We start from the raw sequence: 107,086 nt of genomic DNA on the forward strand, positions 1-107,086 counted from the left end.
TGAACCGCCGCCCAAATGAAAGACCGAGGCTAGCCGAGGCATTCTTCACCACCCTCAAACGAGAGTCTGGGCCGAGGCCCAGCGCCGCCGCGAGCCGTCCCCGCACGGCCTGCGCGTCCAGCCGTACCGCAACCCGGTCGGCCGGACCGTCGACGCTGTCCCGGTCGGCCGTACCAGGCCGGTCCACCCGGGCCAGCGCGCGGTACCGCCGCGCCTCGGTCCGCTGGTGGCCGGCGATCAGATTCGACGCGATACCGAACAACCATGGCCGGGCGCTGTCGTGTGTGGTGTCGTACCGCTGCCAGTGGTCGAACGCGACCAGAGACGTCTCCGCCGCCACGTCGTCGGCCAGGTCGCGACCCAGCCGGCGGTTCGCGTAGCCGTGGACCGACGGGTAGTAGCGGTCGAAAATGGCGCCGAACCAAGCTGGCGCGCGTGCTCTATCCGGGGGGCTTCGCCTGGCTTGCCAGCCGAAGCCTGGACCTCGGCTCGCTTCGACCGCAGCGATGAAACAGGGCCTACGAGGTTCCCTCGCTTCCCAGTGGGCACTAGCGCCAAAAGGTTTCCTGTGCCAACCTATTGGCATGACCACTGATGCGGTACCGCCCGCCGGCGATCCCCACCGGCTGCTGTCCGACGTGCGCGCCCTCGCCCGCCAGGTGCGTCTTGACCAGCGGGTGACCTGGGTCGCGCTGCTGGTGCTGGCCGTGGTGACGTTCGCGGCGATCCCGTTCGACTGGTACTCCCTCAACGCCGACTGCGGGTCCGCGAGCGCGTGGATCAAGGACGTCAACGGCGGCTCCATGTGTCACATCACGGGCCGGGGCGCGATGTTCTACTGGCCGCCGGCGCTGCTGCTGGCGTACACGGCGATCGCCGTGTACGCCGCGCGGGTCGCCCGGGCGAGGGGGGTGGGCGTCCGGGCGCTGCCGTACGCGATCACCGGCGCCGCCCTGACCGTCGTCCTGTTCATCGGCGCGTGGTTGCTGTGGCGCATGTACTTCGCCAGCCATCCGGCGCCGACGCACCCGTTCCCGTACTGGGTGATGCTGCTGGACCGTCTAGCCGCACCGTGGGGCGCGATCGGGGTCGCGCTGCTGGTGCTGGCCCGGCTGGAGCGCAACGTCGCGCTGCTCCTGTTCACCGTCGGGTACCTGGCGGTGGTCCTGGTGCCGATCAACTTCGGCTGGCATCCCTCCTGGGGATACCGGGGGATCCTGGGGGCGTTCCTGCCGCAGCAGATCATCAACGGCACCGTGCTGCTGCTGGGCGCGGTCGGCTTCGCGGTGGCCCGCCGGGGGCGCCGGTGACCGCCGAGAACGGGACCCCGGACCCGCACGAGCCGCCCGTCCACCCGGTCACCGGGCTGGACGAGGTGGTGCACCAGCGGGTCCGGCTGGGGATCCTCGCCATCGCGCACGAGGCGCGCCGGGTCGAGTTCGGCTACCTACGCACCCAGCTGGACCTGACCGCCGGGAACCTCTCCAAGCACCTGAGCGTGCTGGAGACGGCCGGCCTGGTCGAAATCGAGAAGGGCTACGCCGGCCGGCGCGGCCGCACCTGGATCACGCTCACCGCCGCCGGCGCCGCCGCCCTCGCCGAGGAGATCGAACGACTGAAACTGCTCATCACGCGGCTCGAGACCACCGACACCCCGGAGGACCGATGACCACCGCACTGACCCGCCGACACCTGCTCACCGCCGCGCTCGCCACCGGGGTCGCCGTGCCGCTCGGCACCGGCCGCGGATGGGCGGCCCCGACGCAGGCCGCGCCTGGCCCGGCACGGCTTACGCTGCCCCCACCCACCGGGCCGCACCCTGTCGGCACCGTATCCCTGCACCTCGTCGACACATCCCGACCGGATCCCATCGCCGGCCCAGGGCACCACCGCGAACTGATGGCCAGCATCTGGTATCCCGCCGCCCGCGATGCCCGGCGCCATCCGGTGGCCCCGTGGATGCCCGCCGCGCCGATGCGCGCGCTGCTCATGTCCGCCGGGTTCGACGCCGATGCCGCGGCGGCGCCCCTCACGGCCGGCCACGAGGGAGTTCCGGCACTGCGGGCACCCGGCCGGCTGCCCGTGATCGTGTTCTCCCACGGCAACGATGGTCACCGTTCCGAGGCCACCATCGTGGTGCAGGAACTCGCCAGCCACGGCTACGTCGTGGTCACCGTGGACCACACGTACGACGCGTTCAGCGAGTTCCCCGACGGCCGGCTCACCGTCCCCAACGATCTGTCGTTCACGCCATGGGACCATGCCCACGACATCGGGTTCGTCCTCGACTGCATCGAGGACCTCGCCGCCGGCCACAACCCCGACGTCGAGCGCCGTCCGCTGCCGGCCGAGCTGGGCGCCGCGCTCGACCTGCGTCGCATCGGCATGTTCGGCTGGTCGAAGGGCGCTACCGCGACCGCCCTCGTCATGAACGAGGACCGGCGGGTGCGGGCCGGGCTCGGCTTCGACGGCCCGATGCAGTCGCTGCCACCGGTCACGGACCTGAACCGGCCGTTCATGCTGGTGACCGCGGAGTTCACCCGGGCCGCCGAGCCGAGCGTCGCCCAGTTCTGGTCACGCCTGCATGGATGGCGGCTCAACGTGCAGGCCGACGGCGCGCTCCACGGGGCGTACTGCGACCACCAGTGGCTGGTCCCGCAACTGGCGGCGATCGTCGGGATGAGCGACGAGGACCTCGCCAGCTGGGTCGGCACCCTCGACCCGGCCCGGGCGGTACGGATCCAGCAGGCGTACCCGCTCGCGTTCTTCGACCTGCACCTGCGCCACCGGCGGCAGCGCCTGCTCGAAGGCCCGAGCCCGGCCTTCCCCGAGGTCCGGTTCATCCCCTGAGGAGATCGCCTCGAATGCATCGCGGCAGGGTGGGGGTGTTCGCCTGCATGGCCGCTTGCGCCGCACTGTGACGCCCGATCGGCGGCATGAGCGCGCACCTGCCGCCCGGCTTTGGTGACCGTTTCCGTCAGGGCAGATCCCGGCGCAGGACGTAGTTGAAGCCGAACTCTGTCTCCGTGGAGCGGACGTCGATGTAGCCGAGCCGGCGGTAGAAGTCATGCGCTGTGATGCTCGCGCCGGTTTCCATGTGGTCGTAGCCGTCGATCACGGCCAGCGCCTCGATGTGGCGCATGAGGAGCCGTCCTATGCCGCGACCGGCGGCCCGGGGGTGCACGAACATGGTGTAGACCTTGTTGCCATCGCGGGACACCGTGCCGGCGATCCCGTTTGCTTCGGCGATGAACATCTGCCGTTGCGTGGCGAGTTCCTTGATGCGTTGTTCGGTGAAGTGGTCGCACATCCGCTCGATGACCTCGCTCGGATAGTCGCGACTGTTGACCTCACGCAGGCAGCGTTCGATGAGGCCCGCCACGGCGAGGGCATCGGCGTTGTCGAACCGTCTTATCGTCACCATCAATCCATCTTGCCTGCATCAAGCGCCAAGACCCCGGGGCGAAGCACCGGAGTGACCGGGCGCCATGATCGGGTGCACTGTATTCGACAGAGCCGCTCGTCGCCGCCGTCACGTTCTGGAGGCCATGTACGCGGCGAGGATGTAGTTGGGGTGACGGTCGAGGATCTTGCGCGCATGGTGGTGCGGGGATCGGCGTGACGGGCGGCGATCTGCACGTCGCGCAGGCTCACGCCGGCGTCGGTGAGCCCGGGATGGCAGCCCAGCAGGGTCAGCTGCGGACCGGGCGGCCAGGTCTCCGGCCGCCCGTGGAACTGGCCCACGATGTCACGGCACTCGCCAGCTTGGCGTTCCTCGACGGCGCCGCTCGCCGTCGACCACGCGAACAGCCGGTAGCCGAAGACGGCGGGCACGACGATGCCGCGACAATTGTTGTGGTCGTCACGGCGGTGGCCTTCGACGTCGATGTCAAGCAGACCGGACCCTTCCGCGGCGGGCCGGTGACCGACGACCCCGACGTCGAGCAACTCCTCCATGGTCTCGTAGGAGCCCCGGCACTGCTCCCCGCAAGCTGATCGGCCCGCCGTCCGTTGATGTCTTTCGTTCACCGATGGGCCCGGGACGTCTGCGCCCTCGAGAACGAAGTTGCCGAACCAGGCCGGCCCTGTGCCGTCGATCGCGGCGAGCAGCGGTCCGGACGGTGCGCAGCTCAACAGGGTGTAGCGCTCGTACAGCGGCTCGGACGGGAACACGCGGTCGACGAACAGGCCGTCTATGTCCGTGCAGTCGGCGAGGGTGGCGCCGGTCTTCTCGTCGAGCAGGCGCCAGCGCAGGGGGATCGACACGGACGGACCTTAGCGCCGGTGGGCGCACCTCACGACCGGCCATGCAGCCCGGGGCAGAGTCTTTGTCCGCTTCAGCTGAATGACACCCCTGTGCGGCCACTTCAGGGACCGACGTGAGCGAAGCCGGCGATGGACGGACGCTCAACCGAGCCACATTGCATGATCGGGAATCCGCTTCTCGGCACGACCGGAAGTCGAACTGTCCGCCCAACGACTACCGTGCGTGGCGCTCGGTCATCAGCACGACCGCACGTCGAGCGTTCGGCACGTCGATCACTCAACGTGACGCTCGGTCAGCGGCAGATCCGGATGTTTCGTGGCAGTCGCGACCTCGGCTGTTCTCTGTACGTATACCCCCCCGTAACCGAGAATCGAGCGCGGACACCCTACATGAAAATGCGCAGGTAACGGCCAGGCATCTGGCCGTGAGCGCAGAAGGTGCTGTCCGTTGGGGGATTCGTGTGCGGATCAGACTAGGCCGGATAGCAGCGCGGCAACCTCATCGGCGAGCGCGGCGTCGGGAGTACCCGGCCGGGAGAACGCCGATTCGACCGTGGCCGAAAGCAACCGCGCCCGCTCGTCACGCGTACCCGTTGAACCGACCGTGCGCTCGGCGTAGATGAAGCCCTCGAACACGGACTGGAAGGCGTAGGTCAGCTCCGGCGTCGCCAGATCCGTACGCACGAAGCCTCGCGCGGCTAGGACGTCTACATAGGATGCCATCACCATGTTGTGCCGGCCGCCGTCGTAGCCGGCCTCGGAGCCGACGAGCTTGCCCCACATCTGCACGTCGCCGATCACCATGCCGTACAGCAGCGGGCGGCGCAGGATCGCCAGGAAGAACTCCGCGGCGAAACGGTGCAGCAGCGCGACGGCGGGGTCGGCGCGCAGGGCGGTCACCATGTCGGCGATCGCGCCGCGGACCGCGCGGGCGAACACGGCGCTGAACAGCTCCTCGCGCGTCTTCCAATGCAGGTAGACAGTGCCCTTGCCGATGCCGGCGGCGCCGGCGACGTCGTCGATGGTGACGCGGCGGTAGCCGTGCCGGACCAGCATGTCGGCGGCGACATCGAGGATCTTCGTCTCGCGATCGGTGCGTGCAGTCACACCGACATGCTAACACTTGACCAGATTTCGAACTTGGTCATACGGTCAATGCGTGACTGCGAAGACCGTACTCATCTCCGGCGCCGGCGTGGCCGGCCCGACCCTCGCGTACTGGCTCGCCCGCAACGGATTCGCGCCGACGACCGTCGAGCGCGCCGCTGGCCAGCGCTCCAGCGGCAACCCCGTCGACGTACGCGGACCGGCATTCCCCATCGCCGAGAAGATGGGCCTGCTGCCCCGGCTGCGTGCGGCCGCGACGGCGACGACCGGCCTCGCCTTCGTCGACGCACAGGGACGGCGCAAGAGCCGCGTCGACTTGTCGGTCAACCGGGCCACCGAGGTCGAGGTGCCCCGGGCCGACCTGGCTGCGATCATCACCGACGCCGTGGCCGGTAGCGCCGAGTTCATCTACGGCGACTCCATCTCAGCCCTCACCCAGGACGGTAGCGGTGTCGACGTCACCTTCGAACGGGGTGCACCGCGCCGGTTCGACCTGGTCATCGGCACCGACGGACAGCATTCGATGGTCCGGAGGCTCGCCTGGGGACCGGAGACGGACTTCGTCAGGCACCGCGGGCTCTACGTGGCAACCCTGCCCGTCGAGCGCGAGCTCAATCCGACGACCGACGTGCTGCTCTACGGCATGCCCGGCCGCCTCACCTCCGTCCATCCGGTACGCGGCGACGGCGGCATCGCGGCGTTCATCTGGCGCAGCAAACCCGTGCCCGGCTACGACTACCGCGACACCGCCCAGCACAAGCGCATCGCCGAGCAGGCGTACGCGGGCGGCGGCTGGATCGTGCCCGAACTGATCGAGCGCGTACGCGATGCCGGAGACCTCTACTTCGATGCTGTCAGCCAGGTACGCCTCGACACCTGGTCCCAGGGGCGCATAGGGCTGCTCGGCGACGCCGCGTCCTCGGTGTCACTGTTCGGCGACGGGTCGAGCCTGGCGATGGCGGGGGCGTACACGCTCGCGCGGACGCTGGCCGAGCACCGCAACGACCTCGGGCAGGGCCTGAAGGCCTACGAGTACGAGCACCGCAAGCTCGTTGCACCCAAGCAGAACGGGTTCGCCACTGCCGCAACGCTCATGGTGCCGGCCACCCGATTCGGGGTGACCTTGCGTGACAACGGCGCCCGCCTGGTCACGGGCTGGCAGCGGCTGAAGGCCGGCGCAAGGTAAGATCAATTCACGGGGCACCCGCTGTTCGAAGACCGTTCGATCAAAGAACAGCGCCAACAAGAGATCGCGTCGCGAAGCGATGCGGGCCGTGAAGTTGTCCGGTCACCGTCCCCTCCATGGGCAACCTGACCAGCATCCGGACATCGGCATGAGCGTGCGCTTCGGCGTTCTCGCGAGGGCTTGGGCTGCGGGGCGGATGCTGCTACCGGCGTCACGCCGTGGCACGTTCGCACTGAGACAGATGCGGATGCCCGTGGATGTCACCGCCCGATGCTTCGTCGGTGCCGTACCGCATCATGTCGTGCAAGTCCTCGGCGAGTAGATCCCTCGCGGGGCCACGTTCCACGAACGCTGCTAACGAGCGGCCGGTCTTGTCTCCTGCCACGTCGGTCAGGTCCTCATCGTGTGCTCGTGATCGCCAGCAGCAAACCCACGATGGCAAACGTTCGATTGGTCGGACGCAAGTCTCGCCGCAGCAATCGCGCGAACTGGGCATCGGTGGTGACAACCAAATCACAGGCGTTCTGGAGGCCCACGCTGGAAGGTGTCGTCGTCGGCGATTACCGAACGTCCAGGGCGAGCTGGAGGACTTCCTTGTCCCGCACATCCGCGCGGGCCGCGTCCAGCCGACGGAGACGGTGGTCGACGGCTTCGACAACATCGTGAATGCGTTCCTGGGCATGCTGCGCGGCGAGAACGTGGGCAAGATGCTGGTACGCGCGTGACGCGGGCAGGAGCTTGGGGGCGATAAGGGCAGCGGCAGGGCGCGTTTGGTGAAGGTCTTCGCGATGTCGCGGTGCTATGAGGGAACAGGACGCTGCCGGTCGGGTACGACACGCCGGCGTACGGCGTCTATCCCGATGGGGATGGTCGGCATCGACTCCATGCTCAGCGAGCTGATCATGGTACACATTCTAGGCAGGCAATGGGACAGCAGCGACGCGTTGGCGGGCGCAGGGGGGCACACCATGACACGGATCGAGAAGGCGCGGTGCCGATGAGTGAGCCAGCCGACCTGGAGGCCCTGCGACGGCTTATGCCGCCGCCGTCGGACGGTGGTACGAGGGTCGACTGGGACGCCATCACCGTGTCCTGGGGCAGGCGGTTCCCGCCGGATTACCAGCGCTTCATGGAGGTCTACGGCGCTGGCATGGTGCAGGACTACCTGGCGATCAACGAACCTGAAGCCAGGGTCCCGTTGTCCGATGCTCAGCGGGACGGGATGGTGATCGAGACGGCGAATGCCGAGGCCGACTGGGAGACCGAGGACAAGGCGTCCGAGCTGGAAGGTACCTCTCCGGTGCTGATCAACTGGGGTGTCGACGGTACCGCCGACATGCTGTGTTGGGATGCCTCGGACAAGGATCCAGCAAAGTGGCCGGGCGTGGTCTACAAGCGGAACGGCTCGTTGTGGAGTCGCTACGACTGCGGCATGGTGGAGTTCCTCGTTCGGGTATTGCGGGCTGACTTTCCCGAATGTCCCCTCGGCGGCCTGTTCATGTGGGGCGTCGGTGAGGTGGCCTTCGAGAAGGGGGGCGGCTGACCGCAACCCTGTTCCGCACACGGGTGCTCAGGAAAGCCGAGACCAGGCACAGCCCCGCGCGCGGAGCCACTCGGCTGGCGGTAGCAGTCACGCCAGTTCGGCGATCACTGCGCGGACCATGCGGCGGCCGTGCTCGGCCATTCGGGGGAAGGTGTGCCGGTAGTAGTCGAGGCCGGTCAACGACGGTGCGAGGGCCCAACCGCAGGCGCGGCGCCAGGTAGCGTCGTCGTACCCGATCGCCTCCCGGTAGGTTTCCCGGGCCGTTCCGGTGAAGGTCCAGAGCGCCGGAGCCACGTCCGGCGCCGGATCGCCGAGACCGAGCGCGCCGAAGTCGATGACCGCGGCCAGCCGGCCGCGGTCGGTGATCAGGTTGCCCGGTTGCAGATCACCGTGGATCCATACGGGGTCCCGGTCCCACACGGGAGCAGCCAGACAGACGTCCCAGGCCGCCTCGGCCGCGGTCACGTCGAAGCCGTCGTCATGCTCGGCGAGCCGGGGCAGCACTCGGCGGACGGCTTCATCGGCGTGGCGCAGGGCGGACCCGCGGGTACCCGGTGGCTTGAGCGGGCCGCCGGCCGGCTCCACCCGGTGCAGGGCGCGCACGAAGGCCGCCACATCGCGGGCCAGGAGCACGTCGCCGCAGCCAAGCCGGGGAGGCGTGTTCCCCACGACCCACGGCACCACGGTCCACCGCCATGGATACCCCGCGCCCGGCTCGCCCACGTGCAGCGGAACTGGAATCCGCACCGGCAGGTGGGACGCCAGCCAGGGCAGCCACCGCGCATCCGAATCGGCCTGGTCGACCGCCCCGGCAATCTTGGGCATCCGGGCGACGAGTTCGTCGCCGATCCGAAAGAGTACGTGGTCAGTGCCCTCCAACGCGTCGGCTAGGGGCGCCACGGGAAGGCCTACCCACTGCGGACACTGGGCCGCGACCAGGCGGCACACCTGATCGGCGGTGGCTCGAATCTCGTCATCATGGATGGGCACGGCTGGCACGTTAGTGCGGCCAGCCGGCGTGGTGCCAACCGGTTCGGTGGCCAGCATGACGCCCGACGGACGCCGGCGCGGAAGCTGCTCAACAGCAGCAGGTCTGGACGATTTCGCCGGTGTTGACCCTTGCCATGTCCGCCCGACCGCGCGCTGATATGGGCTTATTGCCGCCTGCGACCCGAACACATAGCACTCCGATCCGTTCCCACCGGCCGTATTCTCACCGGCATGACGAGAACGCAGACGCACACCCTCGCCGCGCCCGGCGTCGATCTGGTCTACGACGTCCGCGGCCCGCTACCCCCGTCCGGCGGGCGCCCCGCATTGCTCATGATCGGCCAGCCGATGACGGCGGAGGGCTTCGAAGCCCTCGCCGCACACTTCACGGACCGCACAGTCGTCACGTACGACCCGCGCGGCCTGGGCCGCAGCATCCGCAAGGACGGCCGGTCCGACCACACGCCGCAGCATCAGGCGGCCGACCTGCACCTGCTGATCAAGGCGCTCGGCGCCGGTCCGGTCGACGTGTTCGCCAGCAGCGGCGGTGCGGTGACCGCACTCGAACTGGTCGCGACCCACCCCGGCGATGTCGTCACGCTCGTAGCGCACGAGCCGCCGATCAACGCGGTGCTCCCAGACGCCACGGCCGCCGAGCGGGCCCGGGCCGCCTTCCATGAGGCCTACCAAGCGAAGGGCACCGGCGCGGGAATGGCCGCCTTCATTGCGATGACGTCATGGCAGGGCGAGTTCACCGACGCCTACTTCGCCCAACCCGCGCCCGACCCGGCGATGTTCGGCATGTCGACCGACGACGATGGCAGCCGCGACGATCCGCTGCTGTCGAAGAACTCGTGGGCGATCAGCGACTACCGCCCTGACGCGAGCATGCTCAGGGCGGCACCGGCCCGGATCGTGATCGCGGTCGGCGAAGAGTCGGCGGGAACGTACACCGCGCGAACGGCCCTAGGCACCGCAGCGCTGCTCGGCCAAGAGGCCACCGTGTTCCCAAGCCACCACGGCGGCTTCCTCGGTGGTCAGTTCGGTTACGCGGGCAAGCCCGACGAGTTCGCGGCAAGGCTGCGCGACGTGCTGGACGCCAGCTGACCGTCGCGGGCATGCGCTGCCTGACACTGCTGATCTATGTCGGTTCTGCAGGCGCACTACGTTCAGCCCTGCCACGGGTTCGAGCGCCAACGCACGCTTGTCACACCTGCAACGCCCGGTCGACGGCATGTCTGGATGCCAGCGGGACGGCACAGGGATTGGAACTCGTCTTGGCCACGCCTGCGATGGCGGCGGCCTGGCGCCTGTGCGGCAAGAGTCCGGCCAGGGCGGACTTCACGGGCGACAACCTGAGCCGCAGCAGGGTGCTCGGGGTGGAGGACTCGTACTGCGCCAGAGCGCAACGGTGCCATCCGCGACCTTGACCCCACGTGAAGAATCGGCGGCTGATGCAACACCCGCCGACGGCACTGCACCCCGGCTACCACAGCGCCCCTTCGGACGAGTGTTGTCAGCCGGCTGGCGGTAGCAAGCGGAACGCCAGCATGGTGGTCCAGGCGAAGGCGAGGGTGACCGCGACGGCGAGTCGCATGCTCAGCCCATCCTGGCCGGGCCAGGCGACGAGTACGAGGGCGACGACGCCGGTGGCCGCGCTGTAGGTGGCCCAGCCGAGTTGCCGCAACATGACGGCCCGGCGGACGATCACGAGGCAGGCCAGCACTAGGGCGGCGAAGGCTAGCGGCGGGGCGACGGCGTGCACTATGCCGTGCCAGCTCATCGGGTCTGCGTTCCCCTTCGGGGTGCCGGGTGGGAAGCCGAGCGCCGGATCCGGCCGGAACGCCCCGCCCACGATCAGGCCGAGCCCGAAGACGCCCATCAGCGGCGGGGTCCAACTGCCTGCGGGTCCGGGGTGCAGCACCCGCCGCAGCCCGATGGCATACGCGGCGGTGAGCAGGCCGGCGACGATGAACGCGGACATCTGGATCCAGCCCAGGGTGCCGAGGGTGAGCAGGCTGATCGGGTGCCGGCGGAGGTCGAAGCCGTCACGGGTAAGGGCCTGCGCGGCCACCGTCACGACGAAGACCGGCCCGGCCAGGGCGCCGCAGATCAGTAGTCCCCGGTTGGTCCGGGAGGGCGGCGCGGCCAGCGGTTCCGCGCTGGCCGGCGGTGTGGTGAACTCTCTCGTCATCACCGTCTCCCTGGGGTTAGCCGGCCAGCGGTTTGCCGGTCTCCAGCAGCGTCTTGAGGTCGCTGAGCACCTCGCTCCAGCCGCCGCCGGCGTTGGGCACCTCCCCGGCGACCATCCCGGCCACGCTGGGCGCATCGGTGACGTCGTGGACGACCGTCAGTCGGGTGACGCCGGGGCTGCTCTCGTCGATCTCATAGGTGAGGCGGGTGGCAGGCTCGGCGGCGGCCTCTCGGCCCCATACGGGGTGCCAGGTCTGCACCAGCCGGCGCGGCGGGTCGACCTCGACGATTTCGCCCTCGACGGCCACTTCCGGCGCGCCCGCTGCTGTCATTTCCGGGCTTGCGAGGCCGCGGTACCGGCCGCCGGGGCGCAGCTCGAAGTGGGCGGGCGACCGGTAGCCGTACCGCTGACTCCACTCCGGATCGGTTATCGCGGTCCAGACCGCTTCTGGCGTCGCCTGGATGTAGATCCGGTAGACCTGGACGGTACGCGGCGTGGTGCTTGTCACTTGTCCTCCAGCTCGCTCTTGAGGTCGATGAGTGTCAACGCGTGGTGCGCGGTGTACTTGTCGATCCACCGGTCGTGGATCTGGCGGATCGGCACGGGGTTGAGGAAGTGCAGCTTTTCCCGGCCCGACCGGCGGGACACAACGAGACCCGCCTCCTCCAGCACGCGTAAGTGCTTCATGACACCGAAGCGGGTCATCTCCAGCTCGGACTCCAGCTCGGTCAGAGTGCGGCCGTCCCGGGCGAAGAGCAGGTCGAGCAGAAACCGCCGCGTCGGGTCGGCGAGCGCCTTGAACACGAGGTCGTCGTCGGGCACCACGTTAAGATAGGTGACCATTTGGTCACATGTCAATGGCGTCTGCACTGCGAACTCTCCGCCGCAGCTCGCGACATCTCGTTGACAAGCGTCCCCCGCCGCAGCACCACCGAGCTGAACCGCACCAAGGCCAAACACCAGATCACCGCCGGAACCGCACCCAGGTGTCGGCGTACGAGTTGCAGGGCAGGGCCGCGTACGCCACCGAGTACGCAGCGGCCATCGACATCCGCAAGCTCAGCGGCGAGCTGATGGTCGAGCCGCCACCCGCACACATATCGTCGTCTACACACAGTGACGTTCGCCGAGCCCCGGTGGTGTCCGGATCTGTCGAGAACAGTGCGTCCGACCTTGAGACGTGCGAAGCTTCGTCGGGTGATGATCTCCTCGGAGGTTCTGGCTTCTGCTGCGGCCGACCCAACCTCTTTAGCCTGGGACTTCATCTGGCAAGAGTCGTGTCATCAAGGCACCTGTGACCCAGCCAGCGCGGTCCTGCTGCCCTGGCTGGCTCAGACCTGCGCCGCCTTTGCCAGGGAAGACCGCGAGAAGGCCGTGGTGCTTGCCGGCTTCATCGCATTGGGAGCGGATGACGCCGGCCGCGCCGCATACGCGGACGAGATCACGACCTTGCGTGCGCTCGCCGTGGACCGCCTGCCCAGTGCATCAAGCGACAGCATGTTCGTATACCTACAGCAGGCCATTCTCGGTTTCGACGGTGACGAGATCTGGGGCAAAGAACTCGATCACCTCAACGATGGGGAAATCGACGTGCAATGCCCCGAATGCGACGAGGAGTGGCTGCTCGACTTGGAGTCCGAGGACTCCAGAATCGAATCGGGGCTGTCCTCGGGCCTGGCTAGACGTCTACATGCCGAGGCGGTGCAAGCAGGCCGAGGGTCCGTAGCCGCTCGCTTGACACGCCTCTTTGGTCGGTTCAGCTGTCCCGACTGCGGTACCCGTTTCAATCTGGCGGACCACTTGGCAGGCATCTCATACCAGTGACGCAGGCATCCGGATCTGCCGCTCCCGGCTTGCTGGCGTTCGTCACCGCTGGTTACGCAGGGTGATGTATGGCTGCATATTCTGCTCCGCTTCCAATGTCGTGCCGGCCGATCAACTCGTTCTGCGAGCCGCGGTGTCCGCCTTCCTGGGCCGCTACCGTGGCCAGACACGCGTTCATACCGAGTCCGACCTGCGCGTCTTCCTCCGCTGGTGCAGCGACCACGGCCTTGACCCGTTGGCTGCGGTGCGGGTGGACATCGAGCGGTACATTCGCTGGCTGCAGGACGTACGCCGGTATCAACCCTCGACAGTGTCCCGCCGGCTGTCGGTCGTGGTCGGCTTCTACCGGGTCTGTGTCATCGACGCCATCCTGGAGCACTCGCCGGCCGACTACGTCCGCCGGCCCACGGTGCCGGCTGAGTCGCCGACCCTCGGACTGGGTCACCTGCAGTTCGAAGCCCTGATCACCACCGCCCGAAAGTCGTCGAACCCGGACGACTTCGCCCTGGTCGCGCTCGTGGGCCTGCTCGGCTTGCGCATCTTCGAAGCCTGCGGGTCGAACATCGCCGACCTCGGAGAGGAGCACGGCCACCGGGTTCTGCGGGTGCGCGGCAAGGGCGGCAAGGTCGTCCTCGTCCCGCTGCCACCCGCGGTCGCCCGAGCCATCGACCGGGCCGTCGACGAGCGCACCAGCGGGCCGATCCTGCGCAACACCCACGGCGCGCGGATGGATCGGCACGCCGCCACCCGCCGGCTCAAGCACCTCGCCTCCATGGCAGGGATCCGGATGCTGAGGATTCACCCCCACATGCTTCGCCACACGTTCGTGACCACGATGCTCGACGCCGGCGTCAGCCTGCGCGACGTGCAGATCGCCGCCCGCCACGCCGACCCGCGAACCACCATGCGCTACGACCGGGCCCGCAAGAACCTCGACCGCCACCCCAACTACATCCTCGCCGCGTACATGGCCTCCGGGACGTAGCAAGCGCTTACGGCCTTGCCGATGTGCGCGTGGTGGAACCGGATCGTCGACCGGATCGCTCCGCCCGTCCGGCACGCGAGGCGTTTTGCTGAATGCTCGCGGCTCAGCGCCGGGTTGGGAACAGCGCGCTGAGCCGCGGTAGGCGGCGGCCCATCTCCGCTTCGTCGTCGAAGTCCCACTCGTCCCCGGTGGGCGCCGGGTCTTCCGGATATTCGTGGTGGAGTGCCCGCAACGCGTCGATGATGCCTTCGTTCTCACCGGTCACCGTGTCATACGCCTGCCGACTGACATAGTTCAGCGCTTCCCACTCCGGCCAGTCATCGTCAGTCCACCGGTCCATCTTCAGCCCGGCCAGCCGGCGCACCTGAGGGACGTCGGCGAGCGCGTCGGGGTCGGCCACCACGCGATCGAAGCTGTCCCGGCCGAGACCGACCAGCCACGGCAGGAAGTACCAGAAGCCGTCAGCGGAGCACAGGCCGGACATAATCCGGTAGCCAGCGGCCCACACCGTCCACGTCTCGGCCCGGCGGCGTGCGGCGGTGAAGGCAATGTCGAACTCCACGATCTCGGCCGGCGTCCGGGCCGCTAGCCGACGCTCGATCCACCACGCCCGGTCCGCCTGCCCCGCAGACTCCTCGATCAACACCCAGAAGCCGGTCACGCACAGACGATAGCTGTGATCAAGAAAGCAGCACGCCGTGGGATACTCCGAACGACCTGCCGTCCGTGATCGAGTCGGCGGAGTTCACGGTTGAGCTGACGACCATACGCACCGGGGACGGCCCCCGACGTCCGCATATGCCGAGATCAGTGCATCCGATCATGTCTGATTGAGTGCGCCGCTAGTTCGTCCGCCGATCACGGCCGGCGTGTCGGCCAAGATCCTCGCCGGACGAGGCGATCAAGGTAATCGAGCAGCTTCACCTCGCTGCGAGCCAGCCTCTCACGCTCGGGCGTCGGCAGATCGGCAAGCAGGTCCGGGAGACGTTCGTTCCGCGGTACGAACACCATGGAACCGGAGTACTCGCGGCAGATCGAGCACCACGCCAAGCCGACGCAGCGCTCGTAGAAGCTGTCGGAGGGCTCATAGAAGCGGTACCTGTAGGAGTAGATCTCACTGGCACACGCGACGGCGTCTCCATCACGGACCCCGTGAATCGTGCTGACTTTCGACCATGCCCACCGCGCAGATCTGTGCCCCATGACCTTGATCTTCCCTGACCGCGAGCCCACGCCCCGCCATCCGGATCTGCCGCTGACCGAGCGTCACGACATGTGACGGAGAGCGGCAGTTCAGCGCACCCTCGTGCCGAAAGTACTGCGCTCGGCGCGGGCTAGCTGACCCGGCGCTGGATGCGCCACAGGCCGACCGCCGCGAGCAGCGCGCTGAGACCGAGATACAGCGCCAGTTCGATCCATTGGAAGGGCCAGAATCGCTGGTTGGGCTGGGAGACTAGGTCCACGTGCAGGTCGAGCTTGCCGAGACATACCGCGGTGTCACCGAACCTGCCGGTGGCGCCGGTCTTCGGGGCGTTGTTGAGACACTCGTTGAAGGCGGCGTCGGACAGTTGCCGGCCGTCGGGTGTCAAGAGTTTGCTGGTATCCGTGACCCAGGCGTCCGGTACCTCCAGCCCCCCGATAACCGGCCCGCCGGTGATGCTGCCCAGCGACCGGGCCTGGTTGATGGCGTCGGCACTCATCGTCATTGCTCCGAACCACACGAGCTACATCCGGGTCCGCGCGTACGCTTGCAGTGCGTCGCGGACGAACGTCGCCCCTGCGGCGTCGTCGTACATGCCGGCGAAGCGGGGGTCGTCGACGTACATGTCCCCCAGGCATTTCACCATCTCGATCGAGCGCTCCCGGTCGCCCTCGGCCGTGGGGGTACCCGGGATTTGGCTCAGCCACTGGACGTGCCGGGCAGCCACTGACTGAGCGTGTTCCGATGTCGGAGAAACCCCGGCCTTCACTGCGGCGACCCATGCGGCGACGAGGTCCTCGGTGTCCTGCTTCCAGGCCCGCTGCTGGTCAAGGCTCTTGCCGTGCCACCAGTCATTACCCACTTGGAACGCGCGCTCGCCCCAGCGTGAGATCACCTCGTCCTTGTAGCCGTCGTTGAATCCCGCCAACATAACGTCCATCCGCGGTTCCGCCCCCGACTGCAGGGCCTCGAGCGTGTGCCGCACAGACCGGATCTGCCGTTCGATGCGGTCCCGTTCCTCTTCCAGTGCGGCGATGTGGGCACGGAGCCCGTCGCGCGTGTCCACCTCGTCGGCCAGGACCTCGGCGATGGCCGGCAAGCCCATGCCGAGCTGGCGCATGAGCAGGATCCGCTGTAGCCGGGCGACCGCGGTGGGGTTGTAGTAGCGGTACCCGTTCGCGCCGACCCGGGACGGGGCCAGGAGCCCGACGCGGTCGTAGTGACGCAGGGTGCGGCTGCTGATGCCGGCCCTCGTCGCGAGTTCCTGGATCGTCCACTCCATCGTTCCAGTGTTAACCGCGGCGGAGCGTGGTTGCGATGATCTCCGAGCTGTCGGCGTGCAGGGCCTGCGCCGCCGTCTGCCCGGTCGCGGCCAGGTAGGTGTCGACCAGCCGGTTGCCCGCGGCGTACCCGGCGCCCATCGGCAACCCCACCGGGGTGACACCGAGGTGCTCGGCGCCGGGGTCGCCGTGTACCCAGGCAGTGAAGTTCTGCATGCCTGTCACGTCGAGCCCGGTGAGCACCTTGCTGAAAACCGCGTCGTCGTGCAGGTGCGGCACGCCGATGCGGGCGGGGCCGAGCTCGTCGCCGTAGAGCTGGCGGGCGAAGGCGTCGGCCAGGCCCTCGCCAACGATGTGCTCGCCGACCGTGACGGTCATCGGGTCCCACACGACCCCGCCCGGGCTGTAGCGCAGGTTGTGGTTGAGCTCGTGCACGGCGGTGGCCTCCAGCCGCTCCACGTTCTCGGGGAAGGGCCAGAACGTGATGGCGATGTTGCCCGAGATACCGCCGAACCCGGTCAATCCTTTGCAGGGACCCATGAAGTGCTCGTCACCCGGATCGCCGAGCACGAACAGCACGGTGATGTCCGGGGCCTCCAGCCCCGGCGTCGCCTCCAGCAGTACGGCGAGAGCGTCGTCGAGCGCGCGTTGCATCCGCTCCCAGGCTCCGGCCGCCGCCAGGGTTTCGAGCGCGTCGAGGCAACGCTCCTCGTCGCGGTCGATGGGGAACCCGGACGATTGGAGGTGCACGGCCACCAGGTCGACCTCGCCGGGGTAGTAGCGGTACATGCCCCTGTTGGCCGCCAGCATCGGACGCAGCAGGTCAACGCGGTCCGCGACCGGGGCCAGCAGGATCCGCCTCATGGCGGAGTAGGTGTCAAGAACAGTGATCGACATGGCCCCGATGCTAGAAGTTGACGCAGCGTCAAGGTCAAACCAGCGGCGCTCGTCGTTAAGGTACGGCCGGTGTGCCGTCACCCAGTCCCGTGATGACCGGCGGTTCGCCTCTGCGATGGACTCACGCGACTTGGTCGGCCGCTGTTCCAGTGTGCGCAGCTCCTCGGTCTTGCAGTCGGCAGTGACGTAGTCCGGATGATGCCTGCATCGTCTGAGCGAGCACGCAACCCCATGATCAGGTGCACGGATCCGCCGCGATCCGGGCGCTAGCCCACGTCCACCGATTACCCATCGTGAGTAGCGGACCTGGGTCGTCGGGCCGGCCGCCATCGCAGCGTCCCGAATGCTTCGCGCCCCCGACCTCTGCACATTTGGCGTACCCGACTCTGCACCGGAATCCGTACGCCGACACCAGGCGCTAGCGTGGGCCGGTGGCCACGATGTCGCTGACCTATGCACCACCACGGGTGGGCTGTCTGCCGCGTGGCCGACCAGCAGGCGGAAGTCGAAGCCGTTGCATCCTACGTGACGGCCCCGAGCAACTACTTACCGCAGTCGCCAACATCGTCATCGGCGCGGAGACTGCACGCGCGGAGTTCGAGGCGGAGCCGGTCGTCTACCGATGGACCTTCCAGCGGCGCGGATCGGAAGTCGAGACCCGGCTTCTAGAGGTGCCCTCGGCCCGCCTACCCGACCAGGCCGGAACGGTCATCTGGGCCAGCAGCCAGTCCCTCGACACCCTCGCCCGGGTCCTTGTTCGCGCCTTCGACGCCGTCGCAGCCCAGCACGGTGAGGACGGCTACGAGACGACTTGGGGTCGTCCCTTCCCACGACGCGAGCTCAACGCCCTACGCGCAGCACGACACAAGGCAAAACAACCCGAAGAGACCCGATAGCATCAGCTCAAAGGGCACTACTAGTCGCGCTTGGGCCAGATGAGACCCTGATCGGTCCAAATGACACCCTTGTTGCGGCAGAGGCAGAAGGGGTGACCAATGGGGTCGGCGTAGACGCGGAAGCCGTAGCCGTCGGGGCCGACGCAGTCCCGCTGCAGGGTCGCGCCGAGGGCCAGGACGCGGCGCTGTTCGGCCTCGATGTCGTCGACTTCGAAGTCGAGGTGGAACTGCTTGGGGTGCTCGCTGTCGGGCCACTGCGGGGCGCGGTAGTCCTCCACCTGGATGAAGGCCAGTTCGATCTCGCCGAACTGGATACCGGCCCAGTTCTCGTTACTGCCCTCCTTGACCGGGAGCCCCATCACCCCAGAGTAGAAGGCTGCCAGCTTCATCGTATCCGGGCAATCGATGATGAAGTCGGTTAGTCGTAGCATCCCGCGATCTTGCCACAAGATCAAATGAGCCGGACTTGAGACAGGCCCTCGCCCAACCGATCATGACCTGGCGCCAATAGGTCGGTGCCCCCATCCAGGTCCACCGGCTCCCCCAGCTCGGGATGCGGCTGGTGGCGTCCGAAGCCCGGGAGCGGTTCATCGCAGCGCGGGTGCTGCGCCTGGCCGCGGTTGGCGTCGGGTCACCACTCGGGGATGAGCGGCGGGTCCGGTTCGTGCTGCCGCCAGGCTTCGGTGAGGCGGGCGAGGCGGGTGGGGGCGGCGATGCCGCGCACGGTTGCGATCTTGCCGCCTGTGATGTCGAACGCCATGGCGCCGACGACCTGGTCGCCGAGCAGGAAGAGGATGGCGGGGGCGCCGTTGACAAGCGCGTAGTGGATGGCGAGCGGGCCGCCGGCAAGTCGCCGTTTCGCGGGTGTGGGTTTAAAGCCGGCCCGTGCGGCGGCGGCGATGCGCTGCGGAGTGTCGTAGCGCAGCAGCGTCTGGGTCAGGCCGGCGCCGGCGCCGTCGGAGATCGCGGTCGCGTCGTCGGTGAGCAGCGCCACCAGCCGTTCGGTGCGGCCCGAGGAGGCAGCGGCGAGGAATTCCTCGACGATCCTGCGGGCGGATGCCGGGTCGACTTCGCCGCTGCCGCGGCGGCGAGCGGTGGTGATGCGGCGCCGGGCCCGGTGGAGGTGCTGCTGGCTTACGGACTCGGTGATGTCGAGGATCTCGGCGATCTCGGCGTGGCTGTAGGAGAACGCTTCGCGCAGGACGTAGACGGCCCGCTCGAGGGGTGACAGGCGCTGCATGAGTGTCAGCACGGCCAGGGAGACTGATTCGCGCTGCTCGAAAGTGTCGGCCGGGCCGAGCATCGGGTCGCCGGCGAGGAGCGGTTCGGGCAGCCATGCGCCGACGGTGCGTTCGCGGCGGGCTTGTGCCGAGCGGAGCCGGTCGAGGCACAGGTTGGTGACGACCTTGGTCAGCCATGCTTCCGGCACCTTGATCCGCTGCCGGTCGACGGCCTGCCAGTGCAGGAACGCATCCTGCACTGCGTCTTCGGCGTCGGCGGCGGAGCCCAGGAGCCGGTACGCCAGCGAGGCCAGCCGGTTCCGGCTGGCCTCGAACCGGCTGGTGTCGAAGCGATCAGTGGCGGTGCTGTCCACGCGGATCACCCTAGGCGGCTACGCCGACCGCCTTCTTGGCGGACGCATGCGGCGCGGCGGCCAGGCGGTGCTTGCGCTTGGGCAGGCCGAAGGTGGGGTGCGAGGTGGCCCACAGCGAGATCTTGAGGATGCCCGACTTGATCCGCGCGGCCGTTCGGCCGCCCACGTACTTCGGCTTTGCTTGCGCTTCGTTGTCGACCAGCTGCAGGATCCCGTCCCGCCGGCCGAGGCTGATGTGGTTGCCCGGGTAGACCAGCTTGGTGTTCGCGATCTTGCGGCCGGTCAGGCGTCCCACGATCGCCTCGATGGCCTGCTGGCCAGTGAAGCCGGCCGAAGCGCAGGACATCGGCAGCGGCCGGCCGTTGTCGCCGATGGCGTAGGCGCTGTCGCCGGCGGCGTAGACGTTCGGGTGCGACACCGACCGCATGGTGCGATCGACGACGATCCGAGCGTTCTCGGTGACCTCCAGCCCGCTGGCGGCGGCGATGGGGCCGACGGCGAACCCGGCCGTCCACACGGTGGCGTCGGACGCCAGGGCGGTGCCGTCGGCGCACAGCACCCGTGTCGCTTCGACGGCTTCGACGGTGGTGTGCTCCAGGACGGTGATGCCCAGCCGGGCGCAGGCCTGGCGCAGGTGGCTGCGGGCTCCGGCGGAGAGCCGGGCGCCCAGCCCGCCGCGGGCGACCAGCGCCACCGACAGGCCGGGCCGGGCTTCGGCGATCTCGGTGGCGGTCTCGATGCCGGTCAACCCGTCGCCGACGACCAGCACCCTCCCGCCTTCGCCCCGCCTGCCCATGCTGTCCAGGCGCTCGCGCAGGCGCAGCGCCGAGGGTCGGGCGGCGATGTCGAAGGCGTGCTCGGCCACGCCGGGGACGCCGCGGTCGTCGCCGTGGCTGCCGAGCGCGTAGAGAAGCGTGTCGTAGCCGAGCTCGCCGCCACCGTCGGCGTCGGCCACGGCGACGACCTGACGCTCGGGGTCGACGGCGGTGACACGGGCCAGGCGCAGCCGTATCCCCGTGCCCGCGAAGACGTCGGCGAGGTTCGGAGCCTTGATCTCATGGCCGGCCGCGAGCTCGTGCAGCCGCAGCCGCTGGACGAAGTCCGGCTCGGCGTTGACCACGGTGATCTCGGTGTCCGCCGGGGACAGCCGGCGGGCCAGGTTCCCGGCCACGTGGGCCCCGGCATAGCCGGCGCCAAGGACGACGATGCGGTGCTTCATGTGTTGCTCCTGTCGGTTCGCTTGCTTCCGTGAGTTGAGCGGAACGGCGCCCCGATTGCTGACAGGAACTGCATGTGGCACGGGTCACAGAGCGGCGGGAGCGCCGCCCAACGACGCCTCGCGACGTCAGGCGGCGCAGATGCAGGCCGTGCTGAACGAGGCGATCTGATGCCGATCACCGTCGACATCGACGTCATGCTCGCCAAGCGGAAGATGTCCGTGGGCGAACTCGCCAAACGTCGACATCACAACCCGCCAACCTGGCCGTACTGAAGAATTGCCCCGCCAAGGCCGTCCGCTTCACCACCCTCGCCGCACTCTGCGAAGCCCTCGACTGCCAGCCCTGCTGCGATGGGAGACCGCGGACTCCGCGGGCGCGTAACGGCCACGGTCACCGAGGCCTCGCGTGGGCCGTGATGCCATCCCGATGGGCCCTCGTCACGGACAACTCCGCGCCGCCGACCAGGTGGCTGCGAAGCGGGTGCCGGGCGCTGCAGTGAGCCGACTCTGGACACAAGATCAGACGCACTACTTTCGGCACGACAGGCACTCACGCCGGGGCCACCAAGTGGCGACGGGTGCACCGCCAAGCTGTCACAGTAGCGGCCTCATCGTTCGCGGCGTTGCCGGCGGTCAAGTGCGAGCCCGATCAAAAGGCCCACGCCGGCGCCAAGGAGGAGACTTCCCGCGGCGACGCGGCGCGATCTCTGGATCGGGACAGTAACCGGTTGCTCGGGTTCGATGCTCGCGCTGTAAACAACAGCTGGCTCCTCGGCAATCGCCGGCGGACCTGCTGCATCCGCCCGGCGGTACTCGTCGTCAACGATGGCGACGAACCGGCGGCCTCGTCGATTCGTCGCAGCAGAGGCAACCCAGGCTTCCCGAGCCATCAGCCAGTACCGCCTCGCAGACTCGCTCTGGAACATTCCAATCAACATGTCCCTGAGCCACGGCTCCGAGATCTCACCGACGTTGTAGCCCATGGAAGCGTAGGAGAACACGAGGTTGGTGTAAATGTGCCGCTGCTGCGCTGCCCGGCTTGGCAGATCGAGCGGCCCCCAACATGGGAGGTACGTTTGGAGGTCGTCCAACTCCATGCGGATGAGATCGAGATGGAATTGGCGCACCGCTTGGATCTGGCTAGCCTTTGCCTGCCTGGCTTGAATGGAAACCGACACAGCCACGGCTCCCAACGCTAGGGCCGAGAGGACGGCCGAGACTGCACCGTACGTCTGTCCAATCTCGCTGCGCCGCGACCAGTCCGAGATGTCGAAGGTGTTGAGCACGCCGAGCAGGAACGGCGACAGAATGACGATGGCCAAGGTAACGAGGACCGCCGCTATGATCGACAAGGGTCGCGTAGTGCCACGGACGCTCCCCGCGTGGAACCGGCTCCGCGCGGCCTGTCCACTCTGTGGTCCTGTTACCTCGGATGCTGGCACCGCATCTCCCTTCCCTGGCGGATCAGCGTAAGAGGAAGATCAGCGTAAGAGGAAGCCGTATCGATGGGCGAGAGCACGCACTCTCTTCGACAGTTCAGGATGCCCGCTCGACTCAGCAGCCAGCTACCGACCGTGACCGCTCTTGATCAGCCAGCACGCACGGACGGCGGCAGATCAGGATGCCGGACTCACCTGATCACCTGCACCTGCGGTCTGCCGGGCGAACTCGAATGGTGCTTGCTGCCGTTTGGAGCACGTACCACAACACTGCACTCAGGGCACCGCTTGGACGGCTGCGGAAAGCATCGTCGGCCATGCCCGAGCCCACCGTGGCTTCCCGTCGTGCCCGATGATCACGTCGCTGCTCATACGTGTTCTCCTGTTCGGCTGCGGCGACAGGCCGAGGGCAGGGAGAGTCGCTATGGCAGAAGTCCCAGGAGCGACGCAGACCGGTGGGCCGATCGCCGATGGACCAGACAGTCTGAGGGCGCTGAAGGAGGAGACCATCAGATGAGCGCCGAGGCGGTTTCGCCGATCGCTACTTACTTCCGAGTCTGCGACGGGGTGCGGGTGAGGTTCGCCGACAACAGAGCAGACTCGGATATCACGGTTCTGCTGCTGGCGCCGTGGCCCGAAACCCTTTGGGCCTTCCGTCGCATCTGGCGCCGCGTCTCAGCAGTCGGGCGGGTCGTCGCCATCGACATGCCGGGATTCGGCCATTCCGATGGCCGCCCGGGACTGATCGCACCGGACACTTCGGGAGCGTTCCTGGCCCGTCTGATCGACGAATGGGCCCTCGGGTCTCCTCATATCGTCGGTCCGGACGTCGGAACGGCAGCGGCGCTCTTCCTTGCGGCGAGCACGCCGGAGCGAGTGACGAGCTTGACGATCGGGAGCGGCGCGGTCCGCTTTCCGATCGAAGCGGGCGGCTCACTCAAGAACATCATCGAAGCGCCGAGTCTTGACGTCGTGCGCGGGCTGGATGCCAGGGCCAACATCGGTCACGCGGTCGAGGCGGGCGCCGCAAGCGACAGCGAGCCCGAAGTCCACGAGGACTATGTCAGCGCCTACGACCTCGGGCGCTTCGCCGAGTCAGCTCGCTTCGTGCGGCATTACCCAGAACAGAACCGGGTCTTGCGCGACCTTCTCCCGACGATCGCTACGCCGACCCAGATCCTCGCCGGACGCGATGATGACCTCGTGCCGTGGTCTAACAACCAGTACCTCCACGACCTCCTTCCTAACAGCGAGATTCATCCTCTCGACGCCGGTCACTTTGCGTGGGAGCAAGCACCCGAGGCGTATGGTGACCTGGTCGCCGAGTGGGTCAGCGGCGGATATCGGCGCGTCGGGGCGAGCTAGGCGAACTCCCCACGGGCAAAGGTCAGTCTGACCCGCGCCGCTTCACCGCAAACGCAAGTTTGAATGCAGATTGGTCCGATGCAAGTCTCGCCGCAGCAATCGCGCGGGCATCGGTGGTGACAACCAAATCACAGGCGTTCTGGAGGCCCACGCTGGAAGGTGTCGTCGTCGGCGATTACCGAACGTCCAGGGCGAGCTGGAGGACTTCCATGTCCCGCACATCCGCGCGGGCCGCGTCCAGCCGACGGAGACGGTGGTCGACGGCTTCGAAGGTAGGTTTCCCGGGCCGCGCCGGTGAAGGTCCAGAGCGCCGGAGCCACGTCCGGCGCCGGATCGCCGAGACCGAGTGCGCCGAAGTCGATGACCGCGGCCAGCCGGCCGCGGTCGGTGATCAGGTTGCCCGGTTGCAGATCACCGTGGATCCATACGGGGTCCCGGTCCCACACGGGAGCAGCCAGACAGACGTCCCAGGCCGCCTCGGCCGCGGTCACGTCGAAGCCGTCGTCATGCTCGGCGAGCCGGGGCAGCACTCGGCGGACGGCTTCATCGGCGTGGCGCAGGGCGGACCCGCGGGTACCCGGTGGCTTGAGCGGGCCGCCGGCCGGCTCCACCCGGTGCAGGGCGAGCACGAAGGCCGCCACATCGCGGGCGGAATTAACCTACCGGCAGGGGCCGATCTTCGAGGTCTCACGCCCACGGGCGGGAGTAGTTCGGTCAATCCTTGGTGGCACGCTCGGCCGCGGCGCGGTCGCTCGCCACGATGAGGTCGAGCAGGTTGGACAACGCCAGGATCCGTCCCTAACCAAGTGTCGGCGGGTGCTCTGCCGGACGGCGTCCCCAGGACGAGATCAGCGGCGCGAGAGTCAGGTCGAGTTCGCCGGCCTGGATGGCGGCCAGGTGCGCGTCGATCTCGGCGTCGTCGGCCAACCCGGCCGCGAGCAGCTCACCGCGCACGTGCCGTATGGTCGCCGCCTCCAACCGGTCACAGGCCAGCCCGCCGACCGGGAACGAGCCCACCGCGGCGACATCTACCAAGCCCGCCTCACGCAATGCTCGCGGCAGCGTCCGGCCGTAGCGCAGGTCCGCGCCGCGGCGCGTCAGCAACTCCCGGACCGCGTCGCGCAGCCGGTTGGCCCGCCGCTGCGCAGGGCCGCTGTCGTCCAGGCACGCCAGTGGCTGCAGAGCGGTATCGGCGTCCTCGACCAGCAGCCAACCGCCGGGCCGTAGCGCTGCCGCCATCGTGGCCAACGCTCGAGCCCGATCGGGTACATGGACCAGCACGAGCCTGGCGTGCACCAGATCGAACGTCCCCGGCTCCGGGGGCGGATCAGCGGCGACGTCGTGCTGGCGCACCTCGTACCCGTCGCCTGCCTTCAGCCACGACAGGTCGATGTCCGTCGCCAGCACGTGCCCGGTCGGACCGACGGCCGCCGCGAGCGCCTCCGGGATACTGCGGCCACCAGCCCCCACCTCCCAGCAGCGCGAGCCAGCCCTGACCCCAAGCCGATCAAAGTGCGCGCGCGTCACACCGTCGAACAGCTCGGCCAGCCAAACGAATCGCTCGCCCGCCTCGGCGCGCGCGTTGTCCAGCAGGTACCCACGGGCGGGTGCCGACTCCCCACCGGGCACGGTAGCCACGCCGGTCGGATCCAGTCGGCCACCGACGTCCGGCAGGCGAGGCGAGGAGGTCATCACCACATGGTCAACCTCCCCGGGCAACCAGGACACGACGACGAGAGTGGGACATCTCACACAGCCAGCGAACCCGAAGGCCGTACAGCACCGTCCGGGTGCGCGCTCATCGGCAGTTCAGGATGTCCGCTCTTGATCGGCCAGCACGCACGGACTGCGTCAGATCAGGCGGTGGTCGGCGGTGACGACAAGGCCCACCGTCCGGTCGGCACATGTACGACTGGGATGATCGTGGCCATGTGGTTGGAGTCGCGGTGACGGCTACGTCGGACCGTGGAGCAGTGCCGGTACACGGTTCGCTGGCGGTCTATCCCGGTACGTTCGATCCGTTCACCCCGGGGCACCGCGACCTGGTGGCCCGCGCCCGGGAGATATTCGACCAGATCATCGTGCTGCTGGCGGTGAGCGCCGACAAGCGACCAACCGCCGAAGCCACGACCAGGGCCGTACACGTGCGCGACGCCATGCCGGCAGCCTGGGGCAACGTCGAGGTGGACACCTGGACCGGCCTGACCACCGCCTACTGCCTGCGCCGCCGCGCCACCGTCATCGTCCGCGGCCTCCGTACGGCCACGGACCTACGCCACGAGTACCAACTCGCCGCGATGAACGAGCAACTCGGCATTCAAACCGTCTGGCTGCCGACCCGTCCACAGCTGGCCGCCACCTCGTCCACGGCCGCACGCGCATACCGCTCGGCACAGTCGGGCCCGTCCGTCCCCGAACGCTGAACAGTGACCCCACAGGTACTGGAACGGTGACAACGCCTCAAGGTGGGATGCACTCTTCTCGACAGGTCCGGACGTTCCTCCGGACGCCAGTGGTCACGATCCGTAACGCTCGGATAGCGGCAGAAGCGTGCACCCGCCCAGAAGCGCGGGCTCAAAAGACGGCCGGAAGTTAGGAACGAGTGGTCTGCGATGCGGTTGGGCTGAAGCAGCTTTTACCGGGCGATCGAGGGGCGCGACGCGACGTCGTCAAGGTGGAGAGCCAAAGCCGTCACTCATATCCCATGGCCGGGATGACCTTGCCGAGTTCTTCTTCGATGAACTCGCGGGTTTCATCGTCGAATTGGTTGGTGCGGTTCGTCAGCTTGTGCGCCTGAAACGTTGAAGAGGTGGCGAAGTCGTCGACGTCGAGCCGTTCGAACAGGGCGCGGCGCTGCCCAGGCCAGTCGACTGCGAGATCTTCTGCTTTCACCTCGATGTATCGCCTGCCCGTCAGGTCGACCGTGTTCTTCCAGGTGAGCCATCGGTGGTAGACCGGCTTGAGGTAGGCCAGCGCGCCGTCGACGGTGGGCGGTGCCCATGGCTGGGCCAGGTGGGATGCGAGCACTGAGACCGGGTGACGCTTGATGTGCACGATGGTCGCTTCGGGGACCAGTTCCCAGAGGAACTCCATGCACAGCAGGTTGAACGGTGTCTTCTCGCACCAGGTCGGCTTGCCCGCGTCGGCGGCTGCTCCGCCGAACATGGTGTCGATCAGGCCCCGCAAGATTCCGAGCAGTTCGCCCCGGTCGCTGAAATACCTGGGAAGTACCCGCCGGCGGCTCAGCGGCTCGAACGGCCCGGCAGGCCGGTCGGCGTTCCCGAAGCCCTCCGCGGGCGCAGGTTCGTCGTATGTGTCCGCGATCAACTGCGGCCACAGCTGTTGCACCGCGTCCCGGTAGCGCCGCTCGCCGACCAGCTCGGGAACGGTTTTGCCGCGATCGTCGCGCCGACCCGGCACCCGTACGGTGAGGAAGTCGCTCAGCCGGCGCAGGGCGTCCTCACCGACGGTGGGGTCGTATCGATCGGTGAGCGCGTCGGCCAGGTCCCGCAGGCCACCCGGATCGATGAGAAACCGGGTCTCCATGGGAATCCGATGGATCAGCGGATGTTCGCCGATGATGTCAGCGATCCGCGACGTTCCCGAACGACCCGTACCCGCAACGAAGATCGGTGAGGGGAAAGACACGGCGAGCAGTCAAACTCTCAGCCCGGCGCCTGTGCAAACCATTTATCCCCTTCACCCGCCGCTACGGGCCGGACCCACACCCGCCGCGCCGAGTACGTGCCGGACGGCCACCTCCAACAAGCGCGCAACGAATTATCGAAGCTTCCCGACGCGCCGCATCCCTCACACACTAATGCACTGATCTCGGCAGTTCAGGATTCCCGCTCGACCCAGTGGCCAGCTACGGATCGTGACCGCTCTTGATCGGCCAGCATCCACGGACGGCGGTAGATCCGTGCATCTGTCACGGCCAGGGATGAGGCCGCAGAGACGCTCCGGCGGACCGAACACAACCGCGCCGATGTACCTTCCGCGTGTGGACCGCGTTCACCTTGCCCGCATCCTGCACCAGCCCGACAGCACCCGGCCCAGTAATGCGAGTCGGCGAATCGCCAACGCTCGTCGTGCGGTGGCTCGGCGGGCGCGGGCTCGCCCGCGAAGTACGCCGCCAGCTCCGCGTCGCCTGCCCCGGCCAGCCAGCGCTCGGCCGCGCGCAGCGCCTCGGGGGACGGCACCGAGCCGCACGTTCCAGCACGCCCAAGAGCAGCTGATAGCCCTGCATGAGCGGCCACGGCAGGTCGGCGACCGGCCATAGGGTGCCGATCACGCATCCTGCGCCGGCAGGCAGGAAGCCTGCGGGCAGGCCGACCGTCTCGTTCGGCAGCCGCCGGACGTCAGTCACGGCCGTCTGGCATTCCCGATATCCGCCGCTTGCCACCGGATCTGATGAAACCCTAAACGCGGGGAGTGCGGTCGCGAGCCCAGGAGAGGCGGCATCGGGATCACGGTGAACGGCTTCTGATGCGTACCGCGTTGATCGTGTTGGCCACGCTGGCGGCGGCCGTGGTCGTGGACCTGGTCGCCCGCGTGCTGATCCGCCGGGGTGCCCGTGGCCGCTACAAGTGGCTGCTGGAGCCGCTACGGCACGCCTGCCGCCGCCCGGCGGCCGCGGTCCTGCTGGCCGGGGCGCTGTACTACGCGCTGCCGCCCGGACCGGCCGAGTGGCAGCGTTATCTGCGGCACGCCATCCTGCTGGTCCTGATCGCCGTCAGTGCGTGGCTGGTGATCAAGGCATTGCACGTTGCCGAAGCGGTCGCGTTCAGCCGGCTGCCGAGCGATTTGCTCACGAGCCGGCGGGTCCGGCGGGCCCGGACCCAGATCCGCCCGGTGCGGCGACTCACCGTGGCCGTCGTCACGGCTGCGTGGACAGGAGGCCGTGTCGTTGCACCGATGGCCACGCGGTCGCCGACATCGTGTGGAAGACCCGCGGATGGCGCGCGATCAGTTCCTCGACGTCCATGACGGTCATCATTCCGGACGTCCACGACTACGGGCCATCAGGGATCCGGTCGACGCTTTCCCATCACCTGGTCGACAGGTGGCCTGCAGCGCTGGTGCCCCTCTGCGCTATGCCTACGCCTGTCGAGACAACAGCCACCCTCCGTAGTGACCGACTCGCGGCAGATGTGCGCACTCGACCGCCGATAACCCCACTCCTCGAACGCGTTCTCAGACCGCTCGAACTTCGGCGAGCCGCCTGACTGCGTACTCGTCGTCCCAGCAGACGGCGGCTTCCCATGCGGCCGACGCTTGCCCGGCGATGTCGAGCGCGCCGTCGTCGAGGCCGGCGGCGTTGCCGGGCAGCACGAGGTCGAGGTCGGGAACGTCGATGTGCGACTCGTCCCAATCGATCAGCCCGACTTGACTCGCGGTCATGCGCACGTTGCCAGGGTTGTTGGGGTTGCCGTGGACGACGCATGTCTGACGCCCGGTGAGCCGCGCCCACGCTGCCCGGCATCGAGCAACGCTCTCCGGGGGCATCGCGCCGAGGTCGATCTTCGTTCCGGTCTCGGCGTGCAGGAGGTCGGTCGACGATCGCCACCCTGGGCGCTGCGGCCAGGCCTGCGTCAGCCGATGCAGCTCGCGGAGCGTGCCGGCGACGCGGCGCCAGTCGGCCTGCGTCTCGGGCGGTCCGCCCTCCAGGTAGGTCATCACCACCAGACCGTCGGCGAACAGCCGGCCGTCCGTAGTCGGGATCGGGACCGGCACGGTCAGACCTTCACGGTCGAGGTGTTGGAGGAGTGCTGTCTCCCACGCAAGATCAGCGTCGCTCCTGGTGCCGAGACGACCGACCGCGAGGTGCCCGTTGACGCGCACGCTCCACACGTCGTTGGCGACTCCGCCAGCGAGCGGTTCGATGCGAGCGACGTCTTCACCCCATTGCCCGAGCGCCTCCCACCCCACTGGCCGTATCTTACGGGGTTCCGAACATCACTGTTCTCGGCGCGAGGGGGCGCTGACCGGGCGCGCGGTCTGCGGCAGATCCGGACGCCGGGATCGCCCCTCGCGCGTCGTCGAATACTCCGCCGGACGGTTGTAGGTTCTCAGTGATCTTGGCGCCGTGGATCGCTGGCGAGTTGCCGGGTTGCACGGCTGTCTCACTGGCTTAGCGCTGGTTTGTCTCATCGATCTGGCGCTTTCCTCGGTCCGGCATGTGTTAGTGGCGGCCAGCCGTTTGATCCTGCCGTCCAAGCTTTGAGTTCGATTGATTCGTCGTAGCCGACCCGCCGCTCGCGCTGCCCTTGCCGTGCGGGTTAGTCGGTGTTCTACTGTACCGGCACAATCGGTGGGCGCAGGCGGATACCAGATGGAGGGGATATCGGACGTGATCACCTTTCATGTCGACCGGGCTGACAGCGTCCCTGCATACGCGCAGCTGATCAGGCAGGTGCGCGAGGCGCTACGGATGGGACTACTGCATCCCGGGGACCAGTTGCCCACCGTGCGCAGCGTGGTGACCTCGTGCACAGTCAACCCGAGCACGGTGCTGAAGGCCTACCGCGAGCTGGAGCTGGCCGGCCTGGTCGAGGCGAGGCAGGGGTCGGGCACCTTCGTCAGCGGGACGCTGGGCGATGCGGACCCCCATGTCATGGCCCGGTTGCGTAGCGGCCTTTCCCGGTGGCTCGGTCAGGCCCGCGAGGCAGGGCTCGAGGCCGAAGATGTCCAGGCGTTGATCGCCTCGGTGATCACAGAGGACTCACTGCGCCAGGCGCAGGCCGGCAACGGCCCGCCGCAGACGGAACCGGTGGCGCGTGCCGCGTTCGGTAAGGAGGGAGACGCCGCATGAACGGCCAGTCCATCGCCGTGGAAGCCCGAGACGTGAGCAAGCGCTACGGCAACGTGTGGGCGTTGCGGGAGTGCAGTTTCCATCTGCCCGCGGGCCGCATCATCGCCCTCGTCGGCGCCAACGGCGCGGGCAAGTCGACGCTGATGAGCATCATCAGCGGCATACTGCCGGCCACCTCTGGCTCGCTGTTCGTCAACGGACAGGCCGTGGTGAGAGGCATGGCCTCCGGTAACGGGGGAACGGCCGACGCTGGGAGCCGGGTCGCGATCCTGGCACAGGACAAGCCCCTCTACCGGGACTTCACCGTGGCCGACATGCTGCGCTTCGGACGGTCCACCAACCACGTGTGGGACCAGCAGCGAGCGCTGTCCTGGCTGGAGCGCTTCGACGTGCCGTTGGACCGCCGCTGCAGCAAGCTGTCTGGAGGCCAGAAGGCACAGGTCGCACTCGCGGTTGCCCTGGGGTCCCGCCCGGACGTGCTGCTGCTGGACGAACCGCTGGCCAACCTCGACCCGGTGGCCCGCACCGAAGTAACCGCCGAACTGCTGGCCGAGACGGCCGACAGCGACATGACGGTGATGCTCTCGACCCACATCGTGGCCGAACTCAGCGGCGTCGGCGACCACCTGCTGCTGCTCGACGCGGGCCGTCCCGTGCTGACCGGCGACGTCGAGCAGCTGCTCGCTCGCCACCTCCGCTTCACCGGACCCCGAGCGGACCGGCCGCCGGCCCCCGGCACGATCCTGCAGGCGCAGCACGCGGGCCGGCAGTCGGCCTTCGTCATCCAGCTACCCGACGCAGCAGTCGCGCCCGCCATCGTGGCACCCGGATGGACCGCCCAACCGATCTCCCTGGACGAGCTGATTGTCACCCACCTCAAGGCGTCACAGCGGGCGCGAAAGGATCTGGAGGCAGCAGCATGAGCGCGCTCACCCATCGATCGCTGGCCGCGAACCGTCGGAACAGACGCGAATCCACCACCCGCCGCGCTGGCGGCGTCGCCGGCATGGTCTGGCTGACCTGGCGCCAGCACCGCTGGACGCTGCTCGGCTCCCTCGTCCTGACGCTCGTGCTCGTCGGCTGGATGACCTACCTCTCCATCGACATGATGAGTCTGTACCACCAGTGCCACGACACGCGGTGTCCGCCGTACTCTCCGCAGTACGCGGCGCTCTTCGCCGACTACGGCCCGATCTTGCAGGCCGAGATCCTGGCGCTGGTGGTGCAGTACACCCCGCTGCTGATCGGCGTGTTCATCGGCGTTCCGGTACTGGCCCGCGAGCACGAGCAGCGGACGCTGCTGCTGGCCTGGAGCCAGGATGTCTCCCCGGTGCGCTGGCTGTGGACCAAACTGGCCCTGCTCGGCCTGTTCGTGGCGGCCCTCGGCGCGGCATTGGCCGCCGTCACCGACCATCTTGCCCACGTGCACGCCACCATCGTCGGCAACAGCCTGTTCGGCGACAGCGTGTTCCCGGTCACCGGAATGCTGCCGCTGGCAAGTAGCGTCTGCTGGTTCGCGGTCGGCGTCGCACTCGGCGCCGCCATCAGACGTACGCTCCCCGCCATATTCGGCATCATCGCGGCGTTCATCGGCGTCATGCTGGGCATCCAGTGGCGCTACCCCACCCTGATGAAGCCACTGTCCCTCTACCTGCACCCCGACCAACCAAGCCCCCTCGTCTCGGACCACAACGGCCTGGTCGTCGACGGCCTCATCCAAATCGGACCCGACTCGGCATCGAACTTGTTCCACTCTCCCGGGCACGAAGTCACGTATGCCGACCTGCTACGCATGTGCCCTGACCTCAGCAATCCATCTGGATCTATGATCCCCGACTGCGTAGCCCGCAACGATCTCCTCACCTACGTGACCTATCAGCCGAGCAGCCGGATCCCCGTATTCCACCTGATCGTCGCCAGCGGCTACCTGGGCCTCGCCGCGGTTGCCCTCGCCGCCGTCTGGCTGATCGTCCGCCGCACCAACCTCAGCGCGGGATGAAGTCCCTCACGCCGGCAAGCGGTTCAAGAGCAAGCAGGGCGCTTCCGACCGTTGCCGCTCCGGAGCCGCGGGGTCAAGTCCCAACTCCCGATCGGCGGCCCGACCCCGTCAGGGTCGGCGATGGAGTCGGGGCGTTCACCTTCGTCGCCGGTATCGGGCCGGCCCTGACCTTTGTTCGCGCCGGGTTATGAGCGCCCGGGCGCGGACGGCTGCGTGATGCAGTCCGGGGCAAGGCCACCTTGCCTTTCGCCCCAGCTCAGGCCCACGGCGGCTCGTAGCCGGACGAACGAGAAATCCCTGTGAGTCCTGCGGTTCGGCGGAATGCCGATCTTGGCACGGCGAGCGATCTCCCCGCGGCTGATGCCCAGCCGCTGGGCGATGAGCTGTTCGGGGCGCAAGGGGCAGGGGCTCGTCGAAGTTGACCGAAACCTGGACGGGCCAGGGGCTTTCGGGAGGGGACGGGGCGAGCAGTTCCCAGCATGAGTCCCGCTTTAGGGCGAACCGGTTGCGCCGGGCGATCAGCGGGTCGAGAAGGACGCGGGCGATGAGGGTTGAGGAGTTGCCGGAGTAGTCCTCCAGAAGGTTCGGATCCAGGTACCGGACCGGGAGGCGATCGGGAAGGGTGTTCTTGCTGGTGCGGTCGCAGGAAACGCAGGCGACCAGGAGCCAGATGTCGGGGAGTTTGCCGTTGGCATTGACGCGGAACTTCCCGTCGCCGATGGCGGCGAGGCCGGAATGGCAGTGGACGCAGCGGAACACGAGCAGGGGAAGGCGCGTGCGCGGAAGGGCCCAGGGCAGCACGATGTGAGGACGCGTAGACATGATCTCTCTAAGAACCTGACGGTAGGCATGGGCAAAGAGCCGACGGCGACGTCGGCGACCGATGCACGGGGAAGGTGTCGGGTCTAGAGAGCAGGCGGCGTCACGCGGGGTGAAGTCCTCTCGTGAGTGGGTCAGAGAAGAAGATCCAGTTACAAGGTACGGCGGGACGGGCTGGCGAGGCGACCCATTTTGTCCTGGTGGCGAGCACTGAGGGGCGGGGTCGGCGAGCCGGGCGTCGACCATGCGCCGGTCGCCTGAGCATCGCCGCCTTCGAAAGTGCGACGTTAAGCTTTCTGGTCAACAGGGCATCCGCATCAGCCGTCGCTCAGGGAGCGCTCTGACGGGCGAAACCGGGGGGCGGAGGGATCGGCCGCGGCGAGAGATTTCTCCGGGGCCGTGTCGATCCGCGGGCCGCTCGTTCGACGTTAGGGTGCGAGGGTCGAGAGGCGGCCCCGCCGAACGAGGAGAACGCGATGCCGAAGTACCTGCTGATCATGCGGGGCACCGACGAGTCGAACGCGGCCATGATGGCCAACATCGACGAGATGATGGCCACGACCCGCCAGTTCATCGAGGAGATGGTCAAGGCCGGCGTTCTCCTCGCGGCGGAAGGGCTGGACGATCCGGGCCAGGGCGTCGTGGTCGACTTCAGCGGCGAGGCCCCGGTGGTCACGGACGGGCCATACGGCGAGACCAAGGAACTGTTCGGAGGCTTCTTCCTGCTCGACGTCGCCTCGAAACAGGAGGCGGTCGAGTGGGCCAAGCGGGTCCCGGCGGCCCGCGGGTCCAAGATCGAGGTCCGGCGGGTGCCCGGGAGCGACGAGGTCCCGCAGGTCCACGAGTGATCGTCAAGGACTGGGCCGGGCGCGAGAGCAACGGCCAGATCTGATGGATACGGCCGATGTCGAGGCCGTCTGGCGGATCGAGTCGGCGCGGATCGTCGCCGCGCTGACCCGGTTCACCGGCGATTTCGGGCTGGCTGAGGACGCGGCCCAGGAGGCGGTGGCCGAGGCGCTGGTGTCGTGGCCGCTCGCCTCTCCGGCGAATCCGGCCGGCTGGCTGATGGCCACGGCCCAGCGGCGGGCGATCGACGCGATCCGCCGCCGGACCGCCCTCCAGGACCGATACGCCCTGATGGCGGCCGACTTGGCGGTCAACTCGACGGTTGACGAAGAAATCGATCCCGACAAGATCGATGACGACGTGCTTGCGCTGATGTTCATCAGCTGCCACCCGGTGCTCTCCCCCGAGGCCCGGGTGGCGCTGACCCTGCGCGTGGTCGCCGGCCTGACCAGCGAAGAGATCGCCCGCGCGTTCCTCGTACCCGTGCCGACCGTGCAGGCCCGCATCACCCGGGGCAAGAAGACGATCGCGGCGGCCGGGGTGCCGTTCGAGCTGCCGCCGGCTGCCGAGCGTCGGGAGCGGCTGGGCGGTGTGCTCAGCGTCATCTACGTGATCTTCACCGAGGGGTCGACGGCCACGTCGGGCGACCGGCTGCTGCGCCCCGACGTCGCGTACGAGGCGATCCGGCTGGCCCGCACGCTGGCCGCGCTGCAACCGGACGAGCCGGAGGTGCACGGCCTGCTCGCGTTGTGCGAGCTGACGGCCGCGCGCTTCCCGGCCCGGACCGGCCCGGACGGCTCGCCGATCCTGCTCGAGGACCAGGACCGGCGGCGGTGGGACATCTCGGCGATCCGCCGTGGGCTGGCCGCGCTGGCCAAGGCATCGACTCGCGGCCTCGGCCCCTACGGCCTGCAGGCCGCGATCGCCGCCACCCACGCGTCGGCACCGTCGGTCGAGGCAACCGACTGGGACCGGATCGTCGTGCTCTACGAGGCACTCGGCCGGGTCGCACCCTCGCCGGTGGTCGAGCTCAACCGGGCCGTCGCCGTCGCCATGGCCTCGGGCCCGGCGCAAGCCCTGGCCATCGTGGACGAGCTGATCGCCTCGGACCGGCTCCCCGGTTCGCATCTGGTCCCGACCGTACGCGGTGAGCTGCTGGCCCGGCTCGGACGGCGACCGGAAGCGCGCGCCGAGCTGGAGCTGGCGGCCCGGCTGTGCGCCAACCAACGCGAACGCTCAGTGCTGCTGCGCAAGGCGGCCACGCTGAGCTGACTTCTCCAGCTCGGCCAGCCGGGACTCAAGCGCCGCCCGGATGCCGTCGATCGCGTCGGCCATGTCGCGGCTGATCCCCGAATCCGGACGGCGGGAGCGCGACGAACCCGGGCCTGACGACGAGGACTTCGTCGTCCAGACGGCCACCACCCGCCCGACCAAGCTCAGCCAGCCCTTCACCCGCTGGTCCATCCGCAAACTGCTCGCCTACCTGCGCAAGGTGCACGGCCGGGTGATCCGCATCGGCCGCGAGGCCCTGCGCTAACCCCGGGCCCAGTTGCGCCCGCAGGAGCGCGCGCACAACCGACATGCGTCACAAGTGCGCGTTTTACGCGTTCGGGTCCCAGTCTGCGAGCTGCTCCATCGGCTCGGTGTCGCCGGTGGTCTCCAGGCCGTCGAGCGGGACGCGCGCGTAGAAGTAGAGGACCAGTTCGCTCGCTGCGCCTCGCATCGCCATGTCGCCCGGCTCCGCGTCGGCGGCGAGGTCGTCGCAGCGGACGCCGTCGGCGTTGAGGGTCAGGCGCCAGGAGCGGCCCTCGGTCGTGTGCAGGTCGATGGTCGCCGGCTTGAACGGCCAGGGGACGGTCGTCGCCGAGACGGTCGTCAGGAACTCGTCGACGCCCTCGACCGCGACGTCCGTCGGCAGCGGCTGTGCGGCCCCCTGGGTGAGCTGGGCGTCGTAGGTGTGGACGGCGATCTCCTGGATCTGGTGCCGGGCCACGGCTCCGCTGGTCTCCGGGGCCTGCGAGCGGCCCCACCAGGTCCAGCAGCCGCGGTCCGGGCCGGCCTCGCGCATCGCGTCGAGCATGAGCTCGGCCGACTCGGCGAGCCAGGCGTCCAGGGCTTCGCGGTCGCGGGGCGCGGTCGGGGCGCCCTTCGGGTCCGTCCTCGCCGGGGGCTCAGCGCCCGGGCCCGCCGCGATGATGGCGGCCTGGCGGCGGCGGCCGTCACCGAGGTGCTGCGCCAGTTCGCGCAGCGTCCAGTCCGGGCAGGTCGGGACCTGGACGTCAAGGTCGGGGGCGGACGCGATCGCGGCGCGGAACGCGGCCGAGCGGTCTTCGATCAGCCGCAGGACCTCGGGGAACTCCAAAATGTTTTGCACCTCGGTTGTGTATCACTGCGCTCCGGCCGCCGGGTAGCGAATTTGTCGGACGAACGCGTCGACAGCCGGACGGAGCGCCGGCGCCGAAGCCCTGAAACTCCGCGCACTGCTCGCCGACGGCCGACCCTGGTGATGAGTTGTCGCGCCCGCGCCCGTCACACGTACAGCGGGACACGACGAGGCGGAAGGATGACGTGATGGGTGCGGACACGCGGCTGGAGGAGCTGGGGGTGAGCGGGTTGGGCGGGAGCGGCCTGGGTGAGGTCGACGAGCCGGCGTTCTCGGGGCTGGCGCAGCGGCACCGGCGGGAGCTGCACGTGCACTGCTATCGGATGCTCGGGTCGTTCGAGGACGCCGAGGACACCGTGCAGGAGACGTTTCTCCGTGCGTGGCGGCGGCGGGAGACCTTCGAGGGGCGGTCGACGTTCCGGGCTTGGCTGTACCGGATCGCCACCAACGCCTGCCTGGACCTGCTCGCCAAGCGCCGCCCGGAGCCTGCGACCGGCGGTGAGGTGCTGTGGCTGCAGCCCTATCCGGACCGGCTGCTCGACGAGCTGCCCGCGGGCGACGCGGACGAGCCGGAGACCGTCGCCGTCGCGCGGGAGACGATCGAGCTGGCGTACCTGGTCGCAGTCCAGCACCTCGCGCCGCGCCCGCGGGCCGTGCTGATCCTGCGGGACGTGCTCGGCTGGCCGGCGAAGGACGTCGCGGAGCTCCTCGGGGATTCCGTCAACTCTGTGAACAGCGCGCTGCAGCGGGCCCGCGCCGGCATGCGGGAGCACCTGCCCGCCGAGCGGCAGGACTGGACCGGCGGCGAGGAGGACACCCGGACGCGCGAGCTGGTGCGCCGCTACACCGACGCCAGTGTGGCCACGGACGTCGACGGGCTCGCCGCGCTCCTGCGGGACGACGTCCGGTTCTCGATGCCGCCCATGCCGGGCCTGTACGTCGGCCGCGACGCGGTGGTGAACGACTGGGTCGAGGACGGCTTCGAGGGCATGAAGCACATGCGCGCCGTCCTCACCTGCGTGAACCGGCAGCCCGCTGTCGCGTTCTACCTGTGGCGGAAGCGGGAGGGTGCGTACCTGCCGCTGACGATCGACGTCCTGCGTATCAGCGGCGGGGCGATCACCGAGATCGTCACGTTCCACGACGACCAGTTCCCGCGGCTCGGGCTACCGGAGCGCCTACCAGCGCAGGGCACGGAGTAGGCCCGGTGTGGACGCGCGCGCCGCGGTGGCGCGCGTGTCGCGGTGGTCGCGGCGCAGTGGTGCGACGCGTTCGTCACCCGCGGGCGGGTGCAGCTGGAGCTGCGCGACGGCGAGCCCGGGCCGGTCCTCGGACGCGACGCCGGGTTCTGGCCCCGTGGCACCGGCGTCCGCGCCCTGCGGACCCCGGCCGTCGCACGGCGAGGGCGCGCATCGTCGCCCCCAGGGCCAGGACCGTCACAAGCCGGTCAACACACCCTGTACGCCAGTTACCGAATGATGGAGGAAAGGACATGGACAGCATGAATGACACCGGGGCCGTCGCAGGCCCGGCATCGGGCCAGGCCAGCCACACCCACCGACTCCGCGGGCTCGCCGTCACCGGCGTCATCGCCACGCTCGCAGCGATGGTGGCCACCACCCTCGCCGCTGCGCTCGCCCAGGCCGTTGGCGTCGACTTCGAGGTGCCCGATGGTGGCGAGACGATCCCGTTGCCCGGGTTCGCCGTCGTGACCGGCTTCTTCTCGGTCGTGGGCGTCGTCATTGCCGCCGCTCTTCTTCGTTGGAGCGCTCGCCCCGCCGAGCGATTCGTCTGGACGGCAGTGTCGCTGACCGCGATCTCGTTTGTCCCGCCCCTCCTCTCGGAGGCAAACACCGTCACCACCACCGTCCTCCTCGGGCTACACCTCGTCCCTGCGGCGGTGATGATCCCCACCCTGACGCGGCGCCTCCGCACCCGGACCGCTTGACGATCCGGCAACGGGACAACGCGCGCCGCAAGGGCGTGCGCGAGCGCACTAGAGATCTTGAATGGTTGGGTTGAGTCGGGCTCCGGGGTGAGGCCGGTGTGGGCGAGGAAGTCGGTAACTGCCGTTGGCGGCCCGGGGTCTCTCGGCGGGCCACCTCTGGCGCGGTCACACCCTCGGCGAACCAGTCAGCCGTCTGATGCCGTACCACCTCTCGTCTGGCCCGCCCTTGCGCGGTCAGGCCGCCAACGTCGGGATACCTCATCCCTCCGGCCCGCAAGAGGCCATCGGAGCGCCGTTACGCAGACATGCCGGAGCGATATCGATCAACCCGACGATCTGTAGTCGGCGAAGCGGCCAGAGGCCGGTGTCGGATCACGTCCGACACCGGCCTTCACCGGACAGATTCTGCGCACGTCCTGTGATTATTCAGGGTTCGAAACGACGGCCTTCGAGGCTGCCCGACGCTGCGCCTGAGCGAACACGCCGGTGGCGGCCAGGGCCATCAGACCAGGTAGCCAGTACTGCCAGGCCTGCGAGAGCTCGGCGAAGACGGCAGTCGTTTGGGTGACCTGGAGCAGCACCACGCCGAGCAGTGCGCCGAAGAAGCTGCCGCGACCGCCGAAGACTGAGGCACCTCCCAGGACGATGGCAGTGATGCTGGCCAGCGTGTAGGACGTGCCGGCGGTGGGGTCGCCGACGCCGATCTGTGCCATCAGCAAGAACGCCCCAAGCAGCGTGCACAGCGCGGACGCGATGTACGCCGAGAGGTACACCGCTCCCACGGGCACACCGCGGCGGTGCGCTGCCTCGTGGTCGGAGCCGGTGCCGCGCAGGCGCAGCCCGGCGAGTGTGCGTCGGGAGGCACGCTCAAGCAGGAGCAGCATCGCGACGCCGGCCAGGATCACCCAGGGGACCGGACCGATCTTCGCGGTCAGGAACGACATGATCGGAGCTGCGATGGTGCCGCCTGGGGTGTCGCGCATGAGCAGCGACAACCCCTGCAGGCCGGTGTAGGTGACCAGGGTCGCCACGACCGGCGTGACTGCGGCGAACCTGACCAGGGCGCCGTTGAGTAACCCGACTGCCAAGGCGAGCGCGACCATCAATGCGATGCCGATGAGCCACCATGTCAGGCCCACACCGTCACGTAGGTAGAAGGAGGCGACGACGACGAGGGCGCCGCAGAGCGGTCCGACCGAGAGGTCGATTCCGCCGGTCAGCATCACGAACAGCTGTCCTGCTGCCAGGAAGATCAGCGGTGCGATCAGGCCCAGCATGCTGGAGATGTTAAAGCTCGACAGGAACCGGTCGCTTTGGCCGATGCCGACCAGTGTGAGCGCTGCGATGGCCAGCAACAGGAATGCGCTGGGGCCCTGCTCGCTGGTCAGCAGCCTGGTCAGCCGGCCGACGCGCCGCTTGTCGGAGCGTGGTGCGGAGGCATCGCGGTTGGACCCGGCTTCGGTCAGTGAGGCAGCGGTGATGGCGTGGTCGGTGACCTCGTCCCCGACGAGCTCGGCGACCACCGTTCCCCGGGAGAACACCAGCACGCGGTCGCAGAGGCCGGCGAGCTCCACGTTGTCGGAGCTCAGCACGACCACTGGCACGCCGGCATTGGCGTGGCCGCGAAGGCGGTGGTAGATGTCCGAGCGGACGCCGACGTCGATGCCCTGGGTGGGCTCGTCGCAGAGCAGCACCGTGGGCTCGGAGAGGAGGGCACGCCCGAGCACGACCTTCTGCTGGTTGCCGCCTGACAGGGTCTTCACGGCGGTGTCTGCCGACGGGGTCTTGATGCCCATCTCGGCGATTGTCCGGCGCACCAGTTCGTGCTCCTGCGACAGCCGGATCACGCCCTTGTTGGCGGATTGTGCAGTTGCGGCGATCGATAGGTTCTCCCCCACCGAGTGGATCGGTGCCAGGCCTTCGACGTGCCGTTCCTGGGGCATCAGCACGATTCCGGAGGCACGTGCCGCCCGTGGGGTGCGAAGATCAGCGGGTTTGCCGTCCACCTGTACGTGTCCGCTGCCGGCGATGGCGCCGCCGAGGGCACGGATGAACTCCCGCTGGCCGTTGCCTTCGACGCCTGCCAGGCCGAGGATCTCGTTGCGCCGGACGTCGACGTCGACGCCCTTCAGTCCGGGGGCACGCAGGCCGCGCACGTGCAACACCGGCTCTCCCAGCGCCTGCGCGCGGTCCGGGAACATCGCGTCGACCTCTCGTCCCGCGACGCGCGTGATGATCTCCTGCTCGGTGACCTCCGCGGCGTTGTAGGTGCCCCGGATCTGCCCGTCTCGCAGGACGGTGATGCGGTCGGCCAGGGCGAGCACGTCTGGCAGCCGGTGGCTGATGTAGACGATGCCGACGCCGGTGGCTGCCAGTCTCCGTATCTGGGTGAAGAGCTGTTCGGTCTCTGCTGCCATGAATGGTTCGGTCGGCTCGTCGAAGATCACTACCTGTGGGTCGCAGGCGAGTGCGCCGCAGATCTCCACCGCCTGCTTTTCGGCGAGGGTGAGGGTCTCCACCCGCGCCTCGGGGCGGATGGGCATGCCCATTGGTTCCAACCGTTTGCGTGCCCATTCGGTCGCCTTTGAGAACGGTGGCCGCTTCCGGGTCGGCACGGAGAGCATCAGGTTCTCGGTGACGGTGAGGTCGGGCAGCAGCGCGGGATGCTGGAACGCGATGGACAGCCCGAGTTCCCGCGCGGCTACCGGCGATACCTCGGTGATCTTTTGGCCGTCGATCTGGATCGAGCCGCTGTCGGGCACGAGGGCGCCGGATGCCACGCTCATGAGCGTCGACTTGCCGGCTCCGTTGCCTCCCACGAGCGCGTGGATCTCACCGGGCCGGACATCGAAGTCGACGGAGTTCAGTGCCAGTACGCCGGGAAAGCGTTTGGTGACACCTTTCATCACCAGCAACGGCGTGCGCTCCACCATGTGGGTCCGTCCTTTCCTCCGTGCCGGCCGCGAGCGGTGTTGCTGTCGCGGCCGGCAGGAGACCTGATCAGTTGTAGATGCGCTTGAACTGTTCGTCGGTGAGGTCAGCGCTGAGGATCGCGCTGCTGGGCAGGCCCGGTTCGCAGCGCGGCTGCTTGCTGGCGTCGAAGGTGTCCTCGTGGATGGGGATGTTGACGATCTCCGGCTCGTCGTTCTTGATTCCCTGCTTGGCGGCGATCGCCTTGCGCAACGCCAGCCGCACCAGCCATGTCCTGCTCGACACGGTCACGGTGTTGAAGCTCTGGTGTTGCTTGTGCAGGCGGTGCCACTCACAGGCGAACCCGTTGAGGTCGTTGGCCGTCCACAGCGGTAGCTTGCGGCCGGCGGAGAGGAAGGCACGGATACCACCGAGGGAGCCGTCACCCGAGTCGGAGATCACCGCGTCGATCTGCGGGTACTTCGTGAGAAGGCCGGAGACGACCCGCTGGGTCTGGGCTGGGTTCCAGTCGGTGTCGATGGGCTTTCCGGGCTGGTTGAGAAGCTTGACGTTGGCGCACGCCTTGTTGGATTCGAGTTCTTCCTGGATGCCCTTCATCTCGGTGGTGCTCTGTGTGTTGCCTGGAGTGCCGCCGAGGAAGATGACGTTCCCGCCTGCGTCACCTAGGTGCTGGCAGGTCCAGCGAGCCCAGGTACGGCCGTCGTTGACCGTGTTGTGGCCGACGAAGGTGGTGTAGTCCTTGCCCGGGGTGCCGCCCGGGTTGGCCGTCCATGGCACCATCGCCACGCCGGCCTGGTATGCCTCGCGAAGCGTGGGCAGAAGGGCCTCGCCCGCATCGGGGAACACGACGATCGCGTCGGCGCCCTGTGAGACGATTGCCTTGATGTCACTGATCGCCTTCTGCGGGTTGTTCTGCGCGTCGGAGTACGGCATGACGGTCAGGTTGGGACATTTGCTCGCTTCGTCCTCGAACTCTGCGCGCGCGGTCTTGCGCCAGGCGTTGTCTCCGGTGCCGTCTGCCAGAGCGACTTTGAGCGGCTTGTCGCCGCAGAACTCGTCGATCGACTTGAGGTCGCTCACCTCACCGACACGTGCCTTGTCGGCGTAGACGTCGGCGGCTTTGCTGCCGCCTCCGGAGTCGTCCGCTGGGGCTGCGCAGGCCGAGGCGGTGAGCAGTGTCGCCATCGCGAACGTCGCCGCGGCGAGGACACGGTTGGTTGCCATGCCGGTCTCCAATCTGAGGAATGCGTGGAACGTCGAGTGATCGGGGAAGCTTCGTCAGCGTCGGTGTGGGCGCTTGCGCAGTCCGAGGAGAGCGGTCACGGGAATCCGGTGCAGCGAGACCGCCAGCGCCAAGACAACGGCCTGCACCAGCAGTTGCATTGAGGTCGGAGCCCCTGCTGCCAGGACGACCTGGTTGAGCTGAGTGAGGAACAACGCCGCGACGGCCGTGGCGAGTGCGTTGCTGATGCCGCCGGCGAGAAGGCTCCCTCCGAGGACCACCGCCGCGATGGACGACAGCTGGTAGGAGTTGCCGAGCAGGATGTCGGGGGTTCGCAGGTATCCGGCCAGCAGCATGCCGGCGAGCGAGTAGAGGACGCCGGCGGCGGCGTAGGCGCCCACTTGGTACAGGCGGGTGCGGATGCCCACGAGGCGGGCGGCATCGACGCTGGCTCCGACAGCCATGAATCTGCGTCCCACCACGGTGCGGCGACGCATCCACTGCACCAGGAGCGTCAACGCGAGGGCGACGAGGAGCAGGTTCGGGATGCCGAGCACCGAACCTACGGAGAAGCTGCTGAAGTCGGGGTTGGCTGATCCGGGGAAGCCCTTTGAGACGGCGAAAACGACACCGATGAGGATGGAGTTCATCGCCAGGGTTGCGACGAAGGCGGCGATGCGGACGTGCACGACGACAAACCCGATGAGCACTCCGGCGCCGGCCCCGACGAGCAGGCCAAGCAGCGCGGCAACAGGCAGCGACACACCCAGCATCTCGGGAACCTTGGTGACGAACACAGCAGCCAGGGCCACGGCACCCGGCACGGAGAGGTCGATGCCGCCGTGCGCGATCACGAGCGACTGCCCCAGCGCGGCGATCATCAGGATCGCCGCGAAGGGCAGCATCGAGGCCAGCGCGGATCCGGAGAGGCTCCCGGGGGCGAGCAGAGGGCTGATCACGAACAGCGCCGCGGCCATGATCCAGACCGTCGTGAACGGGTTGGGGCGCAACATGGGACGCCGGGACGACAGCTTGCCCGTCCGGTCCGGTTGCTGCACGTCGATCGTCATCGAATTGGTCCTTTCACTGCTCCGGGCAACAGGCGGCTCAGACAGCGGTGTAGCCGCCGTCGACGGGCAGGTCGGCTCCGGTGATGAAGGCCGCCTCAGGTCCGAGGAGAAACGCGATCACGCCGGAGATCTCGGCCGGCTCGGCGATTCGCCGCAGTGGATGCGCCGCGATCAGCTGATCTTCGGCCGCAGCGGGATCGGACTGGCTAGCCAGGTAGCCCCTCAGCTGGGCCGTCTCGACCGATCCAGGGCTGACGACGTTGCACCGGATGCCGTGCTGGGCGTAGTCCACGGCGATCTGCCGGCTCAGCTGGACGACCGCACCCTTGGACGCGCAGTACGCCGGCTGTTTGGGTAGCCCGACGTGCCCGGAGATCGATGACGTGTTGACTATCGCGCCGCCGCTGTCCTGCTCCAGGAACGCGCGGACTGCGTGCTTGCACGTCAGGAATGTGCCGGTCGCGTTCACCGCCATGACCTGCGACCACTCCTGCAGGGTGGTCTCGGTCAGGGCGCGGGAACTCATCGTCGCGGCGCAGTTGACGAGCCCCGACAGAGTGCCCCAGCGCTGGCGGGCCTCCGCCACGAACCCCGCAACGGCGGCTTCGTCGGTCACGTCTGCCGGCCTTGCGAGGACATCGAGCCCGCGTCCGGCCAGTTCGTCGGCGGTGCGGCGGACGCCGTCACCGTTGCGGTCTACCAGCAGCACGCCGCTGCCGCGCTCGGCCAACAGCCGGGCGGTGTCGGCGCCGATGCCACCGCCGGCTCCAGTCACGATCACGCCGGTCATGCGGCTTGCTCCTTGAACATGCGGGGAAGATTGACATGCTGCATGCAGCATGTCAATACTCATGCAAGTCGCCTTCAGTTCCGTCCCCGAACGAGGAGCCCCAGGTGGAGACCAAGACCAACTCGCTGGTCAGCGTGGCCGTGGCGCAGGTGCCGTCGGCCCCGGGTGCTCTCGACCGCAACGTGAGCATCACGGCAGCCCACATCCGCGATGCGGGCCACCGGGGGCACGACCTTGTCGTCTTCCCCGAGTGCACGCTCAGCGGCTACATGTTTGACAGCCCGGAACAGACGCGCGCGGCCGCCCTCACCACCGCGGATCACCGTCTGGCCGCCTTGGTGGAAGCCTGCGGCAACGCGGACGTGCTCGCCGTGGTGGGCCTGCTGGAGCTGCAGGGACCGGACGTCTACAACTCGGCCCTCCTGATCAGCGGAGACGGGATCCTCGGCCGCTACCGGAAGGAGCACCTGCCGTTCTTCGGAGCCGACCGGTTCGTGTCGCCCGGCGACGACCGCGCCCCCCGGGTGATCGACACGCCGATCGGTCGCATCGGCCTGATGATCTGCTTCGACCTGCGCTTTCCGGAGTCAGCAAGGGTCCCGGCGTTGCAGGGGGCCGACGTCATCGCCATGCCAACCGCCTGGCCGGCTTCCGCCACACTTCTCGCCGAGCACTTCACACGTGTTCGAGCGGTCGAGAACCTCGTTTACCTGGCGGTGGCCGACCGCGGTGACGAGGAGAACGGCACGACGTACCTCGGCGGCAGCCAGGTGGTCGCTCCGACCGGAGAGGTGCTCGTCCGCGCGGACCAACGCGAGGGCATCTTCGGCACCGACGTGGACCTCGAGGTGGCACGCACCAAGCGGCTCGTCTTCATTCCCGGTGAGTACGAACTCGCGGTGTTCGACCAACGCAAGCCGCAGCAGTACGGCGTCCTCACCCAGACCCCCGAGAACTAGGCCGGAAGAGAGGCACCGACATGTGCGGACCGGAGATCATCACCGACGAGGTGCGCAGGAAGATCGCTGCGTACGCGGCGAAGTTCCGTGAGGTGACGAAGAGCCCCTTCGGGCCCGACGACGAGATCGGCATGCTCAACCTGTTGTCGCCGCAAGCCGCCCGCAAGGCGGTGCAGCGTGCCGACGGGGGCGCCGCGATCGACCTGTCGGTCGACATGTTCATGGGCATGCCTTCCTGGATCAAGGCGGGCGACCCGGCATTCCAGCAGTGGATGACGCACACACCGCCGGGCACGGTGCTCGACGACCTCACCGGGGCAGGCCCAGACCAGAACGAGCTGGTGGCGTACTCGGGCGACGCCGTTTCGATGTACACCCACACCGGCACACACATCGACACCCTCAACCACTTCGGATACCGCGGGAAGATCTGGAACAGCTTCTCCGCCGACCAGCACCTGAGCTCACGCCACTGGATCAAGTGCGGAGCAGACAAGATCCCGCCGATCATCGGCCGTGGCGTACTGTTCGACGTCGCCGCGCTGCACGGCGTGGACATGCTTCCGGACAACTACGGCATTAGTGCCCAGGACCTGCAGGACACCCTGCGCCGCCAGCAGCTGGAGTTCCACCCCGGCGACATCGCCCTGATCCGGACGGGCCGGATGACGCAGTGGCCCGACCCCTCGCGGTACATCGACAACAGCCCCGGCCTCAATCTCGATGGTGCGCGTTGGCTGGCGCGGGCCGGTGCGTCGGTCATCGGCGGTGACAACTCCGCGCTCGAGCAGATGCCGGCCGACGACGACGAGAACTGGCAGGTCGTGCACACCTACCTGCTCGGCGAAGCGGGTGTCCCGATGATGGAACTCGTCGACTGCGAGCAACTGTCCGCCGAGAACCTTTACGAGTTCGCCTTCGTGGGTGCCTGCCTGAAGATCCGCGGCGCGACCGGGGCCCCGATGCGGCCCCTCGCCATGCCCTTCACCTCCTGACGCCCCGACGGCGCCCTAGTACACGAGAAACGAGGCACCACATGCCCCCCAAGTCCGCTGGCTCGGCCGTCGACTCCAGCCGCACCGCCTACGGCGACGAGGAGTTCAGCCGTTTCCTGCGACGCGGCTTCCTGGCGTCCAGTGGCTACGACGACGTCGACCTGGAGCGGCCGGTCATCGGCATCGCGGTCACCACGTCCAGCTACAACACCTGCCACCGTGACATGCCAGCATTGGTGGAGGCGGTGAAACGCGGCGTCCTGGAGGCCGGCGGGCTGCCGATGACGTTCCCGACCATCTCCCTCGGGGAGATCCTCACCTCCCCCACCTCGATGCTCTACCGCAATCTGATGGCGATGGACACCGAGGAGATGATCCGCGCGCTGCCCATGGATGCCGCCATCCTGCTCGGCGGCTGCGACAAGACCGTTCCGGCGCAACTCATGGCGGCGGCCTCGTCGGACAAACCGGTGCTTCTCGAGGTCGTAGGGCCGATGATGACCGGCAGCTGGCGGGGCGAGCGGATGGGTGCCTGCACCGACTGCCGACGGCTCTGGGCAAGCCACCGCGCCGGCGAGCTGGACACCGACGAGATCACCGAGGCGCGCGGCGAACTGGTCACCACCGCAGGCACGTGCGCGGTGATGGGCACCGCTTCCACCATGGCGTGCATGACGGAGGCTCTCGGCATGATGCTGCCCGGCGGCGCCACCCCGGGCGCCTCCACAGGTGAACGGCTGCGCCACGGTGTGGCGACCGGACGCCGCGCGGTCGCCCTAGCCGAGCAGGGCGGCCCGCTCCCCCGCGATGTCCTCACGCGCGCAGCCTTCGACAACGCCATTCGGGTGCTCGCGGCACTGGGCGGATCCACCAACGCGCTGGTGCACCTCGTCGCCGTCGCTCGCCGCGCGGGCGTGGACCTCAAGCTCGCGGACTTCGACACCGTGGGCGCCAAGGTGCCGCTGCTGGTCGACTGCAAGCCCTCGGGACAGAACTACATGCAGGACTTCCACCACTCCGGCGGCCTGCCCGCACTGCTCAAGGTCCTCGAGCCCGAACTCGACACGACCACCATCGGAGTGACCGGCCGCGCCCTTCACGAGCTACTAGGAGACGTTCCCGCCAGGCAACAGTGGCAGAGCACGATCCGCTCACTCGAGGACCCGCTCGGGCCCCCCGGCGCGCTTGCGGTCCTGCGCGGTTCGCTGGCCCCCAACGGTGCGGTGCTCAAGACCTCGGCCGCCAGTCCGCACCTCCTGCAACACACCGGGCCGGCGTTCGTGCTGGACGCGGACCAGGACATCGCCTCGGTGCTGGACGACCCGGATCTCGACATCACACCCGAGCATGTGCTGGTGCTCCGTTCCGCCGGTCCGAAGGCAGCGGGGATGCCGGAGGCCGGCGCGCTTCCGATCCCCCGGAAGCTGGCCCGTCAAGGGGTGCGCGACATGGTGCGGGTCTCGGACGCCCGGATGAGCGGAACGTCGTACGGCACGGTCGTACTCCACTGCGACCCGGAAGCAGCAGCCGGCGGGCCCCTCGCGGTCGTCCGCAACGGTGACCTGATCCGCCTCGACGTCGCCGCACGTCGTCTGGACCTCCTCGTCGACGACGATGAGGTACAGCGCAGGCTGCGCGACTACGTGCCTCCGGCAGCACCGCAGCGTGGTTGGGGGCGCCTATACGCCGAGACCGTTCTGCCGGCAAGTCAGGGCGCTGACTTGTCCTTTCTTTGATAGAGGCACTATGAAGAACAATCGGACCGGGCAACAGAGAAGGATCGTGTCGTGAAGCCACTGGTGATCGATCAGGCATCCCTGACGGAGCGCGTGTTCGAGCAAATCCGTGACGCGATCCTCGCCGGCGAGCTGGCACCAGGGACGCTGTACTCGGTCGTAGAGCTGTCCAACCAGCTCGGGGTCTCACGTACCCCGGTGCGCGAGGCCCTTCTCCAGCTGGCCAGCAACGGGATGGTTCGATTCGAGCGCAGCAAGGGCGTGCGGATTCTCGAGCTCTCCACGCAGGACATCGAGGAGATCTACATGTTGCGGATCTTCCTCGAGGCACCGGCCGCGTACCGCGCTGCCCAGCACATGCCTCAGGAGCACCGGGAGGCGTTCCAATCGGCGTTCGCCGGAATGCGCGCGGCATGCGAGGCCGGCAACGAGCGGCAGTTCCAGAAGCACGACCTGACCTTCCACGAGGCGATCCTGCGGGCTGCGGGGAACTCGCGGGTGGTCGAGGCCGTCGCGAAGGTCCGGTCGCAGATGCACTCCCTGGGTCTGTCCACCACCAGGACGCGCACGCTGTCGGACATCCTGTCAGTCCACGAGCGCATCTACGACGAGGTTCTTGCGGGCAACCCAGCGGGAGCGGCGAAGGCGGTTCAGGAGCACCTGGTCGGCACACTACGCATGCTCATCCGGCAGTCGACACGTGACACCACCGCGGAGGAGTACCAGCCGCCCGTGATCCCCACCTTCCCTGACTGACGGAGTCTGGTGCGCTGGCATGCCCGGCCACCCGCAGGCGACCGCGCCCCGGACCGGCCTGCCGGTGAGCTGGCCGGGCACTTCGGCGCCCTGCGGGTGCGTCCCGCCGGCCGGACCATCCAGCGCGGATCCAGTGCGGTGAGGACGCTGTCCTGCCAGAATGCTGGCTGCTCCTGCAGTCCCGACCAGGACGAGCCCAGCGATTACTGGCTGTGCGGCCCGCCTGCCGACACATCCGTTGAGTGAACTGGTCCGCCTGGCCAAGAGCCGCTGGCGGTCGAGCACGACTACCCCGAACTCAGGACCGCCCTCGGGCTCGACCACTTCGAAGGCCGCTCCTGGATCGGCTGGCGCTCCCAAAGCAGTGGGCAGACCTGACCCCGTACGCCGCTAGGCCGGCGCGGCGATGGCCCCGGATGCTCCTGGCGCTCGTGGCGGTCGTCTGCGCCGGCCTTGTTACTGTGCGCGCGCCGCGGGCGGTGCGGAAGCAGTCTGCGGTCTTTGGCTTCTCTCAGGCCGACCACAGAACGACGGGGTTGGCTTCGAGCATGAACCAAGGAGGCAGCCGTATCGACGCCATCCGCTCATCGGCATTCCGGACACCCCGGCAGCTGTCGGCTCGGCCACGGCATGTGACCGCCTCGCCGGCAGTCACGTTTCGCGCCAGTACGCCAGCCCAGAGGCACCTCGGTCTGACGAATTTGCCCGGCTGTTCGCGAGAAAGGTTGTGCGCACGCCGCCAGACGGTCCCCCAGCAATCGTCCGAGCGGATCTCGTCCCGCGTCGATGGATCCGCTTACCGTGGGGTAGGTGACGATGCCGGGGGGTAACGTGGGAGAGCCTTACCAGCAAGGGGAGATCGTCGAGTCGGCCCAAGCTGCCGCCACTGATTCGGTGGTGCTGGGCGCAGTCCCGTCGCCACGGCCGGCACCGGAGCCGGCATCAACGGTCACCCCGGCGGACGCGCCCCACCCCGTGACGGCGGAGGCCTCTGGGGGTGGGGACGGCGGCTCGCGGCGGCAGGAACGCGCGAAGCCGCGGACGGGCCGCGTGCGACACGGTGCGCTCAACCGTCTGATCATGGTTCGTACGTCAGCCTGGCGCATCCCGGAGATCGAACTGCTGCGGCGGGACCCGGACCGCTCCCCGGACAGTCTCGCTACCGAACCAGGCGGTGTGGAATTCGCCGCGCATCGTCGCCTACTCGACGCTCTCCTCCGGACGGACGGGGTGCCGGACGGGGCGGCCTGGCTGGGGCGGGTCCGCGATGGAGACGATGCCGTCGACTACAAACGTGCCGACAGTGAAGCGGGCCGGTCACTGATGACCGAGCTGGTGGACGAGGTGCGGCAGGGGTGTTTGGCCGCATTGGACAAAGACCGGCAGGCCTGGGGTCAGCTGGCCGAGCTGCGGCATCAAATATTCCTGGAGCCGCGGCGGCTGCAGTCGCTGCGCGATCCGGCGGATCCGGACCGGCCCCTGTATGCGGTCGTCGACATCTCCTTTTCCTACCTCGTGAAGCGGCCGCTGTGCCGAGCCAGCGTCTCGGTTTGGACGTCGCTGCCCCGTAGCCGTCGGCATGTCCCTGAGGAGCTGCTGGCGGTGAACGGCGCGCAGGACGTGCAGATCCCCGCTGAGCAGCTACCCGCCTACCGCGCCTATTTGCTGCGGGTCGGTGAGAGCCTGCAGCGGTTGCTTGCCGCACAACTCCTGCCGGTCCAGTTCCGGATCTTCGATTGGCAGTACGACTTACCGACGTTCTGGGTGGCCGTCCCGGCGTCTCTGCGCAGCGACGCCTACCGCTATCTGGAGCAGAGCGACCGGGTCGGTGATCGGCTCGCGCGCGAGCTGCTACTGACCGGCACCGCTCGGGACTCCGTGGTGAGCCGCGCCGTGATCAACGGCGACTTCATGGTGCTGCGCCGGTTTCGGCGGGAGGACGAGACCTACACTCCGCACTACCTGATCCTGCCATCGCGCAACGGCTACCCGGCCCGTGACGCCGAAGGCCAGCGGGACTCGGACCGGCAGGCGGCCGCGATCCGCCGCCAGGAGGAGAACGCCGCGGGGATCGTCACCGCCCTCAGTGAACTCGAGGCGAAAAGCGGCAGCGAGCTGTACACGGTGGAGCGTGACCTGGAAATTTGGAAAAACCATCTTCAGGTCTACACCGCGATGGCTGAACGCGGCGCGTTTCTGTGGGACGCGCTCTCGACCCACCTGCCGATGCGGCGCGGTCGAACGCTCAACGAAGCGCACCGCGCGGTGCAGTTGCTGCACCAGATCCTGCTCCAAGGGGTAGCCGACCTCGGCCATCTGCGCGCACTGACGCGGGCCTCCAGTGCCGACATCGACGCGGCGGCCGAGCAGTTGCAGGACGACTTCGACGCGAAACTCACCGAGTTGCACGGGCGAAGTGTGCGCGGACTGCGCGGAGCGATCACCGAGACCGGACTGTTCGCCCGGGTACGCCAGCACGGCGCGGAAATCGTCGAGCAGTCCTCCTGGGTCAAGTCTCGGTACGACGACCTCGTGGCCGCGATCACCTCCGCGTTCGACGAGCGGCGGGTCCGCGAGGCGGACGTGATCCAGAAGGGCGGCGTGGTGATCAGCCTCGCGGTGGGACTGGTCAGCCTGGTGACAGTCCTGGACGCGACGACGGACATGAAAACCCCCAAGGACATCGCGCCGACCCCCGGCGCGCCGGCGGATGGCAACTGGCTGCGCTGGCTGCATGACCAGGCACTGGGGTTGCTGTCCCGGCACGCCGACGAGGCGGCGCTGTTCAGCCTTGCCTGCGGAGTCGCCGTCCTGGGCGTAGCGGTGTATGTCTGGGTCAGGTTCAGGTCCTCGGGTCGGCTGAGCTCTCGGCAGTTTCGCCGGCTCTATGACGGGTCACGCCGCCGGCTCGTCCTGCGCGACGGCCACGGGGTGTGGCACTTCCTAAGGGACGCCTCGACCGACAGCCTCGAGGATTTCCTCGGCAGCACGCGGCGCCCGCCAGCCAAACCCGAGGAAAACCGACCGCCCGGAACACCCGCGTCCAGGGCACCTCGGGCGGACGCCCCGAAGAACCGGCAGCGTTGGGCCGAGCACGATGACGCCCTGGCCGGGCGCTTCGCCGACCTGTGGGATCGGGCGGCTCCGATGAAGGTGCGGCGGCAGGACCGGGTCCGTTCCGACATCAAGGCACTGGCCCGACGAATCGAACACTGGGGCATTCACGGCCTGCTACTCACCGAGCGTCCTCGCCAACTACATGAGTACGTGCTGCCCCGACTCATCTGCCTCTACCGGTTCTGCATCCCGTGGCCGGACTCGTTCATCGAAAAGGTGGGCCGACAGAACCGCCCGAAGAGCCTCGTGCCGGACAGCGAGTTCGTGCGGGCGATGCAGTGGCTCGGCTTTCAGCGCGACCAGGCAATGGAGTTCGACAGGCACCTACACAGCTGGCAGAAGCGCCAGATCAACGAGACCCAGGACGCCGCCGAATCCGCCGGAAAATCCGTACCCGCTCAGTACGCTCGGCGACTTCTCGATCTTCTGAATGAGTTGGAACTCTCCGCGTACTGCACGGCGGAAAACGTCGAACGGCTGCTGGTCCATTCGGAAGCAGCGGCCGCCGAGAATCGACCCGCGCCGCCGGAGGCGCCTCCGCGGGTATGGACCCAGGTCGTAGTGCAGCCCGGCGACCTGAATCCGAACGGCGAACCGACCCACCAGGCGCTCGAGCGCTACTGCGTACTGGCTTTCGCCGAGTGGCTCCAGGCCGAAGGGGTGCGGGTCGAGCCGCTCGCCAGCGGAAGGGTGACCATAACGGGCAAGGACGGTGCCACCGTCGAGCCGGTGGTGCTGGATCCACGCGCCAGCCGATCACTCCGACTCACCGCAGGCGACACCATCGAGGTGAGCTGCGCCGTACACCAGACCGAACTTCGCGGATTCCCCACTCGCCACCTGCTGCGACCCGCCCCCGCGACGCTGAGCCAAACGAACGACGACGCGCACGATTCGGCCACCGTGCTGCAAGGCAGCGCTCCGAATGACATGAAGGGCGAGGGCGGCGAGTCCGACGAACCGGTGACTGTCGACGGCATCGCGCTCCTGCGCGACACTGCCACCGGCCGCTTCACGCGCGAGCCGGCGCTCTGGCTACGCCGATGATCGATCGCTTGGTGCCAGACGTGGAACGGGCTCCTACCGGCCGGTGGCACCGTCGACAAGCTCTCGCAGGATGTCGGCGTGACCGGCATGCCGGACGGTCTCGCTCGTCATGTGGGCAAGCACCCAGCGAAGCGTACGAGGCGTGTCGCCGACGGGTTGCGCGGTGAGGACGTCGGGGCCAGCGGCTGCGATGATGTGGGCGTCGCTCTCGGCGATCGCGGTCCGGTAGCCGGCGATGATCTGATCCGGGGACCGGTCCGGCTCGACCACCATGTCGAAGTCGACGTCGGCGTAGCGTGAGTCGCCGGCGAACGTGTAGCCGAACCAGTACCGTTCGGCGTCGGTCAGATGCTGGACCAGGCCCAGCAGGGTGGTGTCGGAGACGACCAACCGGCGCCGCAGCTGCTCCTCGTTCAGCCCGGCAACTTTCTTCAGCACGCATGATCGAGCGAAGGACAAGAAGGCGAGGGTGGTGTCGAGCTCGCCATCGTCGTTGCGCGGCACGGCTTCACGTTGGGATTCGATCATTCCCGGACCTTACGTGCCCGTCATCCGGGCGAGCCGGGCGGGGACGTCATACCGACAGCCGCAGGTGACCTGCGATTGAGGGTTCCGACGGCAGGTGAGCAGACGACAGGTCGCAAGGCCTCAACCGGGCGTTCAGGGATACGATTCATGGACATGGCACAGAGCGCGCGCACCGTATCCGGAGACTTCGACCTGACGATGGACGAGCTGCGCGTCGTGGCGCGTTACGTGGTCCGGCATGCCGAGGACGTCCTGTCGGTCTTCGAGCGGGCCGTTCCCGATGATCCGCGCCCCCGTGCGGCCATCGACGCGGCCTGGGCGTTCATCAACGGCGCCAACAGGACCAAACTGCAACGCGTCACGTCCCTCGAGGCTCACCGGGCCGCCGGGTCCGCCCCCTCCGAGGCCGCGCGGCTGGCCGCGCGATCCGCCGGTGATGCCGCATCGGCCGCATACCTGCACCCCATTGCCAAGGCCAGCCAGGTCGGCCACATCCTGCGAGCGTCCGCAAGCGCTGCGCGCATCGGGGAGATCGAGGCGGGCGGTGACCCCACGATCGGGGATGCCCTGCTGGAACGGTCGCGGCAGCGCGCGACACCGGTGCTCATCGACGTTCTCAGCCGCTACCCGATCGCGCCAAGCGGCGGCAATCGTGTTGCCCAGCTGATGAGCACACTGGACCGTTCCCTGCGTCAGGCGGCTGACCGGCCACCAGGGCGCACTGCGCTGAGTCGCGCCGACCCGCGTGGGAGGGAGTGCAAGTCATGATCCTCCCGAAGGTCCGGGACCCTCGCTTCGTGACGATCCGCCGTAGGGGGACTCTCACCGATGGCGATCACCGGCTTCTCGCTCTATGGGCCGCCTCGTGTGCAGAGCACGTCCTTGGCCTCTTCGAGTCGGCTCAGCCGGGGGACCCGCGACCGCGTCACGCGATCGAGCATGCCCGGGCCTGGGTCCGCGGCGAGGTCAAGATGATGCAGGCTCGTGCGGCGGGCGGCCACGCGATGGGAGCAGCCAGAGACCTGCGTGGGGCGGCCCGGCATGCCGCGTACGCCGCCGGCCAGGCCGGGGCCGTCGCCCACGTAGCCGCGCATGAGCTCGGCGCCGCCGCCTACGCAATCAAGGCTGTGCGCGCGGCGGCACCGGACGCTCTGAGCGAGGCCGCAGGGGGGCTCGAGTGCCAATGGCAACGCGACCAGCTCCCGGAGGCGATCCGCGAACTCGTACTTGATGACCAGAGATTACGCAATGACATCTGCTGGTCGGTGTTTCACTGACGAAGCCGAGCCTTGCCGCGAGCGGTAACGTAACCCTACGTAGCGCGCGACTCGCGGCATGACCGGCTGTTCAATGCCGACCTTGGACTGCCTCCTCATTCAGTCCGGGCAGCGTGGGCGATGGCGCGGCTCGGTCACCGGGGAGTTGGCAGCCTGGCGATGTTGACCGATGGAGCCCGTCCAACCCGTCCCGTAAGACGATCCGCTGCCGGACACGGTGTACGGGTCACGATGCGGCTCGGAGGGAATCGAGCCGGCGCAGGTCGTCGTCGGACAGGCTTAGGTCGGCCGCGGCGACGTTGGAACGTAGGTGGCGGACGCTGGTGGTCCCGGGGATCGGGACGACCGGCACGCCGTGTGCCTGCTGCCGGTGGTGTACCCAGGCCAGTGCGACCTGCCCGCTCGTGGTGTCGTTTCTACTGGCGATCTCGCCCAGTGCGGCGCGTAGGCCGCTCGCTGCTTCCTCGTCGGCTGTGCTCGGCGGCTGGTGGAGGAGTCCATGACCGTTTGGGGAGTGGGCCACGACGACCACTCCGAGGTCGGCCACGGTAGGCAGCAGCTCCCGCTCGATGTCGCGCTGCACCAGTGACCACTGCTCCTGTAGCGCCGCGATCGGGTGAACGGCGTGTGCGCGGCGTAGGTCGTCCGCCGTCACGTTGGACAGGCCAAGGGCGCGCACCTTCCCCTGGTTGACTAGTTCGGCCATGGCTTCGACGGTTTCCTCGATCGGGACCTTTTCGCTGCGATGGTGCAGGTAGTAGAGGTCGATCACGTCGACACCGAGCCGTCGCAGGCTCGCCTCGCTCGCCTGCCGCACGTATGACGGGTCAGCCCGTACGTCGAAGCCGCCGGCGAGCTCATCTCGCCAGACCAACCCGAACTTGCTGGCCAGCAGCACCTCATCACGGCGTCCTCGGATTGCCCGGCCGACCAGCTCTTCATTCTGGTAGGCATCTGCGGTGTCCACCATCGTGACGCCCGCATCAAGGGCGGCGTGGACCACCGCCACCGGGTCGCGGTCGGTGCCGTCGTCGGTTCCATCGCGCAACCTCATCGCGCCGAATCCCTGACGGCCGAAAGTGTCCCGACCCATGGATAGACGCGTCCCCGTCTCAGCAGTTGGCATGACCCACCCTAAAACCTCAACCGCAATTGAGGTCCAGTCCATTAGCGGTGCTGGTCTGCGTCATCTCGAACAAGGACCTCATACGGGACGCCGCAGCTCAGATGGCCTGAGCGCGGCAGGGTGTCCCGTATGACCCGGCCGGTGAACGTTTCCGCACAGGGCCGCTATCCGGGACACCTACGCTCATTGGTGGCCCGCGCCGACCGTTCGCGTGGCGTGAGTGTCGGCGTCCAGCCTCGACGACATGCCTCGGTCCGACGCGCCACCAGGTCAAGTGACATCGGTTCCATAAGGCCAGTGCATCGACAGCAGAACAGTCAACGCACGCACGCTCATCGGCATGAGAGCGCGCGGGAGCGGCTCCGTCATGCGTTCGGTCGGGGCGTTCGTCGACTCAGCTGCGCACGCGTTAGTAATTCTGCTGGTGCCGCCTTTGACTTCGCTTGTCGGATCGGCGGTTCGGCGTTGGGCGGTGTGGGCGTCGGTGAGGAAGCGGTCGCGGTCGTCGCCGTGGGCGATTGCCGCGTTGTAGACGGCGTCGATCGCGGCGACCAGCGGATCGTCGTTCGCCAGGGCGATCAGGGCGGGCAACGCGACGGCCTGCTGGAGCACCTCGGTGACGCGACATGTGCCGGACGTCCTCGCGGCCAGGTGGAGCGTGATGGTGGTGTGCAGCACAACAGCCGGTTGAACGCGGCGGTGCCGCTTTGCTCGGTGAAGGGTCGGGGCAGTGGGCGGTCGGCCTCGGCGGCGGCGAGCGCGTCGGCGATCCACCGATCCGTTCCAGCCCGGCCACCCGCATCGCGCGGCGGGCCGCCCAGATCACCGACGGGGACGGCCAAGGAAGGTCTCTAGTCCAATGAAGAGAGCTGGTCGGGACCGTCGCCGCCCAGATCGAGCAGGAGACCAACCAATCGATCGAGTGGATCCAGATCGACTCTTAAGAGCACTGCGGTACGTGACGGCACGCCGCACGCGACCGGCGGATGTGCGGATGAACCACTGTCATGGCCATGCTCGCTGGGTGCGGCGCCATCGCTGCGGGGTGATGCCGTAGCGGTCGCGGAAGCGGCGGACGAGATAGGTGGCGTCGCGCAGGCCGGTTCGGACGGCCACGGCGTCGAGCGACAGGTCGGTCTCGCGTAGCATTCGCCGGACCTCGGTCATGCGCCGTTCGGTGATCCATTCAAGCAGGGGGCGGCCGGTGCGCCGGCGGAGCACGGTCGTGAGGTGCCCCGGGGTGTAGCCGAGCGTGCGGGCGACATCGGCGGCGGAGACCGGTTCGCGGAACGTCGCCTCGATCTCGGCGAAGACCCGCTCGACGAGTGGGTCCGGCGTGGCCGGAGCGCTGGGTGCCAGTCGCGCGGCCGCGACCAGAAGCCGGGTGAGCAGTGCGGCGACGGCCTCGCGGGCACCGAGACGGCCTGGGTCGGCGAGTTCCTCGGCCAGGTCCGCCAGCCACGCCGACCAGTTCGCCTGGTCGGGCTCTGCGATCCGACCGTGCCCCGCGCTGGAGGCGAACAGGGCGAGGAGGGGATGGTGCGTCCAGGCCAGTGGGGAGACCGAGGCCAGGGCGGGAACGGCGTCCGGTGTGAACGCGACCGACCACGCGCGGCCGCGGGCGAACTCGGCCGCGTCCGCGACGCCGATGACCTGCCCGGGCGATACAGCGTGGATCTCGCCAGCGCGCATCGGCCGTTCAGCGCCGTCGACGGTGAACGAGCCCATGCCCTCCTCGACATAGACCAGGACGAAGAAGTCGTGGGCGTGCCGGTGCTCCGGCGGGAGGCTGGGGTGGGCGGCTTCGGTGTCGAAGCGGGTCACCGAGACAGGAGGCAGGCCGGGGCGCTGCCGGTAGCGGTAGACCGGCGTCCCGTCGGGCCGTACCGTGCGCAGCCCCGACGGGCCTCGCGGCGAGTCACTGACCGAAGAATGTCCCATGGTTTCCAAGTTAAATCCTGCTTGGTTACCGCAGAATATCCAAGACTTGGAGGTGACGACACCGGGTCGGTCAGGTGCCATCGAGGCAGACCCGCCACCGCGTGCACAGGAGGCATCCATGGCAGCTTCGATCCACGTACGCATCCTCGACCAGCGAACTCCGCAGGAGCGGGACCGCCCGTTCCTGCCGGGTGCGGGAAAGACCTGGCTTCTCCCGTTCTACGACGCCTTCACCCGGGTGGCCGGCGTCCGCGCACTGCACGAACGTGCGGTCGAGCTCGCCGGCATCGAGCCCGGCCAGACGGTGGTCGACGTCGGCTGCGGCACGGGCAACCTGTCATTCGCCGTGCTCGCGGCCCAACCGAGCGCGCGGGTGACCGGCCTCGACCCCGACAGAGACGCCCTGCGCAGGGCAGCGCGCAAGGCGCGCCGCCGCAGCGTCGCTCTTACCCTCGTTCAGGGATACGCCGACCGGATCCCCGCCGAGGACGCCTCGCTCGACCATGTCGTCTCGTCGTTGGCCCTGCACCACGTCGATGACGACGGTCGGATCGCGTTCGCGCGCGACGCGCTGCGTGCTCTCCGGCCGGGAGGAAGGGTCACCGTCGTCGACTTCGGCGGCCCAGCATCCAACGTCGAGGACGCCGGGCACCCGACACACCGCCATGGCCACAGCCCTGTCCACGCCCTCCGGCACCTGACCCGCCTCATGCGTTCCCGGGTGGCGCACAGCCCGGTCGTGGCCCGCAACCACGGCGATGGCATCGTCACGCTCCTGGCCGACGCCGGGTTCGGCGACGCCCGGGAGGTCGCGCACGCCGACCACAGGTTCGGCCGGGTCACCTTCATGCAGGCGACTCACCCCTTGAGCTGAACATGATGGGGGTGTTGACAGACGCCAATCGGATCAGTGCGTTGCCAGGGCTGTTGTGGGCGCCGATCAGCCGTTGGGGCGTGACTCGATCGCCTGCAGCGACCACCTGTTGCCGTCAGGATCGCCGAAGTAGACGAAGTTGCCCCATGGCTGCACGTCGACCTCGCTGGCATCGACGCCGGCGTCGAGCAGTTGCCGACGCGCCGCCTCGGCGTCGGCGACCACCACCTGGATTTCCTGTGTGCCGGGAGTCTTGTCGGTGATGCCTTCGCCGATCACGATGGAGCAGGCCGAGCCGGGTGGTGTCAGCTGGACGAACCGCAGGCCCTCGTGCACCCTGTGATCGTGGTCGGCGTTGAAGCCCACCTTCTGGTAGAACGCCTTGGCCCGGTCGACATCGGTAACCGGTACGGGGATGAGTTCGATCTTCCAGTCCATGGTCCCACCGTAGGACGTGGCTACGACATACGGGCTCACCGCACCATCTGTGGCAGTGAGCGGATGTCGCATGCATGGATAGACCGACCTTGGTTGATGCACTTCAGATGCATGTCTAAGGACGGAGAGTTCTCCATGGGCGCCCCCGCGACCGGGCACGCTGGGCTGCCGCGACATGAGCGATGGGGCGCGTTTTGCAGCGCTCGATCTGCCGTCGGCGGCCCTCGATGCTCAGCGGCGTTGTCGTGGCTCATGCGTCCAGCGCATAGGACCGGGCCATCAGATCAGTCATGGCCTGCTGAAAGTCGCGGCGCCGCTCCTCGCTCCAGTCCGCGGTCAGCTGATCGAAAACGTCCTCCTGCCAGCGGTGAGCTTGCGCCAGCATGGACCGGCCCGCAGGGGTGAGTGACGCTTCGCGTCGCCGGCCATCAGTGGCAGATGCCGCGATGACCAGGTATCCCGCCGCGGTCGCGCTCTTGATCAGTCGTGAAGCCCCGCTCTGATCGATCCCGATCTCGTGCGCGATCGCGTTGACCGTTGCAGCGGCCCCGCGCTTGGTCAGGGAGTGGACCGCCTCGCTGACCAGCACGAGTCGCCCTTGGTCGGCTATGGCAGGATCACCAGTCACGGATCTGCGTGACCAGTGCCGGACGAAGCCGAACAAGACGTGGCCCGGCCCCGGGCGGGTCACTCCGATGCCGCCATCTCGCGGCAGATGTAGGCGAGTTCGAGTGCCGACTTCAGGTCGGACAACCGCAGTGCAGCCGTCACCTTGCCAGCGGATGCGCGGAAGACCGTTGCTACACGCGTTGGCGTGTTGCTCTCGGGCCAGGTGGCGTCCTCCTCGACCACCATGAGTCGCTCACTGATCGGGTGCCACGACCGCGGGACCAGCTTGATCCCTGAACGCTTCACCCAATCCGCGAACTGCGCAGGCGTGATCGGGCCGACCCCCTTTGGCCCCAGCACCACGATCGGATCACCAACCGCTTTCGCCGACCGCTGCAGGTCTCCGTCGTTCACGCTCGCGTGCCACTCGTTGATGGCTGCTTCAAGGTTCGACTCCATGCGGCAACTATATGCGAAACGCATACGCCTACCCAGGGTCTTCGCAAGGTTGGGACCAGCGCGAAGGACCGCGCTCGTGGAAGCATCACCGTTGATTGGTGACTTGTCCGCACGTCTGGGTGCCGTGTCGGATCAGGTGGAACGGGAGGCGCCGGGCCTGTTGCGGGCGTTGGCGAGGGTGCCGGACCCGCGAGACCCACGGGGACGGATCCATCCGCTACCGGGCCTGCTGGCGATCACGGCCGCGGCGGTGGCTGCCGGGCAGAGCACGGTCACCGAGATCGCCGAGCGGGCTGCAGACCTGCCCGATGCGGTGCTGGCCCGGTTGGGTGCGGCCCGGCGGCAATTCACCCCACCGGGACCCGTCATGCCGGGTCCGCGGCCCGCAGCCGTGGCCACCGCTGCTCGGTCCAGGCCCGCAACAGCCACTCCAACGGTCCGTACCGGAACCGGGCCATCCACGCCGCGCTGGCGGCGAGCTGAACGCAGTAGATCGCGACCGCGATGAGTACGACGACCGGGGGTGCGACGGCACCGGCGAGGCCCAGCCCGACGCCGGTGAAGACCAGGACGCAGAGCAGCGACTGGCCCAGGTAGTTCGACAGGGACATCCGTCCGGCCGGCGCGAGTACGGCGACGACCCGCCGTCCCCGGTCGGTCTGGAAGAACTGGAGCAGGGTGGCGGCGTACGCGGCGGCGAGTAGCGGCGCGGTGAGCACGCCCGCCGTCAGCCCGGTCAGGTTGGCGCTGCCCCCGCCCGATGCGAAGATCACCGCACCGGCCAGGCCGACCGGATAGCCCAGCTGCTGCACCCGGCGCAGGAGCTGCCGGTTCCCGACGACGTCGGTGAGTAGCCGGCGCCGCCCGGCCGCGTAACCGAAGAGGAAGGCCGAGAGGGCGAGCGGCCCCTGCACGAGGAGCGTGCCGAACATCGCCGGCAGCTGGCGTACGTGCTCGGTGATCAGCGAGCCGATCCCGCCCTGTAGTGCCTCGGTGGACCGCTGCCCCGCCGCGAGTGCCGTCGCCGGATCGGTGACCAGCTGGGTCCCGCCCGTGGCGGCGAGCGCGAGGACGAAGCCGATCCCGCCGGTCAGCAGTACGGCGGCGCGCACCGCGGTCCCGACGCTGACTCGCCGCATGGCGAGCAGGACCAGACCGAGCAATGCGTACGTGGTCAGGATGTCGCCCTGGAACAGCAGCACTGCGTGCAGGATGCCGAGCACGAAGAGTCCGGCCAGCCGTCGCCGGAACCGTGGGGCGAGGTCGACGCCGCGCCGCGCGGCGGAATCGAGTTGGAGCGTGAAGCTGTAGCCGAACAGAAAAGAGAAGAGCAGGTACGCCTTCATCGCGAGGAGCAGCTCGACCAGCCACCGGACCGCGTGGTCACCCCACGAGTCGTGCGCGGGGTCCGGAACCAGGTGGAAGGAATAGCCGGTGGCGAAGAAGGCGATGTTGACGACCAGGATGAGGAGCAGCGCCACGGCGCGCAACGCGTCGACGTCGACGATCCTGGAGAGCGTCCCGGACGACGCTCGATTCCCGACGGGCGGGTCTTCGATGGAGAAATTCACGTGACTACCCCCGGAACGGACAGGAATCGTGTTCGATGACTTTCCTGCGACCCTACGAAGCGTTCTGTCCAGACGACAGCCGGTGAGGGTGAAGATTGCCGGTGGCGCAGGCCCTACCCCAGCGGTGGGGCACGCCCTACCCCAGGGCTCTCGCAAGGTAGCTGCATGCCCGTTTCAGGTGATTCCGAGGAGTTGTAGGGATCGATGCGGTTGAGGGCTGTTGCTGCGTAGGGCTTGGCGATGGTGGTGATACCGGCCAGGCGGAGCAGGCTGATCGCGATGTTGCGTAGGGTGGCCAGGGCGCGGGGTGCGTCGCCGGTTCGGACGCGGACGGTGTCTTCGCGGTAGGTGGTGTCGCGGATGTGATGTAGGACTTCGATGGCCCAGTGACCGCGTAGCCCGTCGGCCAGGTCGGCGGGGCGGGCCTGGCGGCGGTGCGGTTGGTGAGGGCGTACACGTTGACGGTGGATCAGCGTCCGGTGGCCGGGTTTGAACCGGCGCCGGCGGATCCGCAAGCTTGGGTCCCTGTACGCCTGCCTGCGTCCGAGACGTCGTCACCGGCCTGCCCCGCAACAACGCCAGTGCTTTCGGCGGCCGTCGACCGTCCCGCAGAGCTGGCGATGCCCCGCTGCGGTTCACCGACGACGCCTGCGGGGATTTCAGCGGCTCTGGGAGGCCTGCGACTCTTGCCAGCGGCGGTGCGCTGTGAGGACGTTTGTCCAGAGTCGATCACGCGCCTCCGGGGTCATGGTGTGCAACCGCAGATCGAATAGGTCCGCGAGCAGGTCAAACCACTCCGCCCGGCGAGTGACGGGCTCTGCGGTGCGGGCGCCGTCGCCGATCCGGCTCAGAACCAGACCCCGGATGACATCTACCCCCGTGGCGTCGCGGCGTTCGGCCATCGCCACCTGGACGAACCCCGACTCCGGCGAGGTCGACAACCAGTGATGCTTCGCCTCGAACTCGGCCCAGCGCGCGTGAGCCAAGGTCCAGGTCATGCCGGTGAATCCGCCGCCTGGGTCATGGGTCAGATGCCACCCCGATTTGTCAGCAGCCCGCTCGAGGGAGAGTTCGAAGGGCGGCTGGTCATGCCTTCCCGCGACCAACGGCAGCGGACCGTGCAGAGCATCGCCCAACCCGGCGTCCACGTACCAGACCCCGCCAGGGTTCGTGTCGCTCGGCAACAGCTCCACCGTCAAGACCAAGTGGTTTCCCATCGCGGCGGCGTTGGAGCCTTCCGGGCCGTGAACTCCTCCGACGTGGCCGCATACTGCGTAACCGAGCGAACTGAGCAGCAAGCCCAGCGCCCCGTTCATGTGATAGCAGTAGCCGCCGCGGCCGTGCAGTGCGATACGCGTTGCGGACTCGTACGGGTCGATGTTCCAGGCCTCGCCGGCGTGGATCCACAGGGTTTCGTACGGCACGCGCTCAGCGTGCCGCTGCACCAACAGCTGAAGGCCTGCCGCCGAAGGCGGTTCCGCCGCAACACCGAGCCGGGCGAGATACGCCCGTTGGACATCTAGATCCAATCGGGGCATCGATTCGAACATGGCCCCATTATTCTTGGCCGTCGGAAGATGTGAACCGTCCTGGGCTCGTAGAGTCCGCTGCGAGCCGGGCTGCATCCTGCCCAGCCGCGAGCGGCGCGCGGTCCGCCAACGCGGATTGCCGTCGGCCGAAGCCGCGCCACATCGGTCCGTCCCGCGCAATCGAAGTCGGCAGGGCACCGAGATCGACCGTGTCGGCAGTCGGCGATCTCGCCGCCTGGGCGGACCGCGTCCTGCTGCCCTTTGATCCGTGTATGCCGGTCGACGCGAGACGGCTGATGATTGTTCGATCATGGCTGAGGATCAACTGAGCGCGGTTCGGCGCAGACTTCCAGAAGGAACGCGGGTCCAGGAAACGGTCATCGGGTTTCCCGCGGGTGTCGGCCGAGCGGGTAGGACGGGGCAGGACATGGACAAAGGCACCCGCGACGAGCTGCTCGGCCGCCTGGTTGACGCAGTCGGGTCCGTCACAGTCGCACACCCGACGCGGGTTGCCATCGACGGACCGCCCGCCGCAGGCAAGACCACGCTCGCCGACGAGCTGGCCGTCGTCTTGCGCACACAGGGCCGCGACGTCATCCGCGCGACGATCGACGATTTCCTCTTCCCCCGGGCACAGCGCTATCCGCGCGGCGAGTACTCGGCCGACGGCTGCTACTTCGACACCCACGACTACGATGCGCTGAACCGGGTGCTGCTCGATCCGCTCGGCCCGGGCGGAGATCGACGCTTCCAACACGCGGTCTACGACCGCACAGCGGATACTGCGCTGTCCCCGCCGGTCACGGCTGCCCCCGCCGACGCCGTGCTGGTCTTCGTCGGCGTCTTCCTCATGCGCCCGGAACTGATTGATCGGTGGGACCTGCGCATCTTCGTGTCGACTGCGCTCGAGAAGACCGTGGATCGTGCCGTGATCCGAGAGCACCGGGTGTCATCTCGGGCCGAAGTCGAACGGCGCTGGTGCGAGCGTTACATTCCCTCCCAACAGTTCTACTTCGCTACGGTCCGCCCGACCGATCACGTCGACATCGTCGTGCACAATGACGAACCCCAGCAGCCGGCCTGGGAGACCCAAACACACTGACCGCACTCAGTTCGGCAGTTGCGGATGCAAGCGGCTCAGGTTCAGGCGACTGTTTCAAGGCGTGACTGCAGCGGATCCGGAAGCACCTTCTGCTCATCAGCAGGCCCGCGGATGCCCACCCCGGGTCGCCGATGTAGCCCCTCCTCCTCGCCGAGCAGCAGCGGCACGTCATAGACCGACAGGTCCGGCCGGGCGCCTGGCGGTGCGCAGTATTCGTTACCTGCTGTATTCGCCAGCCGCCAGGACGCGCTGTCATCGGCACGACCGCGTTCAAGTGCCTCCGCTCGTCCGTCGCACTCTGTAAAACGCGGTCGGCCGCAGATGAGGACGTCGGTCCATTACGGGGCGCCGCTGATCGGCATGGCTACCATCCCTTTGTGATCGAGGACTTGATCAGGAGGACGGCCGCCGAGGACGACGATGCGGTCGAGGAGTTGTGCGCGATCGCGGACACCGATCCGCGGAGGTTGACTCCGCACCACGGCCTCCTGCTGGACCTCGACGTGTTGTGGCCGGGGAAGTTGTACCGGGCGGCAGGTGCCGACGTGGTCCGCCGGGTCATCGAGCAGATCGACGGTGGGCGGACGCCGGAGCGGCTCAATCACCTGCTCCTTGTCCTGGCGCACAGTGCTCACCCGCTCGCCGAGAGCGCCATGCGTCGCTGGTCGACCCAGCCGCCGCCCGGCGTGGACGAGTTGCACGTCGGGCCGCTGCACTACGCGCAGGAGGGCGGTTGGGTGGTCGGCCCGGACGGCGTCCGACGTGACCTGTGCGGTGACACCGCGTACCGGTGGGTCATGCGGGAGACATCACGACGCGTGGAGCGTTCCCACTGTCCGTGGTGCGCGTCGCCGCTCTGGACTGCCGCGGACCTCGACACCGCAGACCCCGCCATCGGTGCCGCCCTGGCGCACACGGGCTGGTCCGGCCGGTTGGTGATCGAGAGCTGTCACTTCTGTGCCTGCTATACGACGCTGTACAGCCGGGTCACACCTGCCGGTGCCGCTACCTGGTGGGCCGGCAACACCCGCCCCAGCTACCTACCGGATGCGGCCGAACCGGAGGACCCGCCGGCGCTGCTGCCGGTCCCAGGACCGGCTCTGCCCGGCCCCTACCAGGCCAGCGCCTGGAATCGGGGCGGCTCGACCCTGGGCGGCCGCCCCGACTGGATCCAGGACGCCGAGCACGCGGACTGCCCAGGCTGCGGACAACCGATGGACTATGTGGGTTTGATCGGCGGCGCGGACTTGGACGAGTTCGGCGAGGGCGCCTACTACCTGCACCTGCACCAGCCGTGCGGGTTCGCCGCAGTGAACTACCAGCAGAGCTGACCGCCGCAAGCCCTGTCGCCGGATGCTGCCGGGCACCACGCCGCATGTTGCAGCATTGCCACCGAACCATGGCGGTTCTGCTCCATCATGCATGAAGGACGAGGTCGTCCGCCTCGTCGGACAACACTGTTCTCGGCTACGACCGGGCGCTGCGGCACCGGGGACATCACGCTCCGTCCGCGTCGGCGGCATGAGCGAGCAGCCGGTCACGAAGTCCCGCCGGGAGTGGGGCCGGCGGCGGTCCTGGCGAGGCGGCGGGCGAGGTGGCCGAAGGCGTCGACAAGCTCGGCGGGGCCGACAACCTCGATCTCGGTGTCGAACTGGGCGATGGCGGCGGCGAGGCTGGACCAGGACCAGGAGCCGAGAGTGAGCCGGCAGCGGTCCGAGCCGAGCTCCTCGACGATCCCGTCGCGCGTGTAGAGGGCCACGGTGGCGGCCGGCAGGTCGAGGATCGCGGTGCCCTGGCAGGGCCAGCCGATGGTGCCGTCGTCAGCGCCGCGGAAGCTGCCGGTGACGAAGGTGGTCACGTCGCCGCCGGGCAGTTCCCTGGGCGTGAAGCGCGGTCCGTTGGGGATGCGCAGGGTGATCCGGTCGGCGCGGAAGGTGCGCCAGTCCGACCGGTCGAGGTCCCACGCGACGATGTACCAGCGTCCGTCCCAGGTGATGACGTGGTGCGGCTCGACGCGGCGCGGGGGCTTGTCCGCGGTCTCGGAGCCGTAGTCGAAGCGGAGGATCTCGTGGGCTTGCACGGCGGAGCTGATCGCCAGGAGCACGTCGCCGTCGATCGGGGCGGCCGGTCGGGTGGCGGGCCGGTCGACGGCGGTGATCTGGAGGGCGTTGATGCGGTGCCGGAGCCGGGACGGCATGACCTGCCGGATGGTGGTCAACGCCCGTGCTGCCGCTTCGCCGGTGCCGTCGCCCAGTGTGGTGGCGGCGGTCTGCAGCGCGATGGTGAGTGCCACGGCCTGCTCGTCGTCGAACAGCAGGGGCGGTAGTTCGGTGCCGGCGCTGGGCCGGTAGCCACCGTCGGGACCCTTGACGGCGGCGATGGGGTAGCCGAGCTCGCGCAGTCGGTCGACGTCGCGGCGCACGGTCCGCAGGCTGACGTCGAGCCGCTCGGCCAGCAGCGTGCCCGGCCAGTCGCGGCGCGTCTGCAGCAGCGACAACATGGCCAGCAGTCGACCAGAGGTTTTCGGCACGAGTTCGAACCTACCCGCAGTAGGTGCCACAACCTGTCACCTACGCCGTCGAACCTTGGTGACGACGCCGGCCGGACACCGTGACCGGAAACAACTTCCACCAGGAGCCTTGGATGAGCATCACCACCACCGCCCACCTCAACTTTCGAGGCAACGCCCGGGAGGCGCTGGAGTTCTACCACTCGGTGTTCGGCGGCGAGATCATGGTCATCACGTACGGCGACTTCGGGATGCCGAAGGACCTGCCCGACGCCAGCAAGGTCGTCTGGGGCCAGGTCTCGGCCGACGACGGCTTCCACGTCATGGCCTACGACGTGCCCAGCCAGGCCGGAGCCGGCATCGCGCCGGCGCCCTCCACGCGGCGCGAGAACGGCGTGACCCTGACCGGCGAGCCGTTCTTCCTGTCCGTCCGCGGCGAGACCGTCGAAGAGGTCGGCGCGCTGTGGGAGAAGCTGGCCGATGGCGCCACCGTCGTCGAGGCGTACGGCCCGGCGCAGTGGGCGCCGGCGTTCGGGATGCTGACCGACTGCTTCGGCATCACCTGGATCCTCGACGTCGCCGCCCAGTACGCCAACGCCTGATCCTCCCCCACTGGCAACGGGACGAGACGCCCAGCCCGGCGGCCTCGTCCCGTTGCCAGATCCCCCGGCCTAAAGCCCGACCACGACGACTGCACGCGGCATCAGCCCGGATCGCTCCTCGGTCCGCCGTGTCGGGCGAGGGTTCGGCGAGCGCTCGCTTCAGGCGCACATCAACTATGCGGCGGCGGCGACGCTGGGCGGACACTTCCGCGCCCAGCTCGTGGTGACCGCGTTCCGGACCGGCGTGGTCCTGCCGTAGCAGCTTGGAACAGCGCGGCTGTTGACCTGAGGTGGGCGATCAGCTCCGCTGGACCGCTGACTTCGAAGGGCAGCCCGATCGACGCCAGCCGGAGCGTATGCCATTCGGGGGTGTCCGGCGGCGCCTGCCACCGGCAGGTGCCGTCCGGCTGGTCGGTCAGGGTGCCCGGCGGCGGCGCGCCGAGGCGGTCCACCACGTCGGCGGCCGGTGCGTGGATCACCACGTCGGCCGGGTATGTCGGGGCCATCTGCATGGTCCGGCTGGCGACGAACGCGGCGGCATCCCCGCCGGGTACCTCCCTCGTGGCCGCCCGGGCACCGGTCGCGGTGAGGTCCGTGACCCGGTCCAGTCGGAAGGTCCGCCAATCGTCGCGATCGAGGTCGAAAGCGAGCAGATACCAGCGCCGCCCGGCCGTCACCAGGGCGCGCGGCTCGACGTGCCGGCCCTCGCCGCGGTACCGGAACCGCAGCCGCTCGTGGTTGGCGATCGTGGAGGCGGCGACGACCAGCGCGTCGGGGTCCACCAGCTCGGGGGCGAGAGAGAACGGGTGGGCCACCGTGGAGGACATTAGGGTGTCGACCCGACGGCGCAGCCGGGCCGGGAGGACCTGAAGCAGCTTGCGCAACGCGCGTACCGCCGCGTCGTCCGCCCCGGTCACCGCCTGCACCGCCGCCGTACGTAGCCCGATGGCCACGGCGACCGCCTCGTCGTCCTCGAGCAGCAGCGGCGGCATCGCGCCGCCGGCCGTCAGCCGGTAACCGCCCAGCCCGCCCTGCTCGGCGTGCACCGGGTAGCCCAGCTCGCGCAGCCGGTCGATGTCGCGCCGTACGGTCCGGCCGGACACCCCGAGCCGCTGCGCGAGTTCACTTCCCGGCCACAGCCGAGGTGTCTGTAACAGCGACAGCAGGGACAGCAGTCGGGCACGCGCGTCGGACATGGCCGCCATTCTGCCGCTCGACTAGGACGAGAACTGACCTATACGGGATCTACCGTGGGGCGCACTGCTACGACCGAGGGAGAATCACCATGAGCAGCACCGCACCCGCCGGGTACACGACAGCCGCCCCGTGGATCGTCACGCCGGACACCGGGCAGTTGCTGGACTTCATCACCGCGGTGTTCGACGGGGTCGAGCAGGGGCGGGTACGGCTGGAGGACGGGACCATCGGCCACGCCGAGATCCGCGTCGGCGACACCGTCCTGCTCGCCTTCGACCAGCGGGCGGACTGGCCGGCCATGCCGTCGCTACTGCGGGTCTTCGTCGCCGACGCGGACGCCGCGATGGCGCGCGCGGTCGCTGCCGGAGCCCGCGTGGTCACCGCGCCGGCCACCCACGCCTTCGGCCAGCGGGGCGGCCGGGTACGTGACCCGTTCGGCAACATCTGGTGGGTCAGCGCGGTGGTCGAGGACGTCGCACCCGAGGTAGGAATGCGGCGGCTCGCCGAACCGGCGTACGCCGAGGCGATGCGCGACGCCCAGGAGACCCTGGACCGGGAACTGAGCGGCCGCACCGACAGTGTCGTCAGCCGCCCGCTGATCGGCTGAGCGACGTCGGCGTGTTCCCCAACCCCCAAGCCCTGCTCCGCCTCGCCGGCGCCGTCCTCGTCGAAGCCGACGACGAATGGCAGACCGGCGACCGCCGCTACCTCGCCCGAGGCACCAGGGCACTGATCACCACACCCGCCCTCACCCGCGCAACAATCGAACTGGCAGCCGCATGTCCACCATCGCCTGGCCCGACCGCCGAGCCGACATCATCAGCGCCCTGTCCATCCTCGCGACCCTGCGCCACACCAGACCACGTCCTGGCCCGGCCTGACCGAGGCCGTCCACTGGCTCATCGACGACACCTTCTGGGACCAGCACCATCCCCGCAACGACATCGGCACCATCCTCGCGGGGCAGCAGCCAGGCCATCGCGATCACCGCAACACTCGAACCGTTCCTATGGGCTGAGCATGAGTTGCACATGCTCAGCCGTGTGCCCGGAACGGAGTTGGGCACACTGGCCCCCCGCGTTCGCTCCGTGTCCGGCCCGGGTTGACTCGTTCGTCATGCTGGAACCGGAAGCCCACGCCCGCATCACTCGAGGGGGACCTATGCGCAAGCCGGCCAGGACTGCTGCCGTCCTTTTCGGGCTCGGCGTCGGCGCTGCGGTCGGTCCATCCCTCGGGCCGGCCGCCGTCTGGTCCGGTGTTGCGATCGCCGCGCTCGGCGTCGTGCTCTCCCTGGTCGGTACCACGGAATCCGACCTCGCCGGGGACGGTCTGGTCGACCGCGACGAGGATGCCGGGGTGGCAGGCGACGGGACAACCACAGGAACAGCGGTCGTCCCGGAACGACGACGGCGGCCAGCCCTCAGCGGCCTGGGCACCCGGGTAGAACAGATCCTCAAACTCGCCGAGGAACAGGCCGACGACCACCGCGCCAAGGCGCGGCTCGAAGCCGAAGGGATCGTGACCGCCACCCGACGGGAGGCGGAGGCAATCCTGAACCGGGCGCACGAACAGGCGGCCGGGATCACCGGTACCCGCCAGGATCTGTCTCCTGTACCGCCCACCCGGGCACCGTCACCGGAGGAAGATCCGAGCCCTCACAACTGACAGAAGCGGAGCGGCCGGGAGTCCCCGAGGTGCACCGGATCTGCGCCTCGCTCTCTCATACAGCCCTCGAGCTGGACCGACAAACCCAAGCTCGACCCATACGGCAAGGACGTCCAGGTTGAGCGCACCACGGAGGCCAAGCGTCGCCGCGGCAGCATCTAATGATCCCGCCGGTCAGCTTTCTAGCGGCGCCCTCGCCCACGGTGGTTCACGCTACGAGCAGGCGGAGACCGAGCTCTGCCGTGTCGAGGGCGACGATGTCACGGTTACGCTCGGCCCACCGGCCTGAGGAAAGATCTTCGCGCAGTGTGCTGACTGCCCGCTGCTCAGCCTGCGGTCCGACTCTGGTCCATACCGAAACCGCGCGGCGTACATGTTCGTCCAGGTACGCCTCAGGCCGACGCCAGTATGCCTCGAAAAAGCCGTCAGCACAGTCCCACGGAACGAGCACCGGCTCCGCGCGTCCTCCGATCGCGCGGGTCAGGTCGGCCAAGGACGGCCAGCCGACAAGGAGGTCGGCGAACTCAGGTAAGTAGTCGCGGGTGAGCCAGAACCGCTGACGCCAGCCGGTGTCAGCGGCGTCGTAGGTGAACACCACCACACGGCGGGCCACACGCCGCATCTCACGCAGCCCGGCGACCGGGTCCGGCCAGTGATGGACGGTGCTGACCGCCATCGCGGCGTCAAAGGACTGGTCCTCGAACGGCAGACTCTCCGCAGCGGCGGCCACGCACGGCGCCGCGCCCACGGGACGCTGCGCCCGCATGACCGCCGACGGTTCTACCGCCGTAACCTCGCGGTCGGGTGGTTCGTAGGAGCCGGTGCCAGCCCCGACGTTCAGCACAGTTCGTGCGTCCCCCAGCGCATCCCAGATGCGCGCGGCGATCCGCGGCTCGGTGCGCCTCGTCGCTGGGTAAGCGGATCCGATGGCGTCGTACAGCTGCGCGCCGAACACTTTCAGTTGCTCCTCTGGCGTCGTCCTGATTCCCATCGCTCGGCCCTCCAGTTCCCTGTCTATGGCCGTCACCATGGCAGCAGCGCGGTCGCGCTGGCCCATCAGCAGGCCGCGCAGCCGGCACAGGTGCGCGACTGCGTCGGTGGCCGGATCGTCAACCAGATCCGCGATCTCCCGTAATCCGAAGCCGAGCCGCCGGTAGGCGAGCACCTCCCGGAGTCGCTCCACGTCGCCTGCGGAGTAGGCCCGGTGCCCAGCCGCGGTCCGCGTGGACGGCTCCAGGAGGCCGATCTCGTCATAGTGATGCAGTGTGCGGACGCTGACGCCGGCCAACTCCGCCACACGCCCCACGGTCAAGTGCTCCTCCACACCACCGACTATGTGGCATGACGCCGCGTGAGGAGCAAGCGATTCGCTGCTGGCGTCAGCTTCTCGGCCCTGAAGGGCCGAGCTTGCAGATCGTGCTCGATGCTGGCTGTATCGGTCACGCCGCGTTTGGCAGGCTGACTGCTGCCCAGTCCACGACACCGCGTGTGGCGATGTTGCGGGCTGCGTTCACGTCGGCGTGCTCAGCGAAGCCGCAGGACGTGCATCGGAAGGTGGTCTGGTTGGGGCGGTTGGCTTTGGCGATGTGCCCGCAGGCGGAGCAGCCCTGCGAGGTGTACGCCGGGTCCACATGAACGAGCGCGACTCCTGCTCGTGTCGCTTTGTAGGCGATGAACTGGCCGAGCTGGTGAAACGCCCACGAGTGCAGAGTGACCCGCTGGGGCCGTCGGAGCCGTACCGCGGAGACCTACAACAAGGGCCAGCAAACGCTGACGCCGACACAACACCACGTGCACGGTATTCGGCAGTTCAGGTAGCCCGCTCGACCCAGTGGTCAGCTACGGACCGTGACCGCTCGTGGTCGATCAGCATGCGCGGCATGACAGTGCGTTGCGATGGAGCCGTCGACTTGACCTCAAGCAAGGTTAACGTTTGAGGATTGCGCCATGAGCGATGGCAAGAAGTCAGCACCTGAGGTCGCGGTCATTGGCACGGGGGCCATCGGTAGTGCGCTTGTACATCGGCTGCTGGGAAGCGGGTACGACATTACGGTGTGGAACCGTACCGAAAGTCGTGCAACCGAGCTGGTGGCCGCGGGGGCGCTACCAGCGCGGTCCGTGCGGGAGGCGGTGTCATCCAGCACCCTCGTCTTCCTGACCCTCAAGGACTACACAGCGGTAGAGCAGTGCCTCACCCAACTCGACATGGACCTGTCCGGGCACACGATCGTCGGGATGTACACCGGTACCAGCAGCGAAGCGCGGCTGGCCGCCCAGCGGGCCACCACCCTGGGCGCGCACTACATCGACGCGGGGATTCAGGCCTCGCCCGAGATGATCGGCACCGATACCGCAACGATCTTGTATAGCGGCTCCCGGCACGCGTTCGAGCAACACAAGACGACCCTCCAGCTGCTGAGCAAGCCACGGTTTGTCGGAGAAACGCCGGAGGCGGCCGCGGTCTGGGACCTTGCCCTCTTCGGGGTGTGGTACGACGCCCAACTCGGCCTGCTACGAGCCCTTGGTGCAGCACATGAGGCCGGCATCGACGTGGTGGAATTCTCCCACACGGCGAGTACCCAGCTCGGCCACGTGGTCACTGGAGTGTCCGCCACCGTCTCGGAAATGCAACAGGCCACCTACCCCCCAGGCCCCGCAGACCTCACCGAGCACCTGGCGGTCGTCCGCCACCTCATCGAACTGCGGTCCGGCCGACGCCTCGGCAACGGCGGACTACCAGAGGTAGCGGCGAGAATCGAAGCGCTCATCGCAGACGGCCGCGGAGACGAGGGCTTAACCGCAACGGTCGGATAGCGTTCGACCAGCCGACACCCGCTCATCGGCACCTCCGCGCGTCGCCACCCGTCAACCGGCCGCACTCCACGGTGCGCGATCTGCGGCAGATCCGCGCGCCTGCTGGATACGTCCCGCGGATCGAAGTCTGACCCGAGGACGAGCATCCTTGTGTTCACAACCCCATGTGGGTCCTTGTTCGATGGCTGGTTCTGGCCGTTCCGACAAGCTGGGGTGAGCCCGACGCATCTCGCCGGGACCAAACCACAACTTACGGTGATGCTCAGTCGGCGGCAGATCCGCATGGCGGCCGCACCACTTCATTGAGGATGTGAGCCCGTGGGCGGGACCCCTTCGGGCCGTCCCACCTGCGCTGCCCGTACGGAAGGTCGAGGTGGCCGAGCGCGACCACGACGAGCGCTCAGAGCGCGGCGAGTTGTTCCAGGGCTTGCCGTACCTCTGCGCCAACGCGGTCCAGGTTCCATCGGGCGATCTCGGGCAGCGGATGGTCCTCCCGCAGCCGGCGGACCACCTCGAGTCCGACCAGGTAGCCACAGCGCTTGGGCAGGTCGCCGGCCAGCGGCGAGTCCCGCATGAGGAAGTATGGCGCATGCCGCGCGGGGTCGATCCCGTCGAGGTCATTCCCGATCCGCTCCAAGATCTCCGACCACCGCCCTCGGCACTCGTCAAGCCACGCCCGATAACCCGGACGGCCGAACCAGAGATACTCCTCGTCGGCGCGCCCGGGTGCCGTCTCTACCGAGACCTGAGTGGCCAAGCCCTCGGTGAGCAGACAGCTCGCCAGCCCGTGCGGCGGCCAACCGCGGATCCCGGCGAGCCGGTCGTGCACCACATGCGCCACCTCGTGAAGGACGAGCAGGCGGTCGTCGTCGGCCACGCCCAGCTGCTCTACCGCGAGGAACAAGGCGTACCGACCGTCGAGGGCGTCGGCCCAGCCATTGGCCCGCTGCAACCCCACCAGCACGATGCAGTCAACCGGGCCGCCCTCCCCCGTCCAACCAAGAAGTTCCGCGACCGCCGCGACCCCGAGCGGCAGGAGCGCCCGCACCGCTGCGGAGCGGGCCATGAGGTCAGCGCTGTCCTCGCGCAGCCGGCCCAGAATGGCGGCGAGGTCGTCAGGACGTGACCACTTCCCCTCCCGGTCCAGCTCCCTGAAGATCCGCGGGTGACGGTCAAGGTAGCGAGACCGCCAAAGCCCCGGCCAACGCGCACGATCCAACGCCCCGCACTCATCGGCGTACGCCTGAAAATCCGGCACCAGATCTCGTATTCGCAGCAGCTCCGAAGACGACATGCGCCGATACTGCCCGATGCCCTTCCCACCCGCCGCCCCCGCCAAGGGCGGCAAGGATAGGCGCGCGCGGGGTAACGCTGCTACCAGCGAGCGACCCGACGGTAGGTACGGCTGGGTGATGTGCGCGCTCAGGGACGCCGCGCCTTGTCAGCGGCCCAGATGAGGATGTTGTCCGGACCACGTCCTGCTGCCCTTTGATCCGTGTATGCCGGTCGACGCGAGACGGCTGATGATTGTTCGATCATGGCTGAGGATCAACTGAGCGCGGTTCGGCGCAGACTTCCAGAAGGAACGCGGGTCCAGGAAACGGTCATCGGGTTTCCCGCGGGTGTCGGCCGAGCGGGTAGGACGGGGCAGGACATGGACAAAGGCACCCGCGACGAGCTGCTCGGCCGCCTGGTTGACGCAGTCGGGTCCGTCACAGTCGCACACCCGACGCGGGTTGCCATCGACGGACCGCCCGCCGCAGGCAAGACCACGCTCGCCGACGAGCTGGCCGTCGTCTTGCGCACACAGGGCCGCGACGTCATCCGCGCGACGATCGACGATTTCCTCTTCCCCCGGGCACAGCGCTATCCGCGCGGCGAGTACTCGGCCGACGGCTGCTACTTCGACACCCACGACTACGATGCGCTGAACCGGGTGCTGCTCGATCCGCTCGGCCCGGGCGGAGATCGACGCTTCCAACACGCGGTCTACGACCGCACAGCGGATACTGCGCTGTCCCCGCCGGTCACGGCTGCCCCCGCCGACGCCGTGCTGGTCTTCGTCGGCGTCTTCCTCATGCGCCCGGAACTGATTGATCGGTGGGACCTGCGCATCTTCGTGTCGACTGCGCTCGAGAAGACCGTGGATCGTGCCGTGATCCGAGAGCACACGGAGTCGGTGACGCGTGCGTTCATCGTCGTCGGGCTAGCATGCATGTCGCTGTGGGTGCACATCGTCTTGCACGAGTGCGGGCATCTCATCATGGCGTTGCTGTTGCGTTTGCCGGTTGTCGCGGTTCGTATCGCGCCCTTTACTGGTTGGCGCAGTGCGGTGTTGGTGCGGCCGGTGCCGTCGGCGACTGCGTTGCCGCTGCGGATGGTGTTGTTGCACCTGGGTGGTCCGATGACGAATCTGGTCACCGCGGGGGTGCTCGGTGCCGCAGCGGCGTGGACGGGCACCACGTCGGATACGGCGCTGATGCGTGTCGCGCTAGTCGCTGCCGCACTTGTTGCGGCCCTGCTCGAGGTGGTCAACCTCATCCCCGGGTTAGACCCCCACAGCGACGCCAGCAACGTTCGTCGCTGGCTGTTGGCCCCGACGGCCGCCCGCGCCGCGCTACGGGCCGGCTGCCTCGCGAAGGGGGTGAGCAGGACGGTGCGGACGATTGCAGGCGGGGAGGGTGACGACGGTCGTCTCGCAGATCCTCCTGACGACCAAGGCGACCCGCGACGTGCCCTCGCTGCCTTCCGTCGGCGCTGGATCATGGGACCCGCGCAGTCGGCGGCAGATCTTGTCGCCGACGCCGCTCAGGAAGAAGCCAGAATGCTCAGCCACAACTACGTCGGCACAGAGCACATTCTGCTCGGCCTCATGCACGAGGGCGAGGGTGTGGCCGCCAAGGCGCTGGAGAGCCTCGGCATCTCTCTCGAGTGTGTCCGCCAGCAGGTTCATGAGATCATTGGCCAGGGCCAGCAGGCGCCGAGCGGGCCCATCCCCTTCACCCCACGCGCCAAGAAGGTCCTCGAGCTGTCGCTGCGTGAGGCGCAGCAGCTCGGCCACAACCACATCGGCACCGAGCACGTCCTGTTGGGCCTGATCCGCGAGGGCGAAGGCGTCGCGACTCAGTTGTTGGTCAAACTCGGTGCCGACCTCGATCGGGCACGGCAGCAGGTCGTCCAGCTCCTGTCTGCTCCGTGATCCTGAGGGATTCGAAAATGAAGGCGCCGTCGACAGCGAAGTAGTCGCAGTTGTGCGCCTACTTCAACGCGGCCAAGAGAGTGCCCTGGTGCCGGCCCCCCGGGACGCAGCGAAGCGACGCACCCGGATGCCGGGCGACGTCGCGCGAGCGAGGGAGGATTCAGCGGGCGGGCACCGGCTCAGACGACGGCCGCCACTCCCGCCTGATCAGCCCGTAGACCCACGAGTCAGAGACCTCGCCGTTCACGACGCAGTCTTCCCGCAACGTCCCTTCACGCACGAACCCGAGCTTGTCCAGCACGCGGGCGGATGCCACGTTGCGTGTATCGGTCTCGGCCTGGACGCGATTCAGGTCCAGTGTGTCGAATGCCCACCGCAGCAAGGCGCGCGCGGCCTCCGTCGCGTAGCCGTGGCCCCACGCTGCATCGTCGAAGCAGTAGCCCAGCGATGCGCTGCGGTAGTCCGGATTCCACCGGTTCAGGCTGCACCATCCGATGAACGCCCCGTCGGAGTCACGTTCCACGGCCAGCCGCGTCCCGGTGCCTTCCTCTGCCATCTGCCGGCAGGCCGTGATGAACCGCTCGGCGCGCATGCGTTCGCTCCACGGTGGCGCGTCCCAGTAGCGCAGCACGTAGGCGCTGCTGTGCAGCGCGAAGAGGTCGTTCGCATCCGCGTCGTCGAAGGGACGCAGTCGAAGGCGAGGGGTGTGCAGCGTGGGGGTGGGCAGCGACATGTGCGTCATGTTTCCTCCTGTGATTGATGCCCGATCAACCAGACATCCGGTGCCGGCCACTCGCAATGGGTTTTCTCGCGGGGCGGGCGGAACGACGTGCTCGCTCATCGGCTTCCGGTCGTGCCGTCGGACCCGCCCGACTCGCGGCAGATCAGGATGTCGGCGGTGGTCGGCGGTGACGGCAAGGCCCACCGTCGGGTCGGCACCTGCACGGCTGGGATGATCGTGACCATGAATCCGCCGAAGCTCTGGCCGAGCGTCTACCACCGCGCGCCGCCGAAAACCCTCTTTCGGCGCAGGTCGACGTCGGCGACGATCGAATCGGCGCGGAAGTTCAGCAGATAATCACGTGCGCCGGTGATGCGGCGATCGATGCGGCCTGGACGGCTGAGCTGCGTCCCGTGACGCGCTGGTCGACCAGGATCAGCCGGTGCGTCGTCAAGACCGTTCCGATCCAAACTTCGGAGAGCACGGGACGGGGCGCCTTGCCGCCGGGTCCGCCCTCCAGATCGACGAGCAGCGAGGGCTCATCGCGAGCGCGCCAGGATCGACGACCTTCCCGTGGGATGAGCTGGATGGTGCAGCCGTCGTCCGACGACCGCCAGTCCAGCGCAGTTCAGGACGTGGTCCGTGATCCTCATGCCAGGGATCGTGTACTCGGTCAACTCCATCGTGATTCCTTCCGCACTTGCCCTCGGTCAGGCCTCTGGCGCAGCGGAGCCAGGGCTCGGCTCGCTCTCGGCTGCCGTCGCTCGCCTCCGTCGCGCCTCGCTCGGGCCCATCGCGGGGATCGCAGCGAGCAGTGACCGCGTGTAGGCGTCCGCAGGATGCGCGAACACCCGCTCCGAGGTGCCCTCTTCCACGATCCGGCCGCGGTACATGACCGCCACGTCGTCGGCGATGTGGCGGATCACCGACAGGTCGTGCGAGACGAAAAGATACGTGAGCTGCAGCGACTGCTGCAGATCCGCCAGAAGGTTCAGCACCTGCGCCTGGATCGATACGTCGAGCGCCGACACCGGCTCATCCAGGATCAGAATGTCCGGGCTCAGCGCAAGCGCCCGAGCGATGCCGACCCTCTGCCGCTGGCCGCCTGAGAACTCCGACGGCTTGCGCCTGGCCATTTCCGCGGTAACCCCGACCCGATCGAGAAGGTCGGTGACCTCCTGCGCCCGGTACCGTCCGGCGAGCCGAAGAGGCTCCGCGACGATCTCGTGCACCGTCATCCGCGGGTCGAGAGCCGAATACGGGTCCTGGAAGACCATCTGCATTCGGCTGCTCAGCCGGCGCCGCGCCCGGCGTCCGCTGCCCGTGACGTCCTCACCCATCACCTTGATCGAACCGCTGACGATCGGAGTGAGCCCGAACAGCGATCGCATCAGGGTGGACTTGCCGCACCCCGACTCGCCCACGAGCCCGAGCGTCTTGCCGCGCTGCAGACTCAAGCTCACCCCGTCGACAGCGGTGAGGACCGTCGATGCGCCAAAGAGCCGCTTGCGCTTGTACTGGACACGCAGGTCGTCGATCTCCAGCAGCGGGGTTTCGGAGCCGCTCATGATGCCGTCCCCACCATGAGCAGCTCCTCTGCGAAGTGGCATGCCGACAGCGAGCCCGAGACGGTCGGCCGGAGCTCCGGCCGTTTCTGCGTGCAGACGTCCCGGCCCGCGTGCAGCGCGCATCGCGGCGCGAAAGCGCAGCCCTGCGGCCGGTTGCGGGGAGAAGGCGGATTACCCGGGATCGCCGGTATGCGCTCACGGCCACCGGTGACCAGGCTCGCCAGGAGTGCGCGCGTATAGGGATGCGTCGGCTGCTCGAATACGGTCGCCACGTCGCCGAATTCAACGATCCGGCCGCTGTACATCACGATGATGCGCGAGGCGTTTTCGACGGCGAGCCCGAGATTGTGCGTGATCAGGATCATGGCCGAGTCATGGGCCGCGCGCACCCGCGCAAGAGATTGCATCACCTGCGCCTGAATCGTCACGTCCAGCGCCGTTGTCGGCTCGTCCGCTATCAGTAGATCCGGATCGTTCGCCATCGCCATCGCAATCATGGCCCGCTGGCGCATTCCCCCCGACCACTCGTGAGGGTAGGCGCGCGTGCTGCGCTCGGGCTGCGTCACGCCCACTTGTTGCAGTAGATCCTGGATCCGGGCGGAGGCGTCCTTCCGCGACGCACGGGGATTGTGCAGCCGGACCGCTTCCGTTAGCTGCGGGCCGATCCGGCGAAGCGGGTTCAGGGAAGTCATCGGGTCCTGGAAGACCATGCCGATTCCGCGTCCGCGGATGCTGCGCAGTTCCCGCTCCGGAAGGCCGATCATCTCCCTGCCCTGGAACAGGATGGAGCCGCCACCGATGCGCAGAGCGGGCGGGAGCAGACCCATGACCGCAAGAACGGTGAGGCTCTTGCCCGAGCCGGACTCACCTACGATGCAGAGCGTCTCCCCGGGGAACACGTCGAAGGAGACGCCGTCGACGAGAACGATTTGCTCATCACCCGAGTCGGACACGATCCGAAGGTCCCGCACGCTGAGCAGCGGGACGTCGGCGCGGATGCTGTCGTTCATGCTGTGCGTGCCCTCCTGAGCGGGATGGAGCCTTCCGCAGTGAACCGCTGGCTCAGCAACTGGGTGCCGGCCACGAGGATGAAGATCGAGAGACCGGGGAGGATGGACTGCCATGGGTTCGTACTGAGCACGGGCTGGCCCTGCAGGATGAGACCGCCCCACGTGGGCGCAGGCGGCTGAACGCCCAGCCCGAGGAAGTCGAGTCCGGCCTGTAGCAGCATGACCACGCCCACATCGGTCACCGCGAGGATCAGCACGGGCGGTACGACGTGCGGTAGGACGTGTCGCCGAATCGTCCAGCTCGCACTCGCCCCGAGGATCTGGGGCGCGACGATGAAGTCCCGGCCGCGTAGCGACAGCGTCACCGCCCGCGCCACCCGGGCATAGCCCATCCAGAACGTGCAGCCCAGGACGACGACCATCAGCGTCGCGCTCGGGCCGACGATGGCGGAGATCGCGATCAGCAGCAGCACCACGGGCAGGGAGAGGATGGCGTCGCTCACCAGGCCGATGAGCCTGTCGATCCACCCGCCGAAGAAGCCGGCGAGAAGCCCTATCGTGGCGCCGATGATCACGTTGATCACCACGATCGCCAGCGTGATCGCGATCGTGGTCCGGCCGCCCTGCGCGATCCGGCTCAGCGTGTCGCGGCCGAGCGAGTCGGTGCCCAGCAGATGCGCGGAGTCTGTGAACGGCGGGAGGTTGGCATGGGAAAGATCCTGGGCGAGAGGATCGACGCCAGGCAGCAACGGGACGATGATCACGAACAGGAGCATGCACAGCAGCAGCGTGCCGCCGATGATCGGGAGGACGCTCTTGCGCACCCGCCGGCGTGGTCGGACGACGACGGTCTCCACGGGGATGTCGATGAGCTGCTCGGTCATGCCAGCCGTACCCTCGGGTCGAGAACGGGATAGAGGAGGTCGACGGCCAGATTGACGACCACGAACATGATCGCCACGACCAGGAGCCCCGCCTGCACGACGGCGAAGTCTCGAGTGCTCACCGCCTGCATGAGGACCTGGCCGACACCCGGCCAGGCGAACACCGTCTCCACGATCACGGTGCCGCCGAGCAGGCCCGCGAGATTCATCCCAGCCATCGTGAGGATCGGCAGGAGCGCATTGGGCAGCATCTCCCCCACGACGACAGCCGCCTGCGACTTCCCGCGGGCGTAGGCGGTCACCACGTAGTCCTGCGTCGACTGCTCGCTCAGCGCCGAGTCGAGTAGGCGCACGTAAAGGACGAACTGACCCGTCGCTATCGTGATCACCGGCAGCACGTAGGACAGCGGGCCGGTGAACCCCAGCGAAGGCAGCGCGTGGAGTCCCACCGACAGGATCAGCACCAGGACGACGCCGAAGAAGAAGTCGGGCATCGCCTGCCGAAGCGACCCTCCCCAGACGAAGGTCGCCCGCAAGCGCGTGCTGCCGGTGATGTGGATCAGGATCGCGGCGCCGATCGCGACAGTGAGGCCGATCGCGAACGAGATGAGCGCGAGGCTGATCGTGGCGGGGAGCCGCTCGGCGATCAGGGTGATGGCCGGTGCGCTGGGGTTGCGGTAGGACACGCCGAAGTCCCCGCGCAGCAGGCCTCCGAGGTAGTCGAGGTACTGCTCGCCTAGGGGGCGGTTGAATCCCAGGCGCCCGTTCAGCTCGTCGATCTGCTGCGCGGTGGCGCCCTCGGTCAGCAGAAGCGCCGCGGGCTTGCCGCTGGCGCGCCCGAGCACGAACGCGATCGTCACGACGCAGAAGAGGGTGAGCACTCCCTGCAGTAGGCGGCGTACCAGATACCTGATCATTGTTCTCACCCTGAGGTTCGAGTCATGTGGCGGACTTTCGCGGTGGCCTCCGTCGGAGCCACCGCGATAGTCCGACCGACTACTTGGAGGAGATGTCTGTCAATCGGTAGATTCCGTCGGCCGCGGGAGTCCAGGTAAGCGACGAGTTGACGGCGTAGGAGTAGTGCCCGGTGTACAGCGGCAGGTGGTAGGCCTCCTGCGCGTTCTGGGTCCAGATCTGCTCGAACACGGCTGCCCGAGCGTCCGCCGCGGCCGACTGCTGCTGGGTGTAGAGCTGAGTCATCTTGGGGTCATGCGGGTAGTCCTCGGGTCCGCCGGCCAGCAGCTGGCTGACCACGACGTCGCCGTCCATGCTGGATGGCGCCCAGCCCTGGAGGTACAGCCCGGTGATCTGGTGGTTGGCGATCTTCAGGCTCAGACTCGTCTGCTGCTGCCCGATCAGGCGGACCTTGAGGCCCACCTTCTGCAGGTAGCCCTGCACCGCCTGTGCCAGATCGGGCGACATCGGGTCACCCCCCGTGCTCGCGAAATCGAAGGTGATCTCCTCACCCTTGTAGCCGGCCTGGGAGAGCAACTGCTTGGCGCGGTCGGGGTCGTACTCCGGTGCCGGGAAGTCCGGCACGAAGCCCTGAACGCCCTTGGCAACGAGCTCGCCGTTGGCGACGCCCTTGCCGCCCAGCAGGTTCTTGATCAGCGAGTCGCGATCGATCGCGAGCGAGATCGCCTGGCGGACGTCTTGGTTGGCCAGCACACCCGCCGTCGTGTTGATCCCGATCTGCATGACCTGGTTCGAAGGCTCGGAGACCGCCTTGGCCTGGGACGAGCCGCTCAGCGAGGTGATCTGGTCTGCCGAGATCGGTGCAATGTCGAGCGTGCCCGACTGCACACCCGTCAGGCGGGCGTTGGTGTCGCCGACGAATGAGATCGTCACGTCCTTGATGCTGGGCTTGGTGCCCCAGTACTTGTCGTTGCGGGTGAGCTGGTAGCTCACCCCGTGTTTCCAAGAGACGAACGAGTAGGGTCCGGTCCCCACGGGATGGTTCTCGAAGTCGCTGCCATCCTTCTCGTACACGCTTTGCGGGACGATGCCGATCGTCGCGACCTGGTTCAGCCACGCACTGAACGGGCTCTTCAGCACGAACTCGACGACGCCGGGCTTGACCTCGGTGACGCTCTGCACCATGGCGATGGCGACGCGGTTGGTCGACTTCGGGGAGTCGAGGATCTTCTGATACGTGTATACGATGTCGGACGCCTTTAGCGGGTCCCCGTTCTGGAACGTGACGTCCTTGCGGATGTCAAAGTCCCACACGGTGGAGTCCTTGTTGTGCGTCCAGGAGGTCGCGAGACCCGGCTCGATCTTGCCGCTGGCGGTGATCCGGGTCAGTCCGTCGTAGAGCGCGTAGTAGATGTTCCAGGACCCGATGCTCCGGGTCATGATCGGGTCGGTGTCCGACGGCTCGGTTGGCAGCGCGACGGTGATGCTGCTCGTCTTCGTGCTGCCGCCACCGGGGCTCGTCGTCGACACGCAGCCAGTCAGGGCCAGCCCGCAGGCGACCGCTGAGACCAACGCTGCAAGAGAACGCTTCTTCACTGTTCCTCCGCTGGAGTGCGCCACGCTCTTGTTCGGATATCTCCACCGCTCGACGACCGGGAGCAACTCGTCACGTTTGGTATACGAAAATGGCCGCGCACAGTCTGACCCGCCGCCATGACGATGTCAACAGGTCGCTGACGGGTTCGCGGACGGCCCACCGGGCGCCTTCGCAGTGAGCGTCAAGAGATGCGGGAGATGGAACGTATCCCCAGGTAGACGGGCTTTCGTGCAGGCTGGCGCGGGGGCTTGACCACGATGAGGGGGGACGTGGCAGGCTACTCCGCATCGAGGGCAGCGCCTCGTCGCTTTGTATACCTTCGGCAGACGGAGATCGGGTGGCTGTGCGCAGTGCCGACACGTTCAGACCGGAGGCCGATCGCGTCGCCGGCCTGATCCGGGAGCAGATCATCGATGGCATCCGGCCGCCGGGCAGCAGGCTCGTCGAGCGGGAGATCTCCGAGGAGATGGGGGTCAGTCGCGTGCCCGTGCGCGATGCGCTCAAGATGCTCATCGCCGAAGGGCTCGCCGTCTCCCGTCCGTTCGCGGGGGCACTGGTCTGGCAGGCCACGGAACGCGACATCGACGACCTCATCGAGGTGCGGTCCGGCCTCGAGACGCTCTCCTTCAGTCTCGCCGCCCGCCGTGCCACGATCTCGGATCTCGCCGAGCTCAGCGCCGATCTGGCGCGGGAGCGCCGTGCGGCGCAGGCCGGTGACGTCATCGGTGCCCGCCACGCGGCGGCGGACTTCCACGCCACCGTCACGCGGATCTCGGCGAACCAGCTACTGAGCGAGCTCTATCGCGTCACGGACGGACGGATGCGCTGGCTGCTGTCTCAGCATGACGATCTCGGTGCAATGCTCACCGAGCACGAGTCGCTCTTCCAGGCAATCGCAGACGGCGACGAGAAGCGCGCGGGCAAGACGGCGCAGCGCCACGTGAAGGCGAGTCGTAAGGCTGCCGTGGCGCATCTGGCAGCGCTCGTGGCCGGATCCGATCGGCGCGAGAGCCCGGAGCACGTTTGACGTTCACGATTTTGTATACCAAAGTCGGCTAGCGTCGGCGGACGACCGCTCACCGTGGGCGATCGGCAGACCGCCGAGGGGAAGGGACACCATGAACAACGAAAGCGCGGACAGCACCCGGGCGACCGCACATGCGCCGATCGTCGTGGTCACGCAGTCGTGGTCGGACGGGATCTGCTTCGTCGACGCCACCCGGACGGATGCCTCCGCCGTCGTGGCCCGGACCGAGGTCGGCGCGGCTCCGTGGGGGGTCACGGTCCACGCGCCCTCGAACCGCATCTATGCGGCTACCGCCGAGGGTCTGGCCGTCGTCGACCTCGATCGCCGGACGCTGATCGCGCTCGTCTCGTATGCGAACCAGCCCGATCGCATCGAGTACGGCGAGGAGCGTCCCGGAGGCACGGGGCTCGTGGTGACGCCGGATGGGGAGCGAGTGTATGTCGCCGTAACGCGGTCCGGGGAGAACTCGGTGATCGAGGTGTTCGACGTCGCGCAGTCGCGATTCATCGAGTCTGTCGAGGTCGGCTTGCGGCCTTTCGACGTGCAGATCTCGCCCGCGGGCGACGAGGTCTACACGATCGACCACGACTCGTTCACGCTGCACACGATCGGCCTGCCCGACCACACGGTACGCCGGGCCGAGGTCTCGCCGTTCGGCACGGAAGGTGGCTTGATGTCGCATCAGAAGCCGCACTACGCGGCGGTGGCCCCCACGGGCGAGCTGCTGCTCCCCTATCAGGGGAAGGGCCTGGTGACCTTCGACCCGCGGCAGCAGAGCTACACGACAGCGCCCATGACGGGCGACACGCACCAGCACGGCGTGTCCCTGACCCGCGACGGGCGGCTGCTCGTGGTGGGCGTCGGCGCGATCGGCGGTGCGAAACTGGGTCCGAGCCTGACGATCCGGGACACGGACGGGGAAGAGGTCCTGGTCGAGCTCGACAAGGGGCACGAGAACGTGGTCGAGTGGATCAGTCCCGTCGACGGTCGCGCGAAGGCGCTGCTCACCGGCGGATCGACGAGCCGCGGTCCGTGGAACGGCCTCACGATCATCGATCTCGACAGCCTCGAGCGCTATGAGGTCCCGGTGCCGGGACGACCGCAGGGTGTGGCCCTGCTTTCCCGCTGAGCATTGTGACCGGCGGCCTGCGGGGCCGCGACGGGGGGCCCATCACGTCTCTGCGGTCGAGACGCGGGTCCCCCACCGAATGTGAGTCGCCGGCGCGCGACCGCGTCTGCGGCACGTGCCACGGATTGTCGTCGCGCAGGAGCCGGGCAAGCATGCCTGCGGCGGGTCATGGTAGGCCAGGGGGCCCAGGAAGCGCGTGATCGCCCGGTGCCCACCGACGTGATCGAGTCGGTCGTGGTCGCGGCCAGGGGCCGGCGTGCTGCATCGCCAGGGTCTCCGCGACGCCGGCCGGCCATCCGTCGAAGAGACGCGCCCCGCGACGGCCGCCAGAGCGGGGCCGAGCCGAGCGACGTCCTCGTCCGGGCTCTCTGATCGCGTGGTGGACGGTCGCCGTCAGATAGCCCGGAAGAGGACGGGGACCGCCTCCGCGGCACCGACGTGCGATGAGCACTCCACGAGGATCGTGAGCGGGCCGAAGCAGTCCTCGAGTAGGCCTGAATGCGCCCGCAACCCCTCCATCGACACGGCGACGACGGTCGGTGTCACCCAACCCTGCCCGTCCTCCTCAATGCGCATCGAAACCGGAGGCCACCTCGCGCACGCCCGGGGCCGCCACAATTGCCGACCGGCGTTCCGCATAGGCCCGGGCGATCCGGACGCGGACCGGTGCGGTGGGACGCTTGCCGCCAGGTCCGCGAGCGCGACGTCAGGGCCGGCTCCGGCGTCGAGCAGGGCACGGGCGATCTCTACCGGTCGGCCTTGGTGGCGGCGACCAGCGGTGTGCGTCCATCCTGGTCGCGGCTCTCCAGGTCGGCGTTGTCGGCCATGGCCTGCTTGACGCCGTCCAGGCCACTGCCGGCGGCGGCCCTCGTCAGTCGGGCCGTGGCGTCGGTGTTGGTCGGCGGCTGACTGGTGATGGGCCAGTTCTCCCCGTTGGACGTCCGCGACTGTGCCGTGTCGGCGCCATCGGATGCCGTTGTGCCGGTGCAGGCGCCGAGGAGGCGGGTGAGCTCGCCGAGCAAGGCGACGCTAGTGTGCATCGCGATCTTCCGGACGCCAAGTGCCTTCTTTCCGGCGACGAGGTCAGGGCATGGGAAGGTCCTCCGCGGTTGCGTCGAGTCCACTTCATGCTACGGTGGTATGCCAAAATTCGTAACTCTTCAGCGGGCAGTGACCATATGGCAGAGGCGGGGGGCTTCGAGCCGGAGTCGGAGCGCGTCACGCGGCGACTGCGTGAGGAGATCCTGGATGGGGTTCGCGTTCCGGGAGACCGGCTGGTGGAGCGAGAGCTGGCAGACGAGCTGGGCGTGAGCCGGGTGCCGGTGCGTGAGGCGCTGCGGGCGCTGGTGACCGAAGGGTTGGTGACACCGCGACCACGATCCTGGGCCGTGGTTCGGGAGTTCACCGCGTCCGACATCGCGGACCTGAACGAGGTCCGCGCAGCCTTCGAGTCGTTGACGTTCCGGTTGGCCACGCAGCGGCGAACCCGTGACGGCCTGAAGCGGCTTCGCGGCGTGCTGGATGACGAGCTGATGGCAGCGCGTGCGGGGGATGCGGTCCGGGCCCGTCGTGCGGCTGCGGACTTTCATGAGGTAGTGACGTTGTTGGCGGCGAACGAGCTGCTCGTCGAGCTCGAGCGCCCCTTGCGCAGCCGGATGCGATGGCTGCTTGGGCAGCACGGTGACCTGATGGCGGTCGCAGAGCAGCACGAGGGGTTGTATGCGGCGATCGCCGACCGCGATGTCGCCCGCGTCGAGCGTCTGGTGGCCGAGCACCTCGCGGCTGGGCGGCGTACGGCGATGGCCCACCGGCAGGGTCATTCCGACGCGGCGACGAGAACCTGACCCACGCGATGACCCGGCTCAACAGGAGTCGGGTGCGGCGGCTCGGGCGCGGTCGCTGATGCCGCGCAGACGAGCGCGCAGTGCACAGACTTGGTCAGCCAGCTCCGGATCCGGGCCGGCGACCGAGACCGGTGTTGTTGGGGTGCGGTGCGACGGCGCCGGGCTACGCCCGTCGACGTCGACGAGTAGCGAATCGAAATGGCTCGTCACCGGCGCCCAGTGCCTCGCGGGCAAGGTCGACGCGCCGGCGCAGATGCTGGCGGACCTGCTCCGTGAGGGCGCGTGGGTCGTCGGGTTCCTGTACGTATCCACTACTGCACTCTGGTATACCATCAGAGTATGACGTCTCTGATCTTGACTAACGTGCGCCCATGGGGCGCCGACCCGGTCGATGTGGCGATCGCCGACGGGCTGATCGCCGATGTGGTACCTACCGGCACCGCGGATGGTGCCGGCGAGCGCGTCGATGGGTGCGGCCTGTTGGCACTGCCCGGGTTCGTCAATGCGCACGCGCACGTGGACAAGAGTTGGTGGGGCCAACCGTGGGTCTCCTACGACGGCGAGGCCACGACGCAGGGACGGATCGCGCACGAGCGTGCCGAGCGGGACAAGCACGGCATCCCGAGTGCCGCGAGCACGATCGCGGTCCTGCGGGAGTTCCTCCGCCACGGTACGACAGCCACCCGTACACATGTCGACATCGACCTCGGCGTCGGGCTGCGCGGTATCGAGACGGTTCACGAGGCGGCCGCCGCGCTGGACGGGGCGGTCGAGGTGGAGATCGTGGCATTCCCGCAGGACGGCGTGATGCGCCGGCCCGGCGTCCTAGAGCTGCTGGACCAGGCAGCCACGGCCGGCGCCACGAGCATCGGTGGTATCGATCCGGCGTCCATCGACCGGGACCCGGTAGCTCAGCTCGACGGGCTGTTCGAGATCGCCGAGCGCCGCGGCGTCGGTATCGACATCCACCTGCACGACGGCGGCGAGCTTGGCGCCTTCCAGTACGAACTGATCATCGACCGCACTGTCCGGGCGGGCCTGCAGGGAAAGGTCACGATCTCGCACGGATTCGCCCTCGGCGAACTCCCGGCGCAGCGTCAGGCCGAGCTACTGGTCCAGTTCGCCAACGCAGGCATCTCCTGGGCCACGGTCGCGCCGGTGCGCTCGGCGCCGTTGCCGTGGCGAGCCATGCGGGACCACGGCATCCCGATCGGGCTGGGCACCGACGGCATCCGCGACCTGTGGTCACCGTACGGCGACGGCGACATGCTCCGCATCGCCCTGGGGTTCGCCCGGCTGCACGGCCTCCGCACCGACGATGACCTCGCCTACGCGATCAAGCTCGCCACGACCGACGGCGCCCCGTTCGTGCAACGTGCCGGGCACGATCTGGTCCCCGGCGCGCGAGCCGACATCGTCCTGCTCGACGCCGAGAACCTGCCGGACGCCTTGATGAGGGCTCCCCGGCGCCAGGCCGTGATCGCCGGCGGGCGGCTGGTGGTCCGGGACGGCGAGCTGCTGATCTAGTGCGGTGTCCACTCACGGTCACCGGGTTTCCGCTGATGAGGATTGCAAGGCCGCGTTCGCCCCTACCAGCGCAGGCCGCGCAGCAGGCAGTTGTAGGCCCGATTGTCGACAGCGAGGCGGCTGCCGTCGGCGGGCTGCTTGATCGGGGTCTTGATGCCGTGGCCTTTCGTAGTCCAGAGTTGCCCAGGGCGGGCAGGTCGAGTTCGGCGGCCGACCAGTTCAGCGTGGCGGTGACGCCGAGCTCACGGGCGCAGTGACGGGCGTATTCGCCGAGTGTTCGGCGTAGGTGTCGGTCACCGATGATGAGCATGCGATCTCGTCGACGCCGGTCAGCCGCCGTTGCCGCTTCTTGACGATCTGCGGCTCTAACGTGCCCGCCCGATCACGCGGCACGGCGATCTCGACATGGTTCGTCGCGTCGGTAAGCACCGTCTTCGGCCTGGTCCCGTTGCGGATGTTTCCTGCCCCAGCACCGGCAGGGTCATGCTTCTCAAAGCCGAGGTGCTCAGTTATCTCCTCATTGAGGGCAGTCTCCCGCAATCCGATACCGGCCGGACGCGCATGTAGCCGTTTCGGCCGACGGGTTCAGGAGCTCTCGCGATCCTCCAGCCCGACCGCGTCGCGTAGCTCGGTTACCGCGTCGTGCAGTCCCCGGCGATCGTGGATGTCGGCGGTATGGGTCATCAGCTCTGCGACCGCCTCGGCCAAGGCGTTGAGCTTGTCCTGGGTCGACTGGTCGTTGCGGGTCTGGGTGTTCTGCAGGAGTGCCACCAGCAGGAAGGTGACGATGGTGGTCGCGGTGTTGATGATGAGCTGCCAGGTGTCGATGTTCTGAATCACCAGGATCGACGGCGCCCAGATCAGCACCAGCAGCAGACAGGCGGCGAAGAACCAGGCCCGTGAGACAAACTGCGCAGCATGGGTGGCGAATTTGTCGAAGAACGACAGCTGGGGCGTGACATCGCTGGGCATGTGGGGTGCCGGCCGCTGATTGGCCGCGACAGGCTGGCTGGTACTCATGTGCCTGCTGTACCCGAGCATGGGCCGCCGCGAAACGGCGCCCGTGAGTAGGCGGAAGTTGCGTGGTGAAGCAGATTTCGTCACCTACGCCGCCACCGGTGGTTTGTCCGTCACTCACGGGCGCCAGATGTTGCTGAGTTCGAGCGCCGGCGAGATCTTGTCGGCCTCGATGTTGTCAATTTCGGCGCCACCATGGTGCGTCGGTCGCCTGCCGCTGGCCGAGCCTCACGCTCGCGCACGGTGACGAGCGTCAAGAGCCAGCGTGCGATGTCTGCGGCAGATGTGCGCACGTGATCTTGGCTGGCCGGCGCGTTCAGGGGCAGGAGCGGTGCGGTCCGCTTGGACTTGCACGGGAGCAGTGACCTTTGGCGACCCGAGACGTCGGCGCGTCGGCGGGGCGTGTGTCCATACGTACCAGCGGGAGACTGCGACGGACGTACGGACGGTGAGGAAGGTGCCGGCGGCGCACACCCGCTCGGCTATGAGCGGGCGTCGGTGGAAGGCGCGCATGAGCACGGCTTGATCAGTGCTGATCGGTTTCCTCGCCGGTCACCTTGTCCTCGGAGCCGACGGACGGGGCCGTGCCGTCGCGGAGGTCGTGGGCGGCGCCGGGCGCGGCGAACTCCAGCAGTCGGGCGCCTTCGGTCTCGATCTCGGCGCGCTCGGTGGCGGTCAGGGGCCGGAACGGGTCGATCTCCAAAGTCGCTGACGCCTTGCCCGGATGGAGCTTCCAGGCGCCCGTCACCTGCCCGTCCACCAGGAAGGTGGCGCGCATCCCGTTGCGCGTCATGACCCGTTTGCGGGCCTCCTCCGAGATCACGCGGGTGCGGTCGGTGTGGGAGGCCAGGAGGTTGTCGTATTCGGGCAAGAAGCGAACCGGAGCGCAGGCGTCGGCGTCGGGGCGTGGCGCATCAGGCAGGTCGAACAGCTCCACCCCGTGCTCGTCACGGAAGACCGCCAGCCGCGGCCGCAGCCTCTCCAGGACGAGACGCAGCCGGGTTCGTCCGGCCCACGTCTGCACGTCGGTGACCGAGGCCGGGCCGAACGCGGCGAGGTAGCGCAGCACGATGTGTTCGGAGTCGGCGGCGGGGGCGGGCTCGGCTCCGGTCCAGCCGGCCGCCGTCGCGTACCGGGTGGTGCCGCCGACGCCCCAGATGGCGCGTGGCGGCACCTGCACCACCGGCACCAGGTTCCGCACTACGGTGGCGAGCGCGCGGGGCTCGCGATCGGGCCACCGCTGGTGCAGCGCCGCCCCGAGCTCCTTGGGGGTGAGGTGTCGGGTGCCGAGCAGCGCCCGGCCGGACTCCGCCACGGTCGCACGGTCCAGACCGGTGAGGGTCGTCTTGAATGCGGTGTCCAGCTCACGGTCGAGCGCGGGCTGCGCCCATGGCCGCAACGAGCGGTAGTCCGCCGTGGTGACCAGGTGGACGGTGCTGCGCATCAGCGCGACCCGCACCAGGCGGCGCTCGGTTAGCGCGTCGGCCAGGTCGGCGGTGGCGAACTTCCGCAGTCTGCTCCAGAGTCCGAAGTAGGGCGCGTACGGCGCCTGCGCCTGCATGCCGACCAGCCGGGTGACCGCCTCCTCGGCGGTCGCGTCGGCCCGTTCCAGCAGCATCTGACGGGCCAGCAGGGCGCGCCCCAACTCCCGTCGTCCCAGCACCTGTGCCACCGTGGCGTCCTTTCCGTCCAGATGGCAGGGGCGGCGGATGCCGCCCCTGCCTCGTTGATCAGCCGCCGAAGTCGGCCCGGTGATCCGCGGCCCACTCTGCGTAGGTGCGGGCGGGGTGCCCAGTGATCTGCTCGATGACGTCGTTGACCGGTGCGGGCTTGCCGACCGCGTCCGCCATGAGAGCGAACAGCGCCGCCAGGAACTCGGGGTCCATGAACTGGCTCATCTGCTGCAGCACGGGCTCCGGGTCGAGGTCCTCGACGGTGAGCGGGCGCCCCAGCGTCTCGCCGAGGATGCGGACCTGTTGTGCCTGGGTCAGCGACTCGGTGCCGGTCAAATCGTAGGCCCGCCCCGCGTGCCCGCCGCCGATCAGGATCCGCGCGGCCACCTCGGCGACGTCCCTCTCGTGCACGGCGCTGAAGGCCGCTTCGGCGTACGGCGAGCGAATGACGTCACCGCCTTGGAGCTGCATCGCGAACGTCAACGAGTTGATGGCGGGGAACAGCAGCCGCAGGAACGTCCACTCGATCCCGGACGCCTCGATGGCCCGCTCGACATCGCGGTGGTACTGGGCGATCACGTCGGGCTGCCGCTCGGCGCCCGGGACGACCGCCCCCGAGGACAGGAACACCAGCCGCCGCACCCCGGCCCGGCCCGCGGCCGCCAGCAGCGGAGCGACATCCATCCCGTACTGCAGAACCAGGAAGACGGCCTCGACGCCGGCCAGCGCCGCCGGCAGCGTCTCGGGCTTGGTCAGATCGCCCCGGACGACGTCGACCTCCGCCGGCAGCCCGGCCTGCTCCGGGGTACGGGTCAGCGCCCGCACCGGCGCACCCGCGGCGACCAGCTCCTCTACCGCCTGACGTCCGAAGTGAGCCGTGGCACCGATGACGAGATACATGAGGGTTTCCCTTCGTGCGAAAACATGGGGATCTGATGGGGTCCGCCGACAATCGGCGGCGGATTAGCGAACCTTGCGGAAGAACTGCCGGATGTCGTCGACGAGCAGATCGGGCGCGTCGTGGGCGGCGAAGTGGCTGCCCCGGTCGTAGACGTTCCAGGAGAGGATGTTCTTGTGGTCGCGGTCGGCGAACGTCCGGATGGACTGGAAGTCCCAGGCGAAATTGGCCAGGCCGAGGGGCACGGTGGTCGGCTCGGGCACGGACGTGCCCCGGCCGTTCGACTTCTGTTGTACGGGGGCCGCCGCCGCGTCCTCGTAGTAGAACCGGGCGGCTGAGGCGGCCGTGTTGGTCAGCCAGTAGATCATCACGTTGGTGAGCACGTAATCCGGGTCGAGCGAAGCGCCGAGCAGCTGCGCGTGCCAGCCCAGCAGACCGGCCGGGGAGTCGGCCAGGGCGTGCGCCAGATTCTGCGGCTCGGTGGACTGGAGCTTGTCGTACGCGCCCCGGTTCTGGGTGAACCACTCGGCGAACGCGAGCTTGCCGCGCTCCTCCTCGGACAGACCAGCCAGCTCGGCGGGGTCACCCGACGGGAACGAGAAGACCTGCGTCACGTGCACGCCGCAGACGTGCTCAGGGTCGACCCGGCCCACCTCGGGCGAGATCAGCGATCCGCCGTCGTTGCCGACCGCGCCGTACCGGTCGTACCCGAGCCGGCGCATCAGCTCGGCCCAGGCCCGGGCCACCCGGTACCGGTCCCAGCCGCGCTCCCAGGTCGGCCCGGAGAAGCCGAAACCCGGCACCGACGGAATGACGAGGTGGAACGCGTCCGCCGGGTCGCCGCCGTGGGCCCGCGGGTCGGTGAGCGGGCCGATCACGTCCAGCCACTCGACCACCGAGGTCGGCCAGCCGTGGGTCACGACCAGCGGCGTCGCGTCCGGCTCCGACGACCGCACGTGCAGGAAGTGGACGTTCTGGCCGTCGATCTCAGTAGTGAACTGCGGGTACGCGTTCAGCTTCGCCTCCCAGGCCCGCCAGTCGTAGCTGGTGCGCCACCGCTCGACCAGCTGCTTGACGTAGCCCACCGGTACGCCGTACTCCCAACCGGGCGGCACCGGGCCGGCCGGCGCCGACTCGCCCGCGGGCAGTTCCTCCGCCCACCGGGTCCGGGCCAGCCGCTGCTGGAGATCGTCGAGGTCGGCCTGGGGGATGTCGATGCGGAACGGGGCGATCGTGCTGTCGTTCGTCATGGTCATCAACGTAAGAGACAATTAGGCAAGGATCGTTCCTAATCGAGTGGCAGACTCCGAAGAATGTTGGAAACCTCGGCGCGGCTGCTGCGCCTGCTCTCGCTACTCCAGACGCCACGCGAGTGGACCGGCGCCGAACTGGCCGAGCGGCTGGCGGTCAGCACCCGCACCGTCCGCAACGACGTGGAACGCCTGCGAAACCTCGGCTACCCGGTGCACGGCACCCGAGGCGCGGTAGGCGGCTACCGACTCGGCGCCGGCGCCGCACTGCCGCCCCTGTTGCTCGACGACGAGGAGGCGGTCGCGGTGGCGATCGGGCTCCGCACCGCCGCCGGGGGCACCATCACCGGGGTCGAGGAAACCTCGCTGCGCGCACTGGCCAAGCTGGAGCAGGTGCTGCCAGCCCGCCTCCGGCGTCGCGTCGACGCCCTCAAGCAGTACGCCGTCGCGGTGCCGCGGGACGACCTGGGCCCGCGGGTAGACGCCGACACGCTGAGCGCCCTCGCCGCCGCCTGCCGGGACCACGAGCGCCTGCGATTCGACTACCGAAGCCACGACGGCTCCGAGAGCCGGCGCGAGGTGGAACCGTACCGGCTGGTCAACTGGGGACGCCGGTGGTATCTCGTCGGGTTCGACGTCGAGCGGGCTGACTGGCGAACGTTCCGGGTGGACCGGCTCCACCCACGCACCCCGACGGGCCCCCGATTCATCCCCCGCGATCTCCCCGAGGAAGCCGTCGACCAGGTACGCCGGGGCGTGTCGTCGGCCGCCTGGCGGTACCGAGCCCAGGTCGTCGTGCACGCGCCGGCCGAACAGCTCATCGAGCAAATCAACGCCGCCATCGGCACCATCACCCCGGTCGACGACACCCACTGTCTGCTGGACACCGGCGCGGACAGCATCGAGGCGCTCGCCGTCCACCTCGGCCTGCTCGGCGTCGACTTCACCGTGACGGAACCCGCGGAACTCGTCGAACTCGTGCGTACGCTCGCTGGCCGCTACCACCGCGCCACCACCAAACCGCGTCCGCAGGACACCTAGGCCAGGGCCGCCTCGGACCGCCCAGCGCGACCCATCTTCACCATCAAGGTCGCACGGATTACCGCAGACCGACAGGACGATCCGCACACCCGAGGCATGCACTCTTCTCGGCTAGATGAGGACGGCGGTGGCTTGGGTGGATGGGCAGCTGGGCCGTAGCGCTTCGCACCAGGTTGCGTTCAGCTCAGGGTCGGCCCCAGCCCACTCCACGACGACATTTGTCCAAGACTGACGGTCGGCAGCCCATGCATCATCCCCTGCATGAGTGAGTACGACGTTGAGCACCCGCATGGGATGCATGTGGTCCACGACGGCCCGCGGCAGGCGCCGCCCCTGTTACTCATCCACGGGTCGGGGGCCTCGGGCGCTTCCTGGAGCCCGGTGGTCCCGGCACTGGCCGCCCACCATCACGTCATCCGGGTCGACCTTCCGGGCTGCGGCCAGTCCCCATCCGCGCTGTCATACGACGTGCCCGTGCAGGCGGGCCGGGTGGCGGCGGTGCTCGACGACCTCGGCCTTCGTCCGGTCACAGCGGTCGGGCACTCCAGCGGCGGCTACGTCGCCACCGCGCTCGCCGAACAGCGCCCCGACCTGGTGAGGTCGCTCGCGTTGATCAGCACCGGCCCGAGCGCCGATGCGCTCCTTCCGCAGCCGGTCCTTCTTCGGGTCCTGCTGGCCCCGCCTTTCGGCCCGCTGCTCTGGTCGACGCGTTCGGACGCGATGATCCGCAGGGGCATAAGCGTGACGTGCGCCCGCCCGGTGGAGGTCCCGGACGACTTGGTCGCCGACCTACGGGGCACCACGTACCGCGCGATGAGGACGGTGCTGCGCCGTAACACCGCGTACATCGCCGAGCGGCGGGTGCCCGAGCGTCTCACCGCCCTCGATGTCCCCGTGCTGGTGATCTTCGGCGCTGCCGACCGCCGCTGGGAGCCGTCGTCGGCGCACCAGTACGACGCGGTGCCGAACGCACGGGTCGAGCTGCTGCCCGGCGTCGGGCACATACCCATGCTCGAAGCGCCCGAGACGACCAGCAAACTGCTGCTGGGCTTCACGGCAACAGCCGCTGACACCTTGCCCGTGATCCCTCAGGCATAGACTGGTCACGTGCTGTCGACCGGGACACCACCCGACTGGGCGTCGGTGGAGATCGCAGTCCCGCGCCCGTCAGGTCGGCTGCCGGGGATCAGCATGGCCGGGTTCCGCCACCGTGCCCCCGCACTCGTGGACATCGCCATGGTCGCGCACCCATCCGTCACACTGCTCGTCGACCTGAGCGAGGGAGAAGGCGCCGCCTACGACACCCATGGCCGGCAGGAACGCGGCAGTGTCGTCGTCGGGCTCCTCCCCGGCGATCTTCGGGCAACTGGCCGGAGGGGCGAGTGCCTCCAGATCCGGCTGGAACCGGTCGCGGCGGCAGCGGTGCTCGGCGCATCGACCGAACTCAGCGGTGCGGTCGTATCCCTCGAAGACGTCTGGGGCCGCGACGCCGGACGAGCCGAGGACAGGCTGCGCGCCGCCGCGTCATGGGACGAACGGTTCACGATCGCGCAGGAAATCCTCGGCCGACGGCTGGGCGCCCGCCCACCGGTCGATCCGGAGGTCGCCTACACCTGGCGGCGGACGCTCACCAGCCGGGGGCGGGTGCGGGTCGACGGCCTGGCGGACGAGGTCGGCTGGAGCCGCAAGCGCCTGTGGTCCCGCTTCCGGTCCCAGCTCGGCATCACCCCCAAACGCGCCGCCCAACTGATGCGGTTCGACCACGCCGCCCACCTTCTCGCCGCGGGCCACGCCGCCGCCAGCGTTGCCACCGAGAGCGGCTACGTCGACCAGTCCCACCTCCACCGCGAGGTTAAGGCGTTCACCGGGCTTACGCCCACGGCCGTGGCCGTCGCACCATGGCTCGCGATTGACGACGTTGCGTGGCCGGCCTCATCGCCAATCCGGAACCCCGTGACGGGTGGCGAACGCATCCCCGACCTTCGTTGAGCAGCCTGCCTGACACGATCCGGCTCCCACGCGCCGCGCAGATTGAGAAAGCCCGCCGCGTCAGGGCGGACTTCGTCCGCGGCCGCTGCAATAGCGACCGCAAGGCGCGCTCTCTCTCATCGGCTGCCCGCGCTGGTCGTGTGGCTCTCATTTGGCCTGCGCAGTCCCGGGCGTCGCCCCAAGGGCGGGGAGAGGCTCAAGAGGGGTTTGCTCGGCTCGAAGTAGCGTTGCCCTCCCGGCTCGATGAACCAGGTGGATCGAGCATCGGAGGACTCGTTGAGCGTCATGTCGGATCGTGTGGTCATTGGTATGGACCCACACAAGCGTTCCGCAACGATCGAGGTCATGGCCGGCGAGGAGACCGTCGTCGGTGTGGGCCGCTTCGGCACCGGCCGGGACGGCTACGCGGCGATGACAAAGTACGCCAAGCAGTGGCCGAACCGGGTCTGGGCGATCGAGGGCTGCCAGGGCATCGGCCGGCACATCGCCAACCGGTTGCTGGCCGGTAGTTCGCTGGCAGCCGGTGCGGGTGCCCGGCTGCGGAGGATGGTCATGGCCTCACGTCTGACGAGAACGAATGCGGTCACGGTCAACGACGTGCTCGACGGGCAGAAGCTGCTGGAGATCGACTGCCTGGACCGGGTCTATCTGACCTTGTCCGTGCCGAACCTGGTGGTGGGCGGGCAGGTGGTCAGCTTCCTTAACCAGCACGAGGGCATGCCGGTGCCGTCTCCTGCGCTGCTGGAACGCCGTGGGCAGACCTTCCGCCGGGCGGTGATGTCCTTCGCCGGGGCCAACGACATCCCGGTCATCAACTTCACCGGCAAGAAGGAGAAGACCCGGCCGGGCGTGCTGGCGGACAGCCCCTGGCCGGAACGCAAGATCGACCAGGTGATGCCGTTGATGCGCCAAGCCGCGGCTACCGGCCGGTCCCAGGTCGTCGCGATCGGCGTGGCGCAGGAGTACCAGCGCGTTTTCACCGGATCGAAGTCCGCCACCGACACCGGAGCCGTGTGGTTCACCTACCAGCGCGTCGACCGGCGGGTCACCTGCTACTACTTCTACCTGTGGGACACCGACTTCGGCCCGGCGTTCATCAAGATCTGCGCCTACTTCCCCTACCCGGGAAAGATCTGGTTCAACGGGCACGAGTGGGCCAAACGCCAAGCAGCCAAGGCAGGCATCAGCTTCCGTGAGCTGTCCAACGGCTTCGCCGCAAGCCAGGACCCGCACGGGCTGCAGGACATCTGTGACCGGCTCGGACCCGGCACCATCACCAGTCGTTGACCTCGAAGGACACGTTGCGCAATCCCAGCTCGTTGGCCATGGCGGCCGGCGACCCCGGCACGGAGTCGGGCCGCACCAAGCGCGCCAGCTCCGATCCGCCGCTCCGGTTTCCTGATGACGTGGCTGATCCGGCCGGTCGTCACGCGCAGGCGTTCGGCGGTACGGCCGAAGTGCAGCTCGTCGGCGAGCGTCAGAAACGTCTCGATCTCGTGTCGCTCAGCATCCCGCCGCTCCTTGTTGAATCCGGGTCAACGATCGTAGTCCGATCATGGCTTGATCGGCGTGGCCGGTTCGCGAATCGTTAAGGGCGTGGCCGGGGCCCACCGGACAGGCCGGGAGCGGCAATGATGGGACAGCGCCGGCCCCGTAACGAACAATGCACCTCAGACCAATCAAGGAGCTACCAATGCGCACCCTGATCGCCACCGCGTTCGTCTCGCTCGACGGCGTCATCGAGGCGCCCGGCGGGGAACCGGGCTACCGCAACTCGGGCTGGACCTTCCAAGACATCGAGTTCGACGAGGCCGCATACGAGATTAAAGGCCGTGAGCAGGACGAGGCCACCGCCATGCTGCTGGGCCGGGTCAGCTACCAGGCGTTCTCCCCAGTGTGGCCGGACATGACTGCGGAGTTCCCCGGCTACAACGCGATGCCGAAGTACGTCGTGTCGACCACGCTGCAGGAGAAGGACCTGGTGTCCAACTGGGGCGAAATCAGCATCCTCCGATCACTGGACGACGTCGCCGCACTCAAAAAGACCGAGGGCGGGCCGATCATCATCCACGGCAGCGCCACCCTCAACCGCAACCTGGCCGATGCCCGCCTGATCGACCGCTACCACCTGCTGGTCTTCCCAGTCCTGCTCGGCGCGGGCAAGCGGCTTTTCAGCGACACCGACAAGGACAAGCAGAACCTCCAACTCATCGACAGCGAGTCATACGCCAACGGAATCCAGAAGCTGGTCTACGACGTCATCCGCTGAACGACCCCGACGAACACCGTTACCCGCTGCCCGGACAGCTGTTCCGGCAGCTCCGGTTGGGTCTTCAGCAGCTTGCTACAGCGGACCACCACGCCGAACGAAGACGCTTGTGATGAGCTTCCTGGCAAGCGCACCTGGACGACGCCCGCTATTCGGCAGTTCAGGATGCCCGCTCAAAAGCCAGCTACGACCGTGACCGCTCGCGATCAATCAGCAAGCACAGGCGGCGGCATAGGGCGTTCGATCAGCAGTTGCGCCCTGTCCATCCCGGCAGTTAGCGATCTACCGTTGGTGGCGCTACTGGCTCGCAGGTGCCCGATGCCCGTAGTGGTGCTGGTGTAGCAGCGGGTCGGTCGCCACGACGAAGTCGATCACATCCCAGAACTCGCTGAGTTTTGGGTGGGCCAACGCCTCGGCTCGAGTGAGCTTATGACCATAGAGGGGGTCATCCGGCGCCACCGATGCTGCGTCTACCGCGGTAGCCCCAGGCAGATCGCTGCCGGCGCCTGGGCCGAAGCGGCAGCCGAAAGTGAGGTGATCGTCGTAGTCGGTGTCCTGACCCCACGTACCGAATACCACGTCGATCCAGCTTTCGGCTACGCCGTCGTGGTTGTAACACGCGGCGAAGAACACCCCGTACGGGAGGCCGTCACGAGTCACCATGCACCAGGTGCGGCGGCTGGGTTGCCCGCAGCACTCACAGGTCTTCTCGGCACCGCCACGGTACGACTCATCAGTCTTCAGCACGGCAAGATCGTCCCAACCGCGGCGCTGCGCCCGCAACACTATGATCAGCTGGCCGTGAACATCCTCGACCCGGCAGTTCAGAGTGCCCGCTCGGCCCCGCGGCCAGCTACCGACCGCGACCGCTCTTGAGCTAGGCGTCGACCTCGCCACGCACTGTTAGGCGTGACCGCAAGAGCGTCGCCGCTCGTCTGTCACTGGCCGTGACGCCCGGTCGGCCAGATCCGTGCAACTTCTTGTGTGGTTGATGCGTCAGCTGCGATTGCTGTCTTGCTCGGCGGTTCCGCTCGTCGTGGTGCCGTATGCGGGCTGTAGGCCGTTGGCGGCCGGTCAGGTCGACGTGGATTGGAGGGCGTCCGCGACCGGGCGCCGGGTGGCGGCCAGGGCGGGGATGGCGGTGAGCGCGGCGACGGCGAGCAGGACCGCGAGTGCCACGGCGAACATCCAGGAGGCGGGTGCGTACTGCTGGTCGCCTGGGCTGGCGACCAGATACAGCCCGATGCCGGCCGGGACCCCGAGGGCGACGCCGGGTATCGCGGGAAGAAGCTGGGCTACCGCCATGCCCGCGGTTACCTGTGCGGGTGTGGCGCCGAGTGTGCGGGCGACGGCCAGGGGGTGGCGGGCGTCGAGGACCGCGGTCCAGGTGCTCACGATGGCGTTGATGAGCGCGAGGACGCACAGCACCACGATGACGAGGAACATGGCCTCGAGGGTTCGCGTGCTCTGGGGGTTGGCCAGCTTGGATTCGCCGAGCTTGACCCGCGGGTCCTGCGCCAGGCCCATGAGCAAGGCGGCGAGCCCGGTCGTGGTGATGAGGGTGTTCACCATGACGAGGCGGGCGCGGCGGGGGCGGCGGGCGTTGATGCGTACCCCGATCAGCAGGGCGGTGGGCATCCGGCGGGACAGCCAGACGCGCCACCCGCGGCGGCGCGGTGGTGTGGCGGCGTCGGCAAGCGCGTGGACGGTGTCGGTGGTGACGGCGCGTAGCACGGGTGCCAGCGTCGCCGCGGCGGCGATAGCGAGGGCGAGGACGGTGGCGGCGAGCACGGTGCGTAGCGCGGGCGGGTGGGTGCCGGTGGAGCCGAGGAGTCCGGCGCCGGGGCTGGTGAGTGCCGGTGCGGCGAGCCAGCCGGCGGTCAGGCCGGTGCCGGCGGCGGCGAGCCCGATGACGAGGTATTCGGCGAGGTGGACGGCGGCGATCATGGCTGGTCCGGCGCCGACGGCCTTGAGTAGTCCTACCCGGCGGCGTTGGTCGACGACGCGGCCGGCGACGATGTTGGCGACGCTGGCCACCGCGAGGGCGGTGAGCAGCCAGCTGCCGACCAGTAGGGCCAGGCGCGCCTGTTTGACGAGCTTGCCGTCCGCGTCGGCGATCCCTGTCCAGCTGGTGTATTCGATCCCGCCTTCGCGCTTGTGGGTGAATGAGGTGCTGGCCCGCGGGTCCGCGTATCTCAGGTTCAGGGTGTATGACAGCGGTCGTGTGCCGGCCAGCGCGCCGATCTGGCTACTGTCGACCCAGACGAGGCCGGCGCTTTCGGTCAGGGGGCTACCCGCGTCAATGCGCCAGTCGGCGCGCGGGTAGACGGCTCTGGCGGCGGTGACCGCGGTCCCGACCACCCGCAGGGGGTGGCCGTTGATGTCGACGGTGTCGCCGATGTGCACGCTGAGGGCGTTGGCGAAGGTGGGCTCGATGACGATGCCGCCGGGGTGTACCCAAGTACCGGCGGTCACCGCGGGCCGGTCGAGCGCCGCTGGGGAGTTGTCCCGGCCCTGGACGACCGCGGGCACGGTCGTGCCGCTTGCGGTCAGCATCAGATAGGCCATCGGGTACGGCCCGCTGTGTGCGGTGACACCGGGCGCGGTGGCCAGCGGCGCGAGGGCGGCCAGTGCCTCCGGGCCGGTCGCTCCCGGCATCGCCACCACGTCGGGGCCTGCGGTGGCGGCCCGGGTCCGCTCGTACGGCTGGGCGAGAGCATTGTTCAGGGCGAGGCCGAGGGTCAGCGTGCCGGTCGCGGCGCTGATGGCGAGCAGCAGCAGTACGGTCTCGGTGCGCCGCCGGCGCAGGTCCCGCACCATCAGCCGGCACACGAGTAGCAGACGTCCGGCCATCTCAGCGCCACCCGCCGTAGACCGTGCCCGTGCCGGAGGTGGTGGTGCCGGTGAGGCGGCTGTCGTCGGCGAACGACCCGTCCCGCATGGAGATCACCCGGTCGGCGACCGCGGCGATGCGCGCGTCGTGGGTGACCACTACCAGCGTCTGCCCCGCCGTCCGCAGCTCCTCGAACAGCCGCAGCACCTCCAGGGTGGCGGCGCTGTCCAGGTTCCCGGTGGGCTCGTCGGCCAACACGACCAGCGGCTCGTTGCTCAACGCGCGGGCGATCGCGACCCGCTGCCGCTGGCCGCCGGACAATGCCGACGGCAGGTGCCTGGCGCGGTCGGCAAGCCCGACCCGGTCCAACAGATGCAGGGCACGTTGCCGGGCCCGGCGGGGAGACTGCCCGGCCAGCAACGCGGCCAGCTCGACGTTCTCCACGGCGGTCAGTTCGTCCATGAGGTGGAACGACTGGAAGACGAAGCCGATGTGATGCCGCCGCAGCCGGGCCAAGGCGCGCTCGCTCATGGTGTCGATCCGGTGCTCGGCCAGCCAGATCTCGCCGTCGGTGGGGCGTTGCAGCCCGCCGAGCAGGTGCAGCAGGGTCGACTTGCCGCAGCCGCTGGGACCCATGATTGCCAGAGTCTGCCCCGCGGGCACCTCCAGGTCGATCTCGTCGACCGCGCGCACCAGGGCGCTCCCCCAGCCGTACCGCCTGCTCACACCTCGTGCCTTTAGCAGCGCCGATCCGGTCATACTGCGCCACCGGGCATGACCTCGCGGCCCTCGCTTCGCTCGGTGCGCTCGCTCATGGGCTCGCCGTCCCTCCGGTCCGGTCGCGGTTGATCCACATGCGTTCGCACGCCTCCAGCCACTCCAGGTCGGCCCGCAGCCGCAGCACGACCCCTTCCAACAACAACCCGACGACCGGATCCACCGACCGCTCCAACGCAGCCCGCTGGGCATCCCGCAGCCGACGCAGCACCTCACGCCGCTGCGCGTCGACCAGAGTCACCGGATCGGCCAACCGGGCGGCAGCGGCGGCCACCAGCTTGAGGTGAAACTCGGTGAGGTCGGGCCTCGGCCAGCTCACCTCGGTCAGCCAGGCGGCGACCCGCTGCTGCCCGGCCGGGGTCAACGCGTAGACCCGGCGGTCGGGGCGGTCCGGCAAACCCTCGGCGTGCTGCGAGGTCACCAGCCCCGCCTTGGCCAGCCGGGCCAGCGTCACGTAGATCTGCCCGGCGTTCATCGCCTCGCCGAGCGGGCCGAGCGCGCTACGCAAACGGCTGCGCAGGTCGTACCCGTACGCCGGCTCCTTCGCCAGCATGGCCAGCACCACGTCCTGCACCCAACACCCCCGGTAGATCGACTATAGATAACCGCTAGCTATAGCAATGTCAAACCGAAGGGCGCAGCAGACAGAGTCCGCTGCCTACTGGGTGGGGTTCCAGCTCGGTGTCGACCAGCCGATCCACGTGGCAGCCGTGCATGCGGGCGGCGGGAGCGGGTCAGCCGGTTGCGGAGTCGCCGTTCGGGATCGGCGCCTCGGCCGCGGCGTCCTCGTTGGGTGAGGGTGGTTCGGTGGCGGACCTCGGTGACGGCCCGGTTGGCCAGTTGCACGACGTGGGAGTGGTCGACCACCAGCACCGCGGGTGGCAGCGTCTGCCGGGATCGCTGACGACCGGCGTCCCGGAAAGTTCTGAGAAGAAATCCGGGAGGCGGTGTCGGATCGGGGCGGTGGTGTTCGTAGCAGGGGTGAGGCCGCCCACGAGGGGCGGCGCCAAGGTAAGGAACCGCGATCATGAAGCTGACGACCATGACTCAGGTCACCATCGATGGAGTGATGCAGGGAAACGGCGGCGCGTCGGATGAGGACCGCAGGAACGGATTCGAGCGCGGCGGATGGGCCCTGGGCAAGGGCGACAACGAGACCCACGCGTTCATCAACCAGACCTACCAGCGCGCCGACGCGTTCCTGCTCGGCCGGCGGACCTACGAGCTGTTCGCCAGCTCGTGGGGGTCCGGGACGGAACAGGATGTCCCTGGCTGGGAGCCCGTCATGCGGGCGTTGAACACACGGCCCAAGTACGTGGCATCGACCATGCTCGCCGACCCGGCGTGGTCGGGCACCACCGTCCTGTCCGACGACCTGGCGACCGCCATCGCAGACCTGAAGGCCAAGCCGGGGGGTGAGCTGCAGGTGCACGGCAGTGGCACCCTGATCCGGTGGCTGCTGGAGAACGATCTGGTCGACGAGATGACTCTGATTGTCGTTCCCGTGGTTCTCGGCCAAGGCGCGCGGTTGTTCCCGGAGGCCGGTCCGGATCTTGCGCTCGACCTGGTCGAGTCGCGGGTCGACTCGAAGGGCGTGACGATCCAGGTCTACCGGCCGGCCGGGCGCCCGCGGTATGCAACGGCCTGAAGTCCCTGACCACCGAACCACGCTGTCTTGACCCCAGAGGAGATGATCTTCAGATGCAGTACCTGGTTTCCGTGATCGATGACAAGAGCAATCCCGGCAGCACGGACAGGCAGCCTGCCATCAGCGCGTTCAACGAACGACTGATCGCCGAGGGCTACTGGGTTTTCGCGGGCGGACTCGCGGACACCGACGCGGCAACGGTCATCGACAACCGGGGCGAGCAGGTGGTGTTCAGCGACGGGCCTTTCGTGGAGTCGAAGGAGTACCTCGCCGGCGTCTGGGTGTGGGAGGCCCCCGATCTGGATGTGGCGCTCAAGCTCGCCACCGAGGCGTCGAAGGTCTGCGATCGGAAGATCGAGGTGCGGCCGTTCCAGTGATTGACGTCGAGGAGGCGGTCACCCGGGCCCACCACGAGGAGTGGGCGCGGGTGGTGGCCGCCCTGACCAGGCGCTTCGGTGACCTCGACATCGCCGAGGAGGCGGCGGCCGAGGCGTTCGTGACCGCCGTCGAGCGGTGGCCGGCCGACGGCGTACCGCCCAATCCCGGCGCGTGGCTGACCACCACCGCCAACCGCAAGGCCATCGACCGGATCCGGCGCGAGAACAAGCGCGACGACAAGCAGAAGGAGGCTCAGATGGTGTACGACAACACCCCACCCGAGCCTCTCGGCGCCATCGACGACGACCGGCTCCGGCTGATCTTCACCTGCTGTCACCCGGCGCTGGCGATGGAAGCCCGTCTGGCGTTGACGCTGCGCATGGTCGGCGGTCTGACCGTGCCCGAGATCGCCCGCGCCTTCCTGGTGGCCGAAAGTGCCATGGGGCAGCGGATCACCCGCGCGAAGGCCAAGATCAAAGCGGCTCGCATCCCCTATCGGATGCCGTCCGCCGAGGATCTCCCAGCCCGGGTCTCCGGCGTGCTCGCCGTCCTCTACCTCGTGTTCAACGAGGGCTACCTGGCCAGCGGCCCCGACACCGATCCCGTACGACACGACCTGACCGCCGAGGCGGTCCGGCTCACCCGCCTGCTCCGCGCGCTCCTGCCGGACGACGGAGAAGTGGCCGGGCTGCTGGCGCTGATGCTGCTCACCGAGGCCCGCCGCCCCGCCCGGGTCTCGGCCAGCGGCGAACTGGTCGCCCTCGACGAGCAGGACCGCGGGGCCTGGGACTCGACGCTGATCGCCGAGGGCCACCGGCTGGTCCGCGAGCGCCTCGCCGCTGCCGCCGCCGGGGTCGCTCCGGGCAGCTACCAGATCCTCGCGGCGATCAACGCCGTGCACACCTCCGCCCGCGACATGCGCGACACCGACTGGTCACAGGTCCTCGCCCTCTACGACCAGCTCGTCCGCCTCGACCCCTCCCCGATCATCGCCCTCAACCGGGCCATCGCCGTCGCCGAGCTCGACGGCCCGCAGGTGGCACTGGCGGCCGTCGACCGTCTTGAGCGCAGGTTGGCCGGCTACCACGCCTACCACGCCACCCGCGCCGACCTGCTGCGCCGGCTGGGTCACAGCCAGGAGTCACGCGCGGCCTACGACAAAGCCATCGACCTGGCCGGCAACACCGCCGAGACCGCCTACCTGACGCGCCGCCGCGACCAGTTGGGGTAGCCGGGATCCCGATCGAAACCCCGCGCAGCGGCGGCCGAACCCGGGGTGCCCTGCCGAGGCATTCCGCAACCTATCGCGCCAGCGGCGGGCCTCTCCACTGGGAGCCGAGCCCCAGCATGCCCGACGACACCCCGCCCGTCAGCGGTGGCAACGATCCTCGGGCGGGACCCGGTAGCCTGCATTCAGCAAGTGCTCTCCGCAGCGAATGGTTGAGTACCTATGCAAGTCCATGCTTCCGGCCCAGAGGGCAGTTCTACGTTTTCGACCGGCGAGCACAGCGAGCCGTCGTGATGGCGCGGGGGTTAGCCTCGATGAGAAGAGAGGAGTCGATGTGACAAGGCTCCTCCCGGATGGGGTCCCAGTGGCCCGTGGCCAGCCGGCCTTTCAGGACCGCTTGGTCAACATGTTCCTGAGTGCCGACGGCACGACTACAGGGCTGATAGAAGCCTGGACGGGTGAGAAGCTGGTCGCCGATGTGCGACAGCAGGCGCGTGCAACTTCCGCAGAGTCCGCCTTGTGGCCGCTTGAAGAACCTGGGGGTCCGCTACTTGCGCGCTACGTTCGCCTATGTGGAGCCACGAGCGGCCGGGCCTGGCTGTATGGTCGATCGCTGCTAGATTTGACTGCATTGCCGGTCCAGATGCGCGAGGAGATCCTATTCGACATGATGCCGCTTGGAAGGTCACTCGTGCGACATCGTGTGGAGACCTTCCGAACGCTTCAATCAGTTGATTGCACTGCCCCGCCCTCTGCCGAGTTCGGAGGCACACCAATCAACTTGCCTTGCCGGACGGTGCTAATCCAAGCCGGCGGTGTATGCGCCGCCGTTATCACCGAGTGGTTCGACTCAGACCGATTGTTCGCCCTGGCAATTCCTGCCCACTGACGAGGTTGTACCCAGGGGGCTGGACGCGTGCGGCGTAGCGGTGAGGGGCGAGTTCGCCTCTGGCGCGCGGTGCAGTGGTCGGTCTTAGTGCTGCTCGGCGTTAATTCGTCGGGGGT

107 protein-coding genes and 8 pseudogenes are annotated in these 107,086 nt (G+C 68.4%); 54 read left to right on the forward strand and 61 right to left on the reverse strand.

Annotated features, from left to right (window positions below):
* Positions 1 to 586, reverse strand: a 586-nt coding sequence (locus A6A27_RS43155; protein ID WP_143194018.1) for an RNA polymerase sigma factor, incomplete at its 3' end; no start/stop codon positions are given.
* Between A6A27_RS43155 and A6A27_RS16180 the strand changes: the two genes are divergently transcribed.
* From A6A27_RS16180 to A6A27_RS16190, 3 genes are read left to right on the forward strand one after another with little or no spacing between them, the layout of a single operon-like run.
* Positions 585 to 1,310 carry a hypothetical protein gene (locus tag A6A27_RS16180; RefSeq protein WP_073835452.1) on the forward strand — a complete coding sequence of 242 codons (726 nt, stop codon included), beginning with the start codon at positions 585 to 587 and terminating at the stop codon, positions 1,308 to 1,310. The two genes, A6A27_RS43155 and A6A27_RS16180, sit on opposite strands and share 2 nt — an antisense overlap.
* Complete coding sequence (locus tag A6A27_RS16185; RefSeq protein ID WP_073835453.1) at positions 1,307 to 1,669, forward strand: transcriptional regulator; 363 nt, start codon at positions 1,307 to 1,309, stop codon at positions 1,667 to 1,669. Before A6A27_RS16180 ends, A6A27_RS16185 begins: the two co-directional genes overlap by 4 nt.
* Entirely contained in the window at positions 1,666 to 2,850 is a 1,185-nt protein-coding gene (locus A6A27_RS16190) for an alpha/beta hydrolase family protein (RefSeq protein ID WP_073835454.1), read from the forward strand. The genes A6A27_RS16185 and A6A27_RS16190 overlap by 4 nt, the downstream gene beginning before the upstream one ends.
* A 127-nt stretch (positions 2,851 to 2,977) precedes the next feature.
* Here A6A27_RS16190 and A6A27_RS16195 read toward each other — a convergent pair whose 3' ends face one another.
* From A6A27_RS16195 to A6A27_RS16205, 3 genes are all read right to left on the reverse strand, one after another.
* Positions 2,978 to 3,424 carry a GNAT family N-acetyltransferase gene (locus A6A27_RS16195; protein ID WP_073835455.1) on the reverse strand — a complete coding sequence of 149 codons (447 nt, stop codon included), beginning with the start codon at positions 3,422 to 3,424 and terminating at the stop codon, positions 2,978 to 2,980.
* Positions 3,424 to 4,266 (reverse strand): hypothetical protein, encoded by an 843-nt coding sequence (locus tag A6A27_RS45010; protein ID WP_073835456.1) that lies wholly within the window; start codon positions 4,264 to 4,266, stop codon positions 3,424 to 3,426. The genes A6A27_RS16195 and A6A27_RS45010 overlap by 1 nt, the downstream gene beginning before the upstream one ends.
* A 468-nt stretch (positions 4,267 to 4,734) precedes the next feature.
* Positions 4,735 to 5,373 (reverse strand): TetR/AcrR family transcriptional regulator, encoded by a 639-nt coding sequence (locus A6A27_RS16205; RefSeq protein ID WP_073835457.1) that lies wholly within the window; start codon positions 5,371 to 5,373, stop codon positions 4,735 to 4,737.
* Between the two features lie 52 nt (positions 5,374 to 5,425).
* Here A6A27_RS16205 and A6A27_RS16210 point away from each other — a divergent pair, with 52 nt between their 5' ends.
* The 3 genes from A6A27_RS16210 (at position 5,426) to A6A27_RS16220 (ending at position 8,102) form a co-directional block, all read left to right on the forward strand.
* A complete protein-coding gene (locus A6A27_RS16210; protein ID WP_073835458.1) occupies positions 5,426 to 6,559 on the forward strand; it encodes an FAD-dependent monooxygenase in 1,134 nt (377 codons plus the stop codon).
* Positions 6,560 to 6,840: 281 nt separating this feature from the next.
* Entirely contained in the window at positions 6,841 to 7,284 is a 444-nt protein-coding gene (locus A6A27_RS47455) for a hypothetical protein (RefSeq protein ID WP_198940336.1), read from the forward strand.
* A 272-nt stretch (positions 7,285 to 7,556) separates the two neighbouring features.
* Entirely contained in the window at positions 7,557 to 8,102 is a 546-nt protein-coding gene (locus tag A6A27_RS16220) for a hypothetical protein (RefSeq protein ID WP_143194019.1), read from the forward strand.
* An 87-nt stretch (positions 8,103 to 8,189) separates the two neighbouring features.
* Here the strand turns inward: A6A27_RS16220 and A6A27_RS16225 are convergent, their stop codons facing one another.
* Positions 8,190 to 9,092, reverse strand: coding sequence for an aminoglycoside phosphotransferase family protein (locus A6A27_RS16225; RefSeq protein WP_073835537.1), 903 nt, complete (start codon positions 9,090 to 9,092; stop codon positions 8,190 to 8,192).
* A gap of 231 nt (positions 9,093 to 9,323) precedes the next feature.
* Between A6A27_RS16225 and A6A27_RS16230 the strand changes: the two genes are divergently transcribed.
* A complete protein-coding gene (locus tag A6A27_RS16230) occupies positions 9,324 to 10,199 on the forward strand; it encodes an alpha/beta fold hydrolase (protein WP_073835461.1) in 876 nt (291 codons plus the stop codon).
* A 409-nt stretch (positions 10,200 to 10,608) separates the two neighbouring features.
* Here the strand turns inward: A6A27_RS16230 and A6A27_RS16235 are convergent, their stop codons facing one another.
* Genes A6A27_RS16235 through A6A27_RS16245 form a run of 3 tightly spaced genes read right to left on the reverse strand, consistent with a single transcriptional unit; the run spans position 10,609 to position 12,129 of the window.
* A complete protein-coding gene (locus A6A27_RS16235) occupies positions 10,609 to 11,286 on the reverse strand; it encodes a DUF998 domain-containing protein (protein WP_073835462.1) in 678 nt (225 codons plus the stop codon).
* Positions 11,287 to 11,302: 16 nt separating this feature from the next.
* Positions 11,303 to 11,794, reverse strand: a complete 492-nt coding sequence (locus A6A27_RS16240; protein ID WP_073835463.1) for an SRPBCC family protein — start codon at positions 11,792 to 11,794, stop codon at positions 11,303 to 11,305.
* Positions 11,791 to 12,129 (reverse strand): ArsR/SmtB family transcription factor, encoded by a 339-nt coding sequence (locus tag A6A27_RS16245; protein WP_241825282.1) that lies wholly within the window; start codon positions 12,127 to 12,129, stop codon positions 11,791 to 11,793. The genes A6A27_RS16240 and A6A27_RS16245 overlap by 4 nt, the downstream gene beginning before the upstream one ends.
* A gap of 354 nt (positions 12,130 to 12,483) precedes the next feature.
* Here A6A27_RS16245 and A6A27_RS16250 point away from each other — a divergent pair, with 354 nt between their 5' ends.
* Together A6A27_RS16250 and A6A27_RS16255 are read left to right on the forward strand one after the other, a co-directional pair.
* Entirely contained in the window at positions 12,484 to 13,110 is a 627-nt protein-coding gene (locus A6A27_RS16250) for a hypothetical protein (RefSeq protein ID WP_073835464.1), read from the forward strand.
* Positions 13,111 to 13,243: 133 nt separating this feature from the next.
* The gene (locus A6A27_RS16255) at positions 13,244 to 14,095 is read left to right on the forward strand and encodes a tyrosine-type recombinase/integrase (protein ID WP_198940320.1); all 852 of its coding nucleotides are present in this window, start codon (positions 13,244 to 13,246) and stop codon (positions 14,093 to 14,095) included.
* Between the two features lie 103 nt (positions 14,096 to 14,198).
* Here the strand turns inward: A6A27_RS16255 and A6A27_RS16260 are convergent, their stop codons facing one another.
* The 8 genes from A6A27_RS16260 to A6A27_RS16300 all read right to left on the reverse strand — a co-directional run bounded on the left by A6A27_RS16260 (position 14,199) and on the right by A6A27_RS16300 (position 21,182).
* Positions 14,199 to 14,756 (reverse strand): DUF4240 domain-containing protein, encoded by a 558-nt coding sequence (locus A6A27_RS16260; protein ID WP_158073989.1) that lies wholly within the window; start codon positions 14,754 to 14,756, stop codon positions 14,199 to 14,201.
* A 197-nt stretch (positions 14,757 to 14,953) separates the two neighbouring features.
* On the reverse strand, positions 14,954 to 15,298 hold the full coding sequence (locus tag A6A27_RS16265; protein WP_143194020.1) for a hypothetical protein: 345 nt from the start codon (positions 15,296 to 15,298) through the stop codon (positions 14,954 to 14,956).
* A 131-nt stretch (positions 15,299 to 15,429) separates the two neighbouring features.
* A complete protein-coding gene (locus tag A6A27_RS16270) occupies positions 15,430 to 15,795 on the reverse strand; it encodes a hypothetical protein (protein WP_073835468.1) in 366 nt (121 codons plus the stop codon).
* Positions 15,796 to 15,819: 24 nt separating this feature from the next.
* Positions 15,820 to 16,578, reverse strand: coding sequence for a MerR family transcriptional regulator (locus A6A27_RS16275; RefSeq protein ID WP_073835469.1), 759 nt, complete (start codon positions 16,576 to 16,578; stop codon positions 15,820 to 15,822).
* 10 nt (positions 16,579 to 16,588) lie between these two features.
* Positions 16,589 to 17,473 (reverse strand): DUF2268 domain-containing protein, encoded by an 885-nt coding sequence (locus A6A27_RS16280; RefSeq protein WP_073835470.1) that lies wholly within the window; start codon positions 17,471 to 17,473, stop codon positions 16,589 to 16,591.
* A 916-nt stretch (positions 17,474 to 18,389) separates the two neighbouring features.
* Complete coding sequence (locus tag A6A27_RS16290) at positions 18,390 to 18,800, reverse strand: VOC family protein (RefSeq protein WP_073835471.1); 411 nt, start codon at positions 18,798 to 18,800, stop codon at positions 18,390 to 18,392.
* A 200-nt stretch (positions 18,801 to 19,000) separates the two neighbouring features.
* Entirely contained in the window at positions 19,001 to 19,963 is a 963-nt protein-coding gene (locus A6A27_RS16295; protein ID WP_198940321.1) for a sigma-70 family RNA polymerase sigma factor, read from the reverse strand.
* Between the two features lie 10 nt (positions 19,964 to 19,973).
* Positions 19,974 to 21,182 (reverse strand): NAD(P)/FAD-dependent oxidoreductase, encoded by a 1,209-nt coding sequence (locus tag A6A27_RS16300; protein WP_073835473.1) that lies wholly within the window; start codon positions 21,180 to 21,182, stop codon positions 19,974 to 19,976.
* Positions 21,183 to 21,451: 269 nt separating this feature from the next.
* Here A6A27_RS16300 and A6A27_RS47460 point away from each other — a divergent pair, with 269 nt between their 5' ends.
* Positions 21,452 to 21,682: a helix-turn-helix domain-containing protein gene (locus A6A27_RS47460; protein ID WP_443189974.1), complete on the forward strand. Its 231-nt coding sequence runs from the start codon at positions 21,452 to 21,454 to the stop codon at positions 21,680 to 21,682.
* 108 nt (positions 21,683 to 21,790) lie between these two features.
* On the opposite strand, the gene A6A27_RS16310 is transcribed toward A6A27_RS47460, so the two are convergent.
* A complete protein-coding gene (locus A6A27_RS16310; RefSeq protein WP_143194021.1) occupies positions 21,791 to 22,504 on the reverse strand; it encodes a DUF6082 family protein in 714 nt (237 codons plus the stop codon).
* Positions 22,505 to 23,134: 630 nt separating this feature from the next.
* On the opposite strand from A6A27_RS16310, the gene A6A27_RS16315 reads away from it, so the two are divergent.
* Positions 23,135 to 23,986, forward strand: coding sequence for an alpha/beta fold hydrolase (locus A6A27_RS16315; RefSeq protein WP_073835475.1), 852 nt, complete (start codon positions 23,135 to 23,137; stop codon positions 23,984 to 23,986).
* Positions 23,987 to 24,114: 128 nt separating this feature from the next.
* Here the strand turns inward: A6A27_RS16315 and A6A27_RS16320 are convergent, their stop codons facing one another.
* Both A6A27_RS16320 and A6A27_RS16325 read right to left on the reverse strand, forming a co-directional pair.
* A complete protein-coding gene (locus A6A27_RS16320; protein WP_073835476.1) occupies positions 24,115 to 24,627 on the reverse strand; it encodes a phosphotransferase in 513 nt (170 codons plus the stop codon).
* A 157-nt stretch (positions 24,628 to 24,784) separates the two neighbouring features.
* Positions 24,785 to 25,678, reverse strand: coding sequence for a methyltransferase domain-containing protein (locus A6A27_RS16325; protein ID WP_083672644.1), 894 nt, complete (start codon positions 25,676 to 25,678; stop codon positions 24,785 to 24,787).
* 281 nt (positions 25,679 to 25,959) lie between these two features.
* On the opposite strand from A6A27_RS16325, the gene coaD reads away from it, so the two are divergent.
* Positions 25,960 to 26,409, forward strand: coding sequence for a pantetheine-phosphate adenylyltransferase (gene coaD, locus A6A27_RS16330; RefSeq protein ID WP_241825283.1), 450 nt, complete (start codon positions 25,960 to 25,962; stop codon positions 26,407 to 26,409).
* Positions 26,410 to 26,677: 268 nt separating this feature from the next.
* On the opposite strand, the gene A6A27_RS16335 is transcribed toward coaD, so the two are convergent.
* The gene (locus A6A27_RS16335) at positions 26,678 to 27,634 is read right to left on the reverse strand and encodes a sulfotransferase family protein (RefSeq protein ID WP_143194022.1); all 957 of its coding nucleotides are present in this window, start codon (positions 27,632 to 27,634) and stop codon (positions 26,678 to 26,680) included.
* 840 nt (positions 27,635 to 28,474) lie between these two features.
* Between A6A27_RS16335 and A6A27_RS16340 the strand changes: the two genes are divergently transcribed.
* Positions 28,475 to 28,975 (forward strand): hypothetical protein, encoded by a 501-nt coding sequence (locus tag A6A27_RS16340; protein ID WP_198940322.1) that lies wholly within the window; start codon positions 28,475 to 28,477, stop codon positions 28,973 to 28,975.
* A gap of 207 nt (positions 28,976 to 29,182) precedes the next feature.
* Here A6A27_RS16340 and A6A27_RS16345 read toward each other — a convergent pair whose 3' ends face one another.
* Positions 29,183 to 29,917: a phosphotransferase enzyme family protein gene (locus tag A6A27_RS16345; protein WP_073835477.1), complete on the reverse strand. Its 735-nt coding sequence runs from the start codon at positions 29,915 to 29,917 to the stop codon at positions 29,183 to 29,185.
* Between the two features lie 421 nt (positions 29,918 to 30,338).
* Between A6A27_RS16345 and A6A27_RS16350 the strand changes: the two genes are divergently transcribed.
* The 3 genes from A6A27_RS16350 to A6A27_RS16360 are packed head-to-tail and all read left to right on the forward strand — an operon-like array spanning position 30,339 to position 32,799.
* Entirely contained in the window at positions 30,339 to 30,800 is a 462-nt protein-coding gene (locus A6A27_RS16350; RefSeq protein WP_073835543.1) for a GntR family transcriptional regulator, read from the forward strand.
* Positions 30,797 to 31,723, forward strand: a complete 927-nt coding sequence (locus A6A27_RS16355) for an ABC transporter ATP-binding protein (protein WP_073835478.1) — start codon at positions 30,797 to 30,799, stop codon at positions 31,721 to 31,723. The genes A6A27_RS16350 and A6A27_RS16355 overlap by 4 nt, the downstream gene beginning before the upstream one ends.
* Positions 31,630 to 32,799 carry an ABC transporter permease gene (locus A6A27_RS16360; protein WP_241825284.1) on the forward strand — a complete coding sequence of 390 codons (1,170 nt, stop codon included), beginning with the start codon at positions 31,630 to 31,632 and terminating at the stop codon, positions 32,797 to 32,799. Before A6A27_RS16355 ends, A6A27_RS16360 begins: the two co-directional genes overlap by 94 nt.
* Positions 32,800 to 32,934: 135 nt before the next feature.
* Here the strand turns inward: A6A27_RS16360 and A6A27_RS16365 are convergent, their stop codons facing one another.
* Positions 32,935 to 33,864 carry a DUF1062 domain-containing protein gene (locus A6A27_RS16365; RefSeq protein ID WP_338013288.1) on the reverse strand — a complete coding sequence of 310 codons (930 nt, stop codon included), beginning with the start codon at positions 33,862 to 33,864 and terminating at the stop codon, positions 32,935 to 32,937.
* Between the two features lie 230 nt (positions 33,865 to 34,094).
* Between A6A27_RS16365 and A6A27_RS16370 the strand changes: the two genes are divergently transcribed.
* The 3 genes from A6A27_RS16370 to A6A27_RS16380 are packed head-to-tail and all read left to right on the forward strand — an operon-like array spanning position 34,095 to position 36,001.
* Positions 34,095 to 34,466 carry a YciI family protein gene (locus A6A27_RS16370; RefSeq protein ID WP_073835481.1) on the forward strand — a complete coding sequence of 124 codons (372 nt, stop codon included), beginning with the start codon at positions 34,095 to 34,097 and terminating at the stop codon, positions 34,464 to 34,466.
* Positions 34,467 to 34,509: 43 nt separating this feature from the next.
* A complete protein-coding gene (locus A6A27_RS16375; RefSeq protein WP_143194023.1) occupies positions 34,510 to 35,736 on the forward strand; it encodes an RNA polymerase sigma factor in 1,227 nt (408 codons plus the stop codon).
* A gap of 40 nt (positions 35,737 to 35,776) precedes the next feature.
* The gene (locus A6A27_RS16380; RefSeq protein WP_198940323.1) at positions 35,777 to 36,001 is read left to right on the forward strand and encodes a hypothetical protein; all 225 of its coding nucleotides are present in this window, start codon (positions 35,777 to 35,779) and stop codon (positions 35,999 to 36,001) included.
* A 63-nt stretch (positions 36,002 to 36,064) separates the two neighbouring features.
* On the opposite strand, the gene A6A27_RS16385 is transcribed toward A6A27_RS16380, so the two are convergent.
* Complete coding sequence (locus A6A27_RS16385; RefSeq protein WP_073835483.1) at positions 36,065 to 36,838, reverse strand: maleylpyruvate isomerase N-terminal domain-containing protein; 774 nt, start codon at positions 36,836 to 36,838, stop codon at positions 36,065 to 36,067.
* Positions 36,839 to 37,035: 197 nt separating this feature from the next.
* Between A6A27_RS16385 and A6A27_RS16390 the strand changes: the two genes are divergently transcribed.
* Together A6A27_RS16390 and A6A27_RS45920 are read left to right on the forward strand one after the other, a co-directional pair.
* Positions 37,036 to 38,049 carry an RNA polymerase subunit sigma-70 gene (locus tag A6A27_RS16390; protein WP_073835484.1) on the forward strand — a complete coding sequence of 338 codons (1,014 nt, stop codon included), beginning with the start codon at positions 37,036 to 37,038 and terminating at the stop codon, positions 38,047 to 38,049.
* Between the two features lie 290 nt (positions 38,050 to 38,339).
* Positions 38,340 to 38,795, forward strand: coding sequence for a DUF6069 family protein (locus A6A27_RS45920; RefSeq protein ID WP_241825286.1), 456 nt, complete (start codon positions 38,340 to 38,342; stop codon positions 38,793 to 38,795).
* Positions 38,796 to 39,217: 422 nt separating this feature from the next.
* Here A6A27_RS45920 and A6A27_RS16405 read toward each other — a convergent pair whose 3' ends face one another.
* The 4 genes from A6A27_RS16405 to A6A27_RS16420 form a co-directional block, all read right to left on the reverse strand.
* Positions 39,218 to 41,728: an ATP-binding cassette domain-containing protein gene (locus A6A27_RS16405; protein ID WP_073835485.1), complete on the reverse strand. Its 2,511-nt coding sequence runs from the start codon at positions 41,726 to 41,728 to the stop codon at positions 39,218 to 39,220.
* A gap of 67 nt (positions 41,729 to 41,795) precedes the next feature.
* Positions 41,796 to 42,962 carry a substrate-binding domain-containing protein gene (locus A6A27_RS16410; protein WP_073835486.1) on the reverse strand — a complete coding sequence of 389 codons (1,167 nt, stop codon included), beginning with the start codon at positions 42,960 to 42,962 and terminating at the stop codon, positions 41,796 to 41,798.
* A gap of 42 nt (positions 42,963 to 43,004) precedes the next feature.
* Positions 43,005 to 43,925 carry an ABC transporter permease gene (locus tag A6A27_RS16415; protein WP_198940324.1) on the reverse strand — a complete coding sequence of 307 codons (921 nt, stop codon included), beginning with the start codon at positions 43,923 to 43,925 and terminating at the stop codon, positions 43,005 to 43,007.
* 130 nt (positions 43,926 to 44,055) lie between these two features.
* A complete protein-coding gene (locus tag A6A27_RS16420; protein ID WP_338013289.1) occupies positions 44,056 to 44,871 on the reverse strand; it encodes an SDR family NAD(P)-dependent oxidoreductase in 816 nt (271 codons plus the stop codon).
* A 41-nt stretch (positions 44,872 to 44,912) separates the two neighbouring features.
* Between A6A27_RS16420 and A6A27_RS16425 the strand changes: the two genes are divergently transcribed.
* The 6 genes and pseudogenes from A6A27_RS16425 to A6A27_RS16450 all read left to right on the forward strand — a co-directional run bounded on the left by A6A27_RS16425 (position 44,913) and on the right by A6A27_RS16450 (position 53,418).
* The gene (locus A6A27_RS16425; protein WP_198940326.1) at positions 44,913 to 45,767 is read left to right on the forward strand and encodes a carbon-nitrogen hydrolase family protein; all 855 of its coding nucleotides are present in this window, start codon (positions 44,913 to 44,915) and stop codon (positions 45,765 to 45,767) included.
* Positions 45,768 to 45,787: 20 nt separating this feature from the next.
* Entirely contained in the window at positions 45,788 to 46,762 is a 975-nt protein-coding gene (locus tag A6A27_RS16430; protein ID WP_073835488.1) for a cyclase family protein, read from the forward strand.
* A gap of 41 nt (positions 46,763 to 46,803) precedes the next feature.
* Positions 46,804 to 48,498: a dihydroxy-acid dehydratase gene (locus A6A27_RS16435; RefSeq protein ID WP_073835489.1), complete on the forward strand. Its 1,695-nt coding sequence runs from the start codon at positions 46,804 to 46,806 to the stop codon at positions 48,496 to 48,498.
* 51 nt (positions 48,499 to 48,549) lie between these two features.
* Positions 48,550 to 49,254, forward strand: coding sequence for a GntR family transcriptional regulator (locus A6A27_RS16440; protein WP_073835490.1), 705 nt, complete (start codon positions 48,550 to 48,552; stop codon positions 49,252 to 49,254).
* A 6-nt stretch (positions 49,255 to 49,260) separates the two neighbouring features.
* Positions 49,261 to 49,605 (forward strand): annotated as a pseudogene (locus A6A27_RS47465) (IS701 family transposase); the annotation flags it as partial.
* 459 nt (positions 49,606 to 50,064) lie between these two features.
* On the forward strand, positions 50,065 to 53,418 hold the full coding sequence (locus A6A27_RS16450) for a hypothetical protein (protein ID WP_143194024.1): 3,354 nt from the start codon (positions 50,065 to 50,067) through the stop codon (positions 53,416 to 53,418).
* Positions 53,419 to 53,451: 33 nt separating this feature from the next.
* On the opposite strand, the gene A6A27_RS16455 is transcribed toward A6A27_RS16450, so the two are convergent.
* On the reverse strand, positions 53,452 to 53,946 hold the full coding sequence (locus A6A27_RS16455; protein WP_073835492.1) for a DinB family protein: 495 nt from the start codon (positions 53,944 to 53,946) through the stop codon (positions 53,452 to 53,454).
* Between the two features lie 147 nt (positions 53,947 to 54,093).
* On the opposite strand from A6A27_RS16455, the gene A6A27_RS16460 reads away from it, so the two are divergent.
* Positions 54,094 to 54,714 (forward strand): putative immunity protein, encoded by a 621-nt coding sequence (locus A6A27_RS16460; protein WP_241825287.1) that lies wholly within the window; start codon positions 54,094 to 54,096, stop codon positions 54,712 to 54,714.
* Positions 54,711 to 55,223, forward strand: a complete 513-nt coding sequence (locus A6A27_RS16465; RefSeq protein WP_073835493.1) for a putative immunity protein — start codon at positions 54,711 to 54,713, stop codon at positions 55,221 to 55,223. The genes A6A27_RS16460 and A6A27_RS16465 overlap by 4 nt, the downstream gene beginning before the upstream one ends.
* 226 nt (positions 55,224 to 55,449) lie before the next feature.
* On the opposite strand, the gene A6A27_RS16470 is transcribed toward A6A27_RS16465, so the two are convergent.
* From A6A27_RS16470 to A6A27_RS16480, 3 genes are all read right to left on the reverse strand, one after another.
* Positions 55,450 to 56,277: an aldo/keto reductase gene (locus A6A27_RS16470; protein WP_241825288.1), complete on the reverse strand. Its 828-nt coding sequence runs from the start codon at positions 56,275 to 56,277 to the stop codon at positions 55,450 to 55,452.
* Between the two features lie 342 nt (positions 56,278 to 56,619).
* Positions 56,620 to 57,027, reverse strand: a complete 408-nt coding sequence (locus A6A27_RS16475) for a hypothetical protein (RefSeq protein ID WP_073835495.1) — start codon at positions 57,025 to 57,027, stop codon at positions 56,620 to 56,622.
* 327 nt (positions 57,028 to 57,354) lie between these two features.
* On the reverse strand, positions 57,355 to 58,290 hold the full coding sequence (locus A6A27_RS16480) for a helix-turn-helix transcriptional regulator (RefSeq protein WP_073835496.1): 936 nt from the start codon (positions 58,288 to 58,290) through the stop codon (positions 57,355 to 57,357).
* 118 nt (positions 58,291 to 58,408) lie between these two features.
* Here A6A27_RS16480 and A6A27_RS16485 point away from each other — a divergent pair, with 118 nt between their 5' ends.
* Entirely contained in the window at positions 58,409 to 59,164 is a 756-nt protein-coding gene (locus A6A27_RS16485) for a class I SAM-dependent methyltransferase (RefSeq protein ID WP_073835497.1), read from the forward strand.
* Positions 59,165 to 59,230: 66 nt separating this feature from the next.
* Here A6A27_RS16485 and A6A27_RS16490 read toward each other — a convergent pair whose 3' ends face one another.
* The 3 genes from A6A27_RS16490 to A6A27_RS16500 form a co-directional block, all read right to left on the reverse strand.
* Complete coding sequence (locus A6A27_RS16490) at positions 59,231 to 59,602, reverse strand: VOC family protein (protein ID WP_073835498.1); 372 nt, start codon at positions 59,600 to 59,602, stop codon at positions 59,231 to 59,233.
* 250 nt (positions 59,603 to 59,852) lie between these two features.
* Entirely contained in the window at positions 59,853 to 60,191 is a 339-nt protein-coding gene (locus tag A6A27_RS16495; protein ID WP_198940327.1) for a MarR family winged helix-turn-helix transcriptional regulator, read from the reverse strand.
* A 98-nt stretch (positions 60,192 to 60,289) separates the two neighbouring features.
* A complete protein-coding gene (locus A6A27_RS16500) occupies positions 60,290 to 60,670 on the reverse strand; it encodes a hypothetical protein (protein WP_073835500.1) in 381 nt (126 codons plus the stop codon).
* On the opposite strand from A6A27_RS16500, the pseudogene A6A27_RS16505 reads away from it, so the two are divergent.
* A pseudogene (locus A6A27_RS16505) lies at positions 60,669 to 61,004 on the forward strand (transposase family protein); the annotation flags it as partial. The gene A6A27_RS16500 and the pseudogene A6A27_RS16505 sit on opposite strands and share 2 nt — an antisense overlap.
* Positions 61,005 to 61,035: 31 nt before the next feature.
* On the opposite strand, the gene A6A27_RS16510 reads toward A6A27_RS16505, so the two are convergent.
* The 3 genes from A6A27_RS16510 to A6A27_RS16520 all read right to left on the reverse strand — a co-directional run bounded on the left by A6A27_RS16510 (position 61,036) and on the right by A6A27_RS16520 (position 63,791).
* On the reverse strand, positions 61,036 to 62,241 hold the full coding sequence (locus A6A27_RS16510; protein WP_083672641.1) for a DUF418 domain-containing protein: 1,206 nt from the start codon (positions 62,239 to 62,241) through the stop codon (positions 61,036 to 61,038).
* A gap of 113 nt (positions 62,242 to 62,354) precedes the next feature.
* A complete protein-coding gene (locus tag A6A27_RS16515; RefSeq protein ID WP_241825289.1) occupies positions 62,355 to 62,756 on the reverse strand; it encodes a hypothetical protein in 402 nt (133 codons plus the stop codon).
* Between the two features lie 144 nt (positions 62,757 to 62,900).
* Positions 62,901 to 63,791, reverse strand: a complete 891-nt coding sequence (locus tag A6A27_RS16520; RefSeq protein ID WP_198940328.1) for an arylamine N-acetyltransferase family protein — start codon at positions 63,789 to 63,791, stop codon at positions 62,901 to 62,903.
* 406 nt (positions 63,792 to 64,197) lie between these two features.
* Between A6A27_RS16520 and A6A27_RS16525 the strand changes: the two genes are divergently transcribed.
* Together A6A27_RS16525 and A6A27_RS16530 are read left to right on the forward strand one after the other, a co-directional pair.
* Positions 64,198 to 64,872 (forward strand): cytidylate kinase family protein, encoded by a 675-nt coding sequence (locus A6A27_RS16525; RefSeq protein ID WP_073835501.1) that lies wholly within the window; start codon positions 64,198 to 64,200, stop codon positions 64,870 to 64,872.
* A 377-nt stretch (positions 64,873 to 65,249) separates the two neighbouring features.
* Positions 65,250 to 66,203 (forward strand): hypothetical protein, encoded by a 954-nt coding sequence (locus tag A6A27_RS16530; RefSeq protein ID WP_073835502.1) that lies wholly within the window; start codon positions 65,250 to 65,252, stop codon positions 66,201 to 66,203.
* A gap of 206 nt (positions 66,204 to 66,409) precedes the next feature.
* On the opposite strand, the gene A6A27_RS16535 is transcribed toward A6A27_RS16530, so the two are convergent.
* Complete coding sequence (locus A6A27_RS16535) at positions 66,410 to 67,402, reverse strand: helix-turn-helix transcriptional regulator (RefSeq protein ID WP_073835503.1); 993 nt, start codon at positions 67,400 to 67,402, stop codon at positions 66,410 to 66,412.
* A gap of 113 nt (positions 67,403 to 67,515) precedes the next feature.
* Here A6A27_RS16535 and A6A27_RS16540 point away from each other — a divergent pair, with 113 nt between their 5' ends.
* Complete coding sequence (locus tag A6A27_RS16540) at positions 67,516 to 67,983, forward strand: VOC family protein (RefSeq protein WP_073835504.1); 468 nt, start codon at positions 67,516 to 67,518, stop codon at positions 67,981 to 67,983.
* A 170-nt stretch (positions 67,984 to 68,153) separates the two neighbouring features.
* On the opposite strand, the gene A6A27_RS16545 is transcribed toward A6A27_RS16540, so the two are convergent.
* Positions 68,154 to 69,179, reverse strand: a complete 1,026-nt coding sequence (locus tag A6A27_RS16545) for a helix-turn-helix transcriptional regulator (protein ID WP_073835550.1) — start codon at positions 69,177 to 69,179, stop codon at positions 68,154 to 68,156.
* Between the two features lie 89 nt (positions 69,180 to 69,268).
* Between A6A27_RS16545 and A6A27_RS16550 the strand changes: the two genes are divergently transcribed.
* From A6A27_RS16550 to A6A27_RS47475, 4 genes and pseudogenes are all read left to right on the forward strand, one after another.
* Positions 69,269 to 69,787 carry a VOC family protein gene (locus A6A27_RS16550; RefSeq protein WP_073835505.1) on the forward strand — a complete coding sequence of 173 codons (519 nt, stop codon included), beginning with the start codon at positions 69,269 to 69,271 and terminating at the stop codon, positions 69,785 to 69,787.
* A pseudogene (locus A6A27_RS43170) lies at positions 69,781 to 69,895 on the forward strand (transposase); the annotation flags it as partial. The gene A6A27_RS16550 and the pseudogene A6A27_RS43170, both read left to right, overlap by 7 nt.
* Positions 69,896 to 70,081: 186 nt before the next feature.
* Complete coding sequence (locus A6A27_RS47470) at positions 70,082 to 70,198, forward strand: hypothetical protein (RefSeq protein WP_443189975.1); 117 nt, start codon at positions 70,082 to 70,084, stop codon at positions 70,196 to 70,198.
* Between the two features lie 143 nt (positions 70,199 to 70,341).
* Entirely contained in the window at positions 70,342 to 70,845 is a 504-nt protein-coding gene (locus tag A6A27_RS47475; protein WP_073835507.1) for a DivIVA domain-containing protein, read from the forward strand.
* 208 nt (positions 70,846 to 71,053) lie between these two features.
* Here A6A27_RS47475 and A6A27_RS16565 read toward each other — a convergent pair whose 3' ends face one another.
* Together A6A27_RS16565 and A6A27_RS47480 are read right to left on the reverse strand one after the other, a co-directional pair.
* Positions 71,054 to 72,169, reverse strand: a complete 1,116-nt coding sequence (locus A6A27_RS16565; RefSeq protein WP_073835508.1) for a MerR family transcriptional regulator — start codon at positions 72,167 to 72,169, stop codon at positions 71,054 to 71,056.
* A 115-nt stretch (positions 72,170 to 72,284) separates the two neighbouring features.
* Entirely contained in the window at positions 72,285 to 72,554 is a 270-nt protein-coding gene (locus A6A27_RS47480; protein ID WP_198940332.1) for a zinc ribbon domain-containing protein, read from the reverse strand.
* A gap of 238 nt (positions 72,555 to 72,792) precedes the next feature.
* Here A6A27_RS47480 and A6A27_RS16575 point away from each other — a divergent pair, with 238 nt between their 5' ends.
* The gene (locus A6A27_RS16575) at positions 72,793 to 73,659 is read left to right on the forward strand and encodes an NAD(P)-dependent oxidoreductase (RefSeq protein ID WP_073835509.1); all 867 of its coding nucleotides are present in this window, start codon (positions 72,793 to 72,795) and stop codon (positions 73,657 to 73,659) included.
* 400 nt (positions 73,660 to 74,059) lie between these two features.
* Here the strand turns inward: A6A27_RS16575 and A6A27_RS16580 are convergent, their stop codons facing one another.
* Entirely contained in the window at positions 74,060 to 74,953 is an 894-nt protein-coding gene (locus A6A27_RS16580) for a hypothetical protein (protein WP_073835551.1), read from the reverse strand.
* 360 nt (positions 74,954 to 75,313) lie between these two features.
* Between A6A27_RS16580 and A6A27_RS16585 the strand changes: the two are divergent.
* Both A6A27_RS16585 and A6A27_RS42205 read left to right on the forward strand, forming a co-directional pair.
* Positions 75,314 to 75,826, forward strand: a pseudogene (locus A6A27_RS16585) (uridylate kinase); the annotation flags it as partial.
* Positions 75,827 to 76,423: 597 nt separating this feature from the next.
* Positions 76,424 to 76,849 (forward strand): annotated as a pseudogene (locus tag A6A27_RS42205) (Clp protease N-terminal domain-containing protein); the annotation flags it as partial.
* 169 nt (positions 76,850 to 77,018) lie between these two features.
* On the opposite strand, the gene A6A27_RS16600 reads toward A6A27_RS42205, so the two are convergent.
* The 6 genes from A6A27_RS16600 to A6A27_RS16630 form a co-directional block, all read right to left on the reverse strand.
* Positions 77,019 to 77,600 carry a GNAT family N-acetyltransferase gene (locus A6A27_RS16600; protein WP_143194025.1) on the reverse strand — a complete coding sequence of 194 codons (582 nt, stop codon included), beginning with the start codon at positions 77,598 to 77,600 and terminating at the stop codon, positions 77,019 to 77,021.
* A gap of 689 nt (positions 77,601 to 78,289) precedes the next feature.
* The gene (locus tag A6A27_RS16610) at positions 78,290 to 79,147 is read right to left on the reverse strand and encodes an ATP-binding cassette domain-containing protein (protein ID WP_073835511.1); all 858 of its coding nucleotides are present in this window, start codon (positions 79,145 to 79,147) and stop codon (positions 78,290 to 78,292) included.
* Entirely contained in the window at positions 79,144 to 80,157 is a 1,014-nt protein-coding gene (locus A6A27_RS16615; protein ID WP_073835512.1) for an ABC transporter ATP-binding protein, read from the reverse strand. The genes A6A27_RS16610 and A6A27_RS16615 overlap by 4 nt, the downstream gene beginning before the upstream one ends.
* Positions 80,154 to 81,041 carry an ABC transporter permease gene (locus A6A27_RS16620; RefSeq protein ID WP_073835513.1) on the reverse strand — a complete coding sequence of 296 codons (888 nt, stop codon included), beginning with the start codon at positions 81,039 to 81,041 and terminating at the stop codon, positions 80,154 to 80,156. The genes A6A27_RS16615 and A6A27_RS16620 overlap by 4 nt, the downstream gene beginning before the upstream one ends.
* Entirely contained in the window at positions 81,038 to 81,958 is a 921-nt protein-coding gene (locus tag A6A27_RS16625; protein ID WP_073835514.1) for an ABC transporter permease, read from the reverse strand. The genes A6A27_RS16620 and A6A27_RS16625 overlap by 4 nt, the downstream gene beginning before the upstream one ends.
* 79 nt (positions 81,959 to 82,037) lie before the next feature.
* On the reverse strand, positions 82,038 to 83,576 hold the full coding sequence (locus A6A27_RS16630; protein ID WP_143194027.1) for an ABC transporter substrate-binding protein: 1,539 nt from the start codon (positions 83,574 to 83,576) through the stop codon (positions 82,038 to 82,040).
* A gap of 314 nt (positions 83,577 to 83,890) precedes the next feature.
* Here A6A27_RS16630 and A6A27_RS16635 point away from each other — a divergent pair, with 314 nt between their 5' ends.
* Together A6A27_RS16635 and A6A27_RS16640 are read left to right on the forward strand one after the other, a co-directional pair.
* The gene (locus A6A27_RS16635) at positions 83,891 to 84,580 is read left to right on the forward strand and encodes a GntR family transcriptional regulator (protein WP_198940329.1); all 690 of its coding nucleotides are present in this window, start codon (positions 83,891 to 83,893) and stop codon (positions 84,578 to 84,580) included.
* Between the two features lie 91 nt (positions 84,581 to 84,671).
* Positions 84,672 to 85,709: a YncE family protein gene (locus A6A27_RS16640; protein WP_073835517.1), complete on the forward strand. Its 1,038-nt coding sequence runs from the start codon at positions 84,672 to 84,674 to the stop codon at positions 85,707 to 85,709.
* Between the two features lie 393 nt (positions 85,710 to 86,102).
* On the opposite strand, the gene A6A27_RS16645 is transcribed toward A6A27_RS16640, so the two are convergent.
* Both A6A27_RS16645 and A6A27_RS16650 read right to left on the reverse strand, forming a co-directional pair.
* Positions 86,103 to 86,285, reverse strand: coding sequence for a hypothetical protein (locus A6A27_RS16645; protein ID WP_073835518.1), 183 nt, complete (start codon positions 86,283 to 86,285; stop codon positions 86,103 to 86,105).
* A 170-nt stretch (positions 86,286 to 86,455) separates the two neighbouring features.
* Positions 86,456 to 86,749, reverse strand: coding sequence for a hypothetical protein (locus A6A27_RS16650; protein WP_073835519.1), 294 nt, complete (start codon positions 86,747 to 86,749; stop codon positions 86,456 to 86,458).
* Between A6A27_RS16650 and A6A27_RS16655 the strand changes: the two genes are divergently transcribed.
* The gene (locus tag A6A27_RS16655) at positions 86,744 to 87,553 is read left to right on the forward strand and encodes a GntR family transcriptional regulator (protein ID WP_241825290.1); all 810 of its coding nucleotides are present in this window, start codon (positions 86,744 to 86,746) and stop codon (positions 87,551 to 87,553) included. The genes A6A27_RS16650 and A6A27_RS16655 overlap by 6 nt on opposite strands.
* Before the next feature lie 339 nt (positions 87,554 to 87,892).
* Positions 87,893 to 89,080 carry an amidohydrolase gene (locus A6A27_RS16665; protein WP_073835522.1) on the forward strand — a complete coding sequence of 396 codons (1,188 nt, stop codon included), beginning with the start codon at positions 87,893 to 87,895 and terminating at the stop codon, positions 89,078 to 89,080.
* A gap of 303 nt (positions 89,081 to 89,383) precedes the next feature.
* On the opposite strand, the pseudogene A6A27_RS16675 reads toward A6A27_RS16665, so the two are convergent.
* The 5 genes and pseudogenes from A6A27_RS16675 to A6A27_RS16695 all read right to left on the reverse strand — a co-directional run.
* Positions 89,384 to 89,614: pseudogene (locus tag A6A27_RS16675) on the reverse strand (transposase); the annotation flags it as partial.
* A 51-nt stretch (positions 89,615 to 89,665) separates the two neighbouring features.
* Positions 89,666 to 90,100: a low affinity iron permease family protein gene (locus A6A27_RS16680; protein WP_241825291.1), complete on the reverse strand. Its 435-nt coding sequence runs from the start codon at positions 90,098 to 90,100 to the stop codon at positions 89,666 to 89,668.
* 523 nt (positions 90,101 to 90,623) lie between these two features.
* Entirely contained in the window at positions 90,624 to 91,769 is a 1,146-nt protein-coding gene (locus A6A27_RS16685; RefSeq protein WP_198940330.1) for a winged helix DNA-binding domain-containing protein, read from the reverse strand.
* Positions 91,770 to 91,827: 58 nt separating this feature from the next.
* Positions 91,828 to 92,670, reverse strand: coding sequence for an NAD(P)H-binding protein (locus tag A6A27_RS16690; protein WP_073835525.1), 843 nt, complete (start codon positions 92,668 to 92,670; stop codon positions 91,828 to 91,830).
* 63 nt (positions 92,671 to 92,733) lie between these two features.
* Complete coding sequence (locus tag A6A27_RS16695; protein ID WP_073835553.1) at positions 92,734 to 93,918, reverse strand: epoxide hydrolase family protein; 1,185 nt, start codon at positions 93,916 to 93,918, stop codon at positions 92,734 to 92,736.
* A gap of 63 nt (positions 93,919 to 93,981) precedes the next feature.
* Here A6A27_RS16695 and A6A27_RS16700 point away from each other — a divergent pair, with 63 nt between their 5' ends.
* The 4 genes from A6A27_RS16700 to A6A27_RS45935 all read left to right on the forward strand — a co-directional run bounded on the left by A6A27_RS16700 (position 93,982) and on the right by A6A27_RS45935 (position 98,235).
* Positions 93,982 to 94,959: a helix-turn-helix transcriptional regulator gene (locus tag A6A27_RS16700; RefSeq protein ID WP_073835526.1), complete on the forward strand. Its 978-nt coding sequence runs from the start codon at positions 93,982 to 93,984 to the stop codon at positions 94,957 to 94,959.
* 261 nt (positions 94,960 to 95,220) lie between these two features.
* A complete protein-coding gene (locus A6A27_RS16705) occupies positions 95,221 to 96,057 on the forward strand; it encodes an alpha/beta fold hydrolase (protein ID WP_241825292.1) in 837 nt (278 codons plus the stop codon).
* Positions 96,058 to 96,066: 9 nt separating this feature from the next.
* The gene (locus tag A6A27_RS16710; RefSeq protein WP_338013290.1) at positions 96,067 to 96,948 is read left to right on the forward strand and encodes a helix-turn-helix domain-containing protein; all 882 of its coding nucleotides are present in this window, start codon (positions 96,067 to 96,069) and stop codon (positions 96,946 to 96,948) included.
* 345 nt (positions 96,949 to 97,293) lie between these two features.
* On the forward strand, positions 97,294 to 98,235 hold the full coding sequence (locus tag A6A27_RS45935) for a hypothetical protein (RefSeq protein ID WP_073835527.1): 942 nt from the start codon (positions 97,294 to 97,296) through the stop codon (positions 98,233 to 98,235).
* A gap of 86 nt (positions 98,236 to 98,321) precedes the next feature.
* Here the strand turns inward: A6A27_RS45935 and A6A27_RS45940 are convergent.
* Positions 98,322 to 98,441, reverse strand: a pseudogene (locus A6A27_RS45940) (helix-turn-helix domain-containing protein); the annotation flags it as partial.
* Positions 98,442 to 98,641: 200 nt separating this feature from the next.
* On the opposite strand from A6A27_RS45940, the gene A6A27_RS16725 reads away from it, so the two are divergent.
* Positions 98,642 to 99,217 carry a dihydrofolate reductase family protein gene (locus A6A27_RS16725; RefSeq protein WP_073835528.1) on the forward strand — a complete coding sequence of 192 codons (576 nt, stop codon included), beginning with the start codon at positions 98,642 to 98,644 and terminating at the stop codon, positions 99,215 to 99,217.
* Positions 99,218 to 99,514: 297 nt separating this feature from the next.
* Here A6A27_RS16725 and A6A27_RS16730 read toward each other — a convergent pair whose 3' ends face one another.
* The 5 genes and pseudogenes from A6A27_RS16730 to A6A27_RS47485 all read right to left on the reverse strand — a co-directional run.
* Positions 99,515 to 99,964 (reverse strand): hypothetical protein, encoded by a 450-nt coding sequence (locus A6A27_RS16730; protein ID WP_143194028.1) that lies wholly within the window; start codon positions 99,962 to 99,964, stop codon positions 99,515 to 99,517.
* 327 nt (positions 99,965 to 100,291) lie between these two features.
* A complete protein-coding gene (locus A6A27_RS16735) occupies positions 100,292 to 102,070 on the reverse strand; it encodes an ABC transporter permease (RefSeq protein ID WP_073835530.1) in 1,779 nt (592 codons plus the stop codon).
* Position 102,071: 1 nt separating this feature from the next.
* Positions 102,072 to 102,776: an ABC transporter ATP-binding protein gene (locus tag A6A27_RS16740; RefSeq protein ID WP_338013291.1), complete on the reverse strand. Its 705-nt coding sequence runs from the start codon at positions 102,774 to 102,776 to the stop codon at positions 102,072 to 102,074.
* Between the two features lie 85 nt (positions 102,777 to 102,861).
* Positions 102,862 to 103,401, reverse strand: coding sequence for a PadR family transcriptional regulator (locus A6A27_RS16745; protein WP_073835532.1), 540 nt, complete (start codon positions 103,399 to 103,401; stop codon positions 102,862 to 102,864).
* Positions 103,402 to 103,465: 64 nt separating this feature from the next.
* Positions 103,466 to 103,721, reverse strand: a pseudogene (locus A6A27_RS47485) (transposase); the annotation flags it as partial.
* Between the two features lie 133 nt (positions 103,722 to 103,854).
* On the opposite strand from A6A27_RS47485, the gene A6A27_RS16755 reads away from it, so the two are divergent.
* From A6A27_RS16755 to A6A27_RS47490, 4 genes are all read left to right on the forward strand, one after another.
* Complete coding sequence (locus A6A27_RS16755) at positions 103,855 to 104,475, forward strand: dihydrofolate reductase family protein (protein WP_073835533.1); 621 nt, start codon at positions 103,855 to 103,857, stop codon at positions 104,473 to 104,475.
* A gap of 53 nt (positions 104,476 to 104,528) precedes the next feature.
* Positions 104,529 to 104,852 (forward strand): YciI family protein, encoded by a 324-nt coding sequence (locus tag A6A27_RS16760; protein ID WP_073835534.1) that lies wholly within the window; start codon positions 104,529 to 104,531, stop codon positions 104,850 to 104,852.
* The gene (locus A6A27_RS16765; RefSeq protein ID WP_073835535.1) at positions 104,849 to 106,084 is read left to right on the forward strand and encodes an RNA polymerase sigma factor; all 1,236 of its coding nucleotides are present in this window, start codon (positions 104,849 to 104,851) and stop codon (positions 106,082 to 106,084) included. Before A6A27_RS16760 ends, A6A27_RS16765 begins: the two co-directional genes overlap by 4 nt.
* 403 nt (positions 106,085 to 106,487) lie before the next feature.
* Positions 106,488 to 106,970 (forward strand): chorismate pyruvate-lyase family protein, encoded by a 483-nt coding sequence (locus A6A27_RS47490; RefSeq protein ID WP_158073990.1) that lies wholly within the window; start codon positions 106,488 to 106,490, stop codon positions 106,968 to 106,970.
* The last annotated feature ends 116 nt before the right edge of the window (positions 106,971 to 107,086 follow it).

The sequence above is a fragment of the Micromonospora sp. CB01531 genome (genome assembly GCF_001905095.1).
In the GTDB taxonomy this organism is placed as follows: domain Bacteria; phylum Actinomycetota; class Actinomycetes; order Mycobacteriales; family Micromonosporaceae; genus Micromonospora.

Bases quoted from the DNA above. Each gene is read 5' to 3' on its own strand.
- A6A27_RS16180 (WP_073835452.1), top strand. From the start codon at position 585: ATGACCACTGATGCGGTACCGCCCGCCGGCGATCCCCACCGGCTGCTG.
- A6A27_RS16190 (WP_073835454.1), top strand. From the start codon at position 1,666: ATGACCACCGCACTGACCCGCCGACACCTGCTCACCGCCGCGCTCGCC.
- A6A27_RS16195 (WP_073835455.1), bottom strand. From the start codon at position 3,424: ATGGTGACGATAAGACGGTTCGACAACGCCGATGCCCTCGCCGTGGCG.
- A6A27_RS16220 (WP_143194019.1), top strand. From the start codon at position 7,557: ATGAGTGAGCCAGCCGACCTGGAGGCCCTGCGACGGCTTATGCCGCCG.
- A6A27_RS16230 (WP_073835461.1), top strand. From the start codon at position 9,324: ATGACGAGAACGCAGACGCACACCCTCGCCGCGCCCGGCGTCGATCTG.
- A6A27_RS16235 (WP_073835462.1), bottom strand. From the start codon at position 11,286: ATGACGAGAGAGTTCACCACACCGCCGGCCAGCGCGGAACCGCTGGCC.
- A6A27_RS16245 (WP_241825282.1), bottom strand. From the start codon at position 12,129: ATGGTCACCTATCTTAACGTGGTGCCCGACGACGACCTCGTGTTCAAG.
- A6A27_RS16265 (WP_143194020.1), bottom strand. From the start codon at position 15,298: ATGGGGCACAGATCTGCGCGGTGGGCATGGTCGAAAGTCAGCACGATT.
- A6A27_RS16270 (WP_073835468.1), bottom strand. From the start codon at position 15,795: ATGAGTGCCGACGCCATCAACCAGGCCCGGTCGCTGGGCAGCATCACC.
- A6A27_RS16275 (WP_073835469.1), bottom strand. From the start codon at position 16,578: ATGGAGTGGACGATCCAGGAACTCGCGACGAGGGCCGGCATCAGCAGC.
- A6A27_RS16280 (WP_073835470.1), bottom strand. From the start codon at position 17,473: ATGTCGATCACTGTTCTTGACACCTACTCCGCCATGAGGCGGATCCTG.
- A6A27_RS16290 (WP_073835471.1), bottom strand. From the start codon at position 18,800: ATGCTACGACTAACCGACTTCATCATCGATTGCCCGGATACGATGAAG.
- A6A27_RS16300 (WP_073835473.1), bottom strand. From the start codon at position 21,182: ATGAAGCACCGCATCGTCGTCCTTGGCGCCGGCTATGCCGGGGCCCAC.
- A6A27_RS16315 (WP_073835475.1), top strand. From the start codon at position 23,135: ATGAGCGCCGAGGCGGTTTCGCCGATCGCTACTTACTTCCGAGTCTGC.
- A6A27_RS16325 (WP_083672644.1), bottom strand. From the start codon at position 25,678: ATGACCTCCTCGCCTCGCCTGCCGGACGTCGGTGGCCGACTGGATCCG.
- A6A27_RS16340 (WP_198940322.1), top strand. From the start codon at position 28,475: ATGCGTACCGCGTTGATCGTGTTGGCCACGCTGGCGGCGGCCGTGGTC.
- A6A27_RS16355 (WP_073835478.1), top strand. From the start codon at position 30,797: ATGAACGGCCAGTCCATCGCCGTGGAAGCCCGAGACGTGAGCAAGCGC.
- A6A27_RS16360 (WP_241825284.1), top strand. From the start codon at position 31,630: ATGGACCGCCCAACCGATCTCCCTGGACGAGCTGATTGTCACCCACCT.
- A6A27_RS16365 (WP_338013288.1), bottom strand. From the start codon at position 33,864: ATGGTCGACGCCCGGCTCGCCGACCCCGCCCCTCAGTGCTCGCCACCA.
- A6A27_RS16370 (WP_073835481.1), top strand. From the start codon at position 34,095: ATGCCGAAGTACCTGCTGATCATGCGGGGCACCGACGAGTCGAACGCG.
- A6A27_RS16375 (WP_143194023.1), top strand. From the start codon at position 34,510: ATGGATACGGCCGATGTCGAGGCCGTCTGGCGGATCGAGTCGGCGCGG.
- A6A27_RS16380 (WP_198940323.1), top strand. From the start codon at position 35,777: ATGCCGTCGATCGCGTCGGCCATGTCGCGGCTGATCCCCGAATCCGGA.
- A6A27_RS16390 (WP_073835484.1), top strand. From the start codon at position 37,036: ATGGGTGCGGACACGCGGCTGGAGGAGCTGGGGGTGAGCGGGTTGGGC.
- A6A27_RS45920 (WP_241825286.1), top strand. From the start codon at position 38,340: ATGGACAGCATGAATGACACCGGGGCCGTCGCAGGCCCGGCATCGGGC.
- A6A27_RS16405 (WP_073835485.1), bottom strand. From the start codon at position 41,728: ATGGTGGAGCGCACGCCGTTGCTGGTGATGAAAGGTGTCACCAAACGC.
- A6A27_RS16415 (WP_198940324.1), bottom strand. From the start codon at position 43,925: ATGGCCGCGGCGCTGTTCGTGATCAGCCCTCTGCTCGCCCCCGGGAGC.
- A6A27_RS16420 (WP_338013289.1), bottom strand. From the start codon at position 44,871: ATGAGTATTGACATGCTGCATGCAGCATGTCAATCTTCCCCGCATGTT.
- A6A27_RS16430 (WP_073835488.1), top strand. From the start codon at position 45,788: ATGTGCGGACCGGAGATCATCACCGACGAGGTGCGCAGGAAGATCGCT.
- A6A27_RS16435 (WP_073835489.1), top strand. From the start codon at position 46,804: ATGCCCCCCAAGTCCGCTGGCTCGGCCGTCGACTCCAGCCGCACCGCC.
- A6A27_RS16455 (WP_073835492.1), bottom strand. From the start codon at position 53,946: ATGATCGAATCCCAACGTGAAGCCGTGCCGCGCAACGACGATGGCGAG.
- A6A27_RS16460 (WP_241825287.1), top strand. From the start codon at position 54,094: ATGGACATGGCACAGAGCGCGCGCACCGTATCCGGAGACTTCGACCTG.
- A6A27_RS16465 (WP_073835493.1), top strand. From the start codon at position 54,711: ATGATCCTCCCGAAGGTCCGGGACCCTCGCTTCGTGACGATCCGCCGT.
- A6A27_RS16470 (WP_241825288.1), bottom strand. From the start codon at position 56,277: ATGAGGTTGCGCGATGGAACCGACGACGGCACCGACCGCGACCCGGTG.
- A6A27_RS16480 (WP_073835496.1), bottom strand. From the start codon at position 58,290: ATGGGACATTCTTCGGTCAGTGACTCGCCGCGAGGCCCGTCGGGGCTG.
- A6A27_RS16485 (WP_073835497.1), top strand. From the start codon at position 58,409: ATGGCAGCTTCGATCCACGTACGCATCCTCGACCAGCGAACTCCGCAG.
- A6A27_RS16490 (WP_073835498.1), bottom strand. From the start codon at position 59,602: ATGGACTGGAAGATCGAACTCATCCCCGTACCGGTTACCGATGTCGAC.
- A6A27_RS16500 (WP_073835500.1), bottom strand. From the start codon at position 60,670: ATGGAGTCGAACCTTGAAGCAGCCATCAACGAGTGGCACGCGAGCGTG.
- A6A27_RS16520 (WP_198940328.1), bottom strand. From the start codon at position 63,791: ATGTTCGAATCGATGCCCCGATTGGATCTAGATGTCCAACGGGCGTAT.
- A6A27_RS16525 (WP_073835501.1), top strand. From the start codon at position 64,198: ATGGACAAAGGCACCCGCGACGAGCTGCTCGGCCGCCTGGTTGACGCA.
- A6A27_RS16540 (WP_073835504.1), top strand. From the start codon at position 67,516: ATGAGCATCACCACCACCGCCCACCTCAACTTTCGAGGCAACGCCCGG.
- A6A27_RS16545 (WP_073835550.1), bottom strand. From the start codon at position 69,179: ATGTCCGACGCGCGTGCCCGACTGCTGTCCCTGCTGTCGCTGTTACAG.
- A6A27_RS16550 (WP_073835505.1), top strand. From the start codon at position 69,269: ATGAGCAGCACCGCACCCGCCGGGTACACGACAGCCGCCCCGTGGATC.
- A6A27_RS47475 (WP_073835507.1), top strand. From the start codon at position 70,342: ATGCGCAAGCCGGCCAGGACTGCTGCCGTCCTTTTCGGGCTCGGCGTC.
- A6A27_RS16575 (WP_073835509.1), top strand. From the start codon at position 72,793: ATGAGCGATGGCAAGAAGTCAGCACCTGAGGTCGCGGTCATTGGCACG.
- A6A27_RS16580 (WP_073835551.1), bottom strand. From the start codon at position 74,953: ATGTCGTCTTCGGAGCTGCTGCGAATACGAGATCTGGTGCCGGATTTT.
- A6A27_RS16600 (WP_143194025.1), bottom strand. From the start codon at position 77,600: ATGACGCACATGTCGCTGCCCACCCCCACGCTGCACACCCCTCGCCTT.
- A6A27_RS16610 (WP_073835511.1), bottom strand. From the start codon at position 79,147: ATGAGCGGCTCCGAAACCCCGCTGCTGGAGATCGACGACCTGCGTGTC.
- A6A27_RS16615 (WP_073835512.1), bottom strand. From the start codon at position 80,157: ATGAACGACAGCATCCGCGCCGACGTCCCGCTGCTCAGCGTGCGGGAC.
- A6A27_RS16620 (WP_073835513.1), bottom strand. From the start codon at position 81,041: ATGACCGAGCAGCTCATCGACATCCCCGTGGAGACCGTCGTCGTCCGA.
- A6A27_RS16625 (WP_073835514.1), bottom strand. From the start codon at position 81,958: ATGATCAGGTATCTGGTACGCCGCCTACTGCAGGGAGTGCTCACCCTC.
- A6A27_RS16640 (WP_073835517.1), top strand. From the start codon at position 84,672: ATGAACAACGAAAGCGCGGACAGCACCCGGGCGACCGCACATGCGCCG.
- A6A27_RS16645 (WP_073835518.1), bottom strand. From the start codon at position 86,285: ATGCGCATTGAGGAGGACGGGCAGGGTTGGGTGACACCGACCGTCGTC.
- A6A27_RS16650 (WP_073835519.1), bottom strand. From the start codon at position 86,749: ATGCACACTAGCGTCGCCTTGCTCGGCGAGCTCACCCGCCTCCTCGGC.
- A6A27_RS16665 (WP_073835522.1), top strand. From the start codon at position 87,893: ATGACGTCTCTGATCTTGACTAACGTGCGCCCATGGGGCGCCGACCCG.
- A6A27_RS16680 (WP_241825291.1), bottom strand. From the start codon at position 90,100: ATGAGTACCAGCCAGCCTGTCGCGGCCAATCAGCGGCCGGCACCCCAC.
- A6A27_RS16690 (WP_073835525.1), bottom strand. From the start codon at position 92,670: ATGTATCTCGTCATCGGTGCCACGGCTCACTTCGGACGTCAGGCGGTA.
- A6A27_RS16695 (WP_073835553.1), bottom strand. From the start codon at position 93,918: ATGACGAACGACAGCACGATCGCCCCGTTCCGCATCGACATCCCCCAG.
- A6A27_RS16700 (WP_073835526.1), top strand. From the start codon at position 93,982: ATGTTGGAAACCTCGGCGCGGCTGCTGCGCCTGCTCTCGCTACTCCAG.
- A6A27_RS16705 (WP_241825292.1), top strand. From the start codon at position 95,221: ATGAGTGAGTACGACGTTGAGCACCCGCATGGGATGCATGTGGTCCAC.
- A6A27_RS45935 (WP_073835527.1), top strand. From the start codon at position 97,294: ATGGCCGGCGAGGAGACCGTCGTCGGTGTGGGCCGCTTCGGCACCGGC.
- A6A27_RS16725 (WP_073835528.1), top strand. From the start codon at position 98,642: ATGCGCACCCTGATCGCCACCGCGTTCGTCTCGCTCGACGGCGTCATC.
- A6A27_RS16735 (WP_073835530.1), bottom strand. From the start codon at position 102,070: ATGGCCGGACGTCTGCTACTCGTGTGCCGGCTGATGGTGCGGGACCTG.
- A6A27_RS16755 (WP_073835533.1), top strand. From the start codon at position 103,855: ATGAAGCTGACGACCATGACTCAGGTCACCATCGATGGAGTGATGCAG.
- A6A27_RS16760 (WP_073835534.1), top strand. From the start codon at position 104,529: ATGCAGTACCTGGTTTCCGTGATCGATGACAAGAGCAATCCCGGCAGC.
- A6A27_RS47490 (WP_158073990.1), top strand. From the start codon at position 106,488: ATGTTCCTGAGTGCCGACGGCACGACTACAGGGCTGATAGAAGCCTGG.